We start from the raw sequence: 85,307 nt of genomic DNA on the forward strand, positions 1-85,307 counted from the left end.
AGATCCCCCTGGCCGTGGATGGCCAGGTTGCCGCCCACCGTGGCCGCCGGAGGCGCGCCGGGTTCGGAATGCATGAGGTTGGGGTGGTTCTTTTTAAGGTAGGAGGTGATCTTGCCGTGGGAGATTCCCGCCTCCACCACCATGTACCGGCCCTGTTCGTTGACCTCCAGGATTTTGTCCATGCGCTTGAGGTCGATGATGACGCCGCCCTGTTGAGGCAGGGCCAGCCCGGCCAGGGTCATGCCGCCGCCCAGCGGAACAATGGGCGTTTTGGTTTCGTTGGCCAGCCGGACCACGGCCTGGAGTTCGTCCGTGGTCTTGGGCGCGACGACATATTCGGGCCATAAGGGCTGGGATGTGCCCAGGTCCTTGGAGTAGGTGAACAACTCCTCCCGCCGGTTCGAGGCGTAATCCTCCCCCACTATATTGACTAATTCCTGATGAATGGAACTCATGGTTTATCCCCCTTTTTTATCCGACTTTTTCGCCGATGGCCAGCCTGCACAGGTCGCTCATGAACAAGGGCATAATCCCAGCCTTGCTTACCGGCATGCCAAGGGTTTGCATGCAGGCCGGGCAGTTGAACACGCAAATCTGGCCGCCGGCCTTTTTCATGTCGTCGATGTTTTTCTTCTGGATTTCCGCGCAATAAACCCGGCTGCCCTCCTTTTTCTGGCCCAGGATGGTGGCGCCGCAGCACATGGCGTTTTCGTCCTTGTATTCCCGGTCCATGTATTCCACGCTGATGAGGTCGAAAATCTTGGCGACGAAGGGATGCTTGTCGGAAGACAGGCGCGAGGAGCAGGGGCGCTGATACACCACCTTGTATCCCAGAGGCCTGATTTCATCCTTCAATTCCAGGAGCCGGTTGTACAAAAACTCAAAAAGGTGGATGGACTTGAACGGGACCTCGATCCCAAAGGCCGGGGCGTAGGAGGTGTAGGTCCCGTAGCACTCGTCGTGAAAATGCACGATTTCCTTTGCCCCGTGGGCGGCCAAGGTTTGGATGATCCCGTCCAGGCGTTCATTGATCACCGAGGTCTTGCCGTAATGTAAATACATCAACTGGCAGAAGTAGTGAAACATCTTGCGGGAGTCGTGAGAAATGATGGGCAGCCCTTCAAAGAGCTTGCTCCCTGCGACCCGGCCGAGCAAGGGGCTGAACACCCCCATATTGAGCGCCGTCCCTTCCATTTCGTCGATGACGGGCTCCCCCCTGAAGGGAATCCCCACCTGGACCCCGCTCTTTACCAGCGGGTCCGGCAGAGGGAACATGCCCAATTCCTCCTGCATTTTCACAATCAAATAAAAGGGATGGTTGCCGTTGGGACAGTATTCCTCGCAAGCGTAACAGGTTACGCAGTCCCGAAGGACAAACGAGTCCTCCCCGCCGGCCAGTTTCAGGATCTCTGTGCGGGCCGCTTCCTGATCGATATCCATGTGCTGGCACTTGACCAGGCAGTCTTGGGTATCGCAGGCCATGCACAGGTCCGGATCGAATTTCAATTCATACATGGACGCCTCCTGTGGTTGGGTGTGCGGATTGTCTGAAAGGTTTGTTGTGCGTTTGGGTTGGCTGCTTTTCCTGCCGGCGTGTAAATAGGCAAGAAGGGCGCCAGGAGTCTTGATTTGCATTTGTTGTGTATTTAAGGGGTTAATAATTGGGCGGATGAGGATGCATCATATTTGGCGTGCAAAAGCCAAATATGGCGTTTTTCTTGACTCCGGTCAAATCCCGAAGTACACTCCCCACGCCAGCGCCTAACGGCGCCCCGAAACCCAACCCACAAAATACAGCCTGCGAGAAAGCCATGGCCCCGGCCTCGAAAAAAATCGCCCAGGAAAAAGTGCGGGAAGCCGTTTGCTTATTTGAAAAAGACTTCTCCATAGACTGGATCATCGAACTCTCCGGCCAAAGGCCCTCCCTGACCCTGGAAATCTTTGAACAAGCCATGGAGGACGGATGGCTGGCGCCCAAAGGCGCCGGGACCTACGCCCTGGCCGATCCTAAAATCCGCGACCACGTGCTGGCCGGCATGGGGCCGGGCCAAAGGGAAAAGCGCTTTCGCAGCGCGGCCATGCTCTTTTTAAAGGAGTGCCGGGAGAACGATCTGGACGCTTCTCATCTTGCGCCCTTTTTACTCCGTATACCCAACGACGAACAGGGCTGCGCCGGACTGCTTCTGGCGGGGGACGCTTTCGTAAAAAGGTTTCAGCCGGACAAGGCCCTGGAATGCTACAAAAAGCTCAAGGACGACCTGTTGAGCCTGGAAGGGCCGGGCATCGACGATTTGTTCATCCGAATGGCTTTGAAGACCTCCAAGGTTTCCACGGCCCGGCAAAGCACGGACGAGACGGCGGCCGTGCTTCGGGACGCCCTGGTGCGTGCGGAGAAACGCGGGGATAAAGCCTCCCAGGCGCTCATTCGCATGCACATCGCCAAGAATGAGTGGCTTTTAAACCGGTACGACAGCGCCAACGAAATCTTCAAGGACGGCTGGGCCCTGGCCCTGCAGTGCAACGAGCCCTGGCTCATGCGTTCGGCCCTGGCTTTCCGCACCTTTTTTCTTTTCTGGCAGGGGCGGTTTAAAGAGGTCGCGGCCCTGTACGAAACGGCCGTCTCCGACGTGGAAGCGCGGCCGGAAGGGGGCTTTCCCCTGCTGGTGACCATCACGGCGGGCCAGTGCTACACCTTTACGGGCCAGATCACCCAGGGCCTGGGCATGCTGGACGCCATCCAGAAATCCTGCCTGGAAGCCGGAGACCTGCACACGGCCGCATTCGCCACAGGCTCCATCCACAGCGCCTTGCACAGCATCAAGTCCACGGCGGAAACCCTGGAGTACATCGAAGCGAACCACGCCGCCCTCAAGCAAAGCGGCAACAGTTATATCGAAATGCTGGCCGACGGGTTTTTAGCCCATTTGTATTATCTGAAAGGCGACATCCGCCGCTCGGTGGCCGCCCTGAGGCGATTCGTGCTAAAATGCCGGGAGGTGAACGTGGACGCCCTGCATCACAAGCCCCACTTGCTGGAGCTTTGCTGGGCCATGGAGCAGGGCAAATATCCCCGCATGCTCAATCTTTCCCTGGATCGTGAAATTCAAAGCATCCTTGTGGGCCGGAACGTGTTCCTCAAGGGCCTGGCTTATCGCTACTCGGCCCTGCTGCAGGCCTACAATAAAGAGCCGGAAGAGGCTATCAGGCGATCCCTGGACCAATCCCTCAAGTGGCTGGAGGAGTCGGGCCACGAATTGGAAATCCTCCGCACCCGCATGGAAACCATGCGCAGGCTTCTCTTGCAAGGCGAGGCCAAGGCGGCGCAAGGCATGGCGGACCGGCTGTCCGGCGTATTGGAGCAGTATCACGAAGAAACAATTCCCCCGGATCTCAAACCCCTTTTTCGAACCAGGGCCTCCGCCCAAAGGCTGCTTTCCGGCATCTACAGTCTGGGCAATGACATGGCCTCGGTCCAGGACGGCAAGGAGCTTTTGCACAGCATCCTCTCCACGGTCAACCAGTTGACCGGCGCCGAGCGGGGAGCGATTTTCGTGGCCAACGAAGATCCTCACGGACCGCCCATGAAGCTGCGAGCCTCCAGGAATCTGACCGCCGATCAGGTTGAACGCCCCGCATTCGAGCCTTCCATGCGCCTCATCCAACAGGCGGCCTCCCTGGGCGTGGACAAAAAATCCTTTATCCGCAAGGAATCCGGTCCCCCGGAAGAGTGGAGCGCCGGGTCCGGCGAGGCGGCCCGGTCAAGCATTTGCGCGCCCATTATATTCAAAGGGAAAACCCTGGGCGTGTTGTATCACGACAACCGTTTGCTCAATTCCGCATTCAAGGAGTCGGACTTTGAACTGCTCTCCTTTTTCGCGGCCCAGGCTGCGGCAGCCCTGGACAACGCCAACGCCCAGGACGAAATCAAGCGCCTGAAAAGCGCCATGGCCCAGGGGAGGCGCATTCAATCACCGCGGCGCTTTTCCCGGGAGAATTACAAGGAGGTCATCGGCAAAAGCCAGGCCGTGCGTAACATGCTCCATCTGATCGAGCAAGTGGCCGGGACCGATTCCAACGTTCTCATCCTGGGGGAGACCGGCGTGGGCAAGGAACTGGCCGCCAACGCCGTCCATTATCACAGCAAGCGCCGGGGAAAGGCTTTCGTCAAAGCCAATTGCAGCGCCCTCACCGAAACCCTCATCAACAGCGAGTTGTTCGGCCACGAAAAAGGCGCCTTTACCGGAGCCTCCTCCCGCCGGATCGGCCGCTTTGAACTGGCCGACAAAGGAACCATCTTTTTGGACGAAATCGGAGACCTGCCCCTGGACGTCCAGGCCAACCTGCTTCGCGTGCTGCAAAGCAGCGAGTTCGAAAGGGTGGGCGGCAACGAAACCATCCGGTCCGACTTTCGCCTCATCGCCGCCACAAACCGGGATCTGGAAAGCCTGGCCGCCGAAAAGAAATTCCGGCAGGACCTTTATTATCGGCTGAACGTGTTTCCCATCGTCGTGCCGCCTCTGCGGGATCGCAAGGAGGACATCCCCCTGCTGGCCGAGCAGTTTATCCGGGTTTTCGCCCAAAAAATGCAAATTGAGGCCAAAAGGATTTCCAGGGAGGAAATGAACAAGCTCCTTAAATACCACTGGCCGGGGAACATCCGGGAGCTTGCCAACGTGATTGAAAGGGGCATGATTTTAAGCTCCGGCCCCCTGTTTAGGGCTCCGGATCTGGAAGACCTGCCCGACGGACGCAGCCTGCACCGCCCTCATAGCCTGGAGGAAAACGAACGCAGCCATATTTTATGGGCCTTGGAGCAGAAAAACTGGAAGGTGCGCGGCCCCGGCGGAGTCGCCGAATTCCTGGACATCAACCCTTCCACCCTCGCCGCCCGCATGAAGAAGCTGGGCATAAAGCGTCCATAAAGAAACGCCCTGCGTACAGCGGATTAGCCGCCTATGCGGGGCGTGCTGGATGCGGCGGCATGCGGCAAGCCGCGGCCAAGCTCATCGGAGGAAACTTCTGGACACCAGTTCATGATCGTTGGTAACTTATAGCAGCGGCATTAAAAAACCCTCCCATTCTTCTTCCGGAATGCCAAAAACAAGGATGCCTATGCCCCCGAAGCCAACCTATGAAGAACTCGAAGCGAGAGTGCGCCGTTTAGAGAAGGATTTGCAGGACTCAAGGCAAATTATCAACACCATCCTTGACGCGGCGCCGGTAAGAATTTTTTGGAAAGATAAGGATTTGCGGTATCTGGGCTGCAATACACTTTTTGCCAAGGACGCCGGTTTTGACGACCCCAAGGATATGATTGGCAAAGATGACTACCAAATGGTCTGGAAAAGGCAGGCGGAGCTATATCGCGGCGACGATCAGGAGGTCATTCAAAGCGGCAAACCCAAATTGCTTATTGAAGAGCCGCAAACAGGTCCGGATGGAGCCGTTAAAACGCTTTTGACAAGCAAGGTTCCTTTGTTCAATGAAGAAGGCGAACTAAAAGGAATGCTTGGAGCATATTCGGATATTACGGAATGGAAGGAAAAGGAAGCTGAGTACGCCCAACTTTTCGCCTTGTCCATTGATATGGTATGCATTGCCGATATAAACACCACTGCGTTTTTAAAGGTAAACCCTGCTTTCACCGAAACCCTGGGCTTTTCGGAAGAAGAACTTTTAAATGAATCATTCATGGATTTTATTCATCCGGATGATGTTGAAAAAACACTCTCTGTCGTGGAATCGTCATTAAAACTCGGCAAAAAGGTTTTCAATTTTGAAAACCGGTACAGGTGCAAGGACGGAACCTATCGCTGGTTAAGCTGGGTGTCGCATCCCATTCCGGAGATAGGGAAAACCTATGCCGTCGCGAGGGACATCACCAGCTACAAAGCCTCTGAAATGGCGCAGGCTGATATTCAGCAGGAGCTTTTAAAACGAAATAAATTCATCGAAATGATTCTGGACTACCTGCCCATTGGATTGGGGGTGAACTATGTTGACAGCGGAGAAGTAACCTATCTGAACCGGAAGTTTGAAGAGATATACGGCTGGAGGAAAGAAGAGTTTCCCAATATTCAAGACTTTTTTGAAAAAGTTTTTCCCGACCCTGTAGAGCGGGAGGCCCTGCAACTGCGCATCATGGAGGACATGGCTTCCGGCGACCCCAAGAGAATGGCATGGGAAGACCTTGAAATAACGACGAAGACAAATCAGAAGCGTATTGTTTTTGCTAAGAACATACCCATTTTTGATCAGAACCTGATGATCTCCACTGTGCAGGATGTCACCGATAAACGCAAACTGGAGGCGCAGGTGCAGCAAGCCCAGAAAATGGAATCCATTGGAAGGCTGGCGGGCGGCGTTGCTCACGATTTTAACAATATGCTGAGCATCATATCCGGTTATTCCGAAATGGCCCTGGAAGACCTGGATCAAAATGCTCCCATTGCCGCCAATCTTCAGGAAATCCGGAAAGCGGCTAAACGGTCGGCGGATCTCACCCGGCAGCTTCTGGCTTTCGCCCGAAGGCAAACCATCTCCCCTAAGATGCTGGACCTGAATGAAACCATTGAGAGCATGCTTAAGATGCTGTCCCGCCTGATCGGGGAAGATATTGATCTTGCCTGGAGGCCTAAAGTCAGGCTGTGGAAGGTTATGATAGACCCTTCTCAGGTTGATCAGATTTTAGCCAATTTGTGCGTAAACGCCAAAGACGCCATTGAACGCCATGGGAAAATTACCATTGAAACCAATAATATGATCTTTGAAGAGGAGTATTGCCGGGACCATGAAGGGTTTAAGTCAGGCGAGTATGTAATGATAGCGGTAAGCGATAATGGCTGCGGTATAAAGAAGGAAAACATGGACAAGTTGTTTGAACCTTTTTTTACCACAAAGAAAATTGGCCAGGGAACAGGTCTGGGATTGGCGACCGTTTACGGGATCGTCAAACAGAACAACGGCTTTTTAAATATCTATAGCGAGCCGGGGGAAGGGACCTGTTTTAAGTTGTATTTTCCAAGGTACATCGAGGCATCCATGCAACACCGGGAACGGGCCGAGAAGGCCCCTATAGCAGGGGGGGCGGAGACCGTGTTGGTCGTGGAGGATGAAGAAGCCTTTTTAAGAGTAACGCAAATGATGCTCGAACGCCTTGGATATCAGGTGCTCGCCGCCGCCGGACCCAAAGAGGCTATTCAACTTGCTGAATCGTTTTCCGGGCGCATCCACCTGCTGATGACTGATGTGGTTATGCCGGAAATGAGCGGCAGGGACTTGGCGGAGCGCCTTACAGAGTCATACCCCGGTATGAAATGCCTGTTTATGTCCGGGTATACGGCCAATGTGATCGCCCATCACGGGGTGCTTGACGAAGGCATCAATTTCATCAACAAACCCTTTTCCAAACATGAAGTCGCCATAAAAGTCAGGGAGGCTCTGGACCAGAAAACTTGAAGGGGAATGACGCTTTCTACACCGTCTTGGCCACGATGATGGTCATGTCGTCTTCCATGTCGCGGCCGGCGCGGAAGGCCTGGGCCTCGTCCAGGATGGCTTCCATGATGTTGGACGCGCTGTTTTTCGCATGCTTGCGGATGACCTTTTCCATGGCTTTTTTCCCGAACATCTCCTCCTGGGCGTTGGCGGATTCCCAAATGCCGTCCGTGGCGATGACCAGGACCTTGCCGGGCGTAAAGCCTTCCATGCAGTATTCCTCATACTCCCAGTCGGGATGCAGCCCCAGGGCCACGCCGCGTCCGTCCAAATACTCAAACGCATCGGTTTCAGGATCGTACAAAAAGGCCGGGTCGTGTCCGGCCCGCACCCAGGTCAGGGCGCGTTTATCCAGGTCCACAACCGTGTAGGAAAAGGTCATGAACCGGCCGGTTTCCCAGGTGTCCTGGGTAAGCTGCTTGTTCATGGCCGTGACGATTTTCGCCGGGCGGTTTTCCCGCAAGACCAGGGTGCGGAATATGGACCGGGCCGTGGCCATGTGCAGGGCGGAGCCCACGCCGTGGCCGGAGGCGTCGGCGATCAACAGGCCGATTTTTTCGTCCGGAAGGGTGATAAAATCAAAATAATCCCCGCCGGTCTGGCTGCTGTAGCGGCTGGTTCCGGCAAGGTCCAGGCCGGGCATAGTAGGCGCCGCCCGGGGCAGGAGGTTTTGCTGCACTTCCTCGGCCAGGGCGAGTTCGCCCAGGAGCTTTTGCCTGTGGCTGAGCCCTTGAATCATGATGTTGGTGTGGCCTGCGATCACGCCGAACTCGTCGTTGGTGGCCACGGGAACCCTGCGGGTCAAATCCCCCTTGCTGACGCTTTCCAGCACATTGGTTTCGTTTTCAAACAGCAGTTTCAGGTTTCGGGAGTACGACCAGATCATGTTGACGGCCAGGGCCATGAAAATCAGCATGATGAACAGGATGTCCTTGCCCACGGACTCCTGGGCCATGGCGATGCTTTGCGCATCCTGTCCGGCCGAAGCGAGCCAGTCAATGTCGTTTAGCACCACCAGATAGATCACGAAGGTGGTCAGGAGAGCGGAGGAAATGGCCACAAGAGCGAATTTTCTGGTCACCGAATAGAATTTTTTCGGAGGCAAGTAGTTGTTGGCGTCCAGGGCGGCCGTCAGGACTTTGCGCTCCCGGTGCAAGGCCATGTCCACGGCGATGAAAAAGCCGGCCAAAGAGAATCCAATATAAAGCAAACCCGCGCTGGATCGGGGAAATCCCAAAAATAAATGGGCGTAGATGGCCCCCATAAGCCCGAAGATCAGCACCAGAACAAGGTCCATCGCCATCTGCCGGCCGGACTGGGACATGGGGCTTTTTTCCACCCATCGCTTTTCCAGAAACCAGCGGGGAATCAAAGCCGCCGCAAAAAAGAACATTATGGCCGCCCCCAATTTCACGGGGGGCAGGTTTTCCATGAACGGTCAGACCTTTCCCCCGTATAGGGTCAGGATGACAGTGAATATTACATATAGCAGTGCGATGCGCATAACAGGCTCCCCAAGTGAGTTTGAAGCCAAGGTGATTCTATTCGAGTAATTCCACCTGGGATTTCGTTGGGACGCGATACGTATCTCAAACGACGTGATTTGGTGCGTTTGATCATTGCACCAGAGATGCGTTAACGCCCCTGAAATCCGGCATATTCGCCTTCCTTATGTCGGCGGCCAATCCGTTTTCCGCCATTATGGCACGAGCGCCTTGCTCATGTCATCACGACAAAATGCGAAAAAGCGCCTCCGGGTCGGTGGTGGGCCGTTGACAGGTATAGCCCTGGCACACATAAGCCGTGGCTTTGCCTTCCACGCAGGCCTGCTCCCGGGTATACGGCGCAAGCTCGTCAAGCTCCTTGCAATCCTCGGTATTGGGCCGAAACACCAGCACCTTGTTTGGCACGAATCGCTGATTCACGCCGTCCAGCATGACCGTGGAGTCCCTGGCGCCCTGATCACCGCATATGACGATTTCCAAGGCCGGGCCGACAATAAAATCCAACGCCCCCAGCAAATGAGTGTAAACGTACGGCTGGGCCTCGATTTGCCCGGAAAAGGCTTGCAGGATGGCTTCGGCCTTTTCCCGGCATTCCTCATTGGCTGTAATCCCGGCCAGACGCAAAAGATTGACGGCCGCCGCGGAGTTTCCCGAGGGCTGGGCGCCGTCGTACAGGTCCTTGCCGCGCATGAACAGCTTTTCGCCGTAAACCGGGCTCATGAACAAGCCGCCGTGATCCCGGTCCCAGAATAAATCCAGCATGGTTTCGTTTAAAGTGACGGCCTTTTTCAGCCATTTGACGCCAAAGGTGGATTCGTACAATTCCAGCAAGCCCCAGACCATAAAGGCGTAATCATCCAGCAGGCCGGGCAGGGCGGCCTCTCCTTCCCGGAAGCGTTTTTGCAAATGCCCCTGGCCGTCCTGGAGCGCGTCCAAAATAAAGTTGGCGGCCCGTACCGCGGCCAGGGTGTATTTGTCATCCCCCAGGACGCGCCCCCCTTTGGCCAGGGCGGCGATCATGAGCCCGTTCCAGTCCGTGAGGATCTTGTCGTCCTTGTAAGGATGAATGCGTTTTTTCCGCTCCGCAAAAAGGGCCGTCCGGATTTTTTCCAGGCGCGATTCCAACTCCGCCTTTTCCATGCCCATGTCCCGGGCCAGTTGGGCCAGGTCCTTTCGAAGGTGGGGAATGCTGTCGCCCGTCTTTTGACCGGTGGCCTGATCAAAGAAGTTGCCGCCCTTGACCAGGTTGTAGGCCGAGATAAACAGGGCGCCGTCCTCTTTGCCCAGGATCTTATTAATTTCCTCCGTGGTCCAGACGTAAAACTTGCCTTCCTCGCCTTCGCTGTCCGCATCCTCAGCGCTGTAAAATCCCCCTTCCGGGGAGGTCATGTCCCGGAGCACATAGGTGAAAATCTCCCGGGCGTTGGCTGCGTACTCCTCCTTGCCCGTGGCCTGATAAGCCTCCAGCAGGGCGTTGGCGGTCAATGCCTGGTCGTACAGCATTTTTTCAAAATGAGGCAAAAGCCAGTCAGGATCCGTGGCGTAACGGTGAATGCCGAAGCCCACGTGGTCGTATATGCCGCCCATGCGCATGGCCCTAAGGGTTTTCTCCACCATGGCCAAAGCCTCAGCATCGCCGGTGCGTTTCCAGTAGCGCAGCAAAAAGGTTAAATTATGCGGGGTGGGGAACTTATTGCCCCGGCCGAAACCGCCCCGTTGAATATCGTAGGAGGCTTTCAACCCGGCGAAAGCCTTGCCCAAGGTGTGGGGCCCCAATTCCTCCCGGCCCTTTTTCGGCTGGGCCTGGGATAGGGCCTGCACAACCTGCTGAGCGGCGTTTAAAGCCTTGGAACGCTCGTTTTTCCAAAGCTCCCCCAAAAGTGACGAGAGGCGCATGAGCCCCGGCCGCCCCATGTGGTCTTCCTTGGGAAAATACGTGCCTGCGTAAAAAGGCTCTTTGTCGGGAGTCAGAAAAACGCTCATGGGCCAGCCCCCGGCGCCGGTCATGGCCTGGGTGACGCTCATATACACATGGTCAATGTCCGGCCGCTCCTCCCGGTCCACCTTGATGCAGACAAAATGCTTGTTTAAAAGCGCGGCCGCCTCGGGATCCTCAAAAGACTCCCGCTCCATTACATGGCACCAGTGGCACGTGGAATATCCGATGGACAGAAAAACCGGCTTGTCCTCTTTTCTGGCCTGCTCAAAAGCCTCGTCCCCCCAGGGCCGCCAATCCACCGGATTGGCCGCGTGCTGCAGCAGATACGGGCTTTTTTCAAAAATTAGACGGTTGAAATTAGCGCCGCCGTCCGGAGGCAGGATTTTTATTTCCTCCGGCGTGGGAAAATATGCATGGGTGCGTCTTGCCTGGCTGTCCATAGTACGTCCTGTTCCCCCTTTCCCAATGGGTGTTCAAGGCCTGATTAAAAAGAAGCCGCAAAGCCCCCTGTGTTCAGTTGCGTTGATTGAAAATAATAATCAATATTAGATATGGCAAGCGCGGGAGAATGGATTTTAAAAAATCGGCACGCAACCCGGGCGGGGAGTTATTTTGAAATGGGCCGATAAATGGGAGTCCGGGCGGGTAATGGCGGAAAGCCCGGCATGATGCAGCCATGCCGGGCTTTTTGCGTTTATTTGCTTATACCGCCAATCACTCCGCCACCGCCGCCGCTTTCCGTGGAATCCGTCAAGTATTCTTCAAAAAGGTGTGTGATGACGGCTCTTTTTCCGCCTGAGCCCGGATAGTTTTTCACTTCAAGGCCGCTTTTGTTGACCGCAGTGTCGGAGCCTTTTTCAGCGCCGTTACCCACCGTATAGGTTTGTTCGCCTTTTTCCCTGTGCAGGGGATCGACAAAGGTCAGGGTCAGGTTTCCGTTGTGATCCATGGTTGCTCCCGTAACGATGACCATGTGGCCTTCCGGCGGGGTGCTTTCGGGTTTAAAGGTGAGGACGACCTCCACATCCCGCCCTTTGGAGACGGCCTGAAATATATTATTGAAACAGGCGTTTTCGCGGCCTTTGGTGGTAAGGCCAATCCCGGCGGCCGCTTTCAAGGCGTTGGAGGCGGCTTTTTTTCCAACAAGGAATCCATCCGGGGTGGTGCCCTTATTGTTGGCGGCGTCCATCATGCCGCCGTCTTTCATGGCTTGTTTGAGTTTTTCCCGCACAAATTCTTCGGCATGATTCGGCCATTCCGGGATGCCTTCAAAAATGGAATCAGCAATCCTGGCGGCTGTTTCAGGGTTTTCGGAATAGGCGGCCTCCTGGATATCCCCGATGAGCCGGGCTTTTTCCAGGAGATAGGTTACGGAGTTGGAGCCGCAGGTGGGGGCGCAGTCATAATCGCCCTCTTGCTTGGTTCCGATCATTTCGGGGATATGGGCCTGTTTTTTGAAGGCTTTTTGAAAGCCCGCCGGTTCGGCCATGGGGCCTGGCGCCTGAGTGACGGGATGGTTTCCGCCTCCGTCCTGGATTTTACCTCCCGGCGGCGCGAAACCCGGAGGGACGGGGTTGTCCGGCGGGTCGTAGATGGGGGGCTCGGGCTCCGGCCATTGAAGCGGGGGAACCTCCCAGACGGGCGGCTGTATTCCGTATGCCAGGGGCCAGTCATACGTAGTCGTGACGGTCTCGCCTTGGGGGCCGAAACACCAGTCTTCCGTCTCGCCCCGGGCGAACCCGCCTGCCGGTCCGGATCCGTCCCATCCGTTATCCCCAAACAAGGCCGGGTCGATCATTTCCGTGGTCAGGGTGATGCGAATGCATGGAAAAGCGATGAGGGCGTTGGGGTCGGTCAGGGCGAAAGACGTGCTGATGTCCCGTTGCCCGCCCTGGTGTTGGATGGGCAAGTTGACCACAATCCATTCGTGCTGCCTGTTGGGCAGGGTTCCGTACGATTGGAACCGGCCGTCATTGTTCAAGTCCGCGGCCACGTTCAGGTAGCGGACGGCTGTATCGCTGTCCGTGCCTATAGGAATCCTGATGACCCCGACTCCGGTGGGCTGGCTGTTGGAGGATATGGGATAAATGTCAAAATCCGCGTCGTCAAAGTCCAAGTCAATGGTTTTGGCGTCCAACTCCGTGTCTGTGGTGGAAGAGGGACCGGAGCCGATCCATTCGTGGGATACGTTTCTGTGATACGGACCGGTGCGTCCGGCTGCTGCGTTTTGCGTCCCAAGGGTGGTGGGAAAATTGGTGGAGGCGTCGTCCAGGTCCCCGAAATCCGCCGCTTGGTTGGATATTCTCGTCAGGGTGCGCATGTTGTAAAGAACATCCGTCAGATTGATGATGGAGTCGCCGTTTACGTCGCCGTTCACAACTCCGGGAGCCCCGGGAATTACGGCTTTGCCGGCGATGCGGCTATCATCCGCGAAAACCGCTTGGGCCAGGAGCAAAAAAAGAACAACAATGCCCATGGAGCGCTTTGTCATAGTCATTAGTCCCTCCCTGCAGGCCTGGGCGTTTGCTCAGGCTATGTTTTGATCCGGTGGTTCAATTATGGCAAGCTGTCCATATCATGTCAAAAAAAACATTAAGGATGGGGTTGGCGTGGAAAAAAAGCGCCGATAAAGCGCGCAATAAAAGCCATGGAAATTGGATAAAAATGTAAAAAACTCAAGATTAATTATTTTAAAAGGTCATTATATTCTAAATATTATATGGCAATTTATAAAATCCGCCCTTTGTTTGATGGCGGGCAGCCCTGCGTTGCGGCGGCTTTTCTCGGGCGGGTTTCGAATCCGCCCGGGAAGGCTGTGCTTTCATGGGCCGCATTCAAAGACGCCGCCTATTTATGCTTATGCGCAAGCATGGTTCCGGTCTCGCAATAATGGGAGAGAGCGTCCGCCAGAAAATCCAGGGAGACGAGCATTTTGTCGTGCAAATCCTGGTCCGTGAACCGGTCGTTTTTGGGGCAGGAGAGAATTCGGCTGCGGGAGGTGCGGTTTAAACACCCCGGGCCTGAGGATTGCGGACCCTATGAGGAAAGGTTCGCCGCGCCTTGTATCGGGAAATCCTGGATTACGTGCGCAGGGAAACGGCCCTGCAATACTTGCAGAAAGGGGAAATGACCCTGTGCGACATTGCCTACTTATTGGGATTTTCCGAGCAAAGCGCATTCAACCGGGCCTTTAAACGATGGACCGGCAAAAGCCCCAAATCCTTTCTTTAATCATGATGATAGGTCTTGTTGACGATTTTCCATTCGCCGTCCACCTTGGCCAGGCTCAGGTAATCGAAAAATTGCATTTTCATATACACGTCGCGGACCTTGACCGCAGCCGCCTGGCCGGTAACGTCGATGCTCAGGATTTCCATGTCAAAGGGCTCTCCCTTGGATTCAAGGGACGGCGCGGAAGCGACCATTTTGAAAAAGCCCGAGGCGGGCATGTGCGAGAACTTGCCGTGGAAATGGCCGAACAAAAAAGCCTCGGCGTGAAAGGCTTTCTCCAGCCTGGCTACGTCTCCGTAATACATGCCGTCAAAATAGTTCTGAACGGTTTCCTTGATCATTTCCAGGTCTTGTGCGTTGTCGGTCATTTTTGCCTCCACCTTTTGACAAGAAGTCATTGTTGAAATACATTGAAAACAGAGGCTCGGCCGAGTGGTTGCCTGTGGGCGCCTGCGAAGGCGTTGCCTCTTTTTTTTTATCCCCTGCCGTTGCGGATATCCTGAATGATGCGGGTGGACGAAACGTCCGAGGCGTCGGGGATCAGCGCCACCCGGCCGCCCAGCTCCTCCACCAGTTCGTGGCCCAGCACCTGGTCCGGCTTGTAATTTCCGCCTTTGGTGAGGATGTCGGGCCGAACGGCCCGGATAAGTTCGTTCAATTGGTTCGTGGAAAAGACGGTGACAAAATCCACGCCGGTCATGGCGCTGATGATTTTCACCCTTTCGCGCTCCCGGATGATGGGGCGGCCCTGCCCTTTGACCATGCGGACGGACTCGTCGTCGTCCACGGCCACAACAAGCACGTCGCCCAGCTTGCGGGATTGCTCCAGAAGATTGATGTGCCCCTCGTGCAAAAGGTCGAAGCATCCGTTGGTGAGAACGATCTTCTTGCCCTGGCGGCGCAGGTTTTCCAAGACGCCTTGAAGCTCCTGCAGGGGCTTGAGCTTGGCCTGGTAGGCGATGGGCTGGTCCTGCAACTGGGCTTTCAACTCCGCCTGATCCACGGTGGCCGTACCCACCTTGGCCACCACAATGCCGGCGGCCGCGTTGGCCAGGGCGGCCGCGGTCTTGTACGACGCCCCCGCGGCAAGGCTCAGGCCCAGCACGGAGATGACCGTATCCCCGGCGCCGGACACATCAAACACTTGCCTGGCCTGGGCGTGCACCCGGAAGGGCTCCTCGCCCGGAGAGAACAGGGCCATGCCTTCCTTGCCCAGGGTGATGAGAATTTTTTCCGCGCCGGCGGTTTCCAGGAGTTTGGCCGCCGCCCGTTCCAGGCTGGCCTGGTCCGTGATTTCCACGCCCGAAGCCTGGGAGGCTTCCCTTTTATTGGGGGTAATGCAGGTTGCGCCCTTGTATTTGGAATAATCCATGCCCTTGGGATCGACGATCAGGGCTTTTCCGGCGGTTTTGCAGATTTTCGCCAACTCCCTTAAAAGCGGACGGGTGAGCACGCCTTTGCCGTAATCCGAGGCGATCACCAAATCGCATTGGGGAATCTGGGTTTGGGCGAAACAAACTATGGCCTGCACCTGTTCTTCCGAAATCTCCTGTTTGGACTCCCTGTCGATGCGCAGCATTTGCTGGTTGGCGCCGATCACACGGGTTTTGCGCGTGGTTGCACGGCCCTGATCCACCAACAGGCCATCCGTATTGACGCCCAGGGAGGTCAGCTTGCCGTTCAGCAAATCCCCGGCTTTGCCGCCGCCCATAACCCCTGCCACGGACACCTTGGCGCCCAAAGCCGTGAGGTTGTTCACCACGTTGCCGGCGCCGCCCAGGGTGGAAGTGGTTTTTTTAACCTCCACCACCTGCACCGGGGCTTCCGGAGAAATGCGGCTGACCTCGCCCCACAAATATTCGTCGATCATCATGTCGCCCACCACAAGCACCCGGCAGGACGAGAACAGGGACACGTCAAAGCTATGAAAATTTTCGGCTTCCATGGATTTTCCTTAGCATGAAGGCGCGGCCTTAGGCAAAGCCTTTGGCGTTAAAAGGATGCAAAGGGCTTATTTTCGTCCGTAAAGTCGGGCACGGCGTTTTCCGGGGACTCCTCCGGGTCCTGGGTGAGAATCAGCTTAAATCCCAGATCCTCGGCCATGCCCACGGCCTGATCGTATTCCTCTTGGGTAATGGTCCGGTTGATTTCAGGAAACTCGGAGGCCCGGTGCAGAGGCGAATATTGGGACATGATGGACAGGCCGATCCCGGTGGAAACCTCCAAAGCCAAAAAGCACAAGGACTCCCACAAGCCGGAAACGCCGCCGGGCAAAACCAGCAGCCTCACCCACACGCCCCGCCTGGCCATGCCCGTGCCAGGGTCGATGTCCATATCGCCGGTCTGACGATGCATTTCCAGGACGGCCTCCCGGGCCGCTTCCACGTATCCCGGCGCCTGGGAGTATTTTTCGGCCAGGGCGTTGTTGGAATATTTCAGGTCCGGCAGATACACGTCCACAAGGCCGTCCAGGGACTTAAGCATTTCCATGCTGTCGTAGGCGGAGCTGTTGTACAGCACGGGAAGGCTTACGCCCGCTTTTTTGGCGTAAACAAGGGCCTCCCGCACCTGGGGAACCTGATGGGACGGGCTGACCAACCCTAAAAAGCCCGCGCCTGCGGCTTCCAGCTCCAGGGCCTTTTGGGCGAACTCCTCCGGCGTGCAAACCGAATCCGCAAGCCCTTGCTGGCTGATCTGCCAGTTCTGGCAATACACGCAGGCCAGGTTGCAGGAGGTAAAAAAGAAGTTGGCCGTCCCGCCCGGGCCGGAGAACATGGGCTCCTCGCCCTGATGCAGGCCCGCCCAACTGATGTGCAGCCGATGGTCCAGGCCGCAAAAGCCGGTCTCGCCGCCGGCGCGGTCCACGCCGCAGTTCCGGGGGCACACCCGGCAAGGATTTAACGCATTGTTTCTATTCATGGGTTTGCTTTTAGCCCTGAAAGTTGATATTGCAAACGTCAGCCTATGGTCTGACCGAAAAGGAGCCCCTCCCCATTTACATCCGGGTATTACGAAATCAGACGAAAAATTGCAAGTCATAGCAGCGCCGGAGCGGCAATGCCGTGGACCGGCGCCCGGACAATTTTCCAAAAAATGATGCCGCAGGGCGCCCCATGCGTTTAATATGCGCCCCAGGCCGGGAAGTATAAGCCTCATCCCGGTTTTTTGCCTGACTTTTTAGTATATATATTGTATTGTTGTAAACATGATGGTCAATAACGAAATCAATGATGCAGCCGCCCCCCAGCCGCAGGAAGCAGAGCGGACTTTACCGGGGCCGTGGCCCTGGTACGTTATTTTGCTTCTGGGCTTTGGGCTGGGCGGCTTTTTTGTCTGGCTAATGGTTTGCTGGGCCTTGTGGGCTCGGAACGAAAAAAAGCGGAGCCTGATCGCCCTGGCCGCCAACCTGCTGGTTTTTGCAGGCGTTCGATACGCCAGCTTAAACCTTCTGTGCTCCTGGTGGGTCATATCCCTGGGCGCCGTCTTCCTGGATTTGGCGTGGACTGTAGCCGCCTGGCGCTATCAATACGTTTTTATAGGCCCTGCGCCGCCGCGTTACAAAAACCTGCCGCCGGTAAAATGGCTTGCGCCCGTGCTGATCGGAGGCTTGCTGGGATTTTGCATTGCGGCGCTTATCAGCATTCCCCAGGCCATAGAAAACCGCATTGCCATGCTTTCTCTGTGGGACTCCCTGAACCGCGAAATCGTGTTGTGGGATTTTTTCAAGGGCGCTTTTGCGGGCATTGCCGGCGGTGTTTTCGTCGGCGCTTGGTGGGCGGGGAACCCCAAAGGATTTAAAGTCCGGGACATTGTCTGCTATCTGGGCGGAACCCTGATCGCCTGGATTGGGCTGCTGCTGCTGTTCAAGCTGCAGGGCTATTATTTGACCGGAGGCGGCGAAGCCCTGGACATGGACTCCGTTTACAATTCGGTGATTCCTCCCTGGGGCGGCAAGGATAAGCAATTCGTCCTGACCATGGGAAGCTATATCGAGTTCATGGGGTTTATCCTTATACCTTTGCTGTTCGGCGCTCCCGGCAGAATCCGCGATTTCGGCCTCAGAGCCCTGGTCGTCCCCCTGGTTTTTATTTGCTCCTTCCCCTATTGGATGACGTCAAACTCACAATGGATGGACTATCAGGGGAGAATCATGTACCTGGCGGCCTCGCCGGACCAGGCTGAGCGGGATTACGCCTTTGACAAGCTGAAGACGCTTCTTGCGCGCTATCCCGATCATGCGCGCTGGCCGTATCTGGCCGAGAAATACGTCGCCTATTTGTACCATCAGGGCGAGTTTGAAAAAGCCGAAGAATACAACCGCCGCATTGCCGAGAATTTTGAAGGCCAAAACCGCTGGTACTGGATCGTATCCCAGGCGAAATCCGTTCAGGAAAACTATGACCCGTCCAAACGCAATCCCGGCGAGTGGCTGAACATACCGGTTGTGGACGACGCCAATTATCTGACCGCCAACTGGATGAGCCTGCTTGCGGCCATCCGGTATTGGGAAGGGGAGGACGTACCCGAATCCCAGATAAAAACCCGCTTGAGGGCCATGTCAGAGACCGAAGACCTGATCAACCTCCGGCCCTTGCTGTCATTTGTGCATCTGGACGACGCAGCCGCCAACCTGGGCTACAAAACCCTGGTTCTGCCCTCGGACCTGCCAACGGCCCAAAGGCTTTTGGACAAGGGCATCCCGGTTTTTATGGAGGGCTACCAGCTTTTTTACCTCATGTACGGGTTTGATAAAGGCCGGAACCTGGCCCTGACCTATAATTTTTCCTCCATCAGCAACCGGCAGATGAAAAACAACCGGGACGAAGCCGGCGAAGTGCTGGGCCTGGAGGATGAAGGCCGGGGCAAAAGCAGGATGCGCCGGGAAAGAATCCGCCGCGAGGCCTATTGGGAAATGGCGCCCGAGGTTTGGGAAGCCCCCGTGAACCAAATCATCAGCCCGTTTATGGCCGTGGTGATCCCCGAGCAATACTTGTCCATTGCCGCGGAAGCCGCAGGCTTGCCAAAAGCGGAGTTGATTGCCCAAAGCAAGGCCCGGATAGCAGCCCTTATAAGCCTCCAGTTCACCAAAGCCGGAGATCCGGTAAACGCCATTGAATGGGCCATGGCCTCCGCGGAGAAATGGGACTCCCCCATTCCCTTCTACATGGCTTACCTGGCGGCCTCGTTGTGGGCCGACCGGAGCGAAAATCTCAAGAGCCGGATCAGGCTGGAAAAAGGCTTCGACGAGCTGAAAACCTATATGGCGTATTTTGACAAGCCTGAAATCAAAGCATTTTTGGATAAATCCGCCGCGCAATTCGAAGCGGACCTGAAAGATCCGGGCTTGCCCAGGATGGTCGGCATGGCCTATTTGTCCTTTTTGCATAAAAGCGATCCCCGGCAGCGCCGGATCATTGCGGATCTTTACAAACAATGGACCCAAACGGACCCTTCCCGGTACAGAACCTGGGCTAAATTGGCGGATTTATACGAGTTCGCAAACGACATCCCCAATATGGTCGCTGCTCTGGAAGGGATGATAAAGGCCGGCCCGGCCGCCCATTCCGGCCGCCTGAAGGCGGCCTATGGTTATATCCTTCTCGGGCAGCCGGAGAAGGCCAAGGAAACCCTGGAGCATGTGGAGGCCGGAGGCCTGCGCCATGACGCGGATTATCAATTTGTGCTGGGCGCCATTGCGGAATGGGAGGAAAAGCCCGAAAAGGCTCTGACCCATTATGCAGCGGCCGTGGACATGAGACGGCATATTCCCGTTTATCATCTTTACTACGGCCGTGCGCTTTTGGCCGAAGGACAAGATGAGGACGCCAAAAAGGCCCTGGAATGGGCCTGCCGGATCGATCCGGACACCGAGGTGACTGAACAAGCCCGGAAAATGCTGGAAAACATGGACTGACCGAATGACTCGGAATATGGAAAAAACATACAAGCCCCTGCGCCCCGGCGCTTTGATACTTCTCACCGTCCTGTGCGGAACAATGGCCGCCGGCCCCCTGGCCGGGTCCATCCTCACTGATTCGGGCAGGAAGAAATTGGGATGGCTCATAGGAGTTGTCGGCGTTATCCTCGGCGCCGGCCTCCTGGGGGCCATGGTCGCGTGGAACACCCAATGGGAAAAGATCGCCCTGGCCTTAACCGGCGCCAACCTTATGTTGGGCCTGGGCCTTTGGCGCCTGGCCGCCCAATTTGCGCCCGCAGTGCAGGAATCCGCGCCTGAGTCAGAGGGGAGCCAAAAGGAAACCGGCGGACTGCGCCAGGTGGCTGTCGGCTTTTTCGCCGGAGCCATGGTTACGGGCATTCTGGGAACGGTTTGCTCCATATTTTATCTGCTGATTACGGACGCCCTGTTTTCCACCTGGTTTCCCGTTACCTTTGCGGACGATTACGCCTTATCCCGGCTGACTTTTTCGGGCTTCTGCCTGACGGCGGCGGGCGCCTTCGCCGGCGCCGTGGGAGGCAGGCTGCGCCCCGGCATTCGGCCCAAAGCCTTTGTGGAAGGATGCTTCGCCATTATTTTTGTGTACCTGACTCTGGTTTTGGCCGCGGAAGTGACCATGGCCCTGCCCGGATTCCAGGCGGGAGCCGTGACCGGAAGCGGTTGGAAAGACATCCTCAGTTCCATGGTCCTGGGGGGGCTGCTCATCGGAGTTGTGTGGTCCGGCCTTTGGGCCTTTCACATCATGAACGGGGAAAACGGCCGGGCGAAACTGCGCCGGGCCTTTGTTGCGGCCGGATGCAATTTCGCGGTGGCTCTGACTCTCGCCGTTACTTTCGGCTATGCGGCCGAAGCCTATTTGGCGGCCGGCCTCCATTGGGAGCGCAGGGCGGACATTTCCAAGGCATTGTGGTGTTACGAACACGGGTTGCAAAAACTGCCCCAGGACCACATCGCGTCGTTTCTTCAATATCGCGCGGCCCTGATCTATCATAAGTTGGGCAGGGAGGATCTGGCGGAAAAAGGCTTTGAACGCCTGATCACCAAGTACAATGCAAACAACCGGCTGGCCGAAAAATCCGCCAAGTTCCTGGACAGCCTGAGACGGTCCCAAGGCCCGGCCCGGGTTGTGCTGCCCGGCGTGGAAACCCGGACCGAATACAAAAGCGCCTATTGCGTGCCCAACTCCCTGGCCCTGACCATGCGATACTGGGGCGCGGACGTGGACGCCAAGGAAATAGGCCGGGAGATCACCGGGCTGTCGGGCGGGACTTTCGCCGTCAACCAAGCCTGGTTTGCGGTGCAAAAAGGCTTTCGACACGATTTTCTGCCCATGGCTGATCTGTCCGACATCAAGCAATGCATTGACGCAGGCTTTCCGGTCATGGTGTATGTGCCCTCCCATGTTTTGGTGATTTTCGGGTATGACGAGGCCCTGGAAACATTCGTCACCTACGACACGTCCACGTCGGACCTGTGGTCCGAATACATCCAGCAGGATTTCGTCAAAGCCTGGAAGCGCCGGGCCACCACTGTGGTTCTGGCCTATCCCCCGGAAGAGGAAAACAAACTTCCCCCGTATATCGCCCAAAGGCTTAATGAGTTTTCGGATAAATACCTGCACTACCAGCTTTGCGCCCTGGACAGCAAAGGAAGCGAGGTCTCCGTATCCCACCTGATGGCCGCGGCCGGAGACGACGGAGAGTTCTTTTTTCCCGTGACCGCCATGTATTCCGGTTTCCCGGGGCTGCGCCAGGAATTGACCGAGCGCTTTGACGCAGACACGGTCATCAAGTCCATCCGCCGGTATTTTGGCGAGGATTTTGACGAAGGCGAGCACCTTTACGGCCAGTACCACGACGAACACTCCGTGGACAACGATTCGGCCCTGCGTGACAGCATCAACTACCTGATCGGCATCCAGCGGTTTGATATGGTGGAAAACCTGGTCACGCGCATTGACGAGGAAGGGCCTTTAAGCGCCAACATCCTGGGCGACGCAGGCATGATCGACCTTGTCTGGGGCGATTACGACAGAGGCCTGGACCGCATCCAAAGGGCCATAGACCAATACTCGGGCATGGATTGGGCTTTTTACCTGGGCCTGGCCAGGAAAAAGGACGGAAACGAGCGGGAGGCCGTGCGTTTGCTGGTGCAGGCGGCGGACTTTGCTGGCCGCAGGTCTTCCCGGGGAAGGAGGGACGACATGCCCCTGTACGACGCAAGCCTGGACGTCCGGATCGGATTGGACGAGTACGGCTTTCCCTCCCTGGCCATGGCCAATCAAATGCTTGTGAATATGGACGAATTGGGGGAAAGCAGGGAGGATCTGCTCACCGTCTGGGAGCGCTGGCATCATTTTATGCCCTTTGATTCCTCCGTGGCCAACGCCCTGGCCGGGATGTACAAGCAGGACCTGGAGAATATGAAGCCCAAAAAGGACGCTTCCAAAATATTCAAGACGCGGAAAAAGCTCAAACTGGCGGAACAGCGGATAAACAATTACTCGCTGCCGGCCTATTATAAAAATCCGGAAGACTAAAGCGCATATAAAGAGGGAGAGGGGATATGGCAAGACCTGGCTGGGCTACGGCGGTGGGCATTGTCGGCATAATTTTGGCGAGTTTGAGCATCCTGGGGACCGCGCAATTGGCGTTTATCCCGCTCATGCAAAAAGCAGGGGATGAAATTTTCTCTGAATTTGATGAGGGCTTCTACCAGGAAATAGAACGGTTGCATGAGCAGGAGGGGTTGGACTATTCGGATAAACAGATGAAGCAGATGGAAGGCATGATGAGGTCTATGAAAAAGATGCCGGATTGGTTTATCTCGTTTGTGACCTTTGCGTACATCCTGGAGGCCCTCGGCAGCATAGGCGTCATTATTTCCTGCATAAAAATTCTGCGAATGCATGAATCCGGGGTTTCCCTGTTTTTGTGGACGGCGGGATTCAAGGCGGCTCTTAGCTTGTCCGTCATTATTTCAGCTGTTTTTGCTTCTTCGATTTTTGCCTGGACGATGATTGGGGGCAGCAGCATCAGTTTTGTCGCCCTTTGCGTGTTAATGGTAATTGCCGTGTTGGGAAACAAAGGGACGTTTCAACAAAAGCCTCCGAAAATTCCCAATGGCCCTCCTTCCATGGCGGCTTAGGCCATGCTGACCCATCGGGATCTCAAAGGCTCGGACCTGGCGGAAATCTGTTGTTTCCCCCAAAGCGCCGAGGAAGTGTTTTATATGTTCCCCGCCGCGTCCCATCCCCTGACGGAGCAGCAATTGGCCGAGGCGGCTCAAAAGCGGCAGGGCTCCACAGTGGTTTTACGGGACGGCCGGATTGCAGGATACGCCAATTTTTTCAAATGCGTAAAAGGCGAAATCTGCGACCTGGGCAATGTGGTGGTCAATCCGGAGTTCAGGCGCAAGGGGGTCGCGTCCTATCTTATTGAGGTCATGTCCCAAAAAGCCGTGGAAGAGTTTCAGGCCGGGAGGCTGCAGGCCTCGTGCTTCAACCAAAACACCACCGGCTTGATTGTGTACCACGCCTTGGGATTCAAGCCGGTGAGGCTGGAAATCCGCAAGAATCCCGGCGGCTTTGATGTTATGCTGATTCATTTGGAGAAAGATCTATGACCAGACCGTTTGCAAGGATCGGGGTTGTGGGGGTGCTGGTGGTGGTCATGAGCACGGCCCTGCTTTTTGTGTTTCCAACCAAGGCGCCGGGCATGCCGGACGGCTTCGCCACCCCCATCATCGCCTTTGAATTTGCGCAGTGCGCCAGGGACGTCCAAACCCTGTTCGGACCGGCCGGCTCTCCCGAAAGAGAGGCCATGGTCCGGTCCATGGATCTGGGCAATATGCTGGATTACGTCTATATGGTCCTGTACTCGGCTTTTATTGCGCTTTTCAGTATGAAAATCGCCAAACGCACGGGCCAAAAGATTTTTTACGTCCCGGCCGGCTTGGCTGCTCTGGCTTTGCTGGGCGACGCATTGGAAAACCTGAGGCTTTTCGCCATAGCCGGAGGGCTGGAAACCATGGAAATCGAGGCGGACCTGGCGGTCTTGCATGTGCTGACCTGGATCAAATGGGCTTCCCTGTCCATGGCTTTTTTGTTTTTGGCCCCGTATTTTTTAAAGGGCGGCAAGTTCGCCGCAACCATTGGCGTGATCTGCGCTTTTTGCCCGGTTTTGGGGCTGATCGCCTTTTTCAAGCCCGGCGCGTTTTGCGAAATGTTCAGCGTATCCGTGGCGCTATTATTCTTGCTGACTATTATTTACAGCTTGATATATAAGGAAAAACGTAGTTTGAGAGATGTCATGGAGGCGGCCGCCGGGGAGTGAGGGCCCCGCGGGCGCGAATGGTTACGACGCCGTCCTGCTGAAAACTCCACCTAACCAAAGTCGCTCCATGCCGAGCCGTAGGTTGGGTAGAGCATTGGAAAAGGATGCTGAATAATTAGGAAAATACGTCTTGTTCAAACGCAATAAAGGGCTGATATCACGCCGTGAAACCCAACAAAACAGGGCGATTGCGACGCACTTCCGAAGACGGAGGCTCAGCGTCCTTTTTGCAACTGGAAATTAACGTGTCGGATTAGTTCAATATAACGCCTTGAAAAACAAACCATGTGGGGGGATCCATGAAGGAGGAGAAGTATCCTTGGCAGGGGCAGGTTGTCAATAAATCGCTAAAAACCAGGGACGGGGTGAACATCTGCTACCAGACCCTGGGAACCGACAAGAAAAAACCCGTGGTGTGCATCGCCCACGGCCTGGGCGCCAGGTTGTACGCCTGGGCGCCTATATTGAACGTCATCCTGCCCAGGTACCGGGTCATAACATGGCATTACCGGGGCCTGTATCAGTCGGAGACTCAGGAGAGCATCCGCCGTTTTTCCATCCTGGACCACGCGGAAGACCTGAAGTCCATCCTGGACAGGGAGAAGGTAAACAAGGTCCACATTATCGGGTGGTCCATGGGAGTCCAGGTGGCCCTGGAATTCGCCCATTTATTCCCCGAACGGCTGGAAAAGCTGGTTCTCATCAACGGAACGTACGGCCACACCCTGTCCACCGGCCTTCAGCCCCTTTTTCGCATACCCTACATGGCGGATCTTCTGCACATTGTCATAGAGACCCTGAAAAGCAGAAAAGAGTCGGCCTCGCTTATCCGCAAGGTGGCGACCAACAAAAAAATTACGGGCGCCGTGGGCTCATTGTACTCCACCTTGCGGGGCAGCCCCTATTTTACGGAGGTGCTCCAGCAGTACGCCGATGATGTGCTGGGGGATAGCTTTAACAATTATCTCAGGTTGTTCCAGGAATTGGACGCGCACTCAGCCTATCACAACCTGCCCGAGATCGTGCATCCGGCTCTGGTGGTTTGGGGGGACCTGGACCCGCTGATTCCAGCGTATCTGTCCCGGCGGATTCGGCGCAGGCTGGTCAATGCATATACCTTGAGATTCTGGCTCGGAACCCATTTTGTGCATTTGGAATACCCCAAAAGGGCGCCTAATCGCATACTTCGCTTCCTGGATAGCCATATAATTGAACCGGACGTTTGACCGCGGCCTTTCTTTAGTGTATCGTGCCCGATTGAGTAAATCTGGCGCCGTGGATAAAAAGGTTTAAACGGTGTGTAATACAAAATAACCGGCCCGCGAATGGGCCGCCTGAAGTCAGGGGAGTGATTAGGGATGAAAAAAAGCCGTTTGCTAATGATTACAGTTGTTCTTCTGCTGGTTTCCGGTTTGGCGGTTCACGCGGAATACCGCGTGGAATCGGATGAGGGGGAAATTTGCGCGCCCATTCAGACCATGATTTTGACGCCGCCCGAAGACGTGGAAGCCAAATTTGCCGATGTTCGTTTTCCTCACGCCGACCATTTCAGCTATTCCTGCATGGAATGCCATCATATGTGGGACGGATACAGCGACATCAACGCCTGCATGGATTGCCATGACGCGACGGAATACATCAGCAGGAAAGAGCCCAAAGAAGATTACATCATGTACTATCAGTCCGCGTATCATGCACTTTGCCGCGACTGCCACGCTGAAATCGGCCGTAAAAATACAGACATCAAAAAGGAAAACAAGGGCAAGTCCGATGAGGACAAGGTCGCTCTGCTTCCCAACGGCCCCAAAAGCTGCAATGGCTGCCACAGCGTAAAAGCTGAATAAGCAAAACTGATTTTTTCACCGAATAAACCGGCTGGCCTGGGGACTCAACCGATCCCCAGGCCTTTATCCATGATACGGGTCATCATTCGCATGATCCCATGGTAGACCAGGAAGCATTTGGTCTTGAAAAAATATAAGGCTTTTATGTCCCCGGACGTAATAAGCAGGTACTGATTTTTCTCTATCGCCCGGACTATCTGGCCGCCCACCTTCTCGGGCGTTAACGCGATCTTGCGGAATTTTTCCTTCAGCTTGTCTATTCCCGAAACCGGCGCTTTAATCTGAACGCTTTCCAAAATGCCCGTGTTCACCGCTCCCGGACAAACCACCGTCACCTTGATGCCGTGCTTGTGCAGATCGTATTTTAACACTTCGCTGATTCCCACGACTCCGTGTTTGGAAGCGCAATAGGCCAGGTGCCAGGGCAGGCCGAACAAACCGGCGGTGGATGACACATTGACAATGTGCCCGCCCCGGCCTCTTTTGACCATCTCCGGCATAAAACATTGGATGCCGTTAATCACCCCCCAAAGGTTGACGCCGATGATCCTGCGCCAGTCCTCCATGGTGTAATCCTGGGGCTGGGCGAACAAGGCCACGCCTGCATTGTTCACCAGAATGTCCATCACCCCGCATTCCTGGTGGATTTGCCGGGCGAAGGCGCTGACGGCCTCGTAATCGGAAATATCCAGGGCTTTGGCAAGACCCACTCTTCCGCCCCGGCTTTCAATTTCCTTGGCGGTTTGCTTTAAGCCCGTCTCATTGATGTCCGTGATGAATAAAACGGCCCCTTTGGCGGCCAAAGCCATGGCCGCGGCCCGGCCTATGCCGCTGGCCGCCCCCGTCACCATTGCCTTCCTGCCTTTGATGATCATGCTCCCCCTCCTTATTAATCGTCAACCCCCATCAACTCTTTCAGCCGCAAGGCGTTCCTGGCGGCGGCGTCCGTCATGGTGTTGTCAAAGTATATGTAGGCGTCGCGGCTCCAGCCGGTAACCAGTTCCGCCCAATGCTCCAGTTCTTCGTCCGTGTACGAGGACTTGTAGATTTCCTGGGATCCGTGCAGCCTGAGATACACAAAATCCGCCGTGGCCGCCTCCACGCAGGCGTGCTTGCCGGCGGTGTCCGAAACGCACCACGCGATGTTGTGCTCCTCCAAAAGGGCGAAAAGCCCGTCATCCAGCCAGGAGTCGTGGCGGGTTTCCAGGGTAAAGCGGAACTCCTTGGGCAGAAACTGGAAAAAATCCCTTGCGATTTCCTTTTCATAAGCCAGGGTGGGCGGAAGCTGCAACAGGATCGGCCCCAATTTTTCGCCTAAGATGGATGCGGATTCCAAAAAGCGGGGGACCGTCTCCTCCGGCGTTTTCAGCCGTTTTACGTGGGTGATGTACCGGCTGGCCTTGACGGCCCAGGTGAAGCCCTCGGGCGTGGTCTCACGCCATTTTTCGTAGGTGGAACCCTTGAGGGTGCGGTAGAAGGTCGCATTGACCTCCACCGTATTGAAAAGGGTGCAATAATAGGGCAGCCACTTGGCCTTGGCCAGCTTCTCCGGGTAAAAGGCCCCTTTCCAGGAATCGTAGGTCCAGCCCGATGTTCCGATTAATAAACCCATCAGGCTAACCCACGTTGGGCATGAGCGCCCATTTAATCACCCAGGAGCCTGCATCCGGGTGTTTGTCCAGGCAGACGACGCCGCCGTTTTGGAAGCGGAACACGGGCCGCTCCGGGTTCCCGGTGATTAAATAGGAAGCCATGCGCTCCATGAAAGGCAGGTGGCCCACGATCATCAACCCCGGGGTGTTCTCCAAAACGGGCGCAAAAGCCGCCGCGTCGTCCATGGGCTTAAGGCCGGCGGTCTCCTCCACGCCGCCGGGCGGATTTAGGGCCTTGGCGAAGATCTCGGCGGTCTGCAAGGCCCGGGTCTTTCCGCTGTGCCGGATTTGCGAAACCCTGACCCCGTAACCGGCGGCCACGCCCGCGATGCGCTCCGACTCCTCTATGCCCAAAGGCGCCAGACCCTGGTCCGGGTCCTGGTCCTTGAGCAGGCTTTTTCCATGCTGAACAAGATATACGGCCATTGGGCGCTCCTTTTAGGCGGTCGTTTTTATTTAACCAGCTTGAGGGTTTCCTTAAACTGGGGCGTTCCGGCTCTTTTCAGGATTTCGTAAAACAGCATTTCCTTGGTGGTGACGGCCGCCCCTTCTTGGCGAAGACGATCGAGCGCCGCCTGCAGATTGAAATCGGTCCGGGAGGAAACCGCGTCCGCAACCACGTGCACGTCATAACGCCCCAAGGCGTCCAGGGCGGTCTGGCAAACGCAGATGTGGGCTTCCACGCCGGCGATGATGAGCGTGTCGGCGCCGGTTTTTTCCAGGGCCGCGGAGAATTCCTCACAGTCAAAGCAGGAAAACGAAATTTTGGATGTGGGCTGGAAATCCTTGATGAGCCCGCTGATTTCCTCCAGGGTCGGCCCCAGGTTCTGCTGCTCCGAGACCAGGACGGGAATCTCCATGATATTGGCGAACCGCACAAGGTCTTGGATAGTCTTGGAAACGGCTTCGTTATCGGCGATGACGGGCATAAGGCGCTCCTGGGCGTCGATGATCACCAGAACGCACTTGCTGGATTCTTTTATCATGGCGGGTTGTTCTCCTTTTTGGCTTGGTTTTGGGGCGGTTCGTTTTCGTAACGCAAGGCCAGGGCCCGATAAAACTCCGCCTCCTCCATGCGGTTGCGCTTGGCGCATCCATTGGCGTATATGCGGCATTTTTTAAGCAAAACGGCTGCGGCGGCCGCGCGCTGGGACGCCGTCAACGGCTCGTTTTCCAGCAGCTTGACCAAAGAGGCGATGCGGTGCCGGTCCAGGCCCGGCATGGCGGAAAGCTGATCCTCATGGCCTCCGTGCTTGATGACCAGAGGCTCGTCGATCAGATGCACGGGATGGCGGCAGCCGATTCTAAGCCAGAGGTCGTAGTCCTCGCAGGCCGGCAGGCTTTCGTCGAACCCGCCCATGGCCTCAAACAGGCTGCGGCGCATCATGACCGCCGAAGGGCTGACTAAACACAAGTCCAGGGAGCGTTCAAAAACCTGCCCCGAAGGCTTTTCATGCCGGTTTCGGGGATTCACCCGCTTGCCCCTGCGGATCCAGGTTTCGCCGGTCTGGCAGATCAGGACGTCAGGATTAGTGTTAAAAAACTCCGCCTGGACCCTCAGTTTGGACGGCAGCCACAGGTCGTCCGAATCCAGAAAGGCGATCAAGGCCCCGGCGCCGGCGTTTACCCCATGGTTGCGGGCCGCGCTCACGCCTTGCCGCTCTTGGGGCAGCACGCGCACTTCAGGATAATTTTTCAGGATTTCCAGGGTGTCATCCTCGGACCCGTCATCCACCACAATCAATTCAAAATCCTTGTAATCCTGGGCCAGGACGGACTCCACGGCCTTTTCTATTCGCCCCGCCCGGTTGAATGTAGGGATGATAACGCTGATTTCGGCCATAAGCAATCCAGGTCCTGGTCAATTCATAATCAGGCCATTTGTACGTGATGCCAGGGCGCTTGGCAAGGGGAGGGTGAAAAAGATTCTTTTCCTTTGACGATTGATACGCTATCATAGAGGTTTAGGGATGGGCAACTCATTTACAAGTGAGGAAATATTTTGAAATCACAAACAATTACTTTTTTCGGACGGCTTACAACGCTGTTCCTGCTTATAGCGGCCTTGGGCGCAATTTCGTTTGCAACCCCATGGTTGGCTCAGGCGCAGGAGCCCATGGACTCCATGGAGGCGGTGGAAGCCATTGGGGTTTCCAGGATTTATCAGGGAAAGGTAAGCAACGCGCGGGAAGCGGCCACGGAAGACTCCTTTGAAATGGCCGTGACCAAAGTGGTCTCGGAAATCGTTCCCCCGGACGTGCTGGCTTCCAATTTTGATGCGGTAAACAAGCTGGTTCTGGCTAAAACGGAAAGTTTTGTGCAGGGATTCCAGGTGCTGGCCGAAGCCCAGGACTCTGCCCATTTGCGCATCATGACCCGGGTGCGTGTGGATCACAACGCCATTCAGGACGCGCTCAGGGCCGGCGGCGCCTTGGCGGCTCAGGCGGACCTGCCCGTACTGCTTTTTTTGGTCAACGAGAAAGAGTTTGGACAGCAGACGCCCAGGCACTGGTGGGGTAAGGCCGTTTCTCAAAACCTGACGCCCTACTCGGAGACGGTCATGGCCCGGGGCCTGGCAGAAAAAGGCTTCCCCTCCGTGGACGGACGGGACTCCATCCGGGCCATGGTGTCCGAGCCTCAATTCGATCCCGAACGCTTTGACCTGACCTCGGCCATGAGGCTGGCGAAAAACGCCCAGGCCCAGGTGGTCATATTCGGAGAGGTTTCCGCGGAAAACGCCACGGCCATTCCCGGAACCGACATGGCGTCCTACGAGGCTTCGGTGACAATCCAGGCCGTGAACGCAGACACCGGGGAGCGCATTGCCTCCTCTTCCCAACTGGCCTCCGTGGTTTCGGACAATGATCAGAACGGCAGCCGGGACGCCATCGCCAAGGCCGCCTCCCAGGCGGCTCAGGAATTGGCCATAGACCTTGCGGCGGCTTACCAGACCCAGCCCCAGGGGCCGGTCACTCTGGAGATGAAAGTTTCGGGCATTTCTCCGCTGGCTAATTTTGTGGCTTTCAGAAATGCGCTGAAAAGCAACACCGAAGGCGTAACCCGCGTTCTGCCCAAAGGCATGACAGACCGGGAGGCCCTGCTTATGGTGGAATACAAAGGCATGCCCCAGAAGTTGGCAAGGGACCTGACCTTAAAGGCCTTTGACCGCTTTAGCGTGCATGTCAGCTACATCGGCGAAAGCCAGATGGACCTGCAGCTCATTCCCAAAGATCCCGAACCGGCCCCAACGCCGGGAATTATCGAGGAGCTGCCCGGCAACTAAGGCGGGAAACCAGGCCGCCGGGCCGGGTTCGCCGCCGTGCCGCCGGGAGATCTTTTGTTAGGGAAAAATTGGGATTTTTGCGCCATTTAGCTTGACAGGAGCTCCGGGCGCGTGTAAGAAGCTGTCCATATAAAGGCACGTAGCTCAGGGGGAGAGCGCTACCCTGACACGGTAGAAGTCGTTGGTTCAAATCCAATCGTGCCTACCAGAAAATACAAGGGCCTGATTCGCAAGAATCAGGCCCTTTTTTTCATTCAAAGGGCTTAATGCTGTCATGGGCGAGGCCATGGATTTTTTTTGCAGCCACAAAAGCATGGACGAAAAGCGCATGTTTGTTTAATAATGGTTTGAATTAGCATTTAGGGTGTGCGACAGTGTATCCGTTCTTCCTTGCTTATAAATTGATTGCAGAAACCTAGGCGGGATATGTTTAGAATTCTAAAAATAACCTCTCTGGCCGTGATCCTGATTGCGGCTTCGACCTCCCTTTTGCCGGCGCAGGGCCCGCCCACCGGGCCGACCGTCAAGCTGGACGCTGCCTATCTTTCCGAATCCTCGGTGGAGTCGAACCAGGGCTCCTATTCCGTGGCCATGGCGGGCGTGGAAGCCTCTTACAAGTATTTCACCGTCCATGCGGCCCAGGGCCGCTTCAACTGGGGCAGAGTGGATCTGTTGCCCTTCGGCGACGGCGTGGACGATCCCTGGTCCCAACTCAACAAAATCGGGCTGTCGGCCAGGTATCGCGGAAAAATGAGCGACAAATGGGGATTCCTGCTGGGGGCCGGAGTCACGTCGACCTTTGAGGAGGACATGGGCCTGCCATCCTATAGCCTCAGCGGCGGGCTAAGCTACAGCTTTAGCTCCAAGCTCCGGGCGGGGGCCGGCCTGAGCCTGGGCCATAATGACATTGAAACCACGGTGATGCCGTTCATCAGTTTTGGTTACGATTACGGAAACAGCAGGAATAACGGGGTGTTTGCATCCATAGGCTGGCCCCGGCTGAGCGCCGGGTACAGGTTCTCTCCGGAATGGGCCGCAAAAGTAAGCCTGACCCTGGACAGCCGAACCTATCAGTTGGCCACCGGGGGAATCTATAAGCTGAGGGACGACAGCCCGGTTTACCCGGAAGGCTACGTGGGATTGAGCGGATATTCGCCCGGCCTTTCCCTGGAATACACTCCGGCCCCGAGCATCAAAGTGGCCCTTGGCCTGTCCTGGTGGTTGAATAGCGAGATGGACCTGTACAACGCCGGCGGGGATAAGCAGTTCATCTACGACATCGAAGATTCCTTAGGCGGCTCCCTCCAGTTTCAATACCGGTTTTAAATTGTAGGATGCGCGCTGCTTAACGTTTAGGCCACTCGTACAAGGACGTACATGTCTCCCCGGCCGACGGGGGATACGCGGCCCTTGCCCCTGAGGCGGAGGCGGGTGTTGTCCCTGACTCCGGCGGGGATGGACACCTTGAGGATTTCCCTTGCGCTGGTGTGATGCAAAGCCAGCTCCACCTGCTTGCCTGTGCGGGCTTCCTCTTGGCTGACGGTGAGGTTGTAGGTGATGTCGTTGGAATCCAGCATGGTCTTCTGGCTGGATTGGATGGCTTTTTTCAATAAATATCTTCCGGCCTTTTGCCCTAACTTGGACAAGATTCCCGGCTTGGTTTTAACTGCTGTCCTGGCAGCCGCCCCGGTTCCGCCGGATGCGGCGGCGAAAAGCTCCCTCCACACGCCGCTCATGGCGCCCAGCAAGATGGCGCCTCCAATAATCAAAGGCCCGCCGCGGAAAAACACCTGCTGATAAAACTGGGGGTCCGTCCGCAGCCCGGCGTTCTCGAATTCCCTGAACAGGTCCCGAAAAATCTGGCTGGCCTGGGGATTGTTGAACATATCCCGGAAGATTTCCTCCTGGGAGTAGGAAAATCCTCCGCCGGATCCTCCAAAGGCCTGTGCGGCGTCATATTGCCTGCGCTTGTCCACGTCCATGAGAACTGCATAAGCCTCTGAAACCGTTTTGAATTTTTCTTCAGCCTGGGGATCGTCAGGGTTCCGGTCCGGATGGCATTCAAAGGCCTTTTTCCGGTATGCTGATTTTATTTCCTGCTCCGTGGCGCTTTTTTCAACGCCCAGGATTTCATAATAGGTCATGGATCAGTCCGCTCCAGTTTCAAGTCCGACCAAGTCCTGCGGCTGGATTCTATGTATCGGAAGGGCGTCAAACTGTCAAAGCCATAATAAGGAGGCGCCCCGGAATACGCACATTGGCATTGCAAAAGAGCGGGTTACGCGGTATGGTTTCCAGGTATATACGGCATATATTGTAAAGGAAAGGCAGCAAACAATGGTACGAGTTACATGCTTGGGCGCCGCTGGCGGAGTGACTGGCTCCAACCATTTGGTGGAGACCTCGGACGGCAGAAAAATTTTGGTGGATTGCGGCCTGTTTCAGGGCGGCAGACAAATGGAAGCCCGCAACTGGGAAAGTTGGGGATTCAACCCCGCGGACATTGATCTGGTGATTGCCACGCATGCGCACATTGACCACATCGGCCGCATTCCCAAACTGATCAAGGACGGATACAAGGGAAAAATCATTGCATCCCCTCCCACCATCGATCTGGCGGAAATCCTGCTTTTGGACTCGGCGCACATTCAGGAAATGAACGCCGAGTGGCAGACCCGCAAGAACAAACGCAGGGGCCGCAAAGACATCCAGCCCCTGTACACCACTCCGGACGCCGAAAGAAGCCTTTCCCATTTCCAGCCCCAGAATCGGGACGAAATGCTGGAACTGAATATGGGCGTAAGGATCCGCTTGCGGAACGCCGGCCACATTCTGGGCTCGAGCATTCTGGAAATGTGGATCGAGGACGGCGGCCAGGAGATGAAAATCGTATTCTCCGGGGATATCGGCCAGCCCGAGCAGCTTATCATCAAAGACCCTTACGAGGTTTTCGCCGCGGACTTCCTGTTCATGGAAGCCACTTACGGCGACCGGCTGCATAAATCCCACGAGGAAAGCCGCCAGGAGCTTCTGGAGGCTATCAAATTCAGCTACGAAAACGGCGAAAAGGTCGTCATCCCGGCTTTCGCCGTGGAGCGCACCCAGGAAATCCTGTATATTTTGGGCGAATTCCACCGCGCCGGCGTACTGCCTGACATGCCCATCTATCTGGACAGCCCGTTGGCCATCAAGGCCACGGAGATTTTCCGCAAGCACAAAAAGCATTACGACGAAGAGGCCATGGCTATAGTTCGCAAGGGCTTCGACCCCCTGGACCTGCCCAACCTCAAGTTTACGCCCAGCACGGCGGAATCCATCGCCATCAACGAGAGGCCCGGCCCCGCCATTGTCATGGCCGGAAACGGCATGTGCACGGCCGGCAGGATCAAGCATCATCTCAAGCACAATTTGTGGAGGCCGGGCGCCAGCTTGGTCATCGTGGGGTTCCAGGCTCAGGGCACTACGGGCCGCCGGATTGTGGAAGGCGCCTCCGAGGTCAAGATTTTCCGGGAAACCGTGGCCGTAAAGGCCAAGGTTTACACCATCGGCGGTTTCTCCGCCCATGCGGACCAGGAAGACCTGTTGCGGTGGGTGGGCCACTTTGCGGAATCCAAGCCCAAGGTTTTCCCCATCCATGGCGAACCCGAGGCCTGCAAGGTGTTGGCGGAAAAAATCCAGGAGAAATACGGCCTGGAAACCCATGTGCCCAGATGGCGGGAATCCATCCTCCTCACTCCCAAAGCCGTGGATTATGTGCTTCCGGAAAAAGAAGAGGACATGGAGCCGGACTACTTCGCAGAGATGAACAACGTCATCGTGAGCATGGAACGAAATATCCGGGAGTTGCGCAGAACGCTGAACGAGCGACTGGCTAAGAAAAAGGACGGAGACCACGGACTGGAGCGTCTCCAGTTTATTCAAGAGGAACTGGAAAGCATTCTGAAAAGCGGATAACAGCCATTCTAAGGATGAATACTCTGGCAGCCACGTTCACCATCGAAGACAACGACGGCAAAGGCTCAAGCCTGCGACTGCACGGGCCCTTGGACCAGGACGCCTATTTTGCACTGGCCGGCCCTTTACGCCAAGCCGTAAAGAAGGGCTGCGCCGGCGAGTTGGTGATTGACCTTAAGGACGTGACCCGCCTGGACGACTTTGGAGCGCTGCTGCTGGCGCACGTGCATAAAGCCGCCGACGCCGTGAACTGCCCCTGCTCCATTGAGGCGGCCAGGCCCAGTGTGCGGGAAGTCCTGGACCTGCTGCATTTCCAAAGGCTGATAAACGCGCCTGCTCTGGAAAAGCCCAAACACGAAAATCCCTTTGTCGCCCTGGGCGGAGCAATCATTGATAAAGTGCTTGGCGCCAAGGAGTTGATTGACTTCACCGGCGACGTTCTGCTTTGCGCCGCCATTGTGGTCCGCCACCCCTTTTCCATGCGTTGGGACGACATGTTGACGTCCATGCGCAAAGTGGGCGTGGACGCTGTGCCCATCGTGGGTCTCATCAATTTCTTGCTGGGTTTTATCATGGCGTTCATGACCTCGGTGCAGCTCAAGCAGTTCGGGGCCAATATTTATGTGGCGCCCCTGGTGGCCATCGCCATGGTTCGGGAGTTGGGGCCCATCATGACGGCCATTGTAGTCACGGGCCGCTCCGGCTCGGCCTTTGCCTCGGAAATCGGCGCCATGAAGATTTCCGAAGAGGTGGACGCGTTGTCCACCATGGGCTTCAATCCCGTGGTTTTTCTGGTCATGCCCAAAATGGCCGCGGCCATGATCGTCATGCCGATTCTGACCGTCTTCGCCTGCTTGTTCGGCATCCTGGGGGGGCTGCTTGTGGGAGTGGTCTTCCTGGACCTGACCCTGTCCAATTACCTGAGTGAAACCATCGACAGCCTGAGCATGTACGCGGTCAATTGGTGCTTTTTCAAGGCCGTCGTGTTTGCGTTTTTAATCACTTGGATTGGCTGCCTCCGCGGCTTTCAGGTCAAAGGCGGCTCCTCGGCCGTGGGCGAGGCCACCACGTCGTCTGTGGTTTCGGGCATATTTCTCATTATTCTATGGGATTGCATCTTTGCATTCATCCAGCTGTACTGGAGCTGATTCATGGATCAGGAGCCCATCATAAGCGTTAGGAACCTCACTGCCGGGTACGGGGACGTCCGCATCCTGGAGGACGTTTCCCTTGAAGTAAGCCCGGGGGAAATCCTGATGATCGTGGGCGGCAGCGGATGCGGTAAAAGCACCCTGCTCAAGCACATGATCGGGCAGTTGCCTCCCATCAACGGCGAAATCCTGGTGGACGGCTGCCGCCTTAACACCTGCAGCACAAGCGAGTACCATGACCTGCTCAAACGCATCGGAGTGCTGTATCAGGGCAGCGCGCTTTTAAGCTCCCTCACGGTGGGGCAGAACGTGGCCTTGCCCATCCTGGAGCACACGGATTTGCCCAAGGACGCCGTGGACAGCCTGGTCAGGATCAAACTGGCTATGGTTTACCTGGACGGAACGGAAAACCTGCTGCCTTCCGAGCTTTCGGGCGGCATGAAAAAAAGGGCCGGCTTGGCCAGGGCCATGGCCTTGAACCCCAAGATCCTTTTTTTTGATGAACCTTCGGCCGGTCTGGACCCCATTACCTCGTCCGAGCTGGACCGTTTGATATTGCAGCTTAACAAGATATTCAAAACCACCATGGTGGTGGTTACCCACGAATTGCGAAGCATTTTTTCGGTCGCCCAAAGGGTGATCGTTCTGGACAAGGAAACCCGGGGGATTATCGCCCAGGGGACTCCTATGGACCTTAAAAACAACAACGCCCATCCCCTGGTCAGGGATTTTTTCAACCCGCCGGGGCAGGATGTCTGCGACTGACATCCATTGCATTGTGGGCATGGAGACAACCAAGCATGGCTTCCGTACAAACCAAGTTCATGGTCGGGCTATTTCTCATTGTGGGCGTCGCCTTAACAGTGGTGGTGGTCATATGGGTCGGCATGTCCGGGTATTTGGAAAAAGGCGTAAACTATGTCATGTACTTCGATGAATCCGTCCAAGGCCTGGATCAGGATTCCACGGTAAAATATCGCGGCGTGCCCATCGGCTCGGTGCAGTCCATCGAAGTGGCCGCAGACGGCAAACTGGTGGAGGTGGTGGTTAAAATCCGTAAAGGCGATATCCCTGAAGAGCCTGTTTTCGCGCAATTGAAGTCTGTGGGCATTACCGGCATCATGTTCATTGAACTGGATCTGGATCCGGCCCCTTCCGCTCTAAAACAGGACTTTTCCTTTGAACCGCCTTACCCGGTCATCCCCACCCGGCTGTCGGGAATCAACCAGATTTTCCGCAATGTGGAGACCATGTTCAGCCGTTTTGAGCAAATGGACGTGGAAGGCGTCATCGTCCGGCTGCAGCGGGATCTGGACTCCCTGGACAAGGTGATCAAAAATACGGACACGGAGGCCATTTCCTCGTCCATTGTGGAATCCCTGGACCGATTGAACAACATCCTGGACCCGGAACGCTGGGACGCCATTCTCGCTTCCGTGCAGCAGGTGGGGCCGGAAGTGGAGGAAACCGTAGGAGACGCCCGCGCCATGTTCAACAGGGCTGAATCCGCCCTGGGCAGGCTGGACGGCCTTTTGCTTCAGAATCAGGAAAACCTGGCCCTCGCCATGGACGCCTTGCGCGAAACCATGGAGGCCGCGGCCAGCATGGTGAAAGAAGGGGAAAACCTGGTGGCCGGAACGGACGACAAATTCAGCCATTTGCAACAGCACTTGCTGGTTTCGGTGCAGAATCTGGAAAAAGCCACGGAAAACCTGAACAGACTCCTGGACAGCCTGGCTCAGGACCCCGCGCAAATTCTGCTGGGCCAGCCGCCTGCGCCGCGAAGCGTTGGAAATGGCGGGGGCTCCGTACGATAGAATGTCTTGTCAACCAACAAGGAGAATCCGCGTGAAACCCGGAAGAATCATTCCAATCATATGTACAGCGCTGATGTTAGGGGCGCTGTCGGCTTGCAATATCTCGCGCACCGCCGCAACCCCCATCACGCATTACACTCTGGAATATGAATCCCCAAAAATGGAAAAGGCCCAAGTCCTGCCTTACGTCATCATGCTCAAACGCTTTTCCGTTTCTCCGGACTACAATATGCTGCCCATCATATACCGGGACAAAGCCTTTGTGCGAAACACCTACTCCTATCACAGGTGGAGGGCCAACCCCGGGGACCTGGTGACGTATTATCTGGCCAGGGACTTTAAGGCCCAGAGCGCCTTTGCAGCCGTTCTTTCCTATGACTCCAACCTCAGGATGACCCACACTCTGGAAGGCGTGGTGGAGGAGTTTTACGAAAGGGACGGCGAAGAAAGCTGGGAGGCTGTTTTGGGCTTCAGCGTCACCCTGGTCAAAATGCACGAGCCTGACGTGACCCGTCAGATAGTACTTCAAAAACAATACCGCCTGACCCAAAAGGCGGAGGAAAAGAATCCGGAATCCATCGCCAAGGCCATGAGCCAGGCCATGGAAAAAGCGTCCCTCATGGTAATGGAGGACGTGTACGCGGCTCTGGCGGCCGAAGACCGGAAATAGGCGGATAAGATGGAAGAAACCCAACGCATCCCTCTGCCCAATTTGGAGGGTTATAATTGCTTCGCCTGCGGGTCGGCCAACCCCATCGGCCTGCATATGCATTTCTTTCTGGAAGGGGATAAAGTGGTCTCGGATTTGGTCTTGGACCAAAACCTGGCCGGCTGGGAAAACCTGGTCCACGGCGGCATCATTTCCACGCTCATGGACGAAATCGTGGGCTGGACCGTCATCACCCTGAAAAGAAAATTCTTCGTCACCCGCAGTCTGAACATCCGCTATTTGCGCCCCATACCCGTGGGCTCCAAAGTGCGCGTGCAGGGCAAGTTCCGGTCCGAGTCGGAAAACGGACGGGCGACCATAGACGCCCTGTTGCTGGGGCCTGACGGCCGCAAGTCCGCCACGGGCAAGGCCGAGGTGGCCTTTTTGTCCGAAAAGCGCATCAAGGAAATCCCCCAAAGCCACCAAAAGGACATGAACTGGCTCTTTGAACAATTGGAGATCGCATTCAACAAAAGCGCCCTGTCGGAGTGATATGAAAATGTTCAGGTAGGCAATGGTAGTTTGAGATTTTAGCAACTTACGCCCATCACAATCAGTCAGCGCCAAAGCCGCCGCTTTCCGTCATCCCCGTGGAGGGAGACGGCGGGATGATTGCGGCTTTTTTGCAATCATCATAACGCCTTCCCGGAAACGGGGACCCAGTGTTCTTCTTTAACATTACCAACTGCGCCCGTCGGCTCCCTGAAAGTCTCCCGCCGTCAATCATTGCGACCCCTCAACAACAAATTCCCCAACAACGCCGTCGCCCCCATGACTCCGAAGGCGATCCCCCACGAAAAGGCGCTATGCCCTCCGCCCGTCAGGTCCAGGGCGAATCCCGAAGCCACGGTCCCCAGGGACGCGGCCGCAAATCCTCCCAGGGACTGCAGCGCCATGGTCGATCCCCGGCGTTCCGGCTGGGCGGCCGTGATAACCCCGGAGTGTATGGCCGCCGAATCTCCCTGGAAAAACACCGTGTAAAACAGGCACAGCCCGGCCACCGCAAGGTAGGGCAGATGCACGGCGAACCCCATTGCCAATGCTGTAATGCACGAAACCGCCATGATTCCCCGGACCACCCTCCGCCTGCCGAACCGGTCCGCCAGCTCCCCGCCGGTGATGCTGGCTATCATGCCGAAAATTCCCGCTACAGCCATGACCGTCGTAGGATCAGGATAACTTTCCAGCTCCTTTTGCAAGGTCAGGGAAAAGGTTAAAAACGCGACCATCCAGGATCGGGCCGCGAACATCTCCCACATATGGCACATATACGCCAAAATGTAGGAGCGGGCAGGGCGGTTTTTCCAGGCCGGCCGGAAGTCGAATGTTTCCCAAAAAGAGGCGCCGTCGCCAATTTGCGGCGCAGGCCTGGGGGCCAGCATGAAAAACGATATGATCAAGGCCGCCAAAGACCCAACGGCGGCTCCCGCAAAGGCCGTTTTCCATCCCAAAACGGAAAAGATTTTTCCCGTGACGTAAAAGGACATGCTCATGCCCAGACCGAAGCTGGCCGTATAAAAGGACACAGCCCGCGACTGGGACTGCTCGGGAATCCGGTCAATCAGCGCTTTCAGGCCGGGGACGAAGGTCCCGGCGAGCCCCAGCCCGGCCAGCGCCCGGAAAAGGAGCGCCAGCCAGAATCCGTTGACCGCCAGGGCGAAGCCCAGGTTGGCCGCGAATCCCAACACACAGCAGGTCAGGTAGATCTTACGGCCGTCCATGCGATCGGTCAGGCTGGTCAAAAAGGGCACGCCCAGGGTGTAGCCCATGAAATAGACGCCGTTGATCCAGCCGGCCTGGCTGTTGGACAGGCCCCATAGCTTGAGAAAATGGGGCAGCAGGGCGGGAAAGGCGAAGACCCCCAGCATGGAGCACACCTGGGCCGTGCACATGGCGAAAATCAGCCATGCGCCTTTTGGCGATGGCGGTCTTGCTGGGTCTTGGGGCTTCACGCAGGGCTCCTTTCCTGAAAAAGCGTAAAACCCATACTACCATATCAGGAAGGGCGCTGACACAAAAAGCAGGCAAGCCGCCGGCCCTTCTCGCAATCACATTTTATGTCGTTGCAATATCCTTGCGCCATGTAGTTGCGAGGTCTCCTCGCCATGCAGCCGCGCCTCTCCGTAGGCTCCTCATTCCGCTATGTTGGCGCGCCCCCCTGCGGGCGGCATTCGCTGCGGCATGTCCCAATTGGCCCATGGGCTTGGGGGAACAGCTTCAGGGCTTGCCCTGCGTTTTTTTATTGTAGAGACAAGTTTATAGACGCCTTGCCCGCCCAATCCTCTCCTTCCGCGGAAAAGGTGCAGGCGCCCTGGGTTCCCGTATTATACATCTTTGCCCCGACTTTTTCGTATCGCCTTACTACTTCTTCATGGGGAAAGCCGTACCAGTTTCTGTAACCCGTTGTGAACACCACGTGCTCAGGCCGGACCGCCTCTACAAAGGCCTGGGTGGAGGACGTCCTGCTGCCGTGGTGGGGCGCAGCCAGAAGGGTGGATTGCAGGATTTCAGGGGGCCAGCGCTTAAGCAGCAGGTTTTCCCCTTGCTCGCCGATGTCGCCCGTAAATAAAACCGACTTATCGCCCCTGGATAATTTTAACACAAGAGAATTCTCGTTCAATTGCACGTCGCCGCCCAAGCCCGCTTCAAACCCGGGCGCCGGGTGCAAAACCCGGGCGGTTACGCCCCGAATAACCCGCGGCTTGTGCAGTTCCTTCAAAGACGGCCTCAAAACATCCTTGCGTTCGCACGCCGCCGTGAGATGCTCATAGGCATGGATGGGGGCTGGCTGGCCGTTGGACCAGAACTCCCTCACGCGAAATCTTTCGGCCATGTAACCCAGGCCCCCGGCGTGGTCGTGCTGGGGATGGGTCAGAACAAGGTATTCTATGGTATGGATTTTTTGTTGCCAGAGATATGGGGCGACGATCATTCTGCCCGTGTCAAAAGAGGAGGACGCCGAAAGCCCGCCTCCGTCAATTAGCATGCAAGGCCCGCCCGGAAACTCCACCAGGACCGCGCTTCCCTGGCCCACGTCCAGAAAGGTGACCTGCAAATCCTCTCTCCCGAATCGCTGATGCATCCAATATCCGGCGTCGGCCAGCCCCCCAATCAGACACACCGCCAGTAAAGCCGCGCTCCATTTTTTCTTCACGTTTATCAGGGCGAACAAGGCCGCGTAATACAGGGCCATTTCCAGGGCGTTGGGCTTGATGGGCATGACCGAGGCGAAAGGGACGGAGGCCAGCCATTGGGACAATGATAAAACAAATTGGAGAAGATGACCCGCCGCAGCGATCATAAAGCCCGACAGCCAGGGGAGGATGGGGTGGATCAATCCCGCCATCAGAGCCAAGGGCAATACCGCGAACCCGATCAAAGGGACCACGATCAGGTTGGCCAACGGCCCAACCAGGGAAATCCGGTCGAAATAATGGAGTACAATGGGCGCCGCGCCCAAATGGGCAACAATGGGAATTAACAAATAGATCAAACCCCGGCGCTGCAATTTTTCGCCCAGGGTGATGGGGATGGTCCTGAACGGAATCTTTTTCAGGCCGTATAAAATGCAGAACACCGCCGTAAACGACAACTGAAAGCCCACGTCGAACAAGGCCGGCGGGTTCCAAAGCAATATGAGGACCGCCGCCGCGCCCAGGGTGTTCAGCGAATCGTAATCCCGGTTAAATACATAGGCCATAAGAAAAACGCCCACCATGATGACAGCCCGCTGGGTGGAGGGCGCCATGCCGGTGAGCATTCCGTAGAACAGCACGGGCGCCATGGTCAGAATCGCGCTGATTTGGAAGAGCCGGCCCGAAAGCAGCAGCCTTTCAGAACGCGACAAAATCCACTTGAAAAGAAACAGCGCAAACACCGCCACCATGCCGATGTGCAGGCCCGAAATAGCCAGCACATGGGCGATGCCTGCGTCCGCAAACAGATCTCGCGCGTCCTGGTCCACGGCTTTTTTGTCGCCCAACAGCAAAGCCCGGAGCAGAGGGCGGCTTGACTCGGGCGCGGACTCTTCTATCAGCCTTCCCAGGCTTTTTTCGGTTCGCGTGAAAAAACCGCCCGGCGCCTCCAGGATTTCCAGCTTGTCTTTGCCTCGCACGTAGGCTGACCCGAAGATATTTTTAAACCGCATGTAGCGGACGTAATCGAACCCTCCGGGGTTGCTGAAATTCCTGAAAGACCGGATGTCCGACCTGAAATGCACTTTGGCGCCTTTGATCAGTTCCGGAACCGGAGGCCGCACCGTCGTCCTGATTCTGCCTTTTAGAGGGCCGCTGGAGTTGACGTCACTCACTCGAAGCACGAACCGGGTTCTGTCCCTAAACTGGTCAGGCCGCTCAACAATGGTTCCGGTAATCGCCGCCGGCCCGGCGTCTGCATATGTACTTATATGCCCGTCCGGGTTTGGGGGGCCTGTCCAGGGCAAGAGAGAAATCCAGCCTATGCAAAAAATAATAGGAAGGCAGGCCGCGGCGGGGGCGGCCTTGGCTTTTATCAGCAGGGCCAATGCAAGGATTGACAGGAAGATTGCCGGGGCTATGCCCCAGGCAGGGAGGAAAAAGCCGCAGGCGACGCCCACTCCCTGGGCCAGGGCCAGCCCGGACATGGGCCTGGACAAGGCCGGGCCGGGTTTTATTGCGCAAAGATGTTGGCGCGCCGCGCTTCGGGTTTTGGAAAGCCCTCGCCCAATGCGGAAAAGGAGGCTATTTGACCCGTCGGACGGCGGCTCCCAATTGGGAGAACTTCTGCTCGATGGATTCATATCCCCGGTCTATGTGGTAGACCCGGTGAATTTCCGTGCTTCCCTGGGCGATCAAACCGGCAAGTATCAGGGACGCACTGGCCCGCAGGTCGGTGGCCATCACCGGCGCTGCAGACAGATGTTTCACTCCCCGGATCACTGCACTGTTCTGCGAAATGGAGATGTTGGCGCCCATTCGCACAAGTTCGCTCACGTGGATGAATCTGTTTTCAAAAATGGTTTCCGCAATAACCGAAAGGCCCTTGGCCGTAGTCATAAGCACCATGAACTGGGCCTGCATATCCGTGGGAAAGCCGGGATGGGGCAGGGTTTTTACGTCCACGCTGCAAATAGGGCGCTTTCCCTGAACCCGGATTCCGTTGTGCTCCTCGGTCACCGTAGCGCCTGCCAGCCTGAGTTTGCTGATTAAGGCCTGCAAGTGGGCGGGGACGGCGTCCTTAACCAGGACGTTCCCCTCGGTGAGAGCCGCGGCGACCATGAATGTGCCCGCTTCGATCCGGTCGGGAATGATGCTGAATTCCACGGGATTCAAGGCTTCCACGCCCGTAATGGTGAGGACCGGCGATCCCGCGCCTTCCACCTTGCCGCCCATGCGGTTTAAGAGATCGGCCAGGGCCACGATTTCCGGCTCTCTGGCGACATTTCTGAGGATGGTCACGCCTTCGGCCAGGCAGGCGGCCATCATGAGGTTTTCCGTGCCAGTGACCGTGGGGGTGTCCAGGTAGATGTCCGCGCCGCGCAATTTTTCGGCCTGCACCTCCACGTATCCGTGGGAAAGCTCTACGGTGGCGCCTAGCATTTCCAGGCCGCGCAAATGCTGGTCGATGGGTCTGGCGCCAATGGCGCAGCCCCCGGGCAGGCTGACCCGGGCTTTTTTCAGCCTGGCGGTCAAGGGGCCCAAAACCAGCACCGAGGCGCGCATTCTGCGCACCAGGTCGTAAGGCGCTTCGGTCTCACACAGGCCGGAGGCGTCTACTTTAATGGTATGGCCGTCCTTTTCCACCTTGGCGCCCAAATGCTCCAGCAAGAGGCCTATGGTGTTGATGTCCTGAAGTTCGGGTACATTATAAAAGGTGTTCCAGCCGTCCACCAAAAGCGAGGCCGCCAGGATGGGCAACGCCGCGTTTTTCGCGCCTGAAACCTGAACCTCGCCGGACAGGGTTCTTCCGCCTTCTACGATTATTCTATCCATAATTTATAAAAATGCTTTCACGCTAAAATTTTTTAGACAAAATCCCGATATAAAGGGGAGTTGCTACTGCCCCCCCGCCCGGATCATAGAGGAATAAGGCTCGGCGGCGGGACGAAAAGTTGGCAAACGAGGATTACCATAAGACTGGCGGGGGTAATTGTCAAATGAAACGGTTGACAATCAAGCATTTGCCCGGTATACGCCCATAATGAGAAAATTCGTTTCCTCCTGCCGCGGGCTATTCGTGCGCCTGCTGACGCGAGGGGGAAATTTTTTTGCCCCGTTATGAGGACCGCCTCAGGCGGGTCAGTGTGTATTCGGATCAGGAGGAATCATGATAGTTGCGGAAAGAAAACCATTTGATGAAATCAGCGATCTGCTGGCCGGCTACGACAAGGTTCTTACCGTTGGTTGTAAGACTTGCGTCGCCGTGTGCCTTGCAGGGGGCGAGAAAGAAGCCGCTCTCCTGAACAAGGAACTGATGCTGGCTCGCAAGGTTGCTGGCAAGCCCGTAGAAACATGCGCCGCACTGGTCGAAAGACAGTGCGACATGGAATTTTTGGCCGAACTGGACGACATCGTCGATCAGTATGACGCTATTGTATCTATGGCTTGTGGAGCCGGGGTGCAGTTCATGGCGGAACGCTACCCGACAAAACCTGTCCTCCCCGGGGTGAACACCACCTTTATCGGGGTCAACAGAGACGTGGGATGGTACGAAGAAAAATGCCGTTCCTGCGGTAACTGTCTGCTGGGCGTCACCGGGGGCATCTGTCCCATCACCATGTGCGCAAAATCCCTTATGAACGGTCCCTGCGGCGGCACCAACCAGACCAGCTGCGAGATCAATAAGGATCAACCCTGCGCATGGTATGCCATTTATCAGAGGCTGGCCGGCCAGGACCGGTTGGACAATATCCTGAAAATGACGGAGATAATGGATTGGCGCAATAACGTGCCGCGCACCATTGTCCAGCCCGGTTACGAACAACGCAAAGCCGCTTTCAGCGACAAATAGCCCGCCCTTGGCCTGTAAAGGCCGGGGCTTTCATTTGCTTTGCGGCAAGAAAGCGAGAAGGAAAAGCATATGGCTGAATTCAAGTCAAACAGCAAACTGGAAAGAATTTTAAGAGCGGGACACTTCGCCTTCACAGGAGAGCTTGGGCCCCCGCGTGGTTCCAGCGTTGAGCATGTGCGGGAAAAGGCCAAACCCCTCAAGGGCAACGTGGACCTGGTAAATATCACCGACAACCAAACCGCTATGGTGCGTATGTCCAGCTGGGCCGCCTCCATCATCGCCAAGGAAGAAGGCCTGGAGCCCAATTATCAGATGGTGTGCCGCGATAGGAACCGCCTCGCCATGCAGGGCGACATCCTGGGCGCTTACGCCATGGGCATCAATAACATTCTTTGCCTTTCCGGCGACCACATGCAGTTCGGCGACCATCCCGGCGCCAAGGGCGTGTTCGACGTAGACTCCACCCAGCTCATCCACATGGTTAAAAAAATGCGCGATGAGGGAACTTTCCAGGGCGGAGCGGAAATCGAAGAGCCCCCCAAAATGTTCATCGGCGGCGCCGCCAACCCCTTTGCAGAACCTTTTGAATGGCGCGTCCACAGGCTGGCGAAAAAAGTAGCCGCAGGCGTGGACTTCATCCAGACCCAGTGCATCTTCAACATGGAAAAATTCCGTAAGTGGGTCGCCCAGGCCAATGATATGGGGCTGACCGAAAAGGTCTACATCCTGGCCGGCGTCACCCCCATGAAGAGCGTGGGTATGGCGAAATACATGAAAAACCGTGTGCCCGGCATGGACGTTCCCGACGAGATCATCAAACGGCTCCAGGGCGCGGAAAAAGGCAAAGTGGCTGAAGAGGGCATCAAGATCGCCTGCGAGCAGATTGAAGAATTCAAGGAAATGAAGGGCATCGCCGGCGTCCACCTCATGGCCATCGAGTGGGAGCACAAGGTTCCTGAAATCGCCGAACGGGCCAAAGTGTTGCCGCGGCCTGTGGTATAAATGGCAAGTGTGCTTGTTTCATGACGCGCAAGACCTGCCCCGGGCGGAAAGCCCAACTTAGGGCAGGGAGTATCGAAGGAGAAAGCAATTGACTGACAAACCGAAAAAAGCTCTTGTCATTGGCGGCGGCATAGCAGGTCTGACAGCGGCCTGGGAACTCGCCCAGAGCCAGGTTGACGTGGAGCTTGTGGAAAAAAGTCCCTTTTTGGGCGGGCACAGCATCAGCTACTGCTGCAAGGCGACCGATGAATGTGTAAAGTGCGGCGCTTGCTCTGTGGACAAAATGCTGGCTCAGGTGGTTAGTGAACCCCGGATTAATGTGACCCTGGGCGCCGCCGTGGCCAAAGTGGATAAAGGCGGAAAATTCACCGCTTCCCTGGACGTGGCCCCTGCTTACATTGATGCGGAAAAATGCGATAACTGCGGAGAATGCTTTCAGGAATTCCGCAATACCGGCGCGGTGGTTCGCGGATACTCCAAGAACAACACCCCGCTGTACGCCATTTGCGCCGATGCCGCCAAGGACGTGGACGCCGCCAAACTGGCGGGCGTTTGCCCCAAAGGCGCCATCAACCTGGACGCCAAGGCGACCAAAAAGAAAATCAACGCCGACACCGTGGTCGTAGCCACCGGGTTCACCCCCTTTGACGCGACCAAAAAACCCACCTACGGCTACGGCGTGCGCGATAACGTGATCACGGGCATGGAACTGGAAGCCCTGATTCGCCAAAAAGGCCAGGTGGTGCGCCCCACGGACCTCAATCCCCCTGCCAAGACCGCTTTCATCCAGTGCGTCGGCAGCCGGGACGCCCGCCTTGGCAACCTGTGGTGCAGCCAGGTGTGCTGCGCTTACGGCCTGCGTATGGCCCGTAAGATCAAGTACGCCAACCCCGAAGCGGAAGTGAAAGTCTTTTACATGGACATCCAGAGCATCGGAAAGAACTTCCCCGCTTTCTACACCCAGTGCAAGGAAGAACTCGGTTTTGTGCGGAACATCCCCGTGGACGTGTACCCGGAGGAAGAAGGCCGCATGCGCCTTTCCTACGCCGATGAAGACACCGGCGAACGCAAGGACGAAATCTTTGACCTGCTGGTTCTCTCCATCGGCATCACCCCCGGGGAAGACAACGCACAGGTCGCGGAACTGTTCTCCCTGGACCAGGATCAGGACGGCTTCCTGGTTGAAAAGGGCGAAGGCGTATTCCTGGCGGGAACGGCCGCAGGACCTAAAAACATTCCAGCTTCCATGGCCCAGGCGGGATTTGCGGCCTCCGAAGCGCTTAAATACATAGGGGTGACCAAATGAATGCAGACAAGAAAATCATCCAGATCGCTACCGACGTGTTGGTCATCGGCGGCGGGACGGCTGGCGTAGCCGCGGCGCTGGAAGTTGCCGGACAAGGCTACAAAGTTGTTCTGACGAGCAAGGAAGACAAGGTCGCCCAAGAAGCCAAAGACGGCGCAGTCGCCGATCTGACGGCTAAAGCCGAAGCCAACGCCAATATCGAAATCATGACGAACACCGTGGCCGCCGACGTCAAGGGGGTTCCCGGGAAATTTGAGGTCACCCTCAAGACCGGCGACGCAGCCGTGGAAAAAACCTTCGGCGCCATCGTGGTGGCCACCGGCCTCACCACGACAGTGCTGAATGACGCTTACGGCCTGGAAATGGGCCCCAAGGTCGTGTCCCAGTCCGAACTGGAAGCCATGCTGGCCGAAGGCAAGCTGGAAGCCGGCAAGACTGTGGCCTTTTTGGTCGGTTTCGGCCAGGAAGGCAACCCCCTGGTCATGCAGAGGGTGCTTGACAGCCTCACCGCCCTGACCAAGGTCGCCGACACCGACGCTTACGTGTTCGTGGGCGACATCAAGCTGGCCGCCGACGGCCTGGACGCCCTGTACGCACAGGCCCGCCAGGAAGGCGTCATTTACTTCAAAACCAAGGAAACCCCTCAGGTGACGGTTGGCGATGCCATGACCATTTCCATTCTGGATCCGGTCCTCAGGCAGCGGGTGGAAGTGCAGCCTGACCTGGTGGTTGTCGAAGAAGCCATCCTGGCCGATGAAGACAACGCCGCACTGGCCGTCCCGCTGGAAATCGAAGCTGACAATAACGGCTTCCTGCAACCTGACAACGTCCATTACTTCCCGGTCAAGTCCACCCGTTTGGGCATCTACCTGGCTGGCGCATCCCGCGACCTTCTCTCTTTTGAGCAGGGTCTTGAAGATGCAGGCAACGTGGCCCTGGAAGTGAAAAAGTTCCTGGGCGACGGCAATTTGGAAGTGCCTTCCAACACCGCCTTCGTAGATGTGGATAAGTGCACCGTGTGCCTCACCTGCTACCGTTGCTGCCCCCATGGCGCCATCTACTGGGATTCCCGGGCCATCATCGCCGAATCCGCTTGTCAGGGCTGCGGCATCTGCGCCAGCGAATGCCCCAACGACGCCATCCAACTGGGCGACTACGCCGACGACGCCATGGCTCAGGCTGTCAAAGACGGCCAGGGCTCCGCGGGCAAGAGCCCCTGGATCGTGGCCTTCTGCTGCAAGAACAGCGGACTGGAAGCCATGAAAATGGCCAAGGCTTTCGGCTACAGGGTCCCCGCCGGACTCCAGGCCATCGAAGTGCCTTGCGCCGGCAAGATCGACATGGACTATGTGATGGACGCTTTTGTGCAGGGCGCTGACGGAGTCATGCTGCTCACCTGCCACAACGGCAACTGCAAGTCCGACAAGGGCGCTCTGTACGCTTCCTGGAGAGCTGAAGAAATCAAGAAGATGCTGGCCGCCGTAGGCATGCCGGAAGACCGCCTGGTGTGCGCATCTCTTGCCAATAATATGGGTAGAACGTTCTCGGAAATTTCTGTGGAATTGGAAAGATCCATTAAAAAGGCCGGTTCCTGAAACTGAGGGCTTGCCAAACGCGGGGCGCGCCCGTGCGCGCCCCGCGCCCAAATTTACGGGAGGAAAAAACGTATGGCAGAAGAAGTTATCAAATTAACAAAAAAAGGGGGGAGCACCCTTAAAGACAAGGTCATGGAGATTCTGCCTGAAGGCGGAAATCTGAATCTCTGCCTGACCTGCGGCGCCTGCTCCTCCGGATGCCCGGCCACCGGGCTCCACGACATGGACCCCAGGAAATTCCTGCGCATGGCAGCCCTCGGGATGGACGAGGAGATCAAGAACTCTCCTTGGATCTGGTGCTGCTCCATGTGTCAACGGTGCATCTACGTGTGCCCCATGAAAATCGACATTCCTCAGTTGGTTTTCAACGCACGCAAAACCGTACCCAGGGAAGAACGCCCCAAGGGCATCCTGGCCTCCTGCGACATGGCCCTGCGCAGCGATACATGCAGCGCCATGGGAACCAACGAGGAAGACTTCCAGTTTGTGGTGGAAGACGTCCTGGAAGAATACCGGGAAGCTCAACCTGAATTCAAGGACATGCAGGCCCCCATCAACAAGGAAGGCGCCTACTTTTTCCTGAATCAGAACTCCCGCGAACCCGTGACCGAGCCCGATGAAATGGTGCCCCTGTGGAAGATCCTCCACCTGGTCGGCGCTGACTGGACTTATGGAACCAAGGGCTGGGCCGCTGAGAATTACTGCATGTTCCTGGCGGACGACGACGCCTGGAAGCATATTGTCGAGGTGAAAGCCAAGGCAGTGGATGATCTGGGCTGTAAGGTCTGGCTCAATACCGAATGAGGCCACGAACTTTTCGCAGTCCGGGCCGGACTGAAAAAATACGGTGTCGAGCACAAGTTTGAAATCAAGAGCATCATCCAATACTACGCACAGTGGATTCGCGAAGGCAAACTCAAGGTGAACTCCGACTGGAACAAGGATCTGAAAATCAAGTTTACGGTTCAGGATCCCTGCCAGTTGGTGCGTAAATCCTTCGGCGATCCCGTGGCGGAAGACCTGCGCTTTGTGGTCAAGTCCGTTGTCGGCGAAGAAAACTTCGTGGACATGACCCCCAACCGCTCCAATAACTTCTGCTGCGGCGGCGGCGGCGGCTTCCTGCAAAGCGGTTACGCCGAAGAACGCCGGGAATACGGCCGGCTTAAGCTGAACCAGATCCTGGCCACCGGCGCCCAATACGCCATCACGCCTTGCCATAACTGCCACGCCCAGGTTCATGACTTGGCCGAGCATTATGAAGCGCCTTACCACACGGTCCATTTATGGACCCTGATTTGTCTTTCCCTCGGCGTTCTCGGTCCCCAGGAACGGGAATACCTGGGAGACGATCTGAAAGAAGTCAATGTGGCTGATTTCACGTCCATGTACTAGGTAGATCCAAGGGAGCCCCGTCCATTGGGGCTCCCTTTTTTCCGCTGCGCCTGCTGTTTTTTGTTTTTGCTCCATTTTACAATAAGACCGGGATTGACTGCCCCAGCGGGGCGGTGATATCCAATGGCATTCGTGTTTGTTTTCTGATGTTCACTTAATCGGCCGTATACGACCTGGAGGGGATGCTCTATGGCGACTCGGAAAATGAAACAAATGGCGCTAAAACAAGCCATTCAAATTGCAAGGGATTACGCCAGGGGCGGCAGCGAGAAATCCTCGCCCGACATTGTTCTGGATCAATCCTACAAACGCCTGTTACAAATTATGGAAGATATTGGAGAGACCCCCTGCGACGAGGTTCCTCCGGAATAACGTTATTATCTGCAAGACCAGGGAGGCTGGACGATGGCTGAAGATTATCGGAAATGGCTGTGGGAAAAAACCGGGGAAAAATGCGTCAATAATCTTAAAAAGCACGCCTTTGACGCCCACCTTTGCAAGACGTCCCAGGAAGCCAAAGAATTAATCCTAAAAATGATTTCCCAATACGAAACGTTCGGCTTCGGCGGCTCCTCCACCACCCGGGACATGGGCCTGATCGAAGCCCTGAAAGAACAGGGGAAAACCATCCTAGACCATAACGATCCGTCGCTTCCCTTTGAAGAAAGCCTGGAATTCCGCCGCCAGCAAAGCCTGTGCGATTGCTTTTTATGCTCGGCCAACGGCATTTCCGTGACCGGTGAAATCGTCAACGTGGACGGCTGCGGCAACCGGACCAACGCCATGTCCTTCGGCCCCAAAAAGGTCGTAATCGTGGCCGGCGCCAATAAAATCTGCAAGGACCTCCATGCAGCCCTGGACAGGGTCCACACCGTGGCCGCGCCCATGCGCGCCAAAAGCCTGAACATGGAAACTCCCTGCGCAGAAACCGGAATTTGCGTGGACTGCAACTCTCCGTCCCGCGTCTGCCGGATCACCACCATCCTGCACCGCAAACCCATGCTTACGGACATCAGCGTGGTCATTGTGGCGGAGGAGTTGGGATATTAATCAGGTTACTTAAACCTGGCTTTTTTTTTCAGCCAGCATTTCCAAAAAAGCGTCTATGCGGACTTGAAACTGGGCGGTTGAAAAATTGCGGGCGTCCATGTGGTCGGCGTCGAATATCACGGAGGGGATGCCCAACTCTTCTTCCAAGGCCTTCTTGATATCCATTTGCCCCAGACTGATGGGAACGCAGGATTTGTTGCGGTGAAAAACAACGCCGTCAATGGCGTATTCCCGGCAGGCCTTCAAAACCATCTCTTTCCGCTTTTCAATGGAAACGCACGAAACCAGGGGGTAAGACATCAGGCTTTTCATGGCCAGCGCCTTGATCGGGTCCGCCGGATCAAGCCGGATGGACCATGCGGCCGAATAAGTTTCCGCCACCACCACGGCGTTGGCTTTTTCAAAATAATTGAACAGGCCCATGTTGTACCAGAGGGGGATGTTGTCCCAGAAAAGCCGGAGCTTCTCCTCTTCAATGACGCCTGTTCCCGACTCGGCGCGCTCTTTGATTTCGTCTCTGGCTTTGATTAGAAAATCAATGGCCTGCCGGGTTCCCTGGCGGGTGACCATCACGAACATGATGCCGATTTCAGCGGCGGAAAAAGGCGCGGGGATGGTTCGCCGAAAACTCATGATTTCGTCCCACAGGGCGCAAGCCTGATCGGACAGGACTACCACTTCCCGTAAGCGGTCCTGGTCCAGCTTCCGGCCCGTGGCTTTCTCCAGAAAATCAATCAGCCGCTGCATTTCCTGAATTGCATAGTCAACGTGGTGAGGGGCGATTTCCTCCAAGGCGACCTGAGGCAGGTCCGCCTTAAACACCTTGGCTTCGGGGAATCGCCGCTCCAGGGCGTGAAAGATCTTCATGACCGGCACGCACCCCCCGCCGGGGGAAATGAGCAGGTCCGGGGCGGGCAGACCTCCAAGCGGAATGGCAGGATCGGTCATGGGGCCGTTCACGTATCCGACAATATTCCTCAAGTAGCCGCAAAGGTCTCTGGAGTAGCCCATGCCTTCGCTGACTTCAAAATTTTTGGGAGTCAGGCCAAAGGCGGCGCAAACCGGAGACCAGTTTTCGGGAAAGACCGGTTGAAGATCCATGGCGTAAAACAGTTCTATGGCGCCGTTCATAGGCGGCATCCACCCGACGGGCTTGCCCTGCTCTTTAGCGGCTGCGCATTCCAGATAATATTCGCCCACCGCCTTGTTCAGCTCTTTTGCCGCCGCCAGCCTTTTGGTCGATTTTTTCGATTTTTCCATGCTTCGTTCCATACGTTGCGGTTTTGCAAATCTTTCCAAAGCCACTTGCCGGGGAAGGGCTCAGCAAGAGGCCGTCTCAGCCGGACATCCCATCGATCATTTCGACAAAGCCCTCCAGCCTCGTCTGCAATTGCCCCCCCATGCGCCAGCTTTCATCCATCTCCACAACCAAAACCGGAATCCCGGCCGCCTTCAAAAGGCGGGTCAGCTCGGGAATGTCCGCCAGATGAGGCGTGCAAAATTTTTGTATGAGAAAAACCAGCCCCCGGGCGCCTGTTTGCTCTATCCGGTCCATCAGCAAGGGAAACCGGTCTTCGGCCCTGCAACGGGAGGGGCAGGGGAATCTGTTCACATACCGGTCGATAAGCCTTTCCATGGGGCCGGAGCCGCTTCCGTCCACCGGCAATAGGTTCCGGTAACCCGAGCACAGGTCGTCGGCAACGATTCTAGCCCCGGCCTTCTCCATGGCGTCAAAAACCCCGAATGACTCCACCAGGCTGCCGGAAATCAAAACCGGAATTCCGCCCTGGTTTTCCGGGGAATCAAAAGGCTTCCGGCTTTCGAGTGCTTCCAGCATCTCGAGAAAGAGGTCGGGAGGCGTGACATAACCCGCCTGGGCGACAATGTGGCGCTCTTGGGCGTTAAGGACGGGCGCACCGCCTTTTTCAGATTGGAACAGGCTAAGCAGATTCCGCCGGATTACCGCGTACATATCCAGGGAAGATTGCAGCCTTTCCAGGCTGAACTCGCCTCCGGCCTGTTCCGCTTTATGAATGAACGCCTGGAATTCCTTTTGGAGATAGTCTCTTGGCGCCGGGGCGTCCGTATAAGGCAGGGGAAAGGTGTGGTAAAGCTCTCCCGGAATGTTCTCCTTCCAGATATTGGCCATGCCGCAAGACACGTCGCAGGTATAACCCTGGACTGCTCCCTTCAGGTATTTGAATCCTCCGTTCAAGGCTTTTTCCAGGGCGCATTTCATAAACGGGCAAATAAAATCCGGGACCAGGGAATAGGCCTGTTCCACAACGCCGGGCTCCCCCATGATACGGATCGGAACGAATCCGCAGGCATGGATCAACTCCACAGGCGTATACGTACAAAAATAGCCGATATGCTTTTCCCCGGCCTCCGCTTGGTCGAACAGCCTTTGGGAGCTTTGGGTTAAGCAATCGGCGAAGGGCTGTAAATAATCCGGCTGGCTCATGATTCCCCCCTTAGAACATGACCTCAAGAATAGTAAAGTCGTCGTCCAGATGCTCCGAATTCGCCAGGTTCCGGGCGTGGCTGTGCAGCAAGTCCAGGCGGGACTTCTCGGACGGTTTGGCTCTTGTCATGTAGTCGGCGAATTCCTGGTACCGCCAAACGCTTCCGTCCATTTTTCGCACCTCGTACACGCCGTCGGAAAAAATGTACAAAATTCCGCCTTCGGGAATGGTGCATGCGGCTTTCTTGTATTCCACATCCCGCATCCCCCCAATGACGAAGTTGGGCGTGCGGAGTTGGGAGACGTACGGCGCGCTGTTTCCGTTTTCTCCGAACAGCAGGGCCGGCGGATGCCCGCCGCTGGCATAGATCATTTGGCGCGTACTTTTGGAATACACCCCGTACCATATGGTGAAAAACATGCGGCCGTGGTCTTCGCCCGAAAAAGCCTGGTTCAAAGATTCCAGCACACTAGCCGGATCGGAGAAATCCGTCCGCGGCAATGATTGGGCGCGCAAGGCATTCATGATGGATACGGAGAGCAGCGCAGCCCCCACCCCGTGCCCGCTGACGTCGATGAGGTACAATACAAAACGGTCTTCGTCCAGCCAATGATGGCCAAAGGCGTCTCCCCCCAAAGCCGTGGACGGGATGAACCTCCAGTCCGTCCGGATGGGGCCTTCCATTATGGGCTCAGGCAGGATTTCCCGTACGTACCTGGCCGCCTCCTGCAGTTCGGCGTTCAGGTGGGAAAAGGCCTGATTGCGTTCCTCCAGGGTTTTTTCTATCTCGAGGTTTTTTTTCGAAAGCTGATTGTTGGCCTCGGTCAATCCCTGCTCCGCCCGGGTGGCGGCCTGAACGTAATAATGAATGAGCATAGACAGGGCGACGAGCGTGGTCAGGCTGGAAGAGAGAAAAAAGGCTTGGTATATGGTTTTGGAAAGAACGTAATCGCAGGCGGGCTCCTGGCAGTATAAATAGAGAGCCGTGAACACGGCGCATAAAAGCACAATGACGCACACCCGGATTTTTCCGCGCCATCGGGCGTTGAAAAAAGTCAGGCCGGCCAGGTATATCAAAAAATACTGAAAGCCCACGCCCCAACCAAGCACGTACACCCCGGCGACCTGATGCATAAGCAGTTCGGAAAAAGCCAGAAAAAAAGCAGCCTCATGCCTGGCGCGCAGATTGAGAATAAAGGCAATGCAAAAGACAGGCAAACTGTATGCGAAGTTAAACCAAGCCATTTCCTTGACGCAAAGCAGCCAGAACACAATCCCAAGGATCAGGTGGCTGATTCCGCCGAAGATATAAGCGAATCGCGTAATGACAAAAAACTTGGCGTTCTCGGGAGCGATATTTTCAGGAACGTTATATCCCACGTGCACCTCTTGGCTTTCTGCAATTCCGGCATTCCTTGGCAGACTATCCTAAATCCGGCATGAGAACAATATCTAAAGACCGGGCGTCCGATGCACTTTGCCAATTGGATATTTTTGCGTTATATTGCAGGGCATGAAAAGGCCGACGCACAAAGAGTTGTCCAAAAAACTTCGCGAAGCCCAGTCCTGCGCAGAAGAAGACCGCATCATGCTCATGAACCCGGCCAGCCTGGCTGCTGACGCGTTAAACATGGGGTATATGATGGACGACCTGTCAAAGGTGCTTCACGACGTGCTGGACGAAATCCGGCCGGAAAACTATGTGGGCATGTCGCCCCCCCAAAGATCCTATGAACAGGAAATCAACGGGGCCGACCTGTTTCCGTTTCGCTGGAAATCTCTGATCGTCAAGTGTCTGGCCTATCTTAAATTCGCCATATCCAGCCAGACCTTGTGGCTGATATCATTCCATCCCAACAGAAAGGCGCCGTTTTGAAAAATTCCGACCCCATATGCCCCGGCTGCGGCGCTTCCATGCCCTTGTGCACCAAAGAGGCGACCATCCAGTTTCGGGGCAGGGAAATCACGGTGGAAGTCGCCTGCCATGTGTGCCCGGATTGCGGGCTGGAAGCCGGAACCCCCGAGCAGGCCTGCACCATCCAGGCGGCCATTGCCGAAGCCTACCGGTTTCAGGAAGGCATGATGACGGGCCGGGAAATTACGGAGACCCGCTGGTCCAAAGGCCTGAGCCAGGAGGAGTTGGCGGAGAAAACCGGATTCCCCCTGCGCGAGATCCAATGCTGGGAAGCGGGCGCCATTCAGTCCAAAGAGCAGGACGATCTCCTGCGGCAAATCTTAACCGATGAATCTCCCGCCTAATCCGCGGGCATGGCCGGCGCTCCGGTTTCCGGGTTCCAACCCTGTTCAGCATAATATTCCCGAATCATCACCCCCACTTCCCCGGGCGTAATAGGCTTTCCGGTCAGGTAGTTGCAAAAAGGCGGCTCTTCAAACCATTTGGCCGGCGGCTCTTCATCCTTCCTCCCAAAGCCTTCTCGCATGTTGATGATTTTCAGCAAGGCCCAGGCGGCGTCGGCCCTGTCGCCGAGGTCGCTTCCCTGAGCGGGAATGCCCGTAACCGCCTGGTACAAGTCCGAACACAAATCATAGTTGTAAAAACGGTTGATCTGAGCCCGGGCGCATACGCCCAGCGAGCCCAGGATGGTAAACCACCGGTGCGAGTATTTGAGCAAACGGCCTATGTTCAGGTCCGTGGGGGCGCCCTCTCTCCATCCGGGCAAAATGCGGTCCAGGGCGTCGTCCGGGACGCCCATGCGCTTGAGGTGCTTGGGAAAAACCTCCAGGGGGCGTTGGGCGAAATAGGTGGGCGAGCCCCCCGACCCCACATGAGGCCCCCGCGGGTCCAGGATCTGCCCCAACTCCATGGTGCCGAAAAGGTTCCAGGGCAGGGGCGCCTTGGGTCCGGCGTAAGGCATCATGCCTTTGACCTTGTACGGCAAGTAAGGGGCCGCCTCCGGTCCGCAGCGCTCCAGGATTGCGTCCAGGCCTCGGGCTATCAAATCCCCCAAGCCTTGGCGATAAGCCGTCTTTTCCGCCCAGATTTTCATGGACTCAAACTTGGTCAGGTCAATGGGCGGGGTCGCCTCATCCGAGGATATGATTCCCGCGACGGCCAAATCTCCGGCAAAGCCGACGGCGGCGAAAAACTCGAACATGTCCATGGCAAAGCCGTCCAGCATGGTCATGAGGGTGACGGCTTCTTTGTGATCCTTCATGCCGAAGATGGTGGGAACGTATAGGTTCATGGCCGAACTGCTGGTTGCAATCAGGCCGGAGACGCGGATAATGTCTTTATCGCCGATGGGGCAGGATACGCATGCCATGCGGCGGACTTTCGCCTCGGAGTATTCCTCCTTGGAAATGATAGGCAGGGATTTCATCAGCCCCAGATCCTGCCATTCCTTGAGATAGGGATAGTTTCGTATATTTTCAAAAAGGTCTTTGGTGAGTTTTTTATAGGCCTTTCTGTCCGCTACGGTAATGCCGTTCATCCCTCGGGCTATGACCGCCTTCAGGTTTTTGGCGCCCATGACCGCGCCGAAGCCTCCCCGTCCCATGGTGGACAGGCGATCCACAAAAGCCATGGCGTAAGCCGCCTGGTTCTCCCCGGCCTGTCCGATCCCAAGCACTCCGGCGGGCCGGCCGTGCTTTTCCCACAGGGCGCGGCAGGCGTCTTCCACCCCCATTCCCCATAAAGACCCGGCGTCGCGAATGACCGGCGCGTCCCCTGTAATGTCAAGATACACGGGCCGGTCCGATTTGCCGGTGATCACCAGAAAGTCAAAGCCTGCGTATTTCATGAACGCGCCGAAGTTAACGCCCCCGGCCCCGCACCAGCCCACCGAACGGCTTTGGGGAAGCCTTGTCATGCCGTACACCCGGGAGGAGGCGGGAACACTGGTTCCCACCAGAGGTCCGGCGCCAATGATGACGGGGTTTTCCGGCGCGAGCGGCTCGGTGCCTGGAGTGATATTCTCGTAAGCCAGCCGAATGCAGCCGCCCAGTCCGCCTATATACTGCTCGCACAAATCCCGGGATAAAGGCCGGGATTCCAGTTCGCCGGCGCTTAAATCCACGTAAAGCACATTGCCTGCAAAACCGTTCCAATCCATGACGCCCCTCCTGATCAAGACTCTCTGGGCGTCTTGGACAACGCCCCGTAAAAGCACTGGTCCACGCACACGCCGCATTCCGTGCATTCCTCCGTAAAGGAAATCTCAGCCTCTTCGCCTTTGACAATCACCCGGATTCGCGCCAGCAACGGATTGAAAGCCCGGTGGTATAACTCGGAACAGGCCAGGCCGCATTTCATGCACCCGGTGCAGGAAGCAGCATCAATGGAAATGAGGAATTTGCCCATAAAGCCCCCTTGTGGATGGATAGGTAGGATGGATGAGTCTTCCGGTTGGATACGATTCAGGATATCACCCGGGCCGGAAAGCCGTCAAGCAACCCCAAACCCGGCGGTTTTTCCTTGACAATGATAAAGAAGGAGAGACGGCATCCATAAAAATGTTGAAATCTCCCTTCAATATTACTATCCTGCTTTTTCTTCGGGTGGAAAAGCAAAATCCTCATAATCTCAATTTTGTCAGCTCTTTTTTTTCGGGGGGGAATCTGTATGGACAAACTGCTTACTTTATCCGGGACAAAAATTGCGGCCATGATCCGCGAGGGAAAAATAACGTCCCGAAAAGCCGTGGAAACGCATATTGAACACGCCAAGAAAATCAATCCATGGATCAACGCCATTGTGGCGGACCGCTACGGCCAGGCCCTGGACGAGGCGGATGCAGCCGACGCATTTTTAAAGGAAAACGGGCCGGAAAAATGCCCGCCCTTTCATGGAGTTCCCTGTTCCATCAAGGAATGCTTTTCGCTAACCGGTATGCCCCATACCTCCGGGCTTGTGGCCCGCAAAGGCATTATCGAGAAAGAGGACGCCACGGCCGCGGCCAGGATGCGCCAGGCCGGGCTCATCCCCATGGGCGTTACCAACATTTCCGAGCTGTGCATGTGGATGGAGTCCCACAACAACGTGTACGGAACCACCAACAATTGCTACGACCTGGGCCGCATCGTGGGCGGCAGTTCAGGCGGGGAAGGCTGCATCGTGTCTTCGGGCGCTTCGCCTTTAGGCCTGGGATCGGATGTGGGCGGATCCATCCGCATGCCTGCGTTTTTCAACGGGGTCTTCGGGCACAAGCCCACGGGCGGCGCGGTTCCCAACACAGGCCAGATTCCCCTGGCCCATGGCAGGGTGGCCTTTTACTGCACCACCGGGCCTCTTTGCCGCAAGGCTGAAGACCTTATGCCTCTGCTGAAAATCATGGCCGGTCCGGACGGCGAAGATCCTGCATGCACGGCCATGGATTTAGGCGATCCCGCCTCCGTGGATTTTTCCAAACTCAAAATCCTGAGCGTGCCGGAAAACGGCGCCGTGCGGGTGCATCATGAACTGGTGGCCGCCCAGAAAAAAGCCGCGGACGCCCTTGAAAAATTGGGCGCTTCGGTCAAGCATCGCACGGTGAACAAGCTCAAATGGTCTTTCGCCATCTGGTCCAGTATGCTGAATCATCATCAGACCCAAGAATTCGGCGAACAGTTGGGACAGGGCAAGCGCATTCCCGTTTTCTGGGAGCTGTTCAAATGGGCTTTGAGGGCGTCGGACCATACTTTGCCCGCCCTGGCGCTGGCTTTAGGGGAGCGAATTCCCATGCCTGCGGAAAGATTTATCAAGATGGGCCGGGAATTGAGACAGGAATTGATCGAGTTGATCGGCCCGGACGGCGTTATGCTCTATCCCTCTTACAGCAAACCCGCCCCGCGCCACCTGGAGCCGCTGATGCTGCTGGACAATTTCGTGTATACGGCCATCATCAACGTGATGGGATTTCCGTCCACGCAGGTTCCGTTGGGGTTGAGCAAAAAAGGCCTGCCCGTGGGCGTGCAGGTTGTGGGAACGCCGGGAAACGACCACAAAACCATTGCGGTCGCCATGGAACTGGAAAAAAGCCTGGGCGGCTGGGTCGTTCCCAAGCTGGCGGAAAAAGTGAATCCTTAAGCCAGGCTATTGATTTTTGCCGTCCTGTCCGATGGTTTTTTTGAATACCTCAAAAGCGTTGTGAACGCCCTGCATCTCCTCGGAGACGGGATCCTGCGGCATGAGATGAGGCGCCGGCTCGTAAGCCCGCCTCATGCGCGAAACGTCAAAGGACTCGGGCGGGAAGGACGGGTTCATGGCGTAATTCACCATGGTTCGCTGGCTGACGATTTGCCCGTTGGACACAAAGGTGATGCGTCCGGGATACCTGTGGCGGATTTTCTTGCCGTCCTGCACCAGCAGCCCCTGCCAGTCGCTGTATTGCACTTCCAGGCTGTCCTGATTTCCGCCGGACGCCGCGCGGGTGACGATAAACCGAATGGGCAGAAAGGTGTTCTTCTCCACCCAAAGCTGGGGGACGGTTTCGTCCGGGAATTGGGCGCCGATGACAAACGCGGCCTTGCCCTGCCAGTATCCCAGGGAGCACACGTCCGTTCTCACTCCGGCCAGGCTCAGCCTTTCCTGAAGCAGCAGGGCGTTCCGGTACAGCAAGGGCTCCTTGAACAGGTCGTACTGATCTTCAAATTCGGAGATCAGATGATTGTTTTCCACTTTGGCCGCCCCGGCCGGAGACACCGCTAAAATCCCCAGGCCAGTGGGATACTTGATTTCCTCCCGGAATTTGTCCGGAAACTGGTACGAAACCGAGCCTTCCAAGGTCAAAGGCGCCAGAGGGGCCGGTTCTGCAGATTCTTCTCCAACAGCTTCGCCTTCCCGGCTCTCCATGCCTGACGAAGCCGCATCATTTTCAGGTTGAACGGCCTGCTCCGGTTGAATTTCCGGCGGCGGATACACGACGACCTGTTCGGCCACGGAAAGCCCTTTGGCCGGGCCCTGGGCTTTGACCATGAGTTCCAAAACCTGTTCGGCGGGCAGGACGTAAGCCTGGGCGGAGAAGGCGGTCAGGGAGAAAAAGGCCAGGGTGCAAATCAACGTGCGTCCGGAAAAAATCTTCATGCAGTCCTCAATATTACGGCTTCTTGCGGGAAAACAACGGGGGAGGCGGTCCGCCTCCCCCGCAGGTAACGATTATTTTTTGGAATCCGTGATCTTGTCAAAAGGAGTCCCAAAGCTCGCGGCTCTTCCCAGGTCCTCTTCAATGCGGATCAACTGATTGTATTTGGCCACCCGGTCCGTTCTGGACAGGGAACCGGTCTTGATCTGGCCGGCGTTCACGGCCACGGCCAGGTCGGAGATAAAGGTGTCTTCGGTCTCGCCGGAGCGATGGGAGATCACCGTGGTGTATCCGTAGCGTTTGGCCAGGTCGATGGTCTGCAGGGTTTCGGTCAGGGAGCCGATCTGGTTCAGCTTGACCAAAATGGAGTTGCCCACGCCCTTTTCAATGCCCTTCCTGAAAATGGTGGGATTGGTCACAAAAATGTCGTCCCCCACAAGCTGGATGGAACCCAGGCGTTTGGTCATTTCCTCCCAGCCGTCCCAGTCGCCTTCGGCCAGGCCGTCTTCGATGGAAACGATGGGGTACTTGGAGATCATTTCCTCATAGTAGTCGATCATCTGGGTGGTGGTCAGGCTTTTGCCTTCGCCCTTCAGTTCGTAGGTTCCCTTGACGCAGAATTCGCTGGCGGCCGCGTCGATGGCCAGGACAATGTCCTTGCCCGCCTTGTATCCGGCCGCCTTGATGGCGTCCATGATGCACTTGAAGGCTTCTTCGTTGGTATCCAGGTCTGGGGCGAAGCCGCCTTCGTCGCCCACGGCCGTAGCGTGCCCGCCCTTTTTCAGGATGGCTTTCAGGTTGGCGAAAACCTCGGCGCCCATGCGGACCGCCTCAGCGGCCGTCTTGGCGCCCTTGGGGATGATCATGAATTCCTGGATGTCCAGGCTGTTGGCTGCGTGCTCGCCGCCGTTGATGATGTTCATCATGGGCAGGGGCAGGGTCTGGCCGGCCACGCCGCCAAGATAGCGGTACAGAGGAAAGCCGAACGCGTCCGCCGCTGCACGGGCCGTCGCCAGGGACACGCCGAGTATGGCATTGGCGCCCAGCTTGGATTTATTTTCCGTGCCGTCCTCGTCCAGCATGGCCAGGTCCACGGCCGCCTGATCGGCCGCGTCCATGCCGATGATCAGAGGAGCGATGATTTCATTCACGTTCTTCACGGCCTGGGCCACGCCCTTGCCGCCGTATCTCTTGGATTTTTTGTCCCGGAGTTCCAGGGCCTCCCGCGTGCCCGTGGACGCGCCGGAGGGCACGGCCGCCCTTCCTGTGGCGCCGCTTTCCGTATACACGTCCACTTCCACGGTGGGGTTTCCCCTGGAGTCCAATATTTCCCTGGCTGTTACTTCCAGTATTTGAGTCATGACTTCCTCCGATCATGAGGTTTTTTAGGGCGCGTCAAGCCAGCGCCGAGGTTAAATCTTCTTTGGCTGTTAAACGGTCAATTATTGACAAAAATTTTAATTGGATGCTACCTAATCCTTGGATAAGATGTCAAGAATCGCCTGACCGGATAGAGGAAAAAAACATGGACCGCAACTCGCCCTATTACAAAGCGCATCTGGTAGTAGCCGCTGCACGCATCGCTGACCATAAGTTCGGAGTTCCTCCCACGGTTTCCCAGATCAGCGAAGTCACGGGGTACTCCGCCGAGGAAGTCCAGAATATATGCAATAATCTTGGTAGGATGGGAGTGCTGAAAAATGTGCTCGCCGGCGACGTGGAGCGGATTTACATCAAGGACCCCGCTCCGTTGGAAGATTTGCCAAAGGCTGCCCAGGGCAATGACATGGAAGCCGAAGTGGAAAAATTCGCCAAAAAGCAGGCCGAGCGCATGGCCAATATTTCAGTCCAGGCTAAAGACGAGAAGCAGCGAAAAAAGGATCTTTTCGCAGCACTGGAAAAAGAGCTCAAAGGCAAGGTGGGAGAATCCAAGTCTTGAGCAAACGGAATAAGAGTTAATCGCCCATCATGGAAAAAATATTCGATCTACTCGCCAGGGAGACTATGTGCGTCCTGGCCACCGACGCCGGCGGCAAGCCCCATTGCTCCCTCATGGCCTATATGCTGGACCGCCAGGGAAACGCCCTGATTATGGTTACGGGCAAGAATTCCGCCAAGCATAAAAACATGCAGGCCAATCCCAAGGTCAGCGTGATGGTGGACACCCGGGCCAGTTTTGACAAGGATCAAGACGAAAACATCCAGGCCCTGACCATCGCCGGAACCTACGGCCCCCAGGATCCCAGGGACCTCATGGAATTGACGCGGGCCTTTTTGATTATCCATCCCCGCCTCAAGCCCCTTTTGGATCAGGAGGATACGGAATTCTTCCGGGTGCACATCAATTCCATCCTGCTTCTTGACGGCCCCGTGGAGTCCACCTTCATCGAGTTGGATTAAGGCCTGACCCACAAAAAAAGCGGCCGTTCGTCCAGGTCCGTCGATCAGGGCGCAATAATCTGCATTGTAGCTGCGCCCCCCTGTGGGCGCCGATGGGCCGTGCGGAGCATTTCCAAAGTAGGGCAAGCCCTATAGCTACACGCCAAATTTAACCCCATTGGCTTCATAAGCAATGTAGGGCGCAGGGCTTGCCCCGCTGGGAAGGCGCCCCATGTATTTGGGGTGGCCCAGGCAATGCTGTTTATTGCCTGGGTTCGCAGAACACAAGGCGCGGCCGGAAAAGATAGTAGGAATCTGGGATGCCCGGCGGGCGTATGGGGTTGGTTGAATTCCCGCTTTTTATTTGGTTTTGGGTAGAGCGTTCGGCCGCAGTAAAATTTTAATTTTCTCATAGAACTTTAGTCGCCCCTTTTGCGCTAACGCGCCCTGGCAAGGCGCTGCCTTTGCCTGGGCCACCCGTGCCAGACAGCCGAGGCGTGACAATTTGCATTGTAGCTGCGCCCCCCTGTGGGCGCCTATGGAGGCGCCCACAGGCGCGTCTAAAGTAGGGAAAGCCCTACCCCTACAAATCGAATTCAACCTTTCCCTATTTCCTGCACAATTTCGTTCCAATTGGATTAATCCGCCTTATCCCCTAAATATTCCCTTGATTTAATTCCCATGTTTTGCCAATTATGATCGTTTACCGGGTTTTGCCCGGAAATCGCTTTATCGGAGCTTAAAATGATCAAATTAATTCGCGGATTCAGGGACATACTCCCCGGCCAGGTGGAATTGTGGCAGGATATTGAATCCAAGGCCCGCGTCCTTTTGGAAAATTTCGGGTTCAGGGAAATCCGCTTGCCCATTATGGAAAGCACGGAGCTGTTCGCCCGGGGCATCGGCGCGGATACGGACATCGTGGAAAAGGAAATGTACACCTTTCCCGACTCCAAGGGCCGGGGCCAGACCCTGCGGCCCGAGGCCACGGCTTCTGTGGTGCGTTCGTACATCGAGCACGGCTACGCCGGGTCCGACCCGGTCCAGAAGTTTTACACCATCGGCCCCATGTTCCGCCACGAACGTCCGCAAAAAGGCAGGTACAGGCAGTTTTATCAGATCAACGCGGAAATGTTCGGCGTGGCCTCGCCTTTGGCGGACGTCCAGATCATGTACCTGCTGCACCTGTTCTTTACGGGCCTGGACGTGCCGGACGTGGTCACCCACGTGAACTCCCTGGGATGCCCCGAATGCCGGCCCAAGTTCCGCGAGGCCCTCATCTCTTTCGTGTCCGACAAGATGGACCGCCTGTGCTCCGATTGCCAGCGCAGGGCTGAGGCAAACCCGCTGCGGGTTATTGACTGCAAGGTTCCCGGTTGCAAGGAAGCGGTGCAGGGCGCGCCTTCCATCCAGGATCATTTGTGCCCGGACTGCAAGGAGCATTTCCAGGCGGTCATCGAGGGCCTGGACGATCTGAACGTGCCTTACGAAATCGACCCCCGGCTGGTGCGCGGGCTGGATTATTACACCCGCACCACCTTTGAGGTGCAAACCACCCTCTTGGGCGCGCAAAACGCTGTGGCAGGCGGCGGCCGGTACGACGGCCTGGTGAAAGTTTTGGGCGGCAAGGAAACCCCGGCAATCGGCTTCGCCGTGGGATTCGACCGTTTGGCTGCCTTGCTGGGCGCCGAGGAAAAGGATTTCACCGTTCCGCCCGCCTTGTTCATCGCTGCTTTGGGGGAGGACGCCCGCAAAATAGCCTTTGGATGGCTGTGTGACTTCAACGCCAGGGGCCTGCGCGCGGAAATGGATTACGAAGGCAAAAGCCTGAAAAGCCAGATGAAGCAGGCCAACCGCTTTAATGCGGGGCGCGTTTTGATATTGGGCGAAAACGAACTGCAAAACGGCATGGCTGTGTTGCGGAACATGAATACCAAAGAGCAGGAGGAGGTTGCCTTGGACGGCCTGACGGACCGGGTCGCCGCCTTGATAAATCAGGGATAAACGGCATTGGAAAGCAACTAAAAACCTGTTCATTTTAAATAGTTTATAAAAAAGGGCAAACAATGGCAGACTTACTGGGAAGCATGAGACGGACTCACAACTGCGGAGTCCTTCGTAAAGAGGATACAGGCAAGACCGTAACGCTTATGGGCTGGGCCCAGCGTTGGCGCGATCACGGCGGCGTTATTTTTATCGATCTGCGCGACCGGTATGGAGTCACCCAGGTGGTGTTCAACCCCGAGCATAACGCGGACGTGCACAAGTTGGCCGATACCATCCGCAGCGAATGGGTCATCGCCGTGCAGGGCGAAGTTCTGGAACGCCCGGACGGCATGGTCAACCCCAAGATGGAAACCGGCGAGATTGAAGTCATGGTTTCCGAACTGAAGATCCTCAACAAGTCCAAGACCCCTCCGTTCATGGTCGAGGACAACGTGGAAGTCTCGGAAAACCTGCGCCTGGAATACAGGTACCTGGACCTGCGCAGGCCCCGGATCGCCAAGAACATCATGCTCCGCCATCAGGTGGGGGCGTGCGTCCGCGCGTTCCTGAACGAAAACGAGTTCCTGGACATCGAAACCCCGGTTCTGACCAAAAGCACGCCCGAAGGCGCCCGTGATTATCTGGTGCCCAGCCGCGTGAACACCGGCCTGTTTTATGCGCTGCCCCAAAGCCCTCAGCTTTTCAAGCAGCTTTTGATGGTGGCCGGCTACGACCGGTATTACCAGATCGTCCGCTGCTTCCGCGACGAGGACCTCCGCGCCGACCGGCAGCCCGAGTTCACCCAGATCGACCTTGAAATGTCCTTTGTGGGCGAGGAAGACGTCATGGGCATGGCCGAACAGATGATCGCCAAGGTGTTCAAGGAGGTCATGGGCAAGGAAGTCAAAACGCCCTTCGACCGCCTGACCTACAAGGACGCCATGGACCGCTACGGCCTGGACAAGCCGGACCTGCGCTTCGGCCTGGAGTTGAAAGAGGTTTCCTCCATTGTGGAAGGCTCCGACTTCAAGGTTTTCGCCTCAGTGGTGAAAAAAGGCGGCATGGTCAAGGCCATGAACGCTAAAGGTTGCGCCCATTTTTCCCGAAAAGTCATAGATGATCTGACCGCCTTTGTGGCCGTGTACGGCGCCAAAGGCCTGGCCTGGATCAAGGTGAAGGAGGACGGCTCGTGGCAGTCGCCCATCGCCAAGTTCTTCACGGACGACGAAAAGGCCGCCATGGCAGATGCCCTGGACATGGCGCCCGGCGACCTTATCTTCTTTGTGGCGGATAATATCAAGGTCACCAACGACGCTTTGGGACACCTGAGAAACCGGGTGGCCAAGGAGCTTGGCCTGATCGACGAAAACGAATTCCGCTTTGTGTGGGTGACAGAGTTCCCCCTGGTGGAATACGACGAGACGGAAAAAAGGTATGTGGCCCTGCACCACCCTTTCACCGCGCCCATGGAGGAAGACCTGGACCTGTTGGAATCCGATCCCGGCGCAGTACGCTCCCGGGCTTACGATATGGTCCTGAACGGAACCGAGCTTGGCGGCGGCAGCATCCGTATCCATCAGCCGGAAATGCAGGAAAAGGTGTTTAACATGTTGGGCCTGGGCCAGGAGGAAGCCGAGGAGAAATTCGGATTCCTGCTGAAAGCCCTGGCTTTCGGCGCGCCTCCCCACGGAGGACTGGCCTTTGGGTTCGACCGCTTGATCATGCTTTTGAGCGGCGAAAACTCCATCAGGGACATCATTCCCTTTCCCAAGACCCAAAAGGCCGCATGCCTGCTTACGGACGCCCCCTCCGAGGTGGCTTTCGAGCAGTTGGCCGAACTGGCGCTCAGAATTAAAAAGGATCCTGCAAGCTGAGGCGTCCGCAACAGGCAGTGAAGCGTCTCTTGTAAAAACGACCAAGCCGTCTGGAATTCGCCCGCTCAGAATAAAAAGCGGGAAACGAGGTTGTCATTACGAAGGATAAGCCCATTACTCAGCTAAACACGGACAGATTCTCCCGCACCATCAGCTACCTGCGGGTGTCCGTGACCGACCGCTGCAATCTGCGTTGCTTTTATTGCGTGCCCGAGGAAGGCCTGCCCTTTCTCGGGCATAAAGACGTCCTGTCCTACGAAGAAATCACCGCCATCGTCCAGGCCGGAGTGCGCCACGGCATTCAAAAAGTCCGCATCACTGGCGGCGAGCCCCTGGTGCGCAAGGGCATCGAAGATCTGGTGGCATCCATTTCCGCGCTGCCGGAAATCAAGGATCTCGCCATGACAACCAACGGCGTGCGTCTGGCCTCCATGGCCCATGATCTGAAAAAGGCGGGCCTGCACCGGGTGAACGTCAGCCTGGACAGCATGAAGCCCGAGGTGTTTGAAAAAATCACCGGCAGGAATCATTGCCAGGAGGTCAAGGAGGGCATCGAAGCCGCCCTGGACGCAGGGTTGGATCCTGTGAAGATCAACGTGGTGGCCGTGGCGGGCGTGAACGACTCGGAATTTGCGGATTTCGCCAAGTTGACTATAAACAAGCCCGTGTCCGTCCGGTTTATCGAATACATGCCCATTGGCAAGAACATGCATTGGGCCGAGGATCGGTCCATATCATCTGATGAAATTCGTGAGATCATAGAAAAGCAGCTCGGACCCATGGCGCCCGTCACGGAGCACGGCCCCCTGGACGGCCCGGCAAGAAGGTTTTCTTTATCCGGAGCGCAAGGGGAGATCGGGTTCATCAACGCTATTTCCGGCCATTTTTGCTCCACATGCAACCGCCTGCGTTTGACGGCCGACGGCAAAGTGCGGCCCTGCCTGTTTTCCGACAAGGAAATCGATGTCCGCTCGGTCCTGAGAAACGGCGGCGGCCCCTCCGACCTGGACGCCGTATTCACTCAGGCCATCGCTCAAAAGCCCCGGGGCCTGGACTCCGCCAAAAGCGAAAAGCCCGGCTGCGACCGCAGCATGTCCTCCATCGGAGGATAAGTTGGCCTTTTTCTCGTTTCCATGGCCCCCGTGGGAATGTATGCAGAACTATCTGAAATTAATTTTATTTTATACATTGAAAGCGCTCATCGAAATGGACGGCCGCGGCAGGGCAGTACACTGCCGGGGTCGCAACGCGACAGGGAATTAAGCCTCACAGATTATAGAATTCAAAGTTTTATTTCACACAGGCGGCCCATCCAAAACCAAAATCCGGATTTCAAGCCATTCTGTACGCCCGCCAAGCATTCGCAATTTCCGCAATCTCCTTGGCCGCGCCTTTGTTCTTCAAACCCAGGCAGCAAACTGCGCTGCCTTGGCCGCCCCAAAACAGCGTCCACAGGGGGGCGTCTGCATTGTTTACTTCAACCGGAATTGATGACTTGGGCGGGCAGAGGCAGGCCCCTGGCGGCATTGCCTCTTTTCGCGCCTGCTTGGAATTTCCTGGAATTTCCTTGACAAAAACCGGGGCGGCTTGGTAAAGGAAAGGCGTTTGACTGAGCGCTCGTTCAGTCGGTGGGCAGTAACCAATTACTGAGTGCATAACCAAGGAAAAGATGCTGGATAAAACCAACAACAATTCCCTCATACCCACCCAGGTCAAGGACCAGGACCTGGTGGCCAAACGCAGGCGGCAGATTGTGGACGCCGCTGTAACCCTGTTCATGGAAAAGGGCTTTCACAAGACCACCACCCGGGAGATCGCCCGGGCCGTGGGCTTTTCCATCGGCTCTTTGTACGAGTACGTCAAATCCAAGGAGGACATACTTTTTCTGGTTTGCGACGCCATTCACGCGGACATGGAGGAAGGGGTGACCCACGCCCTGGAAAAGGCCACGGGCGCCAAGGACGTGCTGCCCGCCATGATCCGGGGGTATTTTTTGGTTTGCAACCGGCTTGACCGGCACATTTTATTGATATACCAGGAGGCCAAATCCCTGCCCAAGCATTGGCGCAAGAAGGTTTTGGAAAACGAGGTGCGCATAACCAGCCTGTTTGTGTTGGCGCTCCGGCAATTGATGAAAGAAGGGGTTTTGCCTCCCATGGATCAGCCGGCGCTGGACATCATGGCGCATAACATAACGGTGTGGGGCCATATGTGGGCGTACCGAGGGTGGTATTTGTCCCGGCAATACACCATTGAAGAATATATAGAACAGCAGACCGCTTTTATCCTGGACAGTTGCGCGTCCAACGGCGGCCGCGCACAAGGAGAAGATCATGAAGCAAGATAAAGTGTATGAGCCCACCCAACCGATTCGTGTGGTCACTGCCACTTCCCTTTTTGACGGGCATGACGCGTCCATCAACATAATCCGCCGCATGCTCCAGGCCACGGGCGTGGAGGTCATCCATTTGGGTCACGACCGGTCCGTGGATCAGATCGTAAGCGCGGCCATCGAGGAAGACGCCCAGGGCATCGCCATTTCCAGTTATCAGGGGGGCCACATGGAGTTCTTCAAGTATCTTGTGGATCTCTTGAAAGAGCGGAACTCCCCGGGGATCAAGGTTTTCGGCGGCGGGGGCGGGGTTATCGTGCCCGAGGAAATCAAGGAGCTGGAAGCCTACGGCGTGGCCAAGATCTATTCTCCCGAGGACGGCGCAAAGATGGGCCTCCAGGGCATGATCAACCACATGGTGGAGTCTTTGGATTTCGCCACGGTCACCGATCCCAAGCTGGACTTCAAAAAGATTTCCCCTGCGAATAAATCCCTGATCGCCAAATGCATCACCATGGTGGAGCAGAAGAAAAAATGGGATGACAAGGATCTCAAACCCTTATGGACCGCGGTCAAGAAGGAATCCAAGGCCGTGGCCGTGGGCCTGACAGGCACCGGCGGCGCGGGCAAATCCTCCCTGACCGATGAGCTCATTCTCAGGCTTTTGCGGGATTTCCCGGATCTTAACATCGCCGTGGTCAGCACCGATCCCTCCCGCCGCAAGACCGGCGGCGCGCTCTTGGGCGACCGCATTCGCATGAACGCCATTGACAATCCCAGGGTGTACATGCGCTCTTTGGCCACCCGGGAGTCCCACACCGAGCTTTCCAATGCGGTGGAGGACATCATCCGCTTTCTCAAAGGCGCGGGGTACGACCTGGTCATCGCGGAAACTGCGGGCATAGGCCAGGGCGACACCGCCATTGTGGATCTGGTGGACATTTCCATCTTCGCCATGACCGGCGAGTTCGGCGCCGCCTCCCAGTTGGAAAAAATCGACATGCTGGATTTCGCCGATCTGGTGGTGGTCAATAAATACGAAAAGCGCGGCGGCGAGGACGCGGTCAAGCTGGTAAGCAAGCAGGTTCAGAGAAACCGCAACGCCTGGGACGTGTCGGCCGAAAAAATGCCGGTGTTCGGAACCTCGGCCTCCAAGTTCAACGACGACGGCGTGACCGCCCTGTATCTGGCGCTTTTGGATCGCGTTAACGAAAAAGCCGGGCTGGATCTCCAATCCTCCCTGCCCAGGCCCGAAGGCCATGTGTCCACCTCCAAGACGGTCATCATTCCGCCGGAGCGGGATCGCTACCTCACGGAAATCGCCGACTCCATCCGTGATTACCACGCCCAGACCGAGGCCCAGGCCAGGGCCTTGCGTGAAGCCTGGCAGTTGCAAAAAGCCGCCGAGGTCATGAAGAAGAAGGACGCCAACGTGGCCCAAAAGCTGACTGAAGAGGCTGAGGAAGCCTTTGCAGCCCTGGACGAGGAAACCCTGGCCCTTACCAAAGGGTGGCCCGCCATCAAGGAAAAATACTCCGGCGACGAGTTCGTTTATGAGGTGCGCAACAAGGAATACCGCGTGCCTTTAAAGACCGAATCCCTGTGCCGCAGCATGATTCCCAAGGTGGCCCTGCCCAAGTACGAAGACCCCGGCGAAACCTACCGCTGGCTCCGCAGGGAAAACCTGGCGGGATTCTTCCCGTTCACCGCGGGGGTGTTCCCCTTCAAACGGGCCGATGAAGACCCCACCCGCATGTTCGCGGGCGAAGGCGATCCTTTCCGCACGAACCGCCGGTTCCGTCTGCTTTCCGAAAGCTATCCGGCCAAACGCCTTTCCACGGCTTTTGACTCGGTGACGCTCTACGGCAAGGACCCGGACCGCAGGCCCGACATCTACGGAAAAATCGGCAACTCGGGCGTGAGCGTGTGCACCATCGAGGACGTCAAGGTGCTGTACGGCGGGTTCGACCTTTGCGCGCCCAACACCTCTGTTTCCATGACCATCAACGGTCCGGCGCCCATCATGCTGGCCATGTTTTTGAATACGGCCATCCAGCAGCAGGTGGAAAAGTTCGAACAGCAGAACGTGCGCAAGCCGTCCAAGGACGAATACGAAAAGATCCGGGCCGCCGCGCTCTCCACGGTGCGCGGCACGGTTCAGGCCGATATCCTCAAGGAGGATCAGGGCCAGAACACCTGCATCTTTTCCACGGAATTCGCCCTCAAGATCATGGGCGACATCCAGCAGTATTTCATCGACAACAACGTGCGGAATTTCTATTCCGTGTCCATTTCCGGCTATCACATCGCCGAAGCCGGGGCCAACCCCATCACCCAGCTGGCCCTGACCCTGGCCAACGGCTTCACTTACGTGGAATACTACTTGTCCCGGGGCATGGATATCGACGCCTTCGCCCCCAACTTTTCGTTTTTCTTCTCCAACGGCATGGACCCGGAATTCACGGTCATAGGCCGGGTGGCCCGCAGAATCTGGGCCGTGGCCATGCGGGAGAAATACGGCGCCTCCAAGCGCTCTCAGATGCTCAAGTACCATATCCAGACCTCAGGCCGCTCCCTGCACAGCCAGGACATCCAGTTCAACGATATCCGCACCACGCTCCAGGCTTTGTGCGCGGTCTACGACAACTGCAACAGCCTCCACACCAACGCTTACGACGAGGCCATCACCACGCCCACCGAGGAATCCGTGCGGCGCGCCCTGGCCATCCAGTTGATCATCAACAGGGAGTGGGGCCTGGCCAAGAACGAAAACGTAAACCAAGGCAGCTTTATCGTGGACGAACTGACCGATCTGGTGGAAGAGGCCGTGCTGGCGGAATTCGACCGCATCACCCGCCGCGGCGGCGTGCTCGGCGCCATGGAAATGGGCTACCAGAGAACCAAGATTCAGGACGAGTCCGTGTACTACGAAACCCTCAAGCACTCCGGCGAACTGCCCCTGGTCGGCGTGAATATGTTCATCGATCCCAACGCGGGCAAGGACGGCGAGTTCCAGGAACTGGAACTGGCCCGCTCCACGGAAGAGGAAAAGGAATCCCAGTTGAAACGCTTGGCCGAGTTCCACGCCGAGCACCAGAGGGAATGCGAGCCAGCCCTGAAAAAGCTCCAGGAAACAGTATTGAAAGGCGAAAACATCTTCGCCCAGATGATGGAAACGGTTCAGCATTGCAGCTTGGGCCAGATTTCCCAGGCCCTGTACGACGTAGGCGGCAAATACCGCAGAAACATGTAATCTCCTTTTTAGGTTGTAATCGGGTTTTCCACCCCGTCACTAAAAAATCCCTCCCCTGCCAGGGGGAGGGTTTTTTTTTCTACGGGTTCATGACTGGGATGCTGGATGGCCCAGGCAAAGCAGTATCTTGCCAGGGCGCGAAGCGCACGTAGTAAAACCTTGTCGCCAATAGAATCCGTTCATTGCGAATACACGGAAGCCTTGGCATAACTAAGCAAACAAAGGAATTCAAGCGGCTCATTTCGCCCGCCGGCCATTCCCAACATCCAAAATCCTTCCGGGCCGCGCCTTTTGGCCTCCGGCCTGGGCCGCCCGAAAACATGTAGGCCAACCCGTCTCGTTGGCGCTCGTTCCCATGCTTCGCGTGGGAATACATACAGGACTATCTGAAACCATACACCTTTATGTCATGGATGGGTCTGCTTGAAACCGTGGTTAATCCACACAATAAAAACGGCCGATCCCGTTTAGAACAGGACCGGCCGTTAGAATTTTTCAAAAATCTTGAATTACAGTTCCAAGGCGTTTTTCACCACGTTTTCCACGTTCATGCCCAGTTTGTTCAGAACCTCTCCACCGGGGGCGGAGGCGCCGAACCGGTCGATGCCGATGATCTTTCCATCGGCTCCCACGTAGCGCTCCCAACCCAAGGTGGTTCCGGCCTCGATGGCCAGACGCTTGGCGACCTTGGGAGGCAGAACCCGGTTGCGATACTCTTCGGTGGTTTTTTCAAATAATTCCCAGCTGGGCATGGACACCACGCGGGCTTCCACGCCCTTTTCAGCCAATTGCTCCCTGGCCTGGAGAGCCAGGCTAACTTCGGAGCCGCTGGCGATGAGGATGCAGTCGGGATCTTTGCCCTTGGCGTCGGCCACTACGTATGCGCCGTAAGCCAGGCCCTGAGCGCCGGAGTATCGGTTGCGGTCGATAACGGGCAGCTTCTGGCGCGAAAGGATAAGGGCCGTGGGCCCGGAATTGTTGGTGATAGCCTGCTTCCAGGCCTCGGCGGTTTCCGTGGCGTCGGAAGGCCGGATCACCGTCAGGTTGGGGATGGCCCGCAGGGAAAGCAGGTGCTCCACCGGTTGATGGGTGGGGCCGTCTTCGCCCACGGCCACGCTGTCGTGGGTGAATACATAAATGGTCGGCGCGCCCATGAGGGCCGCCACGCGGATGGCTGGCCGCACGTAATCGGCGAAGACCAAAAAGGTGCCTCCGTAGGGGCGGATTCCCTTATGCAAAGCCATGCCCGACATGATGGCGCCCATGGCGTGTTCGCGCACGCCGAACCGGATGTTGCGGTTCTGGTAGTTCATGACCTGAAACTCGCCGGACCCGTTGATGAAAGTCTTGTTGGACGGCGCCAGGTCGGCGGAGCCGCCGATCAGGGTGGGCAGCTTGGGCGCGATGGCGTTCAGCACCGCGCCGGAGGCGGCCCGGGTGGCGATGACGTTGTCTTCAGGAGTAAAGGCCGGAATGTCCGCGTCCCATCCGTCGGGCAGGTCGCCGTTCATGATGGGGGTGAACTGTTCGGCAATCTCAGGATGAGCCTTGGCGAAAGCGGCCATGGCGCCGTTCCATTCGGCCTCTGCCTTGGCGCCCTTGTCCACGCATTGCCTGAAAACGTCCAGGGCTTCCTGGGGCACGAAAAAAGGCTCGGTTTCGGGCCAGCCCAGGTTCTTTTTGGTAAGGAGAATCTCCTCTTCTCCCAGAGGCGCGCCGTGGGCGTCGGAGGAATCCTGCTTATGGGGAGACCCAAAGGCTATGTGGCTGCGAATGGCGATGAGGCTGGGACGATCCTTGTCTTCCTGAGCCTCTTCAATGGCCTTGGCGATGGCGTCCAGGTCGTTGCCGTCCTCCACCGTGATCACCTGCCATTTGTAGGCGGCGAACCGGGCTCTCACGTCTTCCGTAAAAGCAATGTCCGTGGATCCTTCGATGGAAATTTTGTTGTCGTCATACAGGCAGATGAGCTTGGAAAGGCCCAGGTGGCCGGCCAAAGAGGCGGCTTCGTGGGTGATGCCTTCCATCATGCAGCCGTCGCCGCAGTAGCAATAGGTATGGTGCGAAACCACGGGATGGCCCGGGCGGTTGAAATAGCTGGCCAAAAAGCGCTCGGCCATGGCCATGCCCACGGCGTTGGCAAGGCCCTGACCCAAGGGGCCGGTGGTGGTTTCCACGCCGGGCGTGTGGCCGTATTCGGGATGGCCCGGGGTTCTGCTTCCCCATTGCCTGAAATTCTTGATGTCGTCCAGGGACAAGTCGTAGCCGGTGAGGTGCAACAGGCTGTATATCAGCATGGAAGCATGCCCGGCGGAAAGCACGAAACGGTCCCTGTCATGCCATTCCGGATTGCTTGGATTGTGTTTGAGATACCGGGTGAAAAGTACATAGGCTGCGGGCGCCATTCCCATGGGGGCGCCGGGATGCCCGGAGTTAGCCTTTTGAATCGCGTCCATGGAAAGGGTGCGGATAGTGTTGACGCACAGCGCGTCTGTGGTTGCCTGGGTCATGTATAGCCTCCTGAGACTTTTTTAGGTATACCAAAGTTGAGCCAAGGGCCTAGAATGGTGCGGAACCTCTACCACAAGCCGGGGGGGCTTGCAAGAGCTAAGCCCAAGTTTGGGGTTAACTCTATAATTAATGGAAATTAAACACAATTTTTTGGAGAGCCCGGGCGGTTTTTTTTGGCTTCATACTGACCCCGGGTCGGTAAAATGAAAAATATGCATAATCCTGTTTGAAAAAATTTGTGGGATAAGGTATCACTTACCGCTAGAAGAAATTGGCCTTGAGGCCGATGTTTAACGCTGATCAAGAAACATTTTTTTCAGGGAGGGTAGCATGTTCAGGTTAATCACGGTGGTTTTTACGGTATTGGTATTGGCGGTTTCCTGCACCACGGTTATGGCGGAGGAAACCAATCCGGAAGTCCGGGCCCTTTTGGACCAAGGGTGGGAGCACGTCAAACTCATGCATATTGACCTGGGCAACCTGGACAAAGCGGAAGCGCTTTTCGCCAAAGCCCTGGAGCTCAAGCCCGACAGCGCCGAAGCTAACTGGCGCATGGCGGAAGTCCTGTTTAAGATCGCCGACAACAAGCCCATGGAGGAAGACCAGACCACGGCCACCTTTGTGAAGGGCCTCGACTACGCGGGAAAATCCCTGGAATTGGAGCCCGACAATGCAGGCGGCTTGTTCTGGAGCGGATGCATTAACGGTCAGATGGCCCGGCGGGTGGGCGTTTTAAAGGCGCTCGGCAAGGTCAAAGCAGCCAAAAAAGATCTGCATACGCTGGTGGAGAAATATCCCGACCATCGCTACGCGACCATCTCTTACGCCATCCTGGGCGCCATTTACTCCTCCACCCCCTGGCCCATGAAAGACATGGACAAGGCTCTGGAGTACGGTCAGACCGCGGTTAAACGCGACCCCAAGCTGAGCTTTGCAAGCGTGGAATTGGCCATGGTTTACATCAAGGACGATCAATACGACAAAGCCCGGGCCGAACTGAACCGGTGCTTGGAAGTCAAGGATCCCACCTACATCTGGGACTCCACATTGAAAAACTGGCCCAAAGCCAAGGAACTGCTGGAAGAAATCAAAGACAAATAAAGCATCCCAACCGGCGGAGGCCCACCCCGGCCTCCGCTGTTATCAGCTCTTCTATTTTCTTAAGTTCCCCAAAAGTATTTTGAAAAGGATGCCGCTTCGCGGCGGCGATTTGTTGGGTTTCGCAAGCTCAACCGCAACCTACGATGTCCAGCTTCAATGGCCCTATGATTACGGTGATGATAGCGCACTATATATAACGGCCTCTATCACATAGTGAATTGTTATTTAGCACCATGAAACTTCTTCTTTGGGAGATGTTTGATGGGCCATAAAACTCGAAAAAAAAATTATGAGCGTACAATTGCCGTCGCCGCTGCATGTTGGTCGTCAGTCAACATTGTTCTCATTTATCTTTTTGAGAAAAGCTATTTAGGTCCTACACCGCTTTACCTGCCCAGCATCCTGGCAGTAATATCCTTGGCAGGAGTTGTTTCCTGCATGGTTGTCACATGCTTTCTTAAGCCCAAGAGCAAACTTGTTTTTTCATCTTGCGCGTTTTTTGCTGCGGCTTTGCTTGCCCAATTGAAAGCAATGCTTGAATTGCTTTATGTTTCATAATTGCTGGTGTATAAGTCGCTCGATTCGTTACTGATCCGGTCTTGCGCGAAGCGCCATTGAAAAGTTTTTGATCAAACTTTTTCCAAAAAGTTTGCCGCCGGAAGCATGCTTTTCAGTTTTTCCGCTTTTCGGCGGTTTGCCGCCGGAGGCAAAATATTCTCGCGCCGCAGGCGCAACCCTTTTTTTAGTCTTTTCGCTTTTAGTGGGCTTCGGCCCAGTTTTTGCCGGATTCGATGTTTACTTTCAGGGTCACATCCAGGTCCCAGACTCCTTCCATCATTTGTTCGGCCAGGACTTGGGCCTGGAAGACTTCCTCCGGAGGGGATTCAAAGACCAGTTCGTCGTGTACGGTGAGCAGCATTTTCGTCTGCATGTTTTGTTCTTCCAGGGCGTTTTGGACCTTGATCATGGCGACCTTGATGAGGTCGGCGGCCGTTCCCTGGATGGGCGTGTTGGTTGCTATTCGCTCCGCCGCTTCTTTGAGCACCCGGTTTTTGGCGTTGATGTCGGGCAGGGGGCGGGTGCGTCCCAGGAGGGTTTTGGTCATGCCGGTTTCGTGGGCCTGGGCGATGGTTTCCTCAATGAACTTCTTAACGCCTTTGTAGGTGACGAAGTAATTGTCTATGTAGCGTTGGGCGGTTTTTCTGCTGACGCCGATTTCGTTGGAAAGCCTGAACGCGCCCATGCCATAGATAATGCCGAAATTGATGGCCTTGGCCTGCCTGCGCATTTCGTCGGTGACGAATTCCGGGAACAGTTCGAACACTTCCGACGCCGTCCTCTTGTGAATGTCCTCGCCGCTTTTAAACAGCTCGATCAAAAATTCGTCCTGGGACAAGTGGGCGAGAATGCGCAGTTCGATCTGGGAATAATCCGCGCAGAACAGTTCCCACCCTTTGCGGGGCACGAAGGCTTCCCGGATGCGTTTGCCCTCGGGCGTGCGGATCGGGATGTTTTGCAAGTTGGGATTGCTGGAGCTAAGCCTGCCCGTGGCGGTCACATTCTGGTTGAACGAGGTGTGCACCCGCCCGGTTTGGGGATGAATCAGGGATTGCAGGGCGTCCACATAGGTGCTTTTCAGCTTGGCCACGGACCGGTAACGCAGGATCAGGGCCGGCAATTCGTGCTTGGAAGCCAGGGTGGTTAAGACGTTGACGTCCGTGGAATAGCCGGTTTTCTTTTTGGTTTTTTTCTGGACCGGCAGGCCCAGTTTTTCAAACAGAATATGGCCCAATTGCTGGGGCGAGGCGATGTTAAACTCCTCCCCGGCCAGTTGGTAGATTTCCTTTTCCGCCGACTCCAATTCACCCTGGAATTCCCTGGACAAGGCTTGAAGCTGGTCCGAATCCACGGTGATGCCTTCCATCTCCATTTTGACCAGCACCCCGACCAAAGGCATTTCCACAGTTTCAAATAACTCCAGGAGTTCGTTTTTCTCCAGCTTGGGCTGGAGCAGACCGTAAATCTGAAAGGTGACGTCCGCGTCCTCGCAGGCGTAAGGCACCGCTTTTTCCAAGGGAACCTGGTTGAATGTAATGGCCTTGGCGCCCTTGCCGCACACCTCCTCGTAGGAAATCATGCGGTGCTCCAGCAACTCCATGGCGATCTGGTCCAGTCCATGGCTTCGGTGGGAGGGATTGAGCAGGTAGGACGCCACCATGGTGTCAAAGGCGACGCCCTGGAGATCCGCGCCGTGGCGGGCCAGCACGATCCAGTCGTATTTGATGTTTTGGCCGATTTTTTTGATTTCGGGATTGGACAGGACCGGCTCCAGGATTTCCAAGGCCTTTTCCACGCCGACCTGATCCGGCGCGCCCAGATAGTCATGGGTGCACGGAACGTAAAAAGCCTTGTCCGCCTCAAAGGAAAAGGACATGCCCACCAAAGAAGCCCGCATGGGATCCAAGCCCGTGGTTTCCGTGTCCAGGGCGAAAACGCCGGCCTTTTCCAGGCTTTCGGCCAAAGCCTTCAGGTCTTCCTCGGTGGTTAAGGCCGTGTACTCCTTTTTGCTCAGGTCGGTCTTTACCGGATAGGCTTTGCTCAAATCCCTGAATTCCAACTCGGAAAACAGCTTGGCCAGCTTTTGGGAGTCCGGCTCTTGAATGCGCAGTTTTTCCGGGTCGAATTCCACGGGCGCGTCGGTTGCTATGGTCACCAGCTTGTGGCTTAATAAGGCGTCGTCCTTATAGGTTTGGAGGTTTTCCTTCTGCTTTTTCTTGGTGATGGTTTCAACGCCTTCGTACACGCCCTCCAGGCTGCCGAATTCCTGGATCAAAGCAATGGCCGTCTTGGGGCCGATGCCGGGAACGCCGGGGATATTGTCCGACGAGTCGCCGGAAAGGGCCATGATTTCGATAACCTTGTCCGGAGGCAGGCCGGTCTTTTCCGTGATGCTTTCCACAGTGCGGGTTTCGTCCTTCATGGGGTCCCACACCACGGATTTGTGGGTCACAAGCTGGTTGAAGTCCTTGTCTCCGGTGACCATGACCACCATAAAACCCTGTTCTTCGGCTTTCTTGGCAAGCGTGCCGATGAGGTCGTCAGCCTCGTAGCCCTGCATTTCCAGCATGGGCATGTTAAAGGCTTCCGTGATGTCCTTGATATAAGGGATCTGTACGGCCAGGGCTTCGTCCATGGGGGGGCGGTTGGCCTTGTAGTCCTTGAATATCTCGTGGCGAAAGGTCGGACCCTTGGCGTCAAATACCATGGCGGCGTACTCAGGCTTTTTGTCGTTGACGAGCTTGAGCATCATGTTGGTAAAGCCGAAAACCGCGTTGGTGGGCAGGCCCTTGGAATTGGAAAGGTTCCTAACGGCGTGAAAAGCCCGATGAATATACGCGCTTCCGTCGACAAGATAGATGGTTTTCATGGGGTCTCCATGGCGGGATAAGGTTACAGGCCAAGGTCTTCCGCGATTTCCTGCATGGCTTCCACGCCAAGGGCGCAGAATTCGGCGATAGGCACGCCGATGTTTTCACACTCCAAAACCCTTTCGCGGCTTACGGCCCGGGCGAAAGCGGTCTGCTTCATGCGCTTTTTCACGCTTTTCGGCTTGACGCTGGACAGCTTTTTGTCCGGCTGGACCAGAGCGGTGGCCGTAATCAGGCCCGTGATGCTTTCGGCGCAGGTGAGGGCGTGCTCAAACTGGGTGGTTCGCTCCAGGCCCAGGCCTTCGGCGTTGTGCTTGGCAATGACGTCGCTCAAGGCTTCGCAGCAGCCTTTTTCTCCAAGCATTTCCGCCGCAACTTTTCCGTGAGTGTATTCATCCTCATGGACGATTTCATAATCCAGGTCATGGAGCAGGCCTGCAATTCCCCACAAATCCTCATCTTGGGAAAATCGCCTGGCCAAGGCGCGCATAATGGCCTCGGAAGCCAGGCAGTGGCTGATTGTTCTTTCGTTTTTAATGTGCTCTTTTAACAGGGATAACGCCTCGTCCCGGGTGATACCGATATTGTTGCCGCTTGACATCATACGCCTCCTTATTTAACTTTTCTGTGCAGGCTATCATCAGTTAACTAAAAGCACAAGAACCGTGTTATGAAGAGTTCCATGACCGGAGATATGGAACCATGAGCGAAAAGAAAAAAAGCAGCTACCGGCAAAAAAAAGCCCTGCGGGGCCATACCTGCTCCTGTTGCAAAAAGGAGACGGAATTCAACTGGACCTGCCGGTGCGGGTTTCAGATTTGCCAGGATTGCATGGAAGAAAATTTTTGGGGAATGTCTTGCAACGGAATCACGTGGCAATGCCCGGATTGCGGGGGGCAAAACGGCTTTGGAAACCAGTAAGGCCTTTCGGTGAAAAGCCGGAAGAAAGCAAAGGAGAATGCATGGAGTGTAAAAAGGAAAAAAATCTGGAAAGATGCACCTGCACTTACTCGTCCTGCGCCAAGCAGGGAATCTGCTGTGAGTGCATTGCCTATCACCTTAAAAGCAGGCAACTGCCCGGCTGCGTTTTTCCCGCAGACGCCGAGGCGACCTACGACCGCTCCTTCGAACATTTTGCAAGGCTTGTAACCAGCGGGAAAGTTTGATAAAATATAGTGCATCCCGCGCGGAATCCAGGGAGGGGAGGACGTTCGGGATTGCAAAACAGGCAGTTGGCTCCACCCATCATCCAGGCGCTGAAAGGGGTTGCAAAACGGAAAAGAAGGGCTTGGAAACTTTTAAGTAAGGGCCCTAAATAGTTGACATTAAAGGAATCCGTCAACTATACCGATAACCCTGTCATGCCCGGACCGAAAAAATCGGCCGGGAAAAGTTCGGTAAAACGGAGATAGTGCTTTACAAGCAAAACCGGCTATGATAGTTAATCTCTCTTTTCGGTTGAGGCTGCTTGTTAAGTTCGAGTTTTACAGTTCAAGATTTCGAGGTATCGCGATGAAGAAAAAAGACCTGGAAATGTTTAGAAAGATGCTCGAAGATCAGTTGAATGAGTTGCTGCATTATGCAGGCGACACGGTGAACGACATGTCCGAGCGCAAGGAAAATTTTCCCGACCCCACCGACCGCGCTTCCGTAGAAACCGATCGCAACTTCATGCTCAGAATTCGAGATAGAGAAAGCAAACTCATCAAAAAAATTCGTAAGACCCTGGACAGGATCGATAACGGAGAGTTCGGGATTTGCGAAGAATGCGGCGAGGATATTTCCATAGAGCGCCTCAAAGCCAGACCTGTCACCACCCAATGCATCGACTGCAAGACCAAGGCTGAAGCCAGGGAGAGAGCCCTTGGCATCTAAGGATGGCCGGATAGACCTGCATATTCATTCCACCGCCTCTGACGGAACGCTCACACCCCAGGAAATTTTGGCGGCCGCCAAAGACCTGAAACTGTGCGCCATCGCCATTACAGACCATGATACGGTAGATGGAACCCTAAACGCCCAGGAATCCGGCATCCCGGAGGGCCTGGAGTTCGTCCCGGGCGTGGAGATTTCCGCGGACATCCCAGCTCCTTTTCCTTCCGGGGGAAGCCTTCATATCCTGGGGTATTTCATCGATCCCCAAGAGCCCGAACTGGAGAGAGCCTTAAAGGTGCTCCAGGACGCCAGGGCCGACAGAAACCCAAAGATCATCAGGAAGCTGCAATCCCTGGGCATGGACGTCACTTTGGCCGAGGCCGAGGAAATTTCCGGCGGCGGCCAGGTGGGACGGCCGCACATCGCCCAGGCCCTGGTCAAAAAGGGATTCGTCAACACCACCCGCGAAGCCTTTGACTACTACCTGGCCAAGGATCAGGCCGCTTATGTAGGGAAATACCGCTTGTCAGCCCAAAGGGCCGTGGAGCTTATCCTAAAATCCGGCGGCCTGCCCGTCTGCGCGCATCCGTTTTCCCTGGAGTTTTCCCCGGACGTCCTGTTCGACTTTTTGAGCCAGCTAAAGGATTGGGGACTGGCCGGGCTGGAGGTGTATTATCCCCAGCACAACCCGGACATGGTGGCCCGTTATTTTGACATGGCCCAAAAGCTGGACCTGCTGATCACCGGCGGTTCGGACTACCACGGCGCCAGCAAGCCGGATATCCAAATGGGAACCGGCAAGGGCGACCTGTTCGTGCCCCTGGAGCTTTATGACCGCCTGTTCGCCTATCACAAGGAAACAGAGGCGCAGGCCGGATGCTTTGAGATTCCGCCGGGAAAAGACCTGGGCTTGCTGGAAGAAGCGCTGGGGTACAATTTCGAAACCCCGGAACTGCTCCTGGAAGCCATGTGCCACAGCTCCTACGTCAACGAACATCCGGATTGCACCTGGACCCATAACGAGCGTTTGGAATTCCTGGGAGACGCCGTCCTGAATCTGGCCGTCAGCGACATGCTCATGTCCAAATACTCCGAAAACAGGGAAGGCGACCTTTCCCGTTTAAGGGCCAGCCTGGTCAACGAAGGCCAGTTGGCGGAAATCGCCAGAAGCCTGGGAATAGGCCAGCATCTGCTTTTGGGTAAGGGCGAGGCCCGGGGCCGTGGGTGGGACAAGAATTCCATCCTGGCGGACAGCCTGGAAGCCGTGTTCGGCGGCATTTACTCGGACTCGGGATACGCCGACGCCTTCAAGGTCATCAAAAACCTCATAGCTCCCTTAATCCCGGAAGAGGTCGCCGTGGCCGCGGCCCAGGATTACAAAACCCGGCTGCAGGAATACGCCCAATCAAAATTGCGGATCACCCCCAGCTACGAGTTGATTCGCGAATTCGGCCCTGACCACGAAAAAACCTTTGTGGCCCAGGCGGCCGTCAACAAGGAATTCACCTCCCAGGGCCGGGGGCGCAGCAAAAAGGCCGCCGAACAAGACGCCGCCCGCGAAGTCCTGATCCTGCTTGGCCAGGAAGACCCCGCATAATCTATTTGCGCGGATCATAAAATGTCTTTGTTTTTTCCAATTGACCGAGAAGGTTATGATGCCCAAATTGATTGCCCATAACGCATAGCACCATACTAAACGGAGCGAGCCATCCAGCCGCTTTTGACATCAGGGGCGTCTCCAAGAATTATCCATGGATGAAGAGGCCAGTTCGAACTTGTAAATGCCCTTATTGATGACGGTCATGAATTCCCTGACGCCGAAAATAACCATCTCCAGGGGGTAGCAAATCCGGTTCAGCCATGTTGATGCGTTGCGGGCCGATAAAAATTGATGAAGGGTGTTAAGCAACTATTACACTGACTGAATTTATGTATCATTTCAAAACCATATAGAGTTAGTCGATTAATCAGGGACGTCCCCAAGAACCCGAAGGGGTTGTCGTGGGCTTTCATTGATTCGGCCTTACAGGACGATTTCCTTTTCAAAGGGGCTTAAAACGAATTCCTTGGCGCAGACCTCTTTCACGCCCTTGATGTCCAGCTCCACCCCCCAACGGAGGGTGATGAGGGTTCCTGAAAAACTGTACGGCGCAACGGGCAGTTTAAACTTGAAGGACCGGTTATCCTGCTGCATGGGCTTGTCAAAGACCAGTTGGTCCTCCACCTGGCTGTCTTCCGTCCCCTTGCCCATGGTGTACCAGAATAAACGCACCCGAGCCGCCTTGGGCCTCTTGTCCAGATACCATGAAACCTGTCCTGTTATGGTTTCTCCCGGCTTGAAGATTGTTCCGCCGTCCAACTGCACGTTCATCATAGTCATAGTGAGGTCCCTTGTTAAAAACGCCCCTCCTGCAGGGGATGGATGCTTATTGTGTAATCGTTTTTGGTGTCGGGCCATTTGGGGATGTCGCAATGGGCCTTCAGCACCCACATGATTTCGTTGTTGCTGCTTTTGAAGGTGTGCATGGTTTCTTCAGGAATTGTAATGCGCCCCTGCCCCCTTTGCATAAATGCGGAGTTGGTCTGCTCCGTAATTTCCGCCTGATAAAAATTATGGGTGTCGGTTATGGTGTCCGTACCCCGCCTGTACGAGGCGGCTTCCGTCCCTGTCAGCGTCAAGGTGAACCGGCTGATTCTGCTTGCGCTGCCTTTGAACTCCCAGCTGAAGGATACCTCGTCCCCTATGCAGATGAAGTCGGAAAACAGGGTGATTGTCAGCTTGGGGTTAAACGCAGCCAGGACGGCGTGAAAAAAACCGAAGATAATGGCGATCCCTATGAGAACGAAAATCGAAATGAAAATCGTAAACCCGATGGACCC

Annotated in this window: 70 protein-coding genes and 1 tRNA gene (1 of these 71 cut by a window edge); 42 read left to right on the top strand and 29 right to left on the bottom strand. The window is 56.1% G+C overall.

What is annotated here, in order from left to right:
- Together BUE18_RS05505 and BUE18_RS05510 are read right to left on the bottom strand one after the other, a co-directional pair.
- On the bottom strand, window positions 1–455 hold the 5' end (the start) of the coding sequence (locus BUE18_RS05505; protein ID WP_073473733.1) for an FAD-binding oxidoreductase. It extends 904 nt beyond the left edge of the window; the window shows 455 of its 1,359 coding nt (coding positions 1–455); its start codon is at window positions 453–455; its stop codon lies beyond the left edge, outside the window.
- 16 nt (window positions 456–471) lie between these two features.
- A complete protein-coding gene (locus BUE18_RS05510; RefSeq protein ID WP_073473735.1) occupies window positions 472–1,515 on the bottom strand; it encodes a heterodisulfide reductase-related iron-sulfur binding cluster in 1,044 nt (347 codons plus the stop codon).
- 296 nt (window positions 1,516–1,811) lie between these two features.
- On the opposite strand from BUE18_RS05510, the gene BUE18_RS05515 reads away from it, so the two are divergent.
- Window positions 1,812–4,922, top strand: coding sequence for a sigma 54-interacting transcriptional regulator (locus tag BUE18_RS05515; RefSeq protein ID WP_073473737.1), 3,111 nt, complete (start codon window positions 1,812–1,814; stop codon window positions 4,920–4,922).
- Between the two features lie 190 nt (window positions 4,923–5,112).
- On the top strand, window positions 5,113–7,458 hold the full coding sequence (locus BUE18_RS05520; protein ID WP_170868277.1) for a PAS domain-containing hybrid sensor histidine kinase/response regulator: 2,346 nt from the start codon (window positions 5,113–5,115) through the stop codon (window positions 7,456–7,458).
- Between the two features lie 16 nt (window positions 7,459–7,474).
- Here the strand turns inward: BUE18_RS05520 and BUE18_RS05525 are convergent, their stop codons facing one another.
- The 3 genes from BUE18_RS05525 to BUE18_RS05535 form a co-directional block, all read right to left on the bottom strand.
- On the bottom strand, window positions 7,475–8,929 hold the full coding sequence (locus tag BUE18_RS05525; protein ID WP_073473739.1) for a PP2C family protein-serine/threonine phosphatase: 1,455 nt from the start codon (window positions 8,927–8,929) through the stop codon (window positions 7,475–7,477).
- Window positions 8,930–9,224: 295 nt separating this feature from the next.
- Window positions 9,225–11,381, bottom strand: a complete 2,157-nt coding sequence (locus BUE18_RS05530; RefSeq protein WP_083610793.1) for a thioredoxin domain-containing protein — start codon at window positions 11,379–11,381, stop codon at window positions 9,225–9,227.
- Between the two features lie 254 nt (window positions 11,382–11,635).
- Window positions 11,636–13,438: a hypothetical protein gene (locus tag BUE18_RS05535; RefSeq protein ID WP_139264622.1), complete on the bottom strand. Its 1,803-nt coding sequence runs from the start codon at window positions 13,436–13,438 to the stop codon at window positions 11,636–11,638.
- 563 nt (window positions 13,439–14,001) lie between these two features.
- Here BUE18_RS05535 and BUE18_RS05545 point away from each other — a divergent pair.
- Complete coding sequence (locus BUE18_RS05545; RefSeq protein ID WP_083610794.1) at window positions 14,002–14,172, top strand: helix-turn-helix domain-containing protein; 171 nt, start codon at window positions 14,002–14,004, stop codon at window positions 14,170–14,172.
- Here the strand turns inward: BUE18_RS05545 and BUE18_RS05550 are convergent.
- The 3 genes from BUE18_RS05550 to BUE18_RS05560 all read right to left on the bottom strand — a co-directional run bounded on the left by BUE18_RS05550 (window position 14,169) and on the right by BUE18_RS05560 (window position 17,091).
- On the bottom strand, window positions 14,169–14,540 hold the full coding sequence (locus tag BUE18_RS05550; RefSeq protein WP_073473744.1) for a nuclear transport factor 2 family protein: 372 nt from the start codon (window positions 14,538–14,540) through the stop codon (window positions 14,169–14,171). The two genes, BUE18_RS05545 and BUE18_RS05550, sit on opposite strands and share 4 nt — an antisense overlap.
- Before the next feature lie 107 nt (window positions 14,541–14,647).
- Window positions 14,648–16,117: a D-glycero-beta-D-manno-heptose-7-phosphate kinase gene (rfaE1, locus tag BUE18_RS05555; RefSeq protein ID WP_073473746.1), complete on the bottom strand. Its 1,470-nt coding sequence runs from the start codon at window positions 16,115–16,117 to the stop codon at window positions 14,648–14,650.
- 47 nt (window positions 16,118–16,164) lie between these two features.
- Entirely contained in the window at window positions 16,165–17,091 is a 927-nt protein-coding gene (locus BUE18_RS05560; protein WP_073473748.1) for a radical SAM protein, read from the bottom strand.
- 286 nt (window positions 17,092–17,377) lie between these two features.
- Between BUE18_RS05560 and BUE18_RS05565 the strand changes: the two genes are divergently transcribed.
- The 7 genes from BUE18_RS05565 (at window position 17,378) to BUE18_RS05595 (ending at window position 26,306) form a co-directional block, all read left to right on the top strand.
- Window positions 17,378–20,086, top strand: coding sequence for a tetratricopeptide repeat protein (locus tag BUE18_RS05565; protein WP_073473749.1), 2,709 nt, complete (start codon window positions 17,378–17,380; stop codon window positions 20,084–20,086).
- A 16-nt stretch (window positions 20,087–20,102) separates the two neighbouring features.
- Window positions 20,103–22,667: a C39 family peptidase gene (locus tag BUE18_RS05570; protein ID WP_073473751.1), complete on the top strand. Its 2,565-nt coding sequence runs from the start codon at window positions 20,103–20,105 to the stop codon at window positions 22,665–22,667.
- A gap of 53 nt (window positions 22,668–22,720) precedes the next feature.
- Window positions 22,721–23,275: a hypothetical protein gene (locus BUE18_RS05575; protein WP_139264624.1), complete on the top strand. Its 555-nt coding sequence runs from the start codon at window positions 22,721–22,723 to the stop codon at window positions 23,273–23,275.
- A 3-nt stretch (window positions 23,276–23,278) separates the two neighbouring features.
- Window positions 23,279–23,752 carry a GNAT family N-acetyltransferase gene (locus tag BUE18_RS05580; protein WP_073473755.1) on the top strand — a complete coding sequence of 158 codons (474 nt, stop codon included), beginning with the start codon at window positions 23,279–23,281 and terminating at the stop codon, window positions 23,750–23,752.
- Window positions 23,749–24,462 (top strand): hypothetical protein, encoded by a 714-nt coding sequence (locus BUE18_RS05585; RefSeq protein ID WP_073473757.1) that lies wholly within the window; start codon window positions 23,749–23,751, stop codon window positions 24,460–24,462. Before BUE18_RS05580 ends, BUE18_RS05585 begins: the two co-directional genes overlap by 4 nt.
- A gap of 299 nt (window positions 24,463–24,761) precedes the next feature.
- Window positions 24,762–25,688 carry an alpha/beta fold hydrolase gene (locus BUE18_RS05590; protein ID WP_073473759.1) on the top strand — a complete coding sequence of 309 codons (927 nt, stop codon included), beginning with the start codon at window positions 24,762–24,764 and terminating at the stop codon, window positions 25,686–25,688.
- Window positions 25,689–25,820: 132 nt separating this feature from the next.
- A complete protein-coding gene (locus BUE18_RS05595; RefSeq protein WP_073473761.1) occupies window positions 25,821–26,306 on the top strand; it encodes a cytochrome c3 family protein in 486 nt (161 codons plus the stop codon).
- Between the two features lie 44 nt (window positions 26,307–26,350).
- Here BUE18_RS05595 and BUE18_RS05600 read toward each other — a convergent pair whose 3' ends face one another.
- From BUE18_RS05600 to BUE18_RS05620, 5 genes are read right to left on the bottom strand one after another with little or no spacing between them, the layout of a single operon-like run.
- The gene (locus tag BUE18_RS05600) at window positions 26,351–27,181 is read right to left on the bottom strand and encodes an SDR family oxidoreductase (protein ID WP_073473763.1); all 831 of its coding nucleotides are present in this window, start codon (window positions 27,179–27,181) and stop codon (window positions 26,351–26,353) included.
- A 14-nt stretch (window positions 27,182–27,195) separates the two neighbouring features.
- Window positions 27,196–27,918, bottom strand: coding sequence for a DUF72 domain-containing protein (locus tag BUE18_RS05605; RefSeq protein WP_073473765.1), 723 nt, complete (start codon window positions 27,916–27,918; stop codon window positions 27,196–27,198).
- Between the two features lie 4 nt (window positions 27,919–27,922).
- On the bottom strand, window positions 27,923–28,384 hold the full coding sequence (gene sixA, locus BUE18_RS05610) for a phosphohistidine phosphatase SixA (RefSeq protein ID WP_073473767.1): 462 nt from the start codon (window positions 28,382–28,384) through the stop codon (window positions 27,923–27,925).
- A gap of 26 nt (window positions 28,385–28,410) precedes the next feature.
- Window positions 28,411–28,944: an isochorismatase family protein gene (locus BUE18_RS05615; protein WP_073473769.1), complete on the bottom strand. Its 534-nt coding sequence runs from the start codon at window positions 28,942–28,944 to the stop codon at window positions 28,411–28,413.
- A complete protein-coding gene (locus BUE18_RS05620; protein ID WP_073473771.1) occupies window positions 28,941–29,801 on the bottom strand; it encodes a glycosyltransferase family 2 protein in 861 nt (286 codons plus the stop codon). The genes BUE18_RS05615 and BUE18_RS05620 overlap by 4 nt, the downstream gene beginning before the upstream one ends.
- A gap of 159 nt (window positions 29,802–29,960) precedes the next feature.
- Between BUE18_RS05620 and BUE18_RS05625 the strand changes: the two genes are divergently transcribed.
- The 3 genes from BUE18_RS05625 (at window position 29,961) to BUE18_RS05635 (ending at window position 32,567) form a co-directional block, all read left to right on the top strand.
- Window positions 29,961–31,241: a hypothetical protein gene (locus BUE18_RS05625; protein ID WP_139264625.1), complete on the top strand. Its 1,281-nt coding sequence runs from the start codon at window positions 29,961–29,963 to the stop codon at window positions 31,239–31,241.
- Window positions 31,242–31,374: 133 nt separating this feature from the next.
- Window positions 31,375–31,449, top strand: a tRNA-Val gene (locus BUE18_RS05630).
- A gap of 218 nt (window positions 31,450–31,667) precedes the next feature.
- The gene (locus tag BUE18_RS05635; RefSeq protein WP_073473775.1) at window positions 31,668–32,567 is read left to right on the top strand and encodes a hypothetical protein; all 900 of its coding nucleotides are present in this window, start codon (window positions 31,668–31,670) and stop codon (window positions 32,565–32,567) included.
- 26 nt (window positions 32,568–32,593) lie between these two features.
- Here the strand turns inward: BUE18_RS05635 and BUE18_RS27240 are convergent, their stop codons facing one another.
- Complete coding sequence (locus tag BUE18_RS27240; RefSeq protein ID WP_083610798.1) at window positions 32,594–33,385, bottom strand: DnaJ domain-containing protein; 792 nt, start codon at window positions 33,383–33,385, stop codon at window positions 32,594–32,596.
- Between the two features lie 193 nt (window positions 33,386–33,578).
- Here BUE18_RS27240 and BUE18_RS05650 point away from each other — a divergent pair, with 193 nt between their 5' ends.
- From BUE18_RS05650 to BUE18_RS05675, 6 genes are read left to right on the top strand one after another with little or no spacing between them, the layout of a single operon-like run.
- Entirely contained in the window at window positions 33,579–35,195 is a 1,617-nt protein-coding gene (locus BUE18_RS05650; RefSeq protein WP_073473776.1) for an MBL fold metallo-hydrolase RNA specificity domain-containing protein, read from the top strand.
- A 14-nt stretch (window positions 35,196–35,209) separates the two neighbouring features.
- Entirely contained in the window at window positions 35,210–36,343 is a 1,134-nt protein-coding gene (locus BUE18_RS05655) for an MlaE family lipid ABC transporter permease subunit (RefSeq protein WP_073473778.1), read from the top strand.
- A 3-nt stretch (window positions 36,344–36,346) separates the two neighbouring features.
- On the top strand, window positions 36,347–37,111 hold the full coding sequence (locus tag BUE18_RS05660; RefSeq protein ID WP_073473780.1) for an ABC transporter ATP-binding protein: 765 nt from the start codon (window positions 36,347–36,349) through the stop codon (window positions 37,109–37,111).
- A 35-nt stretch (window positions 37,112–37,146) separates the two neighbouring features.
- The gene (locus tag BUE18_RS05665; RefSeq protein ID WP_073473781.1) at window positions 37,147–38,163 is read left to right on the top strand and encodes an MlaD family protein; all 1,017 of its coding nucleotides are present in this window, start codon (window positions 37,147–37,149) and stop codon (window positions 38,161–38,163) included.
- 31 nt (window positions 38,164–38,194) lie between these two features.
- On the top strand, window positions 38,195–38,833 hold the full coding sequence (locus tag BUE18_RS05670) for an ABC-type transport auxiliary lipoprotein family protein (protein ID WP_073473783.1): 639 nt from the start codon (window positions 38,195–38,197) through the stop codon (window positions 38,831–38,833).
- Between the two features lie 9 nt (window positions 38,834–38,842).
- On the top strand, window positions 38,843–39,364 hold the full coding sequence (locus tag BUE18_RS05675) for a PaaI family thioesterase (protein WP_073473785.1): 522 nt from the start codon (window positions 38,843–38,845) through the stop codon (window positions 39,362–39,364).
- Window positions 39,365–39,591: 227 nt separating this feature from the next.
- Here the strand turns inward: BUE18_RS05675 and BUE18_RS05680 are convergent, their stop codons facing one another.
- The 3 genes from BUE18_RS05680 to murA all read right to left on the bottom strand — a co-directional run bounded on the left by BUE18_RS05680 (window position 39,592) and on the right by murA (window position 44,841).
- On the bottom strand, window positions 39,592–40,824 hold the full coding sequence (locus BUE18_RS05680) for an MFS transporter (RefSeq protein WP_083610800.1): 1,233 nt from the start codon (window positions 40,822–40,824) through the stop codon (window positions 39,592–39,594).
- 287 nt (window positions 40,825–41,111) lie between these two features.
- A complete protein-coding gene (locus BUE18_RS05685; protein ID WP_170868279.1) occupies window positions 41,112–43,505 on the bottom strand; it encodes a DNA internalization-related competence protein ComEC/Rec2 in 2,394 nt (797 codons plus the stop codon).
- Window positions 43,506–43,590: 85 nt separating this feature from the next.
- Window positions 43,591–44,841: a UDP-N-acetylglucosamine 1-carboxyvinyltransferase gene (murA, locus tag BUE18_RS05690; protein ID WP_073473791.1), complete on the bottom strand. Its 1,251-nt coding sequence runs from the start codon at window positions 44,839–44,841 to the stop codon at window positions 43,591–43,593.
- Window positions 44,842–45,175: 334 nt separating this feature from the next.
- Here murA and BUE18_RS05695 point away from each other — a divergent pair, with 334 nt between their 5' ends.
- The 7 genes from BUE18_RS05695 to BUE18_RS05730 all read left to right on the top strand — a co-directional run bounded on the left by BUE18_RS05695 (window position 45,176) and on the right by BUE18_RS05730 (window position 52,204).
- Window positions 45,176–45,859: a methylenetetrahydrofolate reductase C-terminal domain-containing protein gene (locus BUE18_RS05695; protein WP_073473793.1), complete on the top strand. Its 684-nt coding sequence runs from the start codon at window positions 45,176–45,178 to the stop codon at window positions 45,857–45,859.
- 69 nt (window positions 45,860–45,928) lie between these two features.
- On the top strand, window positions 45,929–46,861 hold the full coding sequence (locus tag BUE18_RS05700) for a methylenetetrahydrofolate reductase (protein ID WP_073473794.1): 933 nt from the start codon (window positions 45,929–45,931) through the stop codon (window positions 46,859–46,861).
- Between the two features lie 88 nt (window positions 46,862–46,949).
- Complete coding sequence (locus BUE18_RS05705; RefSeq protein WP_073473796.1) at window positions 46,950–48,167, top strand: FAD-dependent oxidoreductase; 1,218 nt, start codon at window positions 46,950–46,952, stop codon at window positions 48,165–48,167.
- Window positions 48,164–49,762, top strand: coding sequence for a hydrogenase iron-sulfur subunit (locus BUE18_RS05710; protein WP_073473798.1), 1,599 nt, complete (start codon window positions 48,164–48,166; stop codon window positions 49,760–49,762). Before BUE18_RS05705 ends, BUE18_RS05710 begins: the two co-directional genes overlap by 4 nt.
- Window positions 49,763–49,834: 72 nt before the next feature.
- Window positions 49,835–51,154, top strand: coding sequence for a (Fe-S)-binding protein (locus BUE18_RS27245; RefSeq protein WP_083610802.1), 1,320 nt, complete (start codon window positions 49,835–49,837; stop codon window positions 51,152–51,154).
- 189 nt (window positions 51,155–51,343) lie between these two features.
- A complete protein-coding gene (locus BUE18_RS27855; RefSeq protein WP_073473804.1) occupies window positions 51,344–51,526 on the top strand; it encodes a hypothetical protein in 183 nt (60 codons plus the stop codon).
- Window positions 51,527–51,559: 33 nt separating this feature from the next.
- On the top strand, window positions 51,560–52,204 hold the full coding sequence (locus BUE18_RS05730; RefSeq protein ID WP_073473806.1) for a lactate utilization protein: 645 nt from the start codon (window positions 51,560–51,562) through the stop codon (window positions 52,202–52,204).
- Between the two features lie 9 nt (window positions 52,205–52,213).
- On the opposite strand, the gene BUE18_RS05735 is transcribed toward BUE18_RS05730, so the two are convergent.
- From BUE18_RS05735 to BUE18_RS05745, 3 genes are all read right to left on the bottom strand, one after another.
- Entirely contained in the window at window positions 52,214–53,464 is a 1,251-nt protein-coding gene (locus tag BUE18_RS05735) for a 2-hydroxyacyl-CoA dehydratase subunit D (protein ID WP_073473808.1), read from the bottom strand.
- A 76-nt stretch (window positions 53,465–53,540) separates the two neighbouring features.
- Complete coding sequence (locus tag BUE18_RS05740; RefSeq protein WP_073473810.1) at window positions 53,541–54,668, bottom strand: 2-hydroxyacyl-CoA dehydratase subunit D; 1,128 nt, start codon at window positions 54,666–54,668, stop codon at window positions 53,541–53,543.
- Window positions 54,669–54,678: 10 nt separating this feature from the next.
- Window positions 54,679–56,049, bottom strand: coding sequence for a PP2C family protein-serine/threonine phosphatase (locus BUE18_RS05745; RefSeq protein ID WP_073473812.1), 1,371 nt, complete (start codon window positions 56,047–56,049; stop codon window positions 54,679–54,681).
- 133 nt (window positions 56,050–56,182) lie between these two features.
- On the opposite strand from BUE18_RS05745, the gene BUE18_RS05750 reads away from it, so the two are divergent.
- Both BUE18_RS05750 and BUE18_RS05755 read left to right on the top strand, forming a co-directional pair.
- Complete coding sequence (locus BUE18_RS05750) at window positions 56,183–56,545, top strand: hypothetical protein (protein ID WP_073473814.1); 363 nt, start codon at window positions 56,183–56,185, stop codon at window positions 56,543–56,545.
- Entirely contained in the window at window positions 56,542–56,928 is a 387-nt protein-coding gene (locus tag BUE18_RS05755) for a type II TA system antitoxin MqsA family protein (protein ID WP_073473816.1), read from the top strand. The genes BUE18_RS05750 and BUE18_RS05755 overlap by 4 nt, the downstream gene beginning before the upstream one ends.
- Here the strand turns inward: BUE18_RS05755 and BUE18_RS05760 are convergent.
- On the bottom strand, window positions 56,925–58,742 hold the full coding sequence (locus BUE18_RS05760; protein ID WP_073473818.1) for an aldehyde ferredoxin oxidoreductase N-terminal domain-containing protein: 1,818 nt from the start codon (window positions 58,740–58,742) through the stop codon (window positions 56,925–56,927). The genes BUE18_RS05755 and BUE18_RS05760 overlap by 4 nt on opposite strands.
- 14 nt (window positions 58,743–58,756) lie before the next feature.
- Entirely contained in the window at window positions 58,757–58,990 is a 234-nt protein-coding gene (locus BUE18_RS05765) for a 4Fe-4S binding protein (RefSeq protein ID WP_073473820.1), read from the bottom strand.
- 261 nt (window positions 58,991–59,251) lie between these two features.
- On the opposite strand from BUE18_RS05765, the gene BUE18_RS05770 reads away from it, so the two are divergent.
- Window positions 59,252–60,694, top strand: a complete 1,443-nt coding sequence (locus BUE18_RS05770) for an amidase (protein WP_073473822.1) — start codon at window positions 59,252–59,254, stop codon at window positions 60,692–60,694.
- A 6-nt stretch (window positions 60,695–60,700) separates the two neighbouring features.
- On the opposite strand, the gene BUE18_RS05775 is transcribed toward BUE18_RS05770, so the two are convergent.
- Together BUE18_RS05775 and eno are read right to left on the bottom strand one after the other, a co-directional pair.
- Window positions 60,701–61,690 (bottom strand): hypothetical protein, encoded by a 990-nt coding sequence (locus BUE18_RS05775; RefSeq protein ID WP_073473824.1) that lies wholly within the window; start codon window positions 61,688–61,690, stop codon window positions 60,701–60,703.
- Window positions 61,691–61,762: 72 nt separating this feature from the next.
- Entirely contained in the window at window positions 61,763–63,049 is a 1,287-nt protein-coding gene (eno, locus tag BUE18_RS05780) for a phosphopyruvate hydratase (protein ID WP_073473826.1), read from the bottom strand.
- Window positions 63,050–63,213: 164 nt separating this feature from the next.
- On the opposite strand from eno, the gene BUE18_RS05785 reads away from it, so the two are divergent.
- The 7 genes from BUE18_RS05785 to icmF all read left to right on the top strand — a co-directional run bounded on the left by BUE18_RS05785 (window position 63,214) and on the right by icmF (window position 73,512).
- Window positions 63,214–63,627: a hypothetical protein gene (locus BUE18_RS05785; protein ID WP_073473828.1), complete on the top strand. Its 414-nt coding sequence runs from the start codon at window positions 63,214–63,216 to the stop codon at window positions 63,625–63,627.
- A gap of 29 nt (window positions 63,628–63,656) precedes the next feature.
- Window positions 63,657–64,088 carry a pyridoxamine 5'-phosphate oxidase family protein gene (locus tag BUE18_RS05790; protein ID WP_073473829.1) on the top strand — a complete coding sequence of 144 codons (432 nt, stop codon included), beginning with the start codon at window positions 63,657–63,659 and terminating at the stop codon, window positions 64,086–64,088.
- 723 nt (window positions 64,089–64,811) lie between these two features.
- Complete coding sequence (gene hisS, locus BUE18_RS05795) at window positions 64,812–66,071, top strand: histidine--tRNA ligase (protein ID WP_073473831.1); 1,260 nt, start codon at window positions 64,812–64,814, stop codon at window positions 66,069–66,071.
- A 62-nt stretch (window positions 66,072–66,133) separates the two neighbouring features.
- A complete protein-coding gene (gene aspS, locus BUE18_RS05800; protein WP_073473832.1) occupies window positions 66,134–67,927 on the top strand; it encodes an aspartate--tRNA ligase in 1,794 nt (597 codons plus the stop codon).
- A gap of 113 nt (window positions 67,928–68,040) precedes the next feature.
- The gene (gene moaA / locus BUE18_RS05805; RefSeq protein WP_073473834.1) at window positions 68,041–69,039 is read left to right on the top strand and encodes a GTP 3',8-cyclase MoaA; all 999 of its coding nucleotides are present in this window, start codon (window positions 68,041–68,043) and stop codon (window positions 69,037–69,039) included.
- 557 nt (window positions 69,040–69,596) lie between these two features.
- Entirely contained in the window at window positions 69,597–70,274 is a 678-nt protein-coding gene (locus tag BUE18_RS05815) for a TetR/AcrR family transcriptional regulator (RefSeq protein ID WP_073473840.1), read from the top strand.
- Window positions 70,261–73,512 (top strand): fused isobutyryl-CoA mutase/GTPase IcmF, encoded by a 3,252-nt coding sequence (gene icmF / locus BUE18_RS05820; RefSeq protein ID WP_073473844.1) that lies wholly within the window; start codon window positions 70,261–70,263, stop codon window positions 73,510–73,512. Before BUE18_RS05815 ends, icmF begins: the two co-directional genes overlap by 14 nt.
- Window positions 73,513–74,021: 509 nt before the next feature.
- On the opposite strand, the gene tkt is transcribed toward icmF, so the two are convergent.
- The gene (gene tkt, locus BUE18_RS05825; RefSeq protein WP_073473847.1) at window positions 74,022–76,022 is read right to left on the bottom strand and encodes a transketolase; all 2,001 of its coding nucleotides are present in this window, start codon (window positions 76,020–76,022) and stop codon (window positions 74,022–74,024) included.
- A gap of 331 nt (window positions 76,023–76,353) precedes the next feature.
- On the opposite strand from tkt, the gene BUE18_RS05830 reads away from it, so the two are divergent.
- Together BUE18_RS05830 and BUE18_RS05835 are read left to right on the top strand one after the other, a co-directional pair.
- Window positions 76,354–77,124 carry a tetratricopeptide repeat protein gene (locus BUE18_RS05830; RefSeq protein ID WP_073473850.1) on the top strand — a complete coding sequence of 257 codons (771 nt, stop codon included), beginning with the start codon at window positions 76,354–76,356 and terminating at the stop codon, window positions 77,122–77,124.
- Window positions 77,125–77,385: 261 nt separating this feature from the next.
- On the top strand, window positions 77,386–77,682 hold the full coding sequence (locus tag BUE18_RS05835; RefSeq protein ID WP_073473853.1) for a hypothetical protein: 297 nt from the start codon (window positions 77,386–77,388) through the stop codon (window positions 77,680–77,682).
- A gap of 199 nt (window positions 77,683–77,881) precedes the next feature.
- Here BUE18_RS05835 and polA read toward each other — a convergent pair whose 3' ends face one another.
- A complete protein-coding gene (gene polA / locus BUE18_RS05840; protein ID WP_073473856.1) occupies window positions 77,882–80,551 on the bottom strand; it encodes a DNA polymerase I in 2,670 nt (889 codons plus the stop codon).
- A gap of 23 nt (window positions 80,552–80,574) precedes the next feature.
- Window positions 80,575–81,156 (bottom strand): HDIG domain-containing metalloprotein, encoded by a 582-nt coding sequence (locus BUE18_RS05845; protein ID WP_244549286.1) that lies wholly within the window; start codon window positions 81,154–81,156, stop codon window positions 80,575–80,577.
- Between the two features lie 98 nt (window positions 81,157–81,254).
- On the opposite strand from BUE18_RS05845, the gene BUE18_RS05850 reads away from it, so the two are divergent.
- From BUE18_RS05850 to rnc, 4 genes are all read left to right on the top strand, one after another.
- Window positions 81,255–81,473, top strand: coding sequence for a hypothetical protein (locus BUE18_RS05850; protein ID WP_073473863.1), 219 nt, complete (start codon window positions 81,255–81,257; stop codon window positions 81,471–81,473).
- A gap of 41 nt (window positions 81,474–81,514) precedes the next feature.
- Window positions 81,515–81,718: a DUF6485 family protein gene (locus BUE18_RS05855; RefSeq protein ID WP_015947506.1), complete on the top strand. Its 204-nt coding sequence runs from the start codon at window positions 81,515–81,517 to the stop codon at window positions 81,716–81,718.
- A gap of 346 nt (window positions 81,719–82,064) precedes the next feature.
- Window positions 82,065–82,427, top strand: a complete 363-nt coding sequence (gene dksA / locus BUE18_RS05860) for an RNA polymerase-binding protein DksA (RefSeq protein ID WP_015947505.1) — start codon at window positions 82,065–82,067, stop codon at window positions 82,425–82,427.
- Window positions 82,417–84,024, top strand: a complete 1,608-nt coding sequence (rnc, locus tag BUE18_RS28425) for a ribonuclease III (protein ID WP_244549287.1) — start codon at window positions 82,417–82,419, stop codon at window positions 84,022–84,024. The genes dksA and rnc overlap by 11 nt, the downstream gene beginning before the upstream one ends.
- A gap of 426 nt (window positions 84,025–84,450) precedes the next feature.
- Here the strand turns inward: rnc and BUE18_RS05875 are convergent, their stop codons facing one another.
- On the bottom strand, window positions 84,451–84,807 hold the full coding sequence (locus BUE18_RS05875) for a hypothetical protein (protein WP_139264626.1): 357 nt from the start codon (window positions 84,805–84,807) through the stop codon (window positions 84,451–84,453).
- Between the two features lie 14 nt (window positions 84,808–84,821).
- The coding region (locus BUE18_RS27860) for a hypothetical protein (RefSeq protein ID WP_170868280.1) at window positions 84,822–85,307 on the bottom strand (486 nt) is incomplete at its 5' end.

The sequence above is a fragment of the Desulfatibacillum alkenivorans DSM 16219 genome (assembly GCF_900142135.1).
Classification (GTDB): domain Bacteria; phylum Desulfobacterota; class Desulfobacteria; order Desulfobacterales; family Desulfatibacillaceae; genus Desulfatibacillum; species Desulfatibacillum alkenivorans.

Bases quoted from the DNA above. Each gene is read 5' to 3' on its own strand.
- BUE18_RS05695 (WP_073473793.1), top strand. From the start codon at position 45,176: ATGATAGTTGCGGAAAGAAAACCATTTGATGAAATCAGCGATCTGCTG.
- BUE18_RS05525 (WP_073473739.1), bottom strand. From the start codon at position 8,929: ATGGAAAACCTGCCCCCCGTGAAATTGGGGGCGGCCATAATGTTCTTT.
- BUE18_RS05790 (WP_073473829.1), top strand. From the start codon at position 63,657: ATGGAAAAAATATTCGATCTACTCGCCAGGGAGACTATGTGCGTCCTG.
- BUE18_RS05845 (WP_244549286.1), bottom strand. From the start codon at position 81,156: ATGATGTCAAGCGGCAACAATATCGGTATCACCCGGGACGAGGCGTTA.
- BUE18_RS05775 (WP_073473824.1), bottom strand. From the start codon at position 61,690: ATGAAGATTTTTTCCGGACGCACGTTGATTTGCACCCTGGCCTTTTTC.
- murA (WP_073473791.1), bottom strand. From the start codon at position 44,841: ATGGATAGAATAATCGTAGAAGGCGGAAGAACCCTGTCCGGCGAGGTT.
- BUE18_RS05700 (WP_073473794.1), top strand. From the start codon at position 45,929: ATGGCTGAATTCAAGTCAAACAGCAAACTGGAAAGAATTTTAAGAGCG.
- BUE18_RS05760 (WP_073473818.1), bottom strand. From the start codon at position 58,742: ATGGATTGGAACGGTTTTGCAGGCAATGTGCTTTACGTGGATTTAAGC.
- BUE18_RS05815 (WP_073473840.1), top strand. From the start codon at position 69,597: ATGCTGGATAAAACCAACAACAATTCCCTCATACCCACCCAGGTCAAG.
- tkt (WP_073473847.1), bottom strand. From the start codon at position 76,022: ATGACCCAGGCAACCACAGACGCGCTGTGCGTCAACACTATCCGCACC.
- BUE18_RS27855 (WP_073473804.1), top strand. From the start codon at position 51,344: ATGGCGACTCGGAAAATGAAACAAATGGCGCTAAAACAAGCCATTCAA.
- BUE18_RS05765 (WP_073473820.1), bottom strand. From the start codon at position 58,990: ATGGGCAAATTCCTCATTTCCATTGATGCTGCTTCCTGCACCGGGTGC.
- BUE18_RS05560 (WP_073473748.1), bottom strand. From the start codon at position 17,091: ATGAATAGAAACAATGCGTTAAATCCTTGCCGGGTGTGCCCCCGGAAC.
- BUE18_RS05550 (WP_073473744.1), bottom strand. From the start codon at position 14,540: ATGACCGACAACGCACAAGACCTGGAAATGATCAAGGAAACCGTTCAG.
- hisS (WP_073473831.1), top strand. From the start codon at position 64,812: ATGATCAAATTAATTCGCGGATTCAGGGACATACTCCCCGGCCAGGTG.
- BUE18_RS05850 (WP_073473863.1), top strand. From the start codon at position 81,255: ATGAGCGAAAAGAAAAAAAGCAGCTACCGGCAAAAAAAAGCCCTGCGG.
- rfaE1 (WP_073473746.1), bottom strand. From the start codon at position 16,117: ATGGAAGCCGAAAATTTTCATAGCTTTGACGTGTCCCTGTTCTCGTCC.
- BUE18_RS05595 (WP_073473761.1), top strand. From the start codon at position 25,821: ATGAAAAAAAGCCGTTTGCTAATGATTACAGTTGTTCTTCTGCTGGTT.
- BUE18_RS05615 (WP_073473769.1), bottom strand. From the start codon at position 28,944: ATGATAAAAGAATCCAGCAAGTGCGTTCTGGTGATCATCGACGCCCAG.
- BUE18_RS05710 (WP_073473798.1), top strand. From the start codon at position 48,164: ATGAATGCAGACAAGAAAATCATCCAGATCGCTACCGACGTGTTGGTC.
- BUE18_RS05735 (WP_073473808.1), bottom strand. From the start codon at position 53,464: ATGGAAAAATCGAAAAAATCGACCAAAAGGCTGGCGGCGGCAAAAGAG.
- BUE18_RS05530 (WP_083610793.1), bottom strand. From the start codon at position 11,381: ATGGACAGCCAGGCAAGACGCACCCATGCATATTTTCCCACGCCGGAG.
- BUE18_RS05740 (WP_073473810.1), bottom strand. From the start codon at position 54,668: ATGAGCCAGCCGGATTATTTACAGCCCTTCGCCGATTGCTTAACCCAA.
- BUE18_RS05585 (WP_073473757.1), top strand. From the start codon at position 23,749: ATGACCAGACCGTTTGCAAGGATCGGGGTTGTGGGGGTGCTGGTGGTG.
- BUE18_RS05650 (WP_073473776.1), top strand. From the start codon at position 33,579: ATGGTACGAGTTACATGCTTGGGCGCCGCTGGCGGAGTGACTGGCTCC.
- BUE18_RS05570 (WP_073473751.1), top strand. From the start codon at position 20,103: ATGGAAAAAACATACAAGCCCCTGCGCCCCGGCGCTTTGATACTTCTC.
- BUE18_RS05605 (WP_073473765.1), bottom strand. From the start codon at position 27,918: ATGGGTTTATTAATCGGAACATCGGGCTGGACCTACGATTCCTGGAAA.
- BUE18_RS05660 (WP_073473780.1), top strand. From the start codon at position 36,347: ATGGATCAGGAGCCCATCATAAGCGTTAGGAACCTCACTGCCGGGTAC.
- BUE18_RS05600 (WP_073473763.1), bottom strand. From the start codon at position 27,181: ATGATCATCAAAGGCAGGAAGGCAATGGTGACGGGGGCGGCCAGCGGC.
- BUE18_RS05535 (WP_139264622.1), bottom strand. From the start codon at position 13,438: ATGACTATGACAAAGCGCTCCATGGGCATTGTTGTTCTTTTTTTGCTC.
- BUE18_RS05655 (WP_073473778.1), top strand. From the start codon at position 35,210: ATGAATACTCTGGCAGCCACGTTCACCATCGAAGACAACGACGGCAAA.
- dksA (WP_015947505.1), top strand. From the start codon at position 82,065: ATGAAGAAAAAAGACCTGGAAATGTTTAGAAAGATGCTCGAAGATCAG.
- BUE18_RS05580 (WP_073473755.1), top strand. From the start codon at position 23,279: ATGCTGACCCATCGGGATCTCAAAGGCTCGGACCTGGCGGAAATCTGT.
- BUE18_RS05835 (WP_073473853.1), top strand. From the start codon at position 77,386: ATGGGCCATAAAACTCGAAAAAAAAATTATGAGCGTACAATTGCCGTC.
- BUE18_RS27240 (WP_083610798.1), bottom strand. From the start codon at position 33,385: ATGACCTATTATGAAATCCTGGGCGTTGAAAAAAGCGCCACGGAGCAG.
- BUE18_RS05515 (WP_073473737.1), top strand. From the start codon at position 1,812: ATGGCCCCGGCCTCGAAAAAAATCGCCCAGGAAAAAGTGCGGGAAGCC.
- BUE18_RS05665 (WP_073473781.1), top strand. From the start codon at position 37,147: ATGGCTTCCGTACAAACCAAGTTCATGGTCGGGCTATTTCTCATTGTG.
- BUE18_RS05770 (WP_073473822.1), top strand. From the start codon at position 59,252: ATGGACAAACTGCTTACTTTATCCGGGACAAAAATTGCGGCCATGATC.
- BUE18_RS05830 (WP_073473850.1), top strand. From the start codon at position 76,354: ATGTTCAGGTTAATCACGGTGGTTTTTACGGTATTGGTATTGGCGGTT.
- BUE18_RS05590 (WP_073473759.1), top strand. From the start codon at position 24,762: ATGAAGGAGGAGAAGTATCCTTGGCAGGGGCAGGTTGTCAATAAATCG.
- BUE18_RS05875 (WP_139264626.1), bottom strand. From the start codon at position 84,807: ATGACTATGATGAACGTGCAGTTGGACGGCGGAACAATCTTCAAGCCG.
- BUE18_RS05510 (WP_073473735.1), bottom strand. From the start codon at position 1,515: ATGTATGAATTGAAATTCGATCCGGACCTGTGCATGGCCTGCGATACC.
- aspS (WP_073473832.1), top strand. From the start codon at position 66,134: ATGGCAGACTTACTGGGAAGCATGAGACGGACTCACAACTGCGGAGTC.
- BUE18_RS05785 (WP_073473828.1), top strand. From the start codon at position 63,214: ATGGACCGCAACTCGCCCTATTACAAAGCGCATCTGGTAGTAGCCGCT.
- BUE18_RS05855 (WP_015947506.1), top strand. From the start codon at position 81,515: ATGGAGTGTAAAAAGGAAAAAAATCTGGAAAGATGCACCTGCACTTAC.
- BUE18_RS05620 (WP_073473771.1), bottom strand. From the start codon at position 29,801: ATGGCCGAAATCAGCGTTATCATCCCTACATTCAACCGGGCGGGGCGA.
- BUE18_RS05635 (WP_073473775.1), top strand. From the start codon at position 31,668: ATGTTTAGAATTCTAAAAATAACCTCTCTGGCCGTGATCCTGATTGCG.
- BUE18_RS05565 (WP_073473749.1), top strand. From the start codon at position 17,378: ATGATGGTCAATAACGAAATCAATGATGCAGCCGCCCCCCAGCCGCAG.
- BUE18_RS05520 (WP_170868277.1), top strand. From the start codon at position 5,113: ATGCCCCCGAAGCCAACCTATGAAGAACTCGAAGCGAGAGTGCGCCGT.
- eno (WP_073473826.1), bottom strand. From the start codon at position 63,049: ATGACTCAAATACTGGAAGTAACAGCCAGGGAAATATTGGACTCCAGG.
- polA (WP_073473856.1), bottom strand. From the start codon at position 80,551: ATGAAAACCATCTATCTTGTCGACGGAAGCGCGTATATTCATCGGGCT.
- icmF (WP_073473844.1), top strand. From the start codon at position 70,261: ATGAAGCAAGATAAAGTGTATGAGCCCACCCAACCGATTCGTGTGGTC.
- sixA (WP_073473767.1), bottom strand. From the start codon at position 28,384: ATGGCCGTATATCTTGTTCAGCATGGAAAAAGCCTGCTCAAGGACCAG.
- BUE18_RS05675 (WP_073473785.1), top strand. From the start codon at position 38,843: ATGGAAGAAACCCAACGCATCCCTCTGCCCAATTTGGAGGGTTATAAT.
- BUE18_RS05750 (WP_073473814.1), top strand. From the start codon at position 56,183: ATGAAAAGGCCGACGCACAAAGAGTTGTCCAAAAAACTTCGCGAAGCC.
- BUE18_RS05730 (WP_073473806.1), top strand. From the start codon at position 51,560: ATGGCTGAAGATTATCGGAAATGGCTGTGGGAAAAAACCGGGGAAAAA.